General features: G+C 48.2%; 99 protein-coding genes, 1 tRNA gene and 2 pseudogenes (1 of these 102 cut by a window edge). 40 read left to right on the forward strand and 62 right to left on the reverse strand.

Annotated elements, in window-relative coordinates; genetic code table 11:
- The 6 genes from pafA to AC5FXQ_RS02275 form a co-directional block, all read right to left on the reverse strand.
- Positions 1–1,321, reverse strand: partial view of an alkaline phosphatase PafA gene (gene pafA / locus AC5FXQ_RS02250; RefSeq protein ID WP_493600874.1) — the 5' portion only. The gene continues 308 nt to the left of window position 1, outside the view; the window shows 1,321 of its 1,629 coding nt (coding positions 1–1,321); its start codon is at positions 1,319–1,321; its stop codon lies beyond the left edge, outside the window.
- Positions 1,322–1,333: 12 nt separating this feature from the next.
- Positions 1,334–2,152, reverse strand: coding sequence for an endonuclease/exonuclease/phosphatase family protein (locus AC5FXQ_RS02255; protein ID WP_493600875.1), 819 nt, complete (start codon positions 2,150–2,152; stop codon positions 1,334–1,336).
- Between the two features lie 140 nt (positions 2,153–2,292).
- Positions 2,293–4,059: a RagB/SusD family nutrient uptake outer membrane protein gene (locus AC5FXQ_RS02260; RefSeq protein WP_493600876.1), complete on the reverse strand. Its 1,767-nt coding sequence runs from the start codon at positions 4,057–4,059 to the stop codon at positions 2,293–2,295.
- Positions 4,060–4,066: 7 nt separating this feature from the next.
- Positions 4,067–7,309, reverse strand: a complete 3,243-nt coding sequence (locus AC5FXQ_RS02265) for a SusC/RagA family TonB-linked outer membrane protein (protein ID WP_493600877.1) — start codon at positions 7,307–7,309, stop codon at positions 4,067–4,069.
- A gap of 49 nt (positions 7,310–7,358) precedes the next feature.
- Entirely contained in the window at positions 7,359–8,561 is a 1,203-nt protein-coding gene (locus tag AC5FXQ_RS02270; RefSeq protein ID WP_493600878.1) for a DUF5689 domain-containing protein, read from the reverse strand.
- 87 nt (positions 8,562–8,648) lie between these two features.
- A complete protein-coding gene (locus AC5FXQ_RS02275; protein ID WP_493600879.1) occupies positions 8,649–10,835 on the reverse strand; it encodes a hypothetical protein in 2,187 nt (728 codons plus the stop codon).
- A gap of 221 nt (positions 10,836–11,056) precedes the next feature.
- Here AC5FXQ_RS02275 and AC5FXQ_RS02280 point away from each other — a divergent pair, with 221 nt between their 5' ends.
- On the forward strand, positions 11,057–12,301 hold the full coding sequence (locus AC5FXQ_RS02280) for an ROK family transcriptional regulator (protein WP_493600880.1): 1,245 nt from the start codon (positions 11,057–11,059) through the stop codon (positions 12,299–12,301).
- Positions 12,302–12,427: 126 nt separating this feature from the next.
- Here AC5FXQ_RS02280 and AC5FXQ_RS02285 read toward each other — a convergent pair whose 3' ends face one another.
- Positions 12,428–12,571: a hypothetical protein gene (locus tag AC5FXQ_RS02285; RefSeq protein WP_493600881.1), complete on the reverse strand. Its 144-nt coding sequence runs from the start codon at positions 12,569–12,571 to the stop codon at positions 12,428–12,430.
- Positions 12,572–12,802: 231 nt separating this feature from the next.
- On the opposite strand from AC5FXQ_RS02285, the gene AC5FXQ_RS02290 reads away from it, so the two are divergent.
- The gene (locus AC5FXQ_RS02290) at positions 12,803–12,988 is read left to right on the forward strand and encodes an SOS response-associated peptidase family protein (protein ID WP_493600882.1); all 186 of its coding nucleotides are present in this window, start codon (positions 12,803–12,805) and stop codon (positions 12,986–12,988) included.
- A 15-nt stretch (positions 12,989–13,003) separates the two neighbouring features.
- Here the strand turns inward: AC5FXQ_RS02290 and AC5FXQ_RS02295 are convergent, their stop codons facing one another.
- Positions 13,004–13,588: a hypothetical protein gene (locus tag AC5FXQ_RS02295; RefSeq protein WP_493600883.1), complete on the reverse strand. Its 585-nt coding sequence runs from the start codon at positions 13,586–13,588 to the stop codon at positions 13,004–13,006.
- 254 nt (positions 13,589–13,842) lie between these two features.
- Here AC5FXQ_RS02295 and AC5FXQ_RS02300 point away from each other — a divergent pair, with 254 nt between their 5' ends.
- Together AC5FXQ_RS02300 and AC5FXQ_RS02305 are read left to right on the forward strand one after the other, a co-directional pair.
- Positions 13,843–13,995, forward strand: a complete 153-nt coding sequence (locus AC5FXQ_RS02300; protein WP_493600884.1) for a hypothetical protein — start codon at positions 13,843–13,845, stop codon at positions 13,993–13,995.
- A 95-nt stretch (positions 13,996–14,090) separates the two neighbouring features.
- Positions 14,091–15,107, forward strand: a complete 1,017-nt coding sequence (locus tag AC5FXQ_RS02305) for an LLM class flavin-dependent oxidoreductase (protein ID WP_493600885.1) — start codon at positions 14,091–14,093, stop codon at positions 15,105–15,107.
- 107 nt (positions 15,108–15,214) lie between these two features.
- Here AC5FXQ_RS02305 and AC5FXQ_RS02310 read toward each other — a convergent pair whose 3' ends face one another.
- The 4 genes and pseudogenes from AC5FXQ_RS02310 to AC5FXQ_RS02325 all read right to left on the reverse strand — a co-directional run bounded on the left by AC5FXQ_RS02310 (position 15,215) and on the right by AC5FXQ_RS02325 (position 16,500).
- Positions 15,215–15,418, reverse strand: coding sequence for a hypothetical protein (locus AC5FXQ_RS02310; protein ID WP_493600886.1), 204 nt, complete (start codon positions 15,416–15,418; stop codon positions 15,215–15,217).
- Between the two features lie 132 nt (positions 15,419–15,550).
- Complete coding sequence (locus AC5FXQ_RS02315; protein ID WP_493600887.1) at positions 15,551–15,730, reverse strand: PDDEXK nuclease domain-containing protein; 180 nt, start codon at positions 15,728–15,730, stop codon at positions 15,551–15,553.
- Positions 15,731–15,870: 140 nt separating this feature from the next.
- A pseudogene (locus AC5FXQ_RS02320) lies at positions 15,871–16,011 on the reverse strand (PDDEXK nuclease domain-containing protein); the annotation flags it as partial.
- Positions 16,012–16,230: 219 nt separating this feature from the next.
- Positions 16,231–16,500, reverse strand: a complete 270-nt coding sequence (locus AC5FXQ_RS02325; protein ID WP_493600888.1) for a helix-turn-helix domain-containing protein — start codon at positions 16,498–16,500, stop codon at positions 16,231–16,233.
- A 498-nt stretch (positions 16,501–16,998) separates the two neighbouring features.
- On the opposite strand from AC5FXQ_RS02325, the gene AC5FXQ_RS02330 reads away from it, so the two are divergent.
- Positions 16,999–17,469: a JAB domain-containing protein gene (locus AC5FXQ_RS02330; protein WP_493600889.1), complete on the forward strand. Its 471-nt coding sequence runs from the start codon at positions 16,999–17,001 to the stop codon at positions 17,467–17,469.
- A 76-nt stretch (positions 17,470–17,545) separates the two neighbouring features.
- Positions 17,546–18,511, forward strand: coding sequence for an ArdC family protein (locus tag AC5FXQ_RS02335; protein WP_493600890.1), 966 nt, complete (start codon positions 17,546–17,548; stop codon positions 18,509–18,511).
- 124 nt (positions 18,512–18,635) lie between these two features.
- On the opposite strand, the gene AC5FXQ_RS02340 is transcribed toward AC5FXQ_RS02335, so the two are convergent.
- The 7 genes from AC5FXQ_RS02340 to AC5FXQ_RS02370 all read right to left on the reverse strand — a co-directional run bounded on the left by AC5FXQ_RS02340 (position 18,636) and on the right by AC5FXQ_RS02370 (position 23,053).
- The gene (locus AC5FXQ_RS02340; RefSeq protein WP_493600891.1) at positions 18,636–18,983 is read right to left on the reverse strand and encodes a cupin domain-containing protein; all 348 of its coding nucleotides are present in this window, start codon (positions 18,981–18,983) and stop codon (positions 18,636–18,638) included.
- A gap of 94 nt (positions 18,984–19,077) precedes the next feature.
- Complete coding sequence (locus tag AC5FXQ_RS02345; RefSeq protein ID WP_493600892.1) at positions 19,078–19,578, reverse strand: DinB family protein; 501 nt, start codon at positions 19,576–19,578, stop codon at positions 19,078–19,080.
- A 101-nt stretch (positions 19,579–19,679) separates the two neighbouring features.
- Positions 19,680–20,054: a nuclear transport factor 2 family protein gene (locus tag AC5FXQ_RS02350; RefSeq protein WP_493600893.1), complete on the reverse strand. Its 375-nt coding sequence runs from the start codon at positions 20,052–20,054 to the stop codon at positions 19,680–19,682.
- A 40-nt stretch (positions 20,055–20,094) separates the two neighbouring features.
- Entirely contained in the window at positions 20,095–20,649 is a 555-nt protein-coding gene (locus tag AC5FXQ_RS02355) for a DUF1572 family protein (protein WP_493600894.1), read from the reverse strand.
- Positions 20,650–20,712: 63 nt separating this feature from the next.
- On the reverse strand, positions 20,713–21,273 hold the full coding sequence (locus tag AC5FXQ_RS02360) for a hypothetical protein (RefSeq protein WP_493600895.1): 561 nt from the start codon (positions 21,271–21,273) through the stop codon (positions 20,713–20,715).
- A 50-nt stretch (positions 21,274–21,323) separates the two neighbouring features.
- Entirely contained in the window at positions 21,324–22,067 is a 744-nt protein-coding gene (locus AC5FXQ_RS02365) for an SDR family oxidoreductase (protein WP_493600896.1), read from the reverse strand.
- A gap of 62 nt (positions 22,068–22,129) precedes the next feature.
- Entirely contained in the window at positions 22,130–23,053 is a 924-nt protein-coding gene (locus tag AC5FXQ_RS02370; RefSeq protein ID WP_493600897.1) for a ketopantoate reductase family protein, read from the reverse strand.
- Between the two features lie 187 nt (positions 23,054–23,240).
- Here AC5FXQ_RS02370 and AC5FXQ_RS02375 point away from each other — a divergent pair, with 187 nt between their 5' ends.
- A complete protein-coding gene (locus tag AC5FXQ_RS02375) occupies positions 23,241–24,665 on the forward strand; it encodes an aminotransferase-like domain-containing protein (RefSeq protein ID WP_493600898.1) in 1,425 nt (474 codons plus the stop codon).
- Positions 24,666–25,920: 1,255 nt separating this feature from the next.
- Positions 25,921–27,123 carry a C45 family autoproteolytic acyltransferase/hydrolase gene (locus tag AC5FXQ_RS02380; RefSeq protein ID WP_493600899.1) on the forward strand — a complete coding sequence of 401 codons (1,203 nt, stop codon included), beginning with the start codon at positions 25,921–25,923 and terminating at the stop codon, positions 27,121–27,123.
- 1,173 nt (positions 27,124–28,296) lie between these two features.
- Here the strand turns inward: AC5FXQ_RS02380 and AC5FXQ_RS02385 are convergent.
- The gene (locus tag AC5FXQ_RS02385; protein ID WP_493600900.1) at positions 28,297–28,713 is read right to left on the reverse strand and encodes a response regulator; all 417 of its coding nucleotides are present in this window, start codon (positions 28,711–28,713) and stop codon (positions 28,297–28,299) included.
- A 745-nt stretch (positions 28,714–29,458) separates the two neighbouring features.
- Here AC5FXQ_RS02385 and AC5FXQ_RS02390 point away from each other — a divergent pair.
- Positions 29,459–29,998 carry a SixA phosphatase family protein gene (locus tag AC5FXQ_RS02390; RefSeq protein ID WP_493600901.1) on the forward strand — a complete coding sequence of 180 codons (540 nt, stop codon included), beginning with the start codon at positions 29,459–29,461 and terminating at the stop codon, positions 29,996–29,998.
- A 196-nt stretch (positions 29,999–30,194) separates the two neighbouring features.
- The gene (locus tag AC5FXQ_RS02395; protein WP_493600902.1) at positions 30,195–32,198 is read left to right on the forward strand and encodes an amidohydrolase family protein; all 2,004 of its coding nucleotides are present in this window, start codon (positions 30,195–30,197) and stop codon (positions 32,196–32,198) included.
- A 729-nt stretch (positions 32,199–32,927) separates the two neighbouring features.
- Here AC5FXQ_RS02395 and AC5FXQ_RS02400 read toward each other — a convergent pair.
- The 5 genes from AC5FXQ_RS02400 to AC5FXQ_RS02420 all read right to left on the reverse strand — a co-directional run bounded on the left by AC5FXQ_RS02400 (position 32,928) and on the right by AC5FXQ_RS02420 (position 42,869).
- Positions 32,928–35,357 carry an outer membrane beta-barrel protein gene (locus AC5FXQ_RS02400; RefSeq protein WP_493600903.1) on the reverse strand — a complete coding sequence of 810 codons (2,430 nt, stop codon included), beginning with the start codon at positions 35,355–35,357 and terminating at the stop codon, positions 32,928–32,930.
- 311 nt (positions 35,358–35,668) lie between these two features.
- Positions 35,669–36,547: a hypothetical protein gene (locus AC5FXQ_RS02405; RefSeq protein WP_493600904.1), complete on the reverse strand. Its 879-nt coding sequence runs from the start codon at positions 36,545–36,547 to the stop codon at positions 35,669–35,671.
- 337 nt (positions 36,548–36,884) lie between these two features.
- Positions 36,885–37,697 (reverse strand): helix-turn-helix domain-containing protein, encoded by an 813-nt coding sequence (locus tag AC5FXQ_RS02410; RefSeq protein WP_493600905.1) that lies wholly within the window; start codon positions 37,695–37,697, stop codon positions 36,885–36,887.
- A gap of 628 nt (positions 37,698–38,325) precedes the next feature.
- Positions 38,326–39,741 (reverse strand): RagB/SusD family nutrient uptake outer membrane protein, encoded by a 1,416-nt coding sequence (locus tag AC5FXQ_RS02415; RefSeq protein WP_493600906.1) that lies wholly within the window; start codon positions 39,739–39,741, stop codon positions 38,326–38,328.
- Between the two features lie 14 nt (positions 39,742–39,755).
- Positions 39,756–42,869 carry a SusC/RagA family TonB-linked outer membrane protein gene (locus AC5FXQ_RS02420; RefSeq protein WP_493600907.1) on the reverse strand — a complete coding sequence of 1,038 codons (3,114 nt, stop codon included), beginning with the start codon at positions 42,867–42,869 and terminating at the stop codon, positions 39,756–39,758.
- A 795-nt stretch (positions 42,870–43,664) separates the two neighbouring features.
- Here AC5FXQ_RS02420 and AC5FXQ_RS02425 point away from each other — a divergent pair.
- The 9 genes from AC5FXQ_RS02425 (at position 43,665) to AC5FXQ_RS02465 (ending at position 54,257) form a co-directional block, all read left to right on the forward strand.
- Positions 43,665–44,645, forward strand: coding sequence for a helix-turn-helix domain-containing protein (locus AC5FXQ_RS02425; protein WP_493600908.1), 981 nt, complete (start codon positions 43,665–43,667; stop codon positions 44,643–44,645).
- Between the two features lie 297 nt (positions 44,646–44,942).
- Positions 44,943–45,119, forward strand: coding sequence for a hypothetical protein (locus AC5FXQ_RS02430; protein ID WP_493600909.1), 177 nt, complete (start codon positions 44,943–44,945; stop codon positions 45,117–45,119).
- 61 nt (positions 45,120–45,180) lie between these two features.
- Positions 45,181–46,344 (forward strand): serine hydrolase domain-containing protein, encoded by a 1,164-nt coding sequence (locus tag AC5FXQ_RS02435; RefSeq protein WP_493600910.1) that lies wholly within the window; start codon positions 45,181–45,183, stop codon positions 46,342–46,344.
- 129 nt (positions 46,345–46,473) lie between these two features.
- Entirely contained in the window at positions 46,474–47,802 is a 1,329-nt protein-coding gene (locus AC5FXQ_RS02440) for a hypothetical protein (protein ID WP_493600911.1), read from the forward strand.
- Between the two features lie 93 nt (positions 47,803–47,895).
- The gene (locus AC5FXQ_RS02445; RefSeq protein ID WP_493600912.1) at positions 47,896–49,272 is read left to right on the forward strand and encodes an alpha/beta hydrolase family protein; all 1,377 of its coding nucleotides are present in this window, start codon (positions 47,896–47,898) and stop codon (positions 49,270–49,272) included.
- A gap of 168 nt (positions 49,273–49,440) precedes the next feature.
- Entirely contained in the window at positions 49,441–49,896 is a 456-nt protein-coding gene (locus AC5FXQ_RS02450) for a YybH family protein (protein WP_493600913.1), read from the forward strand.
- A 216-nt stretch (positions 49,897–50,112) separates the two neighbouring features.
- Entirely contained in the window at positions 50,113–51,912 is a 1,800-nt protein-coding gene (locus AC5FXQ_RS02455; protein WP_493600914.1) for a M61 family metallopeptidase, read from the forward strand.
- Between the two features lie 239 nt (positions 51,913–52,151).
- Positions 52,152–52,514: a transposase gene (locus AC5FXQ_RS02460; RefSeq protein ID WP_493600915.1), complete on the forward strand. Its 363-nt coding sequence runs from the start codon at positions 52,152–52,154 to the stop codon at positions 52,512–52,514.
- A gap of 516 nt (positions 52,515–53,030) precedes the next feature.
- The gene (locus AC5FXQ_RS02465) at positions 53,031–54,257 is read left to right on the forward strand and encodes an alpha/beta hydrolase family protein (protein ID WP_493600916.1); all 1,227 of its coding nucleotides are present in this window, start codon (positions 53,031–53,033) and stop codon (positions 54,255–54,257) included.
- Between the two features lie 160 nt (positions 54,258–54,417).
- Here AC5FXQ_RS02465 and AC5FXQ_RS02470 read toward each other — a convergent pair.
- Positions 54,418–54,525, reverse strand: a pseudogene (locus AC5FXQ_RS02470) (IS1 family transposase); the annotation flags it as partial.
- A 487-nt stretch (positions 54,526–55,012) separates the two neighbouring features.
- Between AC5FXQ_RS02470 and AC5FXQ_RS02475 the strand changes: the two are divergent.
- Complete coding sequence (locus tag AC5FXQ_RS02475) at positions 55,013–55,255, forward strand: hypothetical protein (RefSeq protein WP_493601265.1); 243 nt, start codon at positions 55,013–55,015, stop codon at positions 55,253–55,255.
- Between the two features lie 23 nt (positions 55,256–55,278).
- Entirely contained in the window at positions 55,279–55,359 is an 81-nt protein-coding gene (locus AC5FXQ_RS02480; RefSeq protein WP_493601266.1) for a JAB domain-containing protein, read from the forward strand.
- 271 nt (positions 55,360–55,630) lie between these two features.
- Here the strand turns inward: AC5FXQ_RS02480 and AC5FXQ_RS02485 are convergent, their stop codons facing one another.
- Entirely contained in the window at positions 55,631–58,057 is a 2,427-nt protein-coding gene (locus AC5FXQ_RS02485; RefSeq protein WP_493600917.1) for a TonB-dependent receptor, read from the reverse strand.
- A gap of 278 nt (positions 58,058–58,335) precedes the next feature.
- Between AC5FXQ_RS02485 and AC5FXQ_RS02490 the strand changes: the two genes are divergently transcribed.
- Both AC5FXQ_RS02490 and AC5FXQ_RS02495 read left to right on the forward strand, forming a co-directional pair.
- A complete protein-coding gene (locus tag AC5FXQ_RS02490; RefSeq protein ID WP_493600918.1) occupies positions 58,336–59,454 on the forward strand; it encodes a sensor histidine kinase in 1,119 nt (372 codons plus the stop codon).
- Positions 59,435–60,196 (forward strand): LytR/AlgR family response regulator transcription factor, encoded by a 762-nt coding sequence (locus AC5FXQ_RS02495; protein WP_493600919.1) that lies wholly within the window; start codon positions 59,435–59,437, stop codon positions 60,194–60,196. The genes AC5FXQ_RS02490 and AC5FXQ_RS02495 overlap by 20 nt, the downstream gene beginning before the upstream one ends.
- Positions 60,197–61,056: 860 nt before the next feature.
- On the opposite strand, the gene AC5FXQ_RS02500 is transcribed toward AC5FXQ_RS02495, so the two are convergent.
- The 16 genes from AC5FXQ_RS02500 to AC5FXQ_RS02575 all read right to left on the reverse strand — a co-directional run bounded on the left by AC5FXQ_RS02500 (position 61,057) and on the right by AC5FXQ_RS02575 (position 80,668).
- Positions 61,057–61,560, reverse strand: a complete 504-nt coding sequence (locus AC5FXQ_RS02500) for a type II CBASS E2 protein (protein ID WP_493600920.1) — start codon at positions 61,558–61,560, stop codon at positions 61,057–61,059.
- Positions 61,517–62,605, reverse strand: a complete 1,089-nt coding sequence (locus AC5FXQ_RS02505) for an adenylate/guanylate cyclase domain-containing protein (RefSeq protein WP_493600921.1) — start codon at positions 62,603–62,605, stop codon at positions 61,517–61,519. Before AC5FXQ_RS02505 ends, AC5FXQ_RS02500 begins: the two co-directional genes overlap by 44 nt.
- A 13-nt stretch (positions 62,606–62,618) precedes the next feature.
- Positions 62,619–63,119 (reverse strand): Pycsar system effector family protein, encoded by a 501-nt coding sequence (locus AC5FXQ_RS02510; RefSeq protein WP_493600922.1) that lies wholly within the window; start codon positions 63,117–63,119, stop codon positions 62,619–62,621.
- Between the two features lie 22 nt (positions 63,120–63,141).
- Positions 63,142–63,411: a hypothetical protein gene (locus tag AC5FXQ_RS02515; protein ID WP_493600923.1), complete on the reverse strand. Its 270-nt coding sequence runs from the start codon at positions 63,409–63,411 to the stop codon at positions 63,142–63,144.
- Positions 63,395–64,012 (reverse strand): hypothetical protein, encoded by a 618-nt coding sequence (locus AC5FXQ_RS02520; protein WP_493600924.1) that lies wholly within the window; start codon positions 64,010–64,012, stop codon positions 63,395–63,397. The genes AC5FXQ_RS02515 and AC5FXQ_RS02520 overlap by 17 nt, the downstream gene beginning before the upstream one ends.
- A 41-nt stretch (positions 64,013–64,053) precedes the next feature.
- Positions 64,054–65,124: a patatin-like phospholipase family protein gene (locus AC5FXQ_RS02525; RefSeq protein WP_493601267.1), complete on the reverse strand. Its 1,071-nt coding sequence runs from the start codon at positions 65,122–65,124 to the stop codon at positions 64,054–64,056.
- A gap of 150 nt (positions 65,125–65,274) precedes the next feature.
- Positions 65,275–65,448, reverse strand: a complete 174-nt coding sequence (locus AC5FXQ_RS02530; protein WP_493600925.1) for a hypothetical protein — start codon at positions 65,446–65,448, stop codon at positions 65,275–65,277.
- A gap of 777 nt (positions 65,449–66,225) precedes the next feature.
- Complete coding sequence (locus AC5FXQ_RS02535; protein ID WP_493600926.1) at positions 66,226–67,230, reverse strand: type II toxin-antitoxin system antitoxin SocA domain-containing protein; 1,005 nt, start codon at positions 67,228–67,230, stop codon at positions 66,226–66,228.
- A gap of 1 nt (position 67,231) precedes the next feature.
- Entirely contained in the window at positions 67,232–67,585 is a 354-nt protein-coding gene (locus AC5FXQ_RS02540; protein ID WP_493600927.1) for a hypothetical protein, read from the reverse strand.
- 100 nt (positions 67,586–67,685) lie between these two features.
- Positions 67,686–69,710: a BREX system Lon protease-like protein BrxL gene (gene brxL / locus AC5FXQ_RS02545; RefSeq protein WP_493600928.1), complete on the reverse strand. Its 2,025-nt coding sequence runs from the start codon at positions 69,708–69,710 to the stop codon at positions 67,686–67,688.
- Between the two features lie 2 nt (positions 69,711–69,712).
- Positions 69,713–72,208 carry a BREX-1 system phosphatase PglZ type A gene (gene pglZ, locus AC5FXQ_RS02550; protein ID WP_493600929.1) on the reverse strand — a complete coding sequence of 832 codons (2,496 nt, stop codon included), beginning with the start codon at positions 72,206–72,208 and terminating at the stop codon, positions 69,713–69,715.
- Positions 72,205–75,762, reverse strand: a complete 3,558-nt coding sequence (gene pglX / locus AC5FXQ_RS02555; protein ID WP_493600930.1) for a BREX-1 system adenine-specific DNA-methyltransferase PglX — start codon at positions 75,760–75,762, stop codon at positions 72,205–72,207. Before pglX ends, pglZ begins: the two co-directional genes overlap by 4 nt.
- A 3-nt stretch (positions 75,763–75,765) precedes the next feature.
- Positions 75,766–79,299, reverse strand: coding sequence for a BREX system P-loop protein BrxC (gene brxC / locus AC5FXQ_RS02560; protein WP_493600931.1), 3,534 nt, complete (start codon positions 79,297–79,299; stop codon positions 75,766–75,768).
- Positions 79,296–79,880, reverse strand: a complete 585-nt coding sequence (locus AC5FXQ_RS02565) for a DUF1788 domain-containing protein (protein ID WP_493600932.1) — start codon at positions 79,878–79,880, stop codon at positions 79,296–79,298. Before AC5FXQ_RS02565 ends, brxC begins: the two co-directional genes overlap by 4 nt.
- Positions 79,873–80,490 carry a DUF1819 family protein gene (locus AC5FXQ_RS02570; RefSeq protein ID WP_493600933.1) on the reverse strand — a complete coding sequence of 206 codons (618 nt, stop codon included), beginning with the start codon at positions 80,488–80,490 and terminating at the stop codon, positions 79,873–79,875. The genes AC5FXQ_RS02565 and AC5FXQ_RS02570 overlap by 8 nt, the downstream gene beginning before the upstream one ends.
- A complete protein-coding gene (locus AC5FXQ_RS02575; RefSeq protein WP_493600934.1) occupies positions 80,483–80,668 on the reverse strand; it encodes a helix-turn-helix transcriptional regulator in 186 nt (61 codons plus the stop codon). Before AC5FXQ_RS02575 ends, AC5FXQ_RS02570 begins: the two co-directional genes overlap by 8 nt.
- 169 nt (positions 80,669–80,837) lie before the next feature.
- Here AC5FXQ_RS02575 and AC5FXQ_RS02580 point away from each other — a divergent pair, with 169 nt between their 5' ends.
- The 3 genes from AC5FXQ_RS02580 (at position 80,838) to AC5FXQ_RS02590 (ending at position 82,914) form a co-directional block, all read left to right on the forward strand.
- Positions 80,838–81,368, forward strand: coding sequence for a hypothetical protein (locus AC5FXQ_RS02580; protein ID WP_493600935.1), 531 nt, complete (start codon positions 80,838–80,840; stop codon positions 81,366–81,368).
- Positions 81,369–81,431: 63 nt separating this feature from the next.
- Positions 81,432–82,016, forward strand: a complete 585-nt coding sequence (locus AC5FXQ_RS02585; RefSeq protein WP_493600936.1) for a hypothetical protein — start codon at positions 81,432–81,434, stop codon at positions 82,014–82,016.
- Positions 82,017–82,071: 55 nt separating this feature from the next.
- Positions 82,072–82,914, forward strand: a complete 843-nt coding sequence (locus AC5FXQ_RS02590) for a tetratricopeptide repeat protein (protein WP_493600937.1) — start codon at positions 82,072–82,074, stop codon at positions 82,912–82,914.
- Positions 82,915–83,175: 261 nt separating this feature from the next.
- Here the strand turns inward: AC5FXQ_RS02590 and AC5FXQ_RS02595 are convergent, their stop codons facing one another.
- The 3 genes from AC5FXQ_RS02595 to AC5FXQ_RS02605 form a co-directional block, all read right to left on the reverse strand.
- Complete coding sequence (locus AC5FXQ_RS02595) at positions 83,176–83,586, reverse strand: helix-turn-helix domain-containing protein (protein WP_493600938.1); 411 nt, start codon at positions 83,584–83,586, stop codon at positions 83,176–83,178.
- Between the two features lie 273 nt (positions 83,587–83,859).
- Positions 83,860–84,234, reverse strand: coding sequence for a hypothetical protein (locus AC5FXQ_RS02600; protein ID WP_493600939.1), 375 nt, complete (start codon positions 84,232–84,234; stop codon positions 83,860–83,862).
- Positions 84,225–84,503 (reverse strand): helix-turn-helix domain-containing protein, encoded by a 279-nt coding sequence (locus AC5FXQ_RS02605; RefSeq protein WP_493600940.1) that lies wholly within the window; start codon positions 84,501–84,503, stop codon positions 84,225–84,227. Before AC5FXQ_RS02605 ends, AC5FXQ_RS02600 begins: the two co-directional genes overlap by 10 nt.
- Before the next feature lie 525 nt (positions 84,504–85,028).
- On the opposite strand from AC5FXQ_RS02605, the gene AC5FXQ_RS02610 reads away from it, so the two are divergent.
- The 3 genes from AC5FXQ_RS02610 (at position 85,029) to AC5FXQ_RS02620 (ending at position 86,800) form a co-directional block, all read left to right on the forward strand.
- The gene (locus AC5FXQ_RS02610) at positions 85,029–85,325 is read left to right on the forward strand and encodes a hypothetical protein (RefSeq protein WP_493600941.1); all 297 of its coding nucleotides are present in this window, start codon (positions 85,029–85,031) and stop codon (positions 85,323–85,325) included.
- Positions 85,326–85,337: 12 nt separating this feature from the next.
- Positions 85,338–85,808 (forward strand): JAB domain-containing protein, encoded by a 471-nt coding sequence (locus AC5FXQ_RS02615; protein ID WP_493600942.1) that lies wholly within the window; start codon positions 85,338–85,340, stop codon positions 85,806–85,808.
- A 791-nt stretch (positions 85,809–86,599) separates the two neighbouring features.
- On the forward strand, positions 86,600–86,800 hold the full coding sequence (locus AC5FXQ_RS02620; RefSeq protein WP_493600943.1) for a hypothetical protein: 201 nt from the start codon (positions 86,600–86,602) through the stop codon (positions 86,798–86,800).
- Positions 86,801–86,952: 152 nt separating this feature from the next.
- On the opposite strand, the gene AC5FXQ_RS02625 is transcribed toward AC5FXQ_RS02620, so the two are convergent.
- Together AC5FXQ_RS02625 and AC5FXQ_RS02630 are read right to left on the reverse strand one after the other, a co-directional pair.
- Complete coding sequence (locus AC5FXQ_RS02625) at positions 86,953–87,309, reverse strand: hypothetical protein (protein WP_493600944.1); 357 nt, start codon at positions 87,307–87,309, stop codon at positions 86,953–86,955.
- Positions 87,306–87,554: a hypothetical protein gene (locus tag AC5FXQ_RS02630; RefSeq protein WP_493600945.1), complete on the reverse strand. Its 249-nt coding sequence runs from the start codon at positions 87,552–87,554 to the stop codon at positions 87,306–87,308. Before AC5FXQ_RS02630 ends, AC5FXQ_RS02625 begins: the two co-directional genes overlap by 4 nt.
- Before the next feature lie 930 nt (positions 87,555–88,484).
- On the opposite strand from AC5FXQ_RS02630, the gene AC5FXQ_RS02635 reads away from it, so the two are divergent.
- Positions 88,485–88,721, forward strand: coding sequence for a hypothetical protein (locus AC5FXQ_RS02635; protein ID WP_493600946.1), 237 nt, complete (start codon positions 88,485–88,487; stop codon positions 88,719–88,721).
- A 55-nt stretch (positions 88,722–88,776) separates the two neighbouring features.
- On the opposite strand, the gene AC5FXQ_RS02640 is transcribed toward AC5FXQ_RS02635, so the two are convergent.
- Positions 88,777–90,309, reverse strand: coding sequence for a B12-binding domain-containing radical SAM protein (locus AC5FXQ_RS02640; RefSeq protein ID WP_493600947.1), 1,533 nt, complete (start codon positions 90,307–90,309; stop codon positions 88,777–88,779).
- Positions 90,310–90,693: 384 nt separating this feature from the next.
- Here AC5FXQ_RS02640 and AC5FXQ_RS02645 point away from each other — a divergent pair, with 384 nt between their 5' ends.
- A complete protein-coding gene (locus tag AC5FXQ_RS02645) occupies positions 90,694–91,065 on the forward strand; it encodes a hypothetical protein (RefSeq protein WP_493600948.1) in 372 nt (123 codons plus the stop codon).
- A 566-nt stretch (positions 91,066–91,631) separates the two neighbouring features.
- The gene (locus AC5FXQ_RS02650) at positions 91,632–92,723 is read left to right on the forward strand and encodes a sensor histidine kinase (RefSeq protein ID WP_493600949.1); all 1,092 of its coding nucleotides are present in this window, start codon (positions 91,632–91,634) and stop codon (positions 92,721–92,723) included.
- Between the two features lie 491 nt (positions 92,724–93,214).
- On the opposite strand, the gene AC5FXQ_RS02655 is transcribed toward AC5FXQ_RS02650, so the two are convergent.
- Positions 93,215–93,700 carry an SRPBCC family protein gene (locus tag AC5FXQ_RS02655; protein ID WP_493600950.1) on the reverse strand — a complete coding sequence of 162 codons (486 nt, stop codon included), beginning with the start codon at positions 93,698–93,700 and terminating at the stop codon, positions 93,215–93,217.
- A 68-nt stretch (positions 93,701–93,768) separates the two neighbouring features.
- Between AC5FXQ_RS02655 and AC5FXQ_RS02660 the strand changes: the two genes are divergently transcribed.
- Positions 93,769–94,392 (forward strand): ubiquitin-activating E1 family protein, encoded by a 624-nt coding sequence (locus AC5FXQ_RS02660; protein ID WP_493600951.1) that lies wholly within the window; start codon positions 93,769–93,771, stop codon positions 94,390–94,392.
- Positions 94,393–94,461: 69 nt separating this feature from the next.
- On the forward strand, positions 94,462–94,875 hold the full coding sequence (locus AC5FXQ_RS02665) for a hypothetical protein (protein WP_493600952.1): 414 nt from the start codon (positions 94,462–94,464) through the stop codon (positions 94,873–94,875).
- 202 nt (positions 94,876–95,077) lie between these two features.
- Here the strand turns inward: AC5FXQ_RS02665 and AC5FXQ_RS02670 are convergent, their stop codons facing one another.
- The 8 genes from AC5FXQ_RS02670 to mltG all read right to left on the reverse strand — a co-directional run bounded on the left by AC5FXQ_RS02670 (position 95,078) and on the right by mltG (position 103,120).
- On the reverse strand, positions 95,078–95,563 hold the full coding sequence (locus AC5FXQ_RS02670) for a nucleotidyltransferase (RefSeq protein WP_493600953.1): 486 nt from the start codon (positions 95,561–95,563) through the stop codon (positions 95,078–95,080).
- Between the two features lie 683 nt (positions 95,564–96,246).
- Positions 96,247–96,519: a hypothetical protein gene (locus AC5FXQ_RS02675; protein ID WP_493600954.1), complete on the reverse strand. Its 273-nt coding sequence runs from the start codon at positions 96,517–96,519 to the stop codon at positions 96,247–96,249.
- Positions 96,520–96,720: 201 nt separating this feature from the next.
- Complete coding sequence (locus AC5FXQ_RS02680) at positions 96,721–98,376, reverse strand: ATP-binding protein (protein ID WP_493600955.1); 1,656 nt, start codon at positions 98,374–98,376, stop codon at positions 96,721–96,723.
- Positions 98,377–98,796: 420 nt separating this feature from the next.
- On the reverse strand, positions 98,797–100,047 hold the full coding sequence (locus AC5FXQ_RS02685; protein WP_493600956.1) for a site-specific integrase: 1,251 nt from the start codon (positions 100,045–100,047) through the stop codon (positions 98,797–98,799).
- 215 nt (positions 100,048–100,262) lie between these two features.
- A tRNA-Ser gene (locus AC5FXQ_RS02690) sits at positions 100,263–100,347 on the reverse strand.
- Positions 100,348–100,521: 174 nt separating this feature from the next.
- The gene (locus AC5FXQ_RS02695; RefSeq protein ID WP_076422731.1) at positions 100,522–101,496 is read right to left on the reverse strand and encodes a YihY/virulence factor BrkB family protein; all 975 of its coding nucleotides are present in this window, start codon (positions 101,494–101,496) and stop codon (positions 100,522–100,524) included.
- Positions 101,493–101,906 (reverse strand): acyl-CoA thioesterase, encoded by a 414-nt coding sequence (locus tag AC5FXQ_RS02700; protein WP_007653357.1) that lies wholly within the window; start codon positions 101,904–101,906, stop codon positions 101,493–101,495. The genes AC5FXQ_RS02695 and AC5FXQ_RS02700 overlap by 4 nt, the downstream gene beginning before the upstream one ends.
- Positions 101,907–102,049: 143 nt before the next feature.
- Positions 102,050–103,120 carry an endolytic transglycosylase MltG gene (gene mltG, locus AC5FXQ_RS02705; protein ID WP_493600957.1) on the reverse strand — a complete coding sequence of 357 codons (1,071 nt, stop codon included), beginning with the start codon at positions 103,118–103,120 and terminating at the stop codon, positions 102,050–102,052.
- 210 nt (positions 103,121–103,330) lie between these two features.
- Here mltG and AC5FXQ_RS02710 point away from each other — a divergent pair, with 210 nt between their 5' ends.
- Positions 103,331–103,957: an L-threonylcarbamoyladenylate synthase gene (locus AC5FXQ_RS02710; protein WP_493600958.1), complete on the forward strand. Its 627-nt coding sequence runs from the start codon at positions 103,331–103,333 to the stop codon at positions 103,955–103,957.
- Positions 103,958–104,115: 158 nt separating this feature from the next.
- Here the strand turns inward: AC5FXQ_RS02710 and AC5FXQ_RS02715 are convergent, their stop codons facing one another.
- Positions 104,116–105,006, reverse strand: a complete 891-nt coding sequence (locus tag AC5FXQ_RS02715; RefSeq protein ID WP_493600959.1) for a lysophospholipid acyltransferase family protein — start codon at positions 105,004–105,006, stop codon at positions 104,116–104,118.
- A gap of 363 nt (positions 105,007–105,369) precedes the next feature.
- On the opposite strand from AC5FXQ_RS02715, the gene AC5FXQ_RS02720 reads away from it, so the two are divergent.
- From AC5FXQ_RS02720 to AC5FXQ_RS02740, 5 genes are all read left to right on the forward strand, one after another.
- Positions 105,370–105,954: a WbqC family protein gene (locus tag AC5FXQ_RS02720; protein ID WP_493600960.1), complete on the forward strand. Its 585-nt coding sequence runs from the start codon at positions 105,370–105,372 to the stop codon at positions 105,952–105,954.
- Positions 105,955–106,071: 117 nt separating this feature from the next.
- Positions 106,072–108,675, forward strand: a complete 2,604-nt coding sequence (locus tag AC5FXQ_RS02725; protein ID WP_493600961.1) for an ATP-dependent Clp protease ATP-binding subunit — start codon at positions 106,072–106,074, stop codon at positions 108,673–108,675.
- Between the two features lie 191 nt (positions 108,676–108,866).
- Positions 108,867–110,426 (forward strand): acyl-CoA carboxylase subunit beta, encoded by a 1,560-nt coding sequence (locus tag AC5FXQ_RS02730; RefSeq protein WP_493600962.1) that lies wholly within the window; start codon positions 108,867–108,869, stop codon positions 110,424–110,426.
- Positions 110,427–110,525: 99 nt separating this feature from the next.
- On the forward strand, positions 110,526–111,596 hold the full coding sequence (locus AC5FXQ_RS02735) for a M42 family metallopeptidase (protein WP_493600963.1): 1,071 nt from the start codon (positions 110,526–110,528) through the stop codon (positions 111,594–111,596).
- A 94-nt stretch (positions 111,597–111,690) separates the two neighbouring features.
- Positions 111,691–112,500, forward strand: coding sequence for an ABC transporter substrate-binding protein (locus AC5FXQ_RS02740; protein WP_493601268.1), 810 nt, complete (start codon positions 111,691–111,693; stop codon positions 112,498–112,500).
- 19 nt (positions 112,501–112,519) lie between these two features.
- Here the strand turns inward: AC5FXQ_RS02740 and AC5FXQ_RS02745 are convergent, their stop codons facing one another.
- Genes AC5FXQ_RS02745 through aroB form a run of 3 tightly spaced genes read right to left on the reverse strand, consistent with a single transcriptional unit; the run spans position 112,520 to position 115,332 of the window.
- A complete protein-coding gene (locus AC5FXQ_RS02745; protein WP_493600964.1) occupies positions 112,520–113,038 on the reverse strand; it encodes a hypothetical protein in 519 nt (172 codons plus the stop codon).
- 27 nt (positions 113,039–113,065) lie between these two features.
- Positions 113,066–114,298, reverse strand: a complete 1,233-nt coding sequence (locus AC5FXQ_RS02750) for a 3-phosphoshikimate 1-carboxyvinyltransferase (RefSeq protein ID WP_493600965.1) — start codon at positions 114,296–114,298, stop codon at positions 113,066–113,068.
- On the reverse strand, positions 114,295–115,332 hold the full coding sequence (gene aroB, locus AC5FXQ_RS02755) for a 3-dehydroquinate synthase (protein WP_493600966.1): 1,038 nt from the start codon (positions 115,330–115,332) through the stop codon (positions 114,295–114,297). The genes AC5FXQ_RS02750 and aroB overlap by 4 nt, the downstream gene beginning before the upstream one ends.
- Positions 115,333–115,343: the final 11 nt, after the last annotated feature.

Genomic DNA, 115,343 nt, shown 5'->3' on the forward strand with positions numbered 1-115,343 from the left:
GCTGACTGGCGTTGTCCATGTCAGCCACAAACTGTACCCCTGGCTCTCGTCTCAAATACCTTATCGCGTGTGATTTTATCACTTGGAAGTCCAAACCAGCTGCCTCTATCTTCGCCATATCAAAATAAACCTGGTAATTATAGATGGCTTTGACTAAGTCATCCGTTTGGAATCTCTTGGCTAGCAATTCATTCAATGGCTTGACCTTCTCCTTTCCCCTCAGCCACCCTGTCGAAAAACGGAGCGATTCCAGATACCCAATGGACTGGGCGGCTCCATGATCTGCCGTCAGCACCACCAGGTAGTTGTCGACTCCGATCTTCTTGTCGAGGTATTTGAAGAAAGACGCTAAGTCCTGATCGAGTCTTAGGTAGGCATCCTCCACCTCCATGGAATTGGGACCGAACTGGTGGCCAATGTAATCCGTGGAGGCACAGTTGATGGCAATCACATCGGTCACGGTCCCGCTACCCAGCTGATAACTTTCGATGGCGCTTTTGGCGAATTCCAGAATTAAGGTATTCCCCATGGGCGTGTTGCGGATAACCCCTTTGTCAGTTTGATAGCGTTGCTTCACTAAGTGCGGAAAACCTGTTGTTTGTGCCCCCTTAAAAGGTCTTTCCCAGGCTTCCTGGTCGTTCGTGCTTTGCAGGTAAGTAGCAGCAGGGTATAAGGTTTCCCATTCATGCGCCAGTAATTGCTGTCCCAGATGCCGGCTGTTGAATTTTTCTACCCACGTGGGCAAATCCTGGAAATACCAACTGCTGGTCACAAACTTGCCACTTTTGTCGTCATACCAGAAGGCGCCTGTCGGCTTGTGACCAGCGGGCAGAATGGCGGCCCTGTCTTTCAGGGAAACACCGACCACCTTGGATCTGAAATTCGAAGCCAGCATCAGCTCATCTGTCCAGGTCGTGGCGAGCAGCTGTCGGGGAGACATGCTTTGAAGGGCTTCTTCTCCCCCTACAAGGTGGGTCGTACTGTCGTCGGTGCAGTACACCATGCGATTAGATTTCAAATCAAACCACTCATTGCCGGCTATGCCATGTATGGCTGGCACTGAGCCTGTGTAAATGCTGGCATGTCCCACTGCTGTCATGGAAGGCACATAGTTGATGAAGGTATTGTTGAAGGAGTGGCCCTTGCGCAACAACCTGTTAAACCCATCTTCACCGTACCTGTCCTGATACCGATGTAAATAGTCCCATCTCATCTGGTCTATCACGAGTCCAACGACCAGTTTAGGAGGGGAACCTGCGTGTACAGTCATGCCTGCCATCACCAGGCACAGTGTCGCAAGCACTCTAAAAAAGCTTGTCATAGGGAAAGGGGTTTAATCTTCAAATTCAAGCACCGCCACCAGCGGCAAGTGGTCCGAGGCATAGCGTTCCGACACAGTATAATAGTCTTTGAAGGTGAATTTGGAAGAGGCTGCCCTGTTTAGCAAAATGTAGTCAATGGTCGTTATGGGCCTTCCAGCCGGAAAGGTGGGAGGGCAGGTATTGCCGCAGCCCATCTTGAACCCCTCCTCATACAGGCTCCAGTTTTTGTTTTGAGGATCCATGTTGAAATCCCCGCCAATGATGATGGGAGACTGAGCAAATGGAGCTAGCACCCGCATGAGCTCTTTGGATTGCAGTTCCCTGTTTTTATCTGTCAGATGATCTAAGTGCGTTGAGACAAATAGCATTTTCTGTCCCTCTGCAAATTCGACCTCAATAATGCCGGCAGCCCGCAGTTCAGCGCCAGAACCGTCCTCTACAGGCAGTGCGTGAACGGATGAAGAAAGAATCGGAAAGCGGGATAACAGCGCGACGCCATAATCCCCACCGGACCTGTCAATTGCCTTTGCAAAAAAATAGTGCATACCCGTCAGCTTTGCCAACTCCTTGGCCTGGTGCAGGGTGGTTCCGGAGCGGTTGGTGTGCACGTCTACCTCCTGCAGGGCTACTAAGTCAGGCTTTTCACTGTTGATTGCCTTGGCTGTGGCTATCAGATCTACTTCTCCGGCTGGTTTGGAGGGTGGGTTCCCAATATGAATATTGTAGGACATCACTTTAATGGTCTGTTTTTTAGGCTCGGGCGTGCCTTCAGAGGAAGTTTTGCACGAAAGCAGCAGGAGCAGGGCAAAAAAGCCTGTCAGGTATTTCATATTCATAAGCTTATTAGATACACTGTTGAAAAATAGCAAAGACTATCTCCCCCCTACCCCAATTAAAAACGCCACGTTAGTAGGGGTAGAGGAAGAGGATAGTTATTAAGCAGGTATAGAGGCACTGGCTGTGCTGTTTTCTACCACCCCGGGTTTTGGCCGAGTGCCGGGTTGAGTAAGCGCTCTGACTCAGGTATGGGGTACAGGTAAAATTTGTCTTCCCATATCCTCGGAATTGTGTGTAGCCAGATAATTTCCCCTTTGTCACCCTGAGATAGCACTAAGGGGTTCGGCCTCCCGTTCGCATTGTCAGAGACGTTGATATAAGTGACTCCCGCAACCGGTGTGCTTGGCATGGATTTATAGAAGGCGATATCCAGAACGCCATCCTCATTCAGATCCAAAGGAACGTTCAACCCTGGGACATACATACCATTCCACGTCTTTTCTAACAGTTTACCTTTGTTCCATCGCACAAGATCATAGAATCTGAATCCTTCAAGCGCCAGTTCGATCCCCCTTTCTCTGCGCACTTCAAGCAAGGCTGGATTACTGATCTCAGGGAAGAACTCGCGCTGCAAATAAGGGTCTACTGTTGTTGGCATAGTGGAATTCATGATGCCTGCCCTTTGCCTTAACGCTCCGATTGTCTGAGCCCAGTCAAGGTCAGTTAAAGCTCCAAGCTCCGCTTTTGCTTCCGCATAGTTCAACAACACCTCCGCATAGCGGATGACAGGAATGATGTTGTCATTGCGGCTCCCACTATCGTAGAATGTGTCATCCAGTGTCCACTTGATGGGTTGATAGCCTGTGTAGGTGTAGGAAAACTCAGGAGGGGAAGCGACCACGGTGCCTCCGTTAATCCGGGTATACCCTTTTGTCCTAATGGTCTGGCTGAGCCTTGCATCCCTGTTTTTAACTTCCTCGCTAAATACCATGGTTTCGTATTGGGGGTTGCTTGTGAAAGGAGTGCCGTCCAGGTTCAGGTAAGTGTTGATAAAGCTTCTGGTGAAATTTGCTCTGTCTCCGTAGGTGGCACTCGTCCAGTACCAGTTTGCATCATGGTAAAGCGCCAGCTCATCGTCATAAATGTTGGCGAGCAACACTTCATTCGCGATTGGTGATTTACTTGTAAAAAGCTGTCTGTAAGCTTGGGAGCTGCCCCCACCTGTATGAAGGGAATAGGAGAAACCGTCCATCACGGCCTTTGCCGCCTCTGCTGACTGGGTGAACCATTCGTCGGCTGTACTGCCCAGGTTATAGGAAGTATGATATTTCCTGAAAGTACCCTCAAATAAACAGACCCTGGATTTAAAAGCATATGCAACAGGTTGGGTGATCATGGATCTCGTGCCATCGTTAGTCGTCCGGATATGCTTGATCGCAAAGTCGAGATCACGCAGGACTGAGTCCATCACCACTACCCGGGAATCCCTGCCATTGAACAATTCCGGATCGTTCACGTCGAACGGTTTGCCGATCCACGGCACATCTCCAAACCGCTTTACCTTATCAAAATAAAACCATGCCCTAAAGAATCTGGCGATTCCCATATAATGGTTTCTTGTCTCCTCCGGAACGGAGCTGTTGTTGTTGTTTTCAATAAAGTAATTGATGTTCCTCAGTTCCGACCAGTTCCACCCGGTACTTTGCCGAGGTCCATAAGCCCCCGGTCTGATGAAGTCGGGCACTTCTTTTCTGGCGATGTAATCCGACATGGCATCCCCGCGCAGAATGTCAGATGCTGTGGGGAGGATGTTGTAAAAGGAATTAGAGTAGAGCGCCAAGCCATTCTCACTTTCAAAAACCGCCTCTTTCCCAACCGTTGACCTTGGTGCCTGATCCAGCTTCTCGCAGGCAGATAAGCTAAAGGCTATTATGAATAATATGTAAATCCGCTTCATCATATTTACTTTAAAACGTTATGGACAACCCTAAAGAATAGCTTTTCAACATGGGGTAGTTGAAACCGTCACCATGATTGGTGGAGTCCAGGTCCTGGTCCGAGGCGCCCGTATTCTCCACATCTATATCCTTGGTAATCTTGTGCATGGGGGAATAGGCAAACAGGTTTTCACCAGACACATAGACACGGGCGGTATGTGCCCATATTTTGGAAGCAATTGCTTGCGGAAGGTTATACCCGAACTGCAGGTTCTTCAAGCGAACATAGGCGATGTTCTGCAAATACCTGGTCTGTGTTTCCCGCAAAGTACCCCCTCCCGTCCAGGCAAGATAACCCGTGTATCTAGGAAAGTAGGCATCTGGATTATCTTCTGTCCATATGTTGCCTATCTGTGATTTGGGAGGATGTCCGTAAGGTGCATTGTACTGACCCCAGAAGGTGTTCGCCCCTCTGCTAGGATACCAGTCTTGTTTGCCTACCCCTTGAAAGAAGGCACTAAAGAAGAAATTACTCCAGTCAGCGCCCAGATTCAGTCCGAACCGGTAACGCGGTTCCGAGTTACCGATGATTTTTCTGTCACCTGGCGAATCGACCGTATTCTCGCCAAAGTCAATCACTCCATCGTTGTTCAGATCCGCGAATTTAATATCACCCGGACGCCAGACACCTGTGGCTGTCGTATTGAACAGACTTTGATCCGCCGACCGGTTTACGTCTTCATTGGATTCGAAGAAACCAGCGGTTTCAAAGCCCCATATCTCTCCGATGCGCTGCCCCTCATAAAAGTCAGTTAACCGTTTTTCAGGATTGTTGTATTTTAGAATGGTGGACGTATGGTCAGACACAATGGCCCTTACATCATAGCTGAATGGTTTAGCCCCCAGGCTGAATTCGTCTCTCCAGCTAACAGACAGTTCCCAGCCCTTTGTCTCCAGATCAGCATAGTTTCCTCTGGGTGTGGCAGCGCCAAAAACAGCGGGCAGCCTCACCCCAGGCGTGAACATATCCGTCGTTTTGCGGATATAGGCGTCACCGACAATATTCAGTCTGTTCCGCAGTAGTGACAGATCAAGCCCTATATTTTGTGTGGTTGCCGTTTCCCAGGTCAGCCCGAAAGGAATCACGGAAGGGTTATTGGTGTACTGTGGCCTTACCCCATTCAGAATGCGCCCTAACTGGCCAACTGCAAGCTGCTCCTGAAAGACGTAGGATCTGATATTGCCATTTCCCAGGGAACCGTAGGAAGCCCTCAGCTTGAAGTCAGAGACGAGGTCCTCTGACACATTCCAAAAAGGTTCTGAGGAGATTCTCCAACCGGCGGAAACAGACGGAAAGAAGGCAAACCGCTCATTTTCCGGGAACTTAGAGGAACCGTCGTACCGGCCATTGACTTCCAGCAGGTAGCGATCCTTGAAATCATAATTCAGTCGATAAAAGCCACCCATGATGTTCCATTGCTCCCATCCACCTGTTGTAATGATGGACTGGCCTAAAGCCAAATTCAGATCATCGGCATTTTCATAGATCAACCCGTTTCGCTGCGCGCCCACTCTCCGGTACGTATTCAATTCATAATTAAATCCTGCCATGGCCTTTATGCGATGGGCATCCTTGAAAGTATGCTGATACTCCCCATACAGGTTAGAGGCTATGTATTGCGTCTCTCTGTAGATCTCACGCAGGTCGTTCGTGTTCAGGCCCACATATTGAATAACTCCCGGGACCCGGCTGTAGGGTACTGGTACCCGAATTCTTTTTTCATTATCATCCAGGCTTTGAAATGTAAGATCACCTTTCAACTGAAACTTGTCCTCAAAGAATCTGGAAGTGAAGCTTGTCGTATTCCGAAGTAGCCTGCGGTCCGAGTCCATCCCGTTTTTGCCATACCAGAAGTCGCCCACTGTATAGGCTGCTGAGTGCGTCAGCGTACCATCCGGATTGAACATAGGGGCCATAGGAGGTCCTTCTGCCACCATATTCCGCCAGATACCCCCACCCTCTCCAACATTCAGCGGGTTGTGGTATTGCACATTGGAGAAGTCTGTGTTGTTCTCCAGCGTCAGCCATGAGAATACGTCGATGGCCCCTTTGGCCCGGAAATTATACATTTTGTAATCGTCCGAATTATACCTGAAAAGTCCGGGCTGATTCAGGTACCTGCCTGTCACATAAAAGCTCGTCTTCTCGCCACTCCCTGAGAAAGCAATGTTGTGCTCCTGGGAGTAGGTATGCTTCTTGTACAGCTGATCAAACCAGTCCGTATTCTCATAATAGACATATTCTCCTGTAACAGGATCTACCTCCACCCTGGGTAGGGAGGGGTCCTTGGACCTGCGCTCCAGCTCTGCCAGGTAAGCAGGCGAGAACCGAAGTGTCTTATTGACATTCTGGGGTGTGCTGGCGTAGTTGTTCCAACTTGAAAAAGCCTCGTTAAACATCGTTGCCCATTGATAGCCATCTGTCACGAAATCAGGAACGACAGTGGGTTCTTTAATGGCGAAGTTCGTGGTATAGGTAACGCTTGTTCTGTCTTTGGCTGGTCTTTTCGTTGTGATCAACACCACACCAAATGCGCCTCTCGCCCCATATATGCTGGCAGAAGCAGCGTCCTTTAAGACAGAAACTGTTTCAATGTCATGGGGGTTCAGCAGGGCCGGATTGCCCTCTACGCCATCTATCAGCACCAACGCATTGCCACCCTGCCCGATGGAGGTTGCCCCCCTGATATTAAAGGAGGGGGACTGCGTCGGCTTTCCGTCCGCTGGCGTCAGGTTTAAGTTGGGTAGGACGCCCTGTAACCCTTGCGACAGATTCGTGATCGGACGATTGGTGAACACCTCAGCGGTCACCTGGTCAACAGCCCCCGTCAGGTTCTCCTTTTTCTGGGTTCCATAGCCGACCACAATCACTTCATCCAGTGACTGGGCTTTATCTGTCAAGGTCACATTGATCTCTCCAGGCCCCTGAAAAGAAACGGTCTGTGTATTTGTACCGATGAAGGAGAACACAAGCTCCCCGGGAGATGGTGGAACTGCCAGCGAAAACCTGCCTTCGGAATCGGTTGCAGTCGCTGTCTGAGTCCCCTTTACATGCACACTCACACCAGGAAGCGGTTCTCTGTCCTGCGAAACGACCAGGCCTGTGAGGCGCCATGTCTCTTGTGTCTGCACACTTCTGCCCAGGGATTCCTTTGCCAGGCCCAGACAGAGCAGCAGGAGAAGGGAAGTAAAAAGCTTTAAATATTGTTTCATGGTGCAATGCTAAATATCAGTGTGAATAATATGCCTGAGTACTCCATCACTAAAATTGGAAAACAACGTCGTCGATGTTGATGCGGGGCCTGTTGTTATTGGCAAAAGGGGTTGAGGAATTCACAAACCTGATTCTTACCTGCTCATTTGCGGCCGCATTAACAGCTATTTCATCTGTCTCCAAAACTTTAGATTGCACATCAATGGTTAGCTGCTGCAGCAGGGTGAAAGTGTTGCCGCCGTCTTTTGAGATCTCCACATCGATTGTAGTCGGGTTCATGTTGGCAACCTCCGCGCTAGCCGGATAAATACCGTGGGACACTTTCAAGCCCTTAACCCCCTGCAGATCGAAATTCATGCTCACCATGCCATTCCGCTTGTCGTTGCCAACCGTGCCCTGCATGCGCACGCTCTGCGCCCCGTTTTTCATATCTGCCGAGGTAGCCGCCGTAATGGCGCCATCCAGGGTCCAGACACCTGTCTTGAAACTCAACTCCTTCACGTCATAGCTGGTATTGCTGGCATCCTCAAAATCCTCGGTCGTTTCAGTCACTCCGCCCACGATGTCCTCGATATTCCTGGGGTTGATGTAGAATTTGTCTCCGCTTATCCGGACGATACCGGTATAGGAGTTGGCCATGGCCGGCATGGTCACATCCGTGAACGCGGTATTGGGCTGAAGCATGGAATAAACGGCTCCGATGCCGTCCCGCAGCACCACCTCTCCCTCAAATCTCCCCTGCGTTCCACCGCTCAGGTTGACCTCAGAAACCTTTACCAGGATCGGACCCCAGAATTCCGCGTTGACCACAATGTCAGAAAGCGTGGTTGATTTTGGGGTAACCTCCACAGATCTTCCCGTTTTTTCAACAGCACTTGCACCTAAATCGGAAATGACCAGCTCTCCCTCCCTGGATGAGAGCGAGGCTCCTTCCAGATTAAGCGTTACCTCGTCGCCCTTCGCAAAACTGGAATTCCCAGACAACTGCAAGAGGATGGCGGCATCCTTCCCCTCCTCCTGCACGGCCACCATTCCTGCTTCCATATTGCCACCAGCCACATCGGAAATCACAATGCCCTTGATGGCAGTGGCGCCGAACTTCAGGTCGTCGGACTGCTGCACCTTTCTTAAACCTGTAATATTCTGAGGCTTGGACAACGGAACAGGAGTGGCATCCTCGCTTTTACTGCAGGCCCAAACCGATAATAGCAGAATAATCGCCAGGCTCCTTCTTAATGCTCTATTCATCATATTTTTAGAGGTGTAAAGTGTAGACATTTGGATTGATGGTTATGCTTGATTGCTATGGATAGTGAATTTGATGCTGTCTGGAGAATGCTATTGTTTCCCTACCGGTTGTCCTTCTTTGAGCATGGCGTTGATTTTCTCCCTTGCCATTTGCCTGAATTGATCATTGCCTTTGTAGCGAGCGTTGGTATTATCCCAAAAATTTTGTTTTTCCTTCGTAAGGATAAGGCTGTTGATAATCCAACTCTGTGTCCACCCTGTCAGGGTGCCCCAGGGTCCCCAGCCCGAGTCCGCATTGGAGGCCCAGTAATCCCAGCGCTCGTAATCGAATGCCCTGAACCAGGCCCCATCTAAATCTTCATGCACAGGGCTGCTCACCTGGATCCGCACCAGAAAATCGGTGATCCGATTGGAGGCTGCTCTATAGGAAGGGTTGCTTGTGGCGGCGGCAGCTTCATTCAGGGCAAATGAGGCAAAATTCAAGGTATAGAGCAGGTCGGTGACCGGATCGCCATATTCTGATATCAAAGGGGCCTCCTTAGAGCCATATTCTTCATTGGATGCGATACGTCCGTATCTTCCCAGTCCCTCTTTCCCCAGCTTCTCCCGTATGGCGCCACTCTCCTGCAAGTCCTCCAGTAGCTTGTCTGCCACCAGCGCGAGCCATTGTCGATGCGTCGGGGAATCCTCCACGCGCACAAGCCAGGCCAATGGCAGCAGCATTCGTGCGTATTCCTGCTGGATACCGTTTGTCCACTTCCAGTCTGGGTGACGGTTCATGGTGATGGCAATGGCATCCTTGGCTTTCTGCAACAAAGGAGCGTACCCCGTCTTATCATAGAGCCAGAGGTAACAAGCCCATAGCCAGGATTCATAATGAGGATGGACGTTTACGATCTCACGATTGCCCAGGGTCTGCCAGTCCGTCTTCTGCATGGCTGCGTCTCTGAACCAGGGGCCCCTGAAACCATTTTTGCCCGCCGTTCTGAAATTCCCTAAAATCCCCTCTAATATATAAGCGTCCCAATCACTGGTCCCGAGGTTGGCGGAGGCGCCGATGGTGGCTAGGAGCGCACGCGCATTGTCATCTCCGTAATAGGCATCCGGATCCGTAGTGGCCCAGCCAATCAGACCATAAGATGGACTCTGTGGATCATTTCGCTCTCCAGCCCGCAGGTTCGACTCCTTATAAAGGTGATGTAATAAGTTTTTCGCTGTCTCCTTGTATTCGTCCCTCTCCAGCATGTTTGCCGCCGAACTAAGGGAAAACGCCACTTCCGCCTGGCAATCTGCCCGAAGCCACCAACGGTAGGGCTGGGACCCGTCTGCCTGAATGAAGGAGGCGTGCCCTTCTAATATGCCCAGACTCCCATCACCAACAGGTTGAGCAGGTCCTACCGGTGGGTGCACCACCTCGATTCCGTTTTTCGAAGTTCTCTTCTCAAACAGTTCCTTCCATTCTGGATGTATGAACAAGCGAGCCTTGTAAAACCAATCTGAACCTTTCAGGATGGAGCGTTCGTAGGCGTCCGCAGGAAGCGCCTGCTCTTTCGCGTAGGAAGGCCTGACTTCCTGGGGCCAATGCCGCAGGGTAATCGCATCTGCCGGGAGCAAATCCCTTAAAATGAACTCCCACACCTTAGACCAGGAGTCTGCAGGCCCGAACCGGGATGTGATGGCATCACTCAGCTTTGTTGGGCTTACTAACATCCCCTGATGCCTGAATAACAGCGGGAAAGCCTCTACGTCCTGCAGACCATAATCAGCCTTGTCGTACCCCGCTACTTTCCCCAACACGATAAGCGGACTGCCCGCTGCCTGTAATGGTATAAACTGATGGTCGTTTACCCCTAGAAGTTCGAGCGAATCAAGCCCGGAGATCTTAGATGTATTGATGACGCCTCTCTCTAATTTTATGCGTCTGGTTTCTGGAGACAGCACCATGTTGGGAAGGCTGGCAGGGTACTCCAGGAACACCTTTAGTTTTTTCTTCTTAATCCTGTCAAAGGATTTCTCACTCAAAAGGACACGTTTAGCAGGATAGGAATCGGCCAGTAGGAGGACAGCATCATGCTCGCCTGCTTTACTTATCGCCTCTTCTGCACTCTCCAAACGCAGAAAATCAAGCTGATTCTTAAGCAGTAGCTTTACAATATCGTTGTCCGCCGAAGCTGACACGACCAACTGTTGCTCTTTTAGGCTGCCCCTGCTCTCTGAGGCTCGCTTACAACCAGTAATTAACAGCAATAAGAGGATCAGTGTAAATTTCGAATGCATACCTTCGCGTTAATGTTGGATCAATTAAAAAATTAATTCTATATATTCCAAATTGTTTTTAATTTTTTTTAATAATTATTGTCATTTATATAAATTAATTTTTAATCAAAAATAGACTGGCTAAATTTATTTAAATACATTTCCGTATTATCTTTATGTTATGAATCAACAGCAGACCGTCTCTGCTGTACATATTTACCATTGTTTAGAAGTTTAAAGGAATGTCATACAGAAAAGGGTTAAAAGGTACGCTTATTCAGGAGTTGCAGCAGGATGAGATGAGTGGCGTTTCCTATAAAAACACCTTGTTGAAAAAGCAGGTACTGGAAATCCTATCCACTCAGGGAAACGCTACTTTAGCTGATTTGGGCAGACAACTCAATGTCAGCACCCCAAAGATCAATGAGCTTATCACAGAGCTGATGGCCGAAGGCTTGGTTCGTGATTTCGGGAAAAGCAACGCTGGGATTGGCAGAAAGCCTAACATCTATGGCTTGGAGGCCTCTTCGGCTCATTTTATAGGGGTGGAGGTTAAAAGAGAGTCTATTAACATCGGGTTAATGGACTTCTCTGAAAAGTTTCTGAAAATAGAATTGGACATTCCCTTTCATCTGGAGAATTCAAATGAGTCTCTTGATCAACTGTGCTCTAAGATCGAGGAGTTCATCGACTCGACTACTGTCCCCAGGGATAAAATTTTAGCCGCATGTGTCAATATCTCTGGCAGAGTGAACCATAAAACCGGCTATAGCTATAGCTTCTTCCATTTACATCAGGAACCTCTCAGCCAGATAATCAGGAATAGAATAGGTATCCATACCTACCTTGAAAATGATACCCGGGGCATGGCTTTCGGTGAATTCTACAGTGGTGTCGTTACATCAGAAAAAAGTGTTCTCTTCGTCAACATAGATGAAGGCATCGGAATGGGTATCATGATAGACGGGAAACTGTATTATGGGAAATCAGGGTTCGCAGGGGAGTTTGGGCACATCCCGCTGCTAGCGAATGATATCATTTGCCATTGTGGTAAGAAGGGTTGTTTAGAAACAGAGGCTTCCGGCCTTGCCATCACAGAACAGTTTAAGGCAAGGCTGAAACAGGGAGCCACAAGTATCGTCACCAATACGGTCGGTGATATAGCCAAAATCAATCTCCAGCATATCATTCATGCCGCTCTGAACGACGACATGCTGGCTATCGAGATTATCTCCGAAGCAGGTGAAAAAATTGGACGCGGAATCGCAGCGATCATGAACCTGTTTAATCCTGAATTAATCATTCTGGGAGGAGCATTGGCAGAAACAGATGCTTATATCAGGCTTCCAATCAAAGCCGCGATTAATAAGTATTCCTTAAGCCTTGTCAGCACCGACACGGAACTCAAGATGTCCCGTCTCGGAAGAAAAGCAGGCATCATGGGGGCCTGTCTCCTGGCAAGAGATAAAGTATTGTCCATACAATAATAACCGTGCGGCGTTTAGTGACATTTAAAGTAGCATGACACTAAACGCCGCTTTCCAGAGGCATCGTGCTTGTAGAGAGCACAAGGTGTGATCATTCCGGTTTTTAACAAGCACCTGACAGTTCAACTAAATCTCCCGCAAATCCGTCCAGGGCCGTATGACCATTCCGCGGTTGTGATTCAGGAACGGCCTATCAAGCGCCTGTTTAAATCGCAGTGCACCTCCGTTCTCCAGCAGGCGTTGCTCCGTTCGGCCTTCTCTGCGAGCCATTACCGCCTCGCGTCGGCGCTTACGGACCCTCCCCACCGGTCCAGAAATACACTAAAATTTTTTTTCTTTTACTCTTGCCAGATACTGCGGACCTATCCCCAGCCATACGGAATTTTATTATCATCTGGAAAGCATCCGGTTCCTCAGCGTGCGCGAACTACCAGTTGTTGTTAACTGAGCGGTGAAAGCTGCACTACCTTCATTGCCAACACGATGTAAGCGAATGACCTTGTGAGACCCGTCTCCGACCGCATGCCTGTGATACTTTCACCTGAAGTCGAGGAGCTGTGGCTAGATGAGGACGACCTGCAGGGTGAGCTACGATCGATGCTGGCACCTTACAAGGCTGAACAAATGAAGTTTTTTATGTCTCACGGCTGGAGAACCATCTTTAAAAAAACGTACCTGAAGTGCTGAATTCGTTGCATAACGCTAAATGGTAAGCCTTATAATATCGAAGAAGACCCAAAAAAGAAATGTGCCAACTACCACCACAACGGCAGCCTTGACTAGCCGCTTCATTGGAACCAAGTAGTTCTTTGCCAACTCCATGCGCACCACTGGGTCCTGGTTTCTTAAAATGCGCCTTTTAACCAGCCAGTTGTTCAGAAAAAGGAAACTGATCGCCGAGTAAAGGAGCAGAATGAAAATAACGGTGTTAAATAAGCCTAAGTTTACACTTCGCACTGGCCCCAGCGTAGCAGCAGCTGGAGAAGCCGGGGTGGTTACAGCCTTGCTAATCACAAACAAGAAGTAAAGAACAAAGTAAAGCACTGGCAAAACAGCGTTAAGAGTAGGCAAGCCGATCTTATTGAGAGTGGCTTTATCGAAGGAAGCGGTGAGGTAGGCCTGTACAGTCACAATCAAAAGCAGATTGATTACCCACAGCATATTTGCTATCGAGAAGCTTTGGCGGTGATTGCTCGCATTAAAGAGCGAAAATTCCAGTATTACGATTCCCAGGATGCCTGGTATAAAGAGCAGGTAAACTCGCCAGTTAGTTAATACGCGCCGCATTGTCTGTTCTTAAATAATGTTTTAGTCCTTCCAAAACCCGTTTCTGCTTTCATTTCCGACACAATATCATAAATAAGCAGCAAATAATGAGCCTATGACCGAAGCGTATGGGCACAGTTTGCTATATAAACACGCACCTTTCCGGAAGAAATATCCAAAAGATGCACAGACACAAACTACTTCATATGAAAGTCGTAACGGGTAAAAAATAATTCACATGGTGTTACCCCCGTTTTTAAAAGCCGGAGACAAGGTTGGAGTTCTTAGCACGAGGGTGGGATTATATGGACTGGCAGCGTCCTGCTATGCCGGCTGACGCCAGCGAGCGCATTGATTTTTATATCCAACAGGCGAAGCTCGCCGAAGAAGCCAAGTCTGACACGTTCTTTCTGGTTGACACCGTGTAGAACCGGGAACATCGCGCATACCAGACAGAGCTAACCAGCTAATCGGTCATAATCAACTGTACCTGGTTAACAAAAACAAATACAAATTGAATACCATGAATCATAATACTGCTTATTCCATTTTAGAGCTTGCCATTGTATCGCAGGGGGAAACCATACAAAAGACACTGCATAATTCATTGGCATTGGCAAAAGAAGCGGAAGCACACAACTACAAACGCATTTGGTTTGCCGAGCACCACAACTCCGATAACATTGGCAGTAGCGCCACATCACTGCTCATGGGTTACGTGGCCGAAAACACCACCACCATCCGGATAGGTTCAGGCGGTGTGATGCTTCCCAATCATTCCCCTTTGATTATAGCCGAGCAGTTTGGCACATTGGCCCATTTATACCCTGGCAGAATTGACCTGGGCCTTGGAAGGGCGCCTGGCACCGACCAGGCTACAGCTCGTGCTATCCGATCCGACTTCATGGAGGCTGCCCATGCCTTTCCCCGGGAAATAGAAAAGATTCAGCAGTATTTTTCCATAGATAATAAAGGGGCAAAAGTAAGGGCGCCTATCGCAGAAGGTACTAATGTCCCTATTTATGTGTTGGGCTCAACGACCGATAGTTCGCATATAGCGGCTGAAAAGGGACTGCCATACGCGTTTGCCAGCCATTTTGCATCCACGCATTTACACAACGCCTTACGGATCTACGAGCAGGAATTCCAGCCTTCTGCTTCTTTAGAAAAACCCTATACCATGGCCGGGGTGAATGTGATCGTTGCCGATACCGATGAAGAAGCCCAAAAACTGTTCACTTCACTGATCCGCATGTTTGTGGGGGTATTAACAGGATCCAGAGCCCCCTTACACCCACCAACCGAGATGACTGACGAGTTGAAGGAAATACTACAGCATCCAACGCTGCAGCAAATGCTCCGATATTCCTTTGTCGGTAGTAAGCAAAAGGTAAAAACGCAGATCCAGGAATTTCTGGAAGAAACGGGCGTGGATGAATTGATCACTGTGTCGACGATGTACGATATAAATGACCGCCTGAAATCCACCAGACTCTTTGCAGAAATTATGGCGGAGCTAAACGAAAAGGGACAAGAGTAAAGGCGTCGTCTGTCAACCTCATAGAAGAAATGGACTATTGTAATACTGAGTGAAAGCTATATTTAAAGCAATTTTCTCAATATCTTCTTTTAGCCGGTTTTAACGTATTATGTTGAACCTTCATGTGCTCTGGTTGCAGGCTCTTCTTCAGCTTGGTAGCCAGCCTGGTCGCTAACTTGGTCGTTGCCGACTAAGCTATCCTCCAGGAAAGCTGGATGGCAGAAGATTTCTACCTCGAAAAAAGACCGCTCATCGTCTGTTTTAAAAGTAGGCGCATGAGAACCGTTGCTTTCCAGTATCCTCTTTATCATAGAGATCCCGGTGGCTCTGCCTTTTATCAACTCCAGCTCTTTCAATATGAACTGGCTGGAATTGGCCGCTAATTGGCCGAATTGGCCAGTAAAATGATTAAAGCCATAGCTTAAAGCTAACCAGGAATTTTATTAATGGTACAAGGGCAGCGAGAACGAACCCTTGCAGCACTGCCTGCCCACAAAGGCCAAGCCAGCCCCCAGTTCCAGCAGGAACTTGGTAATCTGCTGTGTCAAACCACTCTTCGGGCCCTTGTCCTGGTAGTCCTCGGTCAGGCTCAGAAAGTCAAAGATATACGGGCCTTTTAGCATTTCCCGGGCCAGGTCTGATTCAAGTGCCAGGAGCTTCAGATTAAAGTTGGTCAGGCTTTCCCCTTACCGCTGGTAAAGGCTGGACTTGATTTGCAGGCTCAACACATTTCTGGACCAGCCGTTCTCAATGGTTGGCGAATTTAGGAGAGCCGATCTTGCTCATCCTTCACCTTATCCAGCAACACCACGTGGTGTGCCCAAGGCAATTGCGCAACCGGCTGTTGCGTAAATTCAGAGCCGGGGTAAACAGAGGCAACCTGCGGTATAGACAGCAAGTTCCGATAAGAGAAGCTCTACAGGTCCGGAAATTCCTTGCCTATGTCATCAGAGAGCGTCTGAATCACTTTGGATCCCCACAGCCTTTAGTTTGCTGCTGCGCCAGGGTGATGTTCCAACGCAACAGCACTGGCCAGTAGCCCTTGTAAGCGGAACAGGTGCGGGAGACAAAGGCGTCCGTCACCCCGCTTGCCTGTAAACACCCTTAAGAGGCAGATCCAATGTCATGCCTTCCCCTTTCCATTCAGGAGTTTGGAGATATCCTCTGAGCGATAGCAATGCGTGCCTCCGACTTTGACCGAGGGTAACGTACCTTCCACCTGTAGCTTCTGCAGTGTAGAGGGTGATACCTGCAGCATGCGCCGCACATCGGCGGACTTGAGCACTTTCTTCGGTGCCTCAGCCTGCTGCTTTCCGACCAGTCTTACCAGGTCCTCGAGTAGTTGCCGGTGGGCTTGAAGCAGGTCTTGCTTGGTGATAATTTCTACAGCCATCGATTATCTTGTTTGGTTACAGATGAAAGATGCCCTGTTATCTTCCTTTCTTTTCACAAGGTGAACCCTGCTTGTAAAAAATTGTTTTTAGCCGAAAACCTAGAAAACAGGCTGCACTTGAGTTCAAGATTTTATCCTGAATCAAGCAATATCCGGCTTTTGCAGAAGCTTATAACACATCTTACGCCCCAAGGCAGATACATGTAAAACCTATCCTACATTGCTGAGAGGGCATAGCCATCAACAGAAGTCGAAAGAGCGATAGCTTTCCTTTAGATCCCATCCTCAAAGCCATCAATAAGGCAAGATCCAACGACAATTGGTTTGGCGCAAAGGTAGCCTTGCGGTCCGGACACAGGGACAAGGTCGTCCAAACAAAAGGGGTATCCACCTGCGGCGGACCCTCCGCATTTTCTTTGCCTCCACCTTGCCTTCAGTCCGGCTCCGAAGGCGAGTGGGGCACCATAATCCATTTCCTCACACTAAAACGTCATGATTATGGAAAAGAACACTAAAACATCCGCCTTCGCCAGAGTAGCCGAGATCAAGCTCACTTACCGCAACAGAGTAAAATCCTCCGAAAGGCCCCAGGTCACCTGCTCCACGGACTCCTACCAGGTACTCAAAACCAGCTGGGACACCGGGAAGCTCGAGTTCGTCGAGCAGTTCAAGGTGCTGCTGCTGAGCCGGGCCAACCGGGTACTGGGAATCTACGAGGTCTCCACCGGGGGCGTGGCCGGCACCGTGGCCGACCCCAAGCTCATCTTCGCCGCCGCCCTCAAAGCCTGCGCCTCGGGTATCATCCTCTCCCACAACCACCCTTCGGGCAACCTCAAACCCAGCGCGGCCGATCTGCAGCTGACCAAAAAAATCAAACAGGGCGGGGAGCTTCTCGACATCGCTGTCCTCGACCACATCATCCTCACCAGCGAGGGGTACTACTCCCTGGCAGACGAGGGGCTCCTGTAGCCCCTCTTTCTTTACAGGGGCCGTTCACGGCCCCTGCTTTCCATCCATTCAATTTCCTCAATTAAAATTCAAGCTTATGAACGCCTATCAGAAATTCAACCGCCTGGCCGAGCAGGTGACAAACGAAATCATCGCGCAGCTACAGCAGGGACAGGCCATCTGGCAAAAGCCCTGGAGCTCGTACGGACTCCCAAAAAACTACGGCTCCGGCCGTCCCTACGAGGGCTTCAATGCCATCTACCTCCACTATGTCACTGAGCAAAACAATTACGCAGCGCCTTACTTTATCACCTTTAAACAGGCGCAGGAACTGGGCGGACGCATTAGAAAAGGCCAGAAAGGCACCCCGATCGTCTACTGGAAGATCTATGAGGCAAAAGAACAGGAGCAGCCAGCAGCGCAGCCGGCCGCGGGACATGACCATCCCCGCAGCAGGTTTGTCCCCTTCATCTGGACCGTGTTCAACATCGACCAGGTGGAGGGGGTGGACTTCCGGCTGCCAGCCATGCCTGAGCGGTCCGAGCAGCAAGTCATCGATTCCTGCCGGCAAGTGGTGGATCGCTTCCCCCAGCCGCGCCCACAAATCCTGCATGGGGGATCACAAGCCTATTATGCGCCAGCCCTGGACAAGGTGCAGGTACCGGACCCCAGCCGCTTCCTTTCCCCGGAGGCTTATCACGCCACGCTCTTCCACGAGCTGATCCACGCCACTGGCCACCACGCGCGTCTCAACCGTTTCTCAAGAGAAGAGAAGGGCAACCGCTTCGGGGACGAGGCCTACAGCAAGGAGGAACTGGTGGCCGAGATGGGTGCCAGCTTCCTCTGCGCCTTCACCGGGATAAAGGAGGCCATGTTCCAGAACTCGGTGGCCTACCTGCAGGGCTGGATCAGCCGGCTCCGGGAGGACAAGACCATGCTCATCTACGCCGCTGCCAAGGCCTTCCAGGCGGCCAGCTATATCCTGGACCTGAAGCATATGGCGAATGAAGAAGCACTGCTGCCGGATGTTTCCACAAGGGCCTGCTGTCGCAACAGCAAATGATGCCCTGTTGGACTCAATCCTTACTGCTAAGCGGATGCATTTAATAAAGCGTACGTTGTGACACAAACTAAACCCATTGTACCACTAGATTGCCCGAGGTGGCCGGTCATTTGGTCTGCCCCTGTTAACCCAGGAGGTTGCGCAACGTCCCCCGCTCACCTTCCCGCGGTCCGTAAAACAGCACCCAGGTACTGAAGTCCGGGGTGAATTCCGTAAAACGGTGCGACGCCCCGGCCGGCACGAATAAAAAGTCTCCGGCCTGGAAGCGCACCTCCGCCTCTTCCATTTGGAATGTTCCCGTTCCGCTGGCAACGATATATACTTCGTCTCTTTCATGCGGTGTCTGCCGGTCATCGCCAACAGGTCGGTAGAGCTCCAGGCTCAGGGTACCGTGTTCAAAGAGCGTGACTGCTTCCTCGGGTGAGCGCTCCAGCGCCTGCAGCGCCCGATCATAGGCTACTCTGAATTCCATTTTATTTTGTTTTTGATAGTAAACAGCATGCTGGCCGGACAGGCCTGGATACTGCTTGTACAGCGATGCCTGCCCGTTGCCCAACCGGCTTTCCTCAGCGGAGGGTCATTTCCTTTAATTGTTCTTCCGTCAGCCCGAACATGGGGGGCGTTCGCACCCCCAGCATGTTCAGGTAAAGGTAGAGCTGCGCCCGGTGGTGAATTTCATGCTCGACCATTGCCCGCAGCCATTTCCAGATCCTGATCTCGCCTCCGCCCGGTGTGGCGCACTTCCGCTGCAGGTCCTCATCGGTCAGTTCCAGGAGGATGGCCACGGTCTCCTCATGCATCTGCTGAAAAAAGGCCAGCACGTCATCATAGCCCGCTGCCAGGTGTGCTCCGCAGCCGTCATAGCGGCTGGGTTTGCCTTGCACGATTTCAGCGTAAAGGAGGCGCTCAATGGCGGCGATGTGCCGGATACTGTCGGCGATGCTGAACTTCCCTGCCCTGTAAGCCCACTCCATGTGTTCGGGGGGCACAAGCTCAACGACCCGCCATGTCCGCTCTCGGACCCGCTCGTAATACGCCAGAAAAGAATCAATCGAATGTATTTCCATCTAATTCGCGTGTTCTGTGAAAAGATAATTTTACGTTTTTAACCGGTCCGGCAGCGCCGGATCGGGCCGATGGGCTGTCACTCCGTCCCTTGCCTGCCAGGCTAGTGCTTCTTCATCAGCCGGGACCCGTCAAACCAGACCTCGTTGCGCTCGATCAACTGATCCCGAAGCACCACCAGGTCCAGCCCCGTCTCCCGGATGCCAGGGTACCGCTCGCCAAAATCGGCCAGCCATTTCAGCACAAAGCCCTGCTCGGTGGGCCACACTTCCCGGGCCTCCCACCGCCAGCCCGGGAAACGGACAAACAATTTTTCCAGGTAAGCTGCCAGGGCGTCTTTCCCCCACAGTCCCTGCCGTATGGCGGGATCCGCATAAAAACATCCTGGCCGGTAGTAAAAGAGCAGCTGCCCCACCTCCTGCCTGTTCCAGGCCTCCAGCCAGCCATTGGTAAAATCCGACAGTGCTTCTACATCCATCCGCTATTGGGTAATGGTCGGTCCTGTAAGTAATGCCCGGCTACAAATCCTCGGTGAAGTGACGCCTGCCCCTGGTCTGCGTGAACTTCCGCTCATTGTAGGCCGATGATCGGTTGCGCGGAATGGACAGGGAAGTCCATTGCCCGTCCTGCGCCATCTTGGCAATGTAGACGATCTGCCCGATATGGTAAGGATAGTGCGCCAGCTGACGGTTCAGGGCCTCGGTCACCGTATGCCCGTCGTTGCGGATGTAGACGATACGCTCCAGGTCCTCTTCCCTGAGCTGGCCGACGGTCTCCTGCAGGCACTGCCATCCGCTCTCCCAGTAGGCCATCAATTCTTCCCGGTTGGCAAATTTGTTTTCAAACTCTGCGTCCCGGTTCCGCCAGGGCTTCTCCCCGTCCGTTGTCAGGAAATCAGTGAAGCGCGAGCGCATGTTGCCCGCCAGGTGGTTGACAATGACAGCGATGCTGTTGCTCTCGGCGTTGTACTGCCAGAACAGCATGTCGTCCGGCACCTGCGCCATCGCCTTTTCGCCGAGCATTTTGTAATATTCCAGCTGCTTGATCAGACTGGAGAGGTACGTGGTCTTCATATGCATCCATTTTAGTTTTTTACACTTTTATAAAGCGGGGGAAGCCGTAAGGACACCGCTCGGCTAGGCTTCCAGCACCGGATGGGTTCGGTTGCCGGCAAAGCCCAGGATGAGCTTCAAACCCAGCAACAGCAATAGCAGAAGCCCCAGTCGGGGGAGTCCTGGCACAGCCACCGCCGCCAGACTCAGTAGGGTAAACAGCAGCACGCCCAGCTGCCTGCGAAAACCGGTGCGCTGCAGCCGGATCACCAGGCTCGCAAAGCCCATCGCCAGGACAGCCAGCACCGCCACCTCCCCCCACCACTCCCCGTAAATCCACGCCAGCACCGCGCCCTGCAGGCCATGCACCCAGACAAAGGCATGCGGCGACCGGGCCTCCGCACGGTAGTAGGCCACCGTGCCTCCGGTAAAGTTGCTCACCACACCGCCCCCGATGTCCAGGGAAAGTACCACCAGCAGCAGGCGCTCCCAGGGCGATTGGGAGGCCGAAAGCAGCAGGCTCACAACCGCTACTGCCGCCGCCGCCGCATAGGTCAGGCACAGGTCCAGGCAGCGCGCGCGCCTGCCATGCAGTTTCCAGAGCGCTTTGGGTATGTCCACTAAGCGATAGGCTGATTTTTCCATCTTCGATATGAGTTCATGCTATGTCACGCTCCACAGGGCCTCCGGCCCCTTCATCGCCCACCCGCCACCTCCAGGAAGGTGCCGCTGGTGTACGAGGATTTTTCTGATGCCAGCCAGAGAATCGCCTCCGCCACCTCCCGGGCCGTGCCGCCCCGTCGCATGGGAATACGGTCCCGCAGGCGATCGACCCGCCCGGGTTCTCCGCCCGTCGCGTGGATGTCGGTGTAGATAAAACCGGGCCGGACCGCATTGACCCGAATGCCCTCCCCCGCCACTTCCTGGGCCAGGCCGACCGTCAATGTGTCGATTGCCCCCTTGGAGGCGGCATAGTCCACATATTCACCCGGTGCCCCTGTCCTGGCCGCCACGGAAGAAACATTAACAATCGTCCCGCCCAGGCCGCCATGCCGTACGGACATGCGGCGGACGGCTTCCCGGGCGCAGATCATCTGCCCGATCACGTTGACCGTGAAGAGGCGCTGCAAACGGGCGGCATCCAGCTCCTCCAGGCGCATCTGCCGCTCCAGCACCCCGGCATTGTTTACCAGGGAGGTCAGCTTTCCCAGAAATCGGTCCGTCTCTGAGAACAGCCGCACAATGTCGGCTTCTCTGGAAATGTCGGCCTGGATGGCAACAGCCCTTCCCCCTTTGCCTTGTATTGCCGAGACGACTTTTGCGGCGGCGCCTTCCTGCCGGTGGTAATGAACTGCGACGGCATAACCCGCCTCAGCCGCCAGTAAGGCCGTCGCCGCTCCTATGCCGCGACTGGCCCCTGTGATGAGCATCGTTTTCATCTTTTCACACGATAGATTGCGTGTATGGCTATTGCTTCTCCCTCTGGAGGGCATCCGCTTTGCTACTGGTTTAGTTCGGCCTTTAGCTTGGTCAGCTCCCCCAAAACACCCGTCTTCCGGACGGTCGCCGCCTGGTCCTGGGCACTGGCCATGCGCACAATCTCCAGGTTCAGGGTTTCCAGTTCCGTCGGTCTGTTGTGTCGAATATCCTGCAAGGTGGAAATAAACTGTCCCTCGGAATCCCGGCTGATCCGCAGCAGGCTCTCTTCCACTTCCAGCGGGTCCAGCATAATTCCCGCCCTGCCGGCAACACCAACACACTCGTCAATGACGCTGCGGGCGATGCCTCTGGCCGCCTCATGCCGGTGGAAGATGCCATTGTCTGTTTCTAGCAAGGGGCACACGGTATTGAACACACTGTTGATGATGGCCTTTTTCCAGACAACCGGCTGGAGATTGTTTTCAGGGACAAAGGGAAAATTCGTGGTGTGCAGCGCGCCGACTATGGATTCGAGCCGGTACTGGTCGCCCCGTACGACGCCCACCGGGCAGGCTGCCACCGGTTTAAAGCGCACGCATTGCTCGTCTATCCCCTGACTGCTTACAAAAAGAACACAGCGGAAGACCTGCTCGAAATTACGCTGCAGAAAGGCCCGCTCCACGCCTATGCCGTTTTGCAGCAGCACCAGCGGGGAGTCGGCCGTTCTCCCGCGAAGCCGTTCTGCCAGTTGCACGTTGCCATAGGACTTGTTGGCCAGCACGACAATCCCATCTAGCAGCGGCAATGCAGACAGCCCTGTGATCCCTACATCCGCCTCCATGGTAGTCTCCTCATCGAGCCACACGCGGAGCCTTTCCCTTTTAGCGGGTACCGCCTCCACGCTGCCGCGGATGAGCGTCACGTCGCGGCCTGCGTTTTTGAGAAACACAGCCAGCGCTTTCCCAATCGCCCCGGCTCCGATGATGTAGATGTGCTTTGCTGCCATGTGCCTTCCGCTTTAAAAGGTTAGAAGCTGATCGGGCCCGTCCCTCAGGAATCCTTCTTGAGAAGCAAACCCTACTTACTGCTGCCAGGCTTGCCTTTTTCCCGACAAAACAAAATTCATAAAAAGAAATACATGATAGCAGATGCAGTTTTATTAATTTTGATGGTAGCAATTAAAAAAGAATGCCATGGCCCGTTCGGATTTCAGATACCTGCGCATCGCCGGTATGCTCGAGCAACAGATTCTGAGTAATGTCTTATGCCTCGGGGACAGGCTGCCCTCTCTGCGCACGATCTGCCGGGAATACGGTGTCAGTCAGAATACCGCGCTCAACGCCTATTACCACCTGGAAAGCAAGCTCCTGATTGAGGCCCGGCCCCAGTCCGGCTATTATGTGCGGTATGCCTCCCACCGGGTTCCCGCCATCCCAACACCCAGCAGGCCCCATGCCACGGCTACCTTTGGAGACAGTGAGGCCCTGGTCAGCCGGGTGTATGACAACCTCGGCGAGGCCGGTTGTCTCCCGCTGTCATTGGGGGTCCCGGCAAATGAGCTCCTGCCGATCGCCAAACTCAACAAAGGCTTGCTGATGGCCACCCGCGAACTGCAGGGTAGCGGCGTGAGTTATGACAAGGCGCAGGGCAGTGAAAATCTGCGAAGGCAGATCGCCCGCTGGTCCTTTGCCATGGACTGTCAGCTGAGCCATGCAGACATCATTACCACCAGCGGCTGTCTCAGCGCGATTTCTTATTGCCTGATGGCACTGACAGAGAAAGGAGACACCATCGCCCTGGAAAGCCCCGTGTCTTTTGGCATGCTTCAGGTGGCGCAATCGCTGGGACTTAGAATCTTAGAGCTTCCTATGCACCCTCAGACCGGTGTCGACCTGAACGCCCTGGAAGATGCCCTCCGAAAAGACAAAATCACAATCTGCCTGCTGATCAGCAATTTCAGCAACCCCCTGGGAAGCTGTATGCCAGATGCCCACAAGGAGGCCACTGTGCGACTGATGGAAAAGTATAATGTCCCGCTTATTGAAAATGACCTGAACGGGGATGTATACTTCGGCCCACACCGCCCCAAATCCTGTAAAAGCTACGATGAAAGCGGCCTGGTCCTGTGGTGCGGCTCTGTGTCAAAGACCCTGGCACCGGGCTACCGCGTCGGGTGGGTTGCACCCGGCCAGTTCAAGGAAAAGGTGCTGCGCAAGAAACTCTTTCACAGCATCTCTTCCACCGCCATTACGCAGGAAGTCATTGCACGTTTCCTGGAGACGGGTCGGTATGAGAACCACTTGAAAAAACTCCGGCATACCTTAAAGGCCAACTACCTGCACTTCGCCCGGGCGGTGGCCGAGCACTTTCCCGCAGGCACCCTGGCCAGCAGGCCCCAGGGTGGCTTTGTGCTGTGGGTGGAGCTGCCTCAGGATATAAACACTACTTCGCTCTATGCGAAGGCCATTAAACAGAAAGTCAGCTTTGCCCCCGGCAGCATCTTTACCCTGCAGCAGCAGTTTCACAACTGCATGCGCCTCAACTACGGACTGCTCTGGGATGAACGCGTTGACAGCGGCCTCCGGCTGTTGGGCAATCTGGCCAAAGCCGAGTTGTAATTTCCTTGGCTTCTATATTCCTCCAAATTAGCTGTCTTACATGGTTTTGAAGCCTGCACGCAACTGTCACACAATGTTCATACAGCGGAAAAGGCAGTATGGCACTCCCCCTTTGGACTCCCCGGCTAACAAGCATGGCGCGTTAGTTTGTTACAGACAACCTGTAACGGCAGGGTCCGTCGGGGAAGCTGCCTCCCAAGAGGCAGTAGATGGTATTGGGCACCAAGCGCCCATTCGCTCGTGTTTCCTGAAAATGAGTATCGCTATTGGCTAGCAGGCATTGGTCAACACTCTTCATATGCTCTCATTGCTATATGATATCCTGGGATTTTGAAAGTTGTACGGAAGGCGAGCCTGTACCTGTAGTAGACCTGCCCAATTGAAGCATAAAAAAGCCAGGATATAGCCTTAGTAGCCAACTGGTTCCGCTGCAATTCGGGTACCCGAATTGCAGTCTCAGGAAGAAAAAAATCTAAAATTCAGATAAGGCTTGTCACAAAAACACTTTAAACCCCTGATTTAAAGTGTTTTATGCTAATTGACATTTACTTAGTGGAGAGGCCGAAACGAAAGGATCAGTTACAAATTTAAAAGAGGAAAGGAGTTACTACCGTAGCGAGTTTGTAGCTGTAAAATACAACTACAAATTACTTAATCACTCAAATGGGGATTGGTACTCGCCACGGTAGTTTTCACCTAAAAAAACAGTTAATGAAGAAAGTGCTTATTCATAACGGCACTTCCTGTCTACTACTTGTACAAAGATCAGGGGACACGATGGACCATTGGTTGTACATTCCTGTTCTTTTTATTTGAGCACTTTATTAGTCAATGCCTACCTGGGCAGCTATACCAGCGTCATTCCCTAAGTACCAGTGAAAATCACGAGATGGCTCAACCAATTTTAAAAACTTAGGATTTTGAGCGCAACAGTTGCCTTCTTATAAGCTGGTGCTAAGTGCAACACGAGCAGGGTTTCTATAGCACCGGCATTACGACTTGAGCTGGATAGTTAATGGGCTGTCCGACTTTCTACACACGTTACCACCAAACTAAAAACACCTACTAAATAGATAGCCTTAAAGCGAAACAGGCGCCTTTTGCTTGCCAGACTATGTCAGCGTAAGTAGACAGGATGTTACAACTACATTTTTTAAGGCATGCTCTACTTTTGTCTTTTAAGGAGACAAGCCATGATTTCTCCATCAAATATTTATATAAATCATAACTAAAAATTCAGTAATCACCTTCAAAAATGAAAAAAACAGCTTTATTCCTTCTGTTCGTCTGGATGCTGGCCTGTCAGGCCACCGCCATGCCAAAACCCAAACCTCAGGTGCCAGTTATAATGCTCTCCGGCACCAGTTATGAACGCGGCACTCAACATGGTTTTCAGCTCAAAAAACAAATTGACGAAGTTTACCGCAAATGGAAAGAAAGCATTCGTAAGGACACGGGTAAAAATCCCGATGCCGTTATTAGTGATTTCCTGGCTAGCTCCCAGTATCAAAAAGCCATCCAACAATCAACACCGCAGCTTTGGCAGGAAATACAAGGCATCGCTGTAGGCTCAGGACAGAAAATAGACGATGTACTGGCTTTTCAGCTGATTGACGAATACTGGGGTTACCTGGACCGACTGAAGAATGGCTCCGTAGACAAAAACCATTGCAGTGCCATTGGCGTTGCTGCTTTCGATAATCAGCCGACCTTTGTAGCACAGAACATTGATATAGACACCTATATGCAAGGTTACCAGGTGCTACTTCATATTGTCTCCGCAGAAGAAAACATGGAGCAGTACGTGATGAGCTGCGCCGGATTCATTGGTTTTGCCGGGATGAACAGTAAAGGTGTTGCAGTGGTTATCAACGCCCTCACAGACCTGAACAACTCAGTGGAGGGACTACCGGTAACGTTTGTAACACGCGGCATTCTCCAGCAGCAATCTGGAGAGCAGGCACTTGCATTTGTTAAGTCAATCAAGCACGCAACCGGGCAAAACTACCTAATTGGTACAGAAACCGAGGTGATAAACTATGAGGCATCAGCCAACCAGGTGGTACCATTCTATCCGACAGGAAATAAGGGATTGGTCTACCACACGAACCATTCACTCGCCAACCACGATGTGAAACCATGGATGCAGGACTATCACCAGCGCATCCTGGCTGGTACCGGCACTACATCCAACAGCCAGACACGGTACAAGGCGCTTGAAAAGCGGCTTTCTGCTTCTGTCCAGCCCCTTACGCAAGACCTTATTAAAAGCACCCTGCGCTCCAAAGATGATGAACGGTTTCCCGTATGTGTAGCCTATGATCCCAAAGCTGCCGCTTTTACCTTCAGTTCAGTTCTCTTCACGCTCGGCACAACCCCTTCGGTACAGGTAACTCATGGGGCTCCTGATCAGTCTGAGTACCAGCAACACTTCTTCTTTTCACAAGCTACTCAGTAGCTCTTTTTGCAGTGCTTGGCAAGCTAGGCCGAGCCTAAACTGGGTCCGGTCAAATTTAGCACAAAGAGTTGCCCCGTTCTTTTACTTAGAACGGGGCAACTCTTTATTTTTATAACCTCGGTAAACTTTTCGTATATTGATGTTATCAGGACTTCTTTTATGAAAATACTGAAACGTGGGCTACCGCATATGATGGGGAAAGAGCATGGCAGCAAGGGAGTTAAAATGAGATTATGTGCAAGGAGATTATCCACTTCATTGCCACTACTGCCACAGTGAATAAATTGTTAAAAAGGTCCAGAAGATTTCCTGTGCGGGGCTGTGAACACGGGCTTTGTTACCGAAATTAATGCCTGTAGCAGGCGAGTATTCTAAAGCACACCTAAAGCCTTACAGCGAAAGTAGAGGTAGCAGCCTCCTGGTCAACCACCTGGGTATTCCTTCCCGTTGTATTTGATGAATGGCAGTTCATGCTGTGTCAGAAAGCAGGAGGCTTAGGAGGTCTATTTGAAACTTAGCCCGGCTAGTGAAATTATCAATATATGTCTGCATCAAGCTGCTGGCCTTCCCTGTAGACATTCTTATCCAACCATTACCCACGACTGCACCGAACACCAATTGGTCACCCTATTCCTACTCCTGCCGCCATAAAGGGTATATTCTCAGAAATCATCGTAAAATCAATCCCTATCGGTGCCCCAGACACTTTCTTTACACCACTGGCCAGGTTTTCGTTAATAATTTCTCTGCACAATTTTGAGCTCTTTCTCGAGTAGCTTTATTTTTCTTGATGGGCTCATCTTAATCGGAGTTCTTGGTTCGCTTCGTATTATTCTGCTCAATACTTGCGGTGTTGGCAGGGAGATCTTTCTTCTGTAGTTCATCTATGCGTTACAGGCTGATAGCCTGCCTGCTTACGCATTTCATGATGGTCAATACCTGCCTTGTGATTCAGTCCCTTGATTTTCTTTTGCGCTTTTACATGGAGCGCTGCCTGAGGTCTGTAGAAGAAAAGAGAAATTGAAGATAAAAATAACGTCGTAGCGAGGCTGGAAAAAGCACTATTAATGATAAACCTTTAATTTAATTTCAATTTGGATATTCAAGTCAATAACGTAACCTTTCACTTTAAAGCCCCCTCCACTTAGCTGGCAGCTCAAGTTATAGGCAATATCAAAGCGTCTCCTCCACTAATAAACTTATGTCTTCTTCAGTTAGGAATTTAGTAAAGAATCCCTGTACAGGATATTTCCCGCATACAACGCTATTTTCCAGGCTTAGGGAACAAGTAAGAAAATAAATAGAGGGTATATGAATTACATTTTTAGCTCTAAGCCTCAAAATTGATTTTAAAAACTCAAACCCATTCATTGCTGCCATGCTCATATCTGAAAATACAAGGACCTCATCTCCCGGTTGCTCAGTATTAGATGTTATATGACAATTCGAGTAAATCCAGTTAAGCCCTTCTTGTTCGCTGGTGGCTACATCTATTGCTTTGCTAATGCCAGACTTGTCAATAATGCATTTGTTTAGATAGGTGCTCACCGGGTCATCATCAAGCAATAAAACTTTGTTTACCTTTTTCATAGTCAGGCTTATGGCAGCAGAATACAAGTTTCACAAAAATACATTTACAAATGGCTTGAATTAGCTCGGCTCTTCTAGAATAGAATCCGACACTTTAACAACTCTTGGAATTAATATGTCCTCTGTCTCCTTTTCACTTGCGCGGCCGACAGTAGCTCCCTCCACAAAAAAATAAAAACAGATCTAACCCATTTCATCATACCCTATAACCATGTAAATCCAAGCATTGTACAAGTAGTAAGCGGAAGTTCAAACAGCCGTTTACTAACAATGCAAAGGAGACACAGTCTGGCCTAATATTCATTGTAATTTCCTGACATTTAACCAAATATCAGGAAATCAACACCTTATAATTCAACTATACAGCAGGTCCGGATAAATAAAAGGAGCCTTCCGGCTAAAAAAGCGGCACAGATACTCCTTAAATGATTTACTACAACCGATTTGCCATCCTGTAATCCTACTTGCTCCGGTTGTTGCCTGTATTTGTTGGAGTAGGTAAACAGGCTAAAGCGCCTGTTAACAATGACTTATAGTTAACCAAACCAGAAGCAAAGCTTTTGATGAAGACAAATAAAATAGGCAGGATTTTACAACTCAGGCACTTTATACTAAGTTGAAAATACGATATCTTTAGCTATCCTGCTAGCAGCAACTGGGGCCGAAAACTGCTTTCATGGTATCTCCTTAAACGTTTAAACACGATCCATGTGCCGAAGTAATTAATTTCACTATTATAATAACCATGAAAAAGCTGTTACAAATTCCTCTGCTATTTCTTGCATTCTGCCTTGTTGACTTCAGAACCCTCGCCCAGAATACCACTATCTATGTAGTTCGTCATGCAGAAAAGGAGGCAACAAATCCTGCAGATCGAGATCCGGGACTAAGTTTAGTGGGCAAACAGCGGGCTGAGGCTCTAAGCAAGGTGTTGAAAAAAGAGAAGGTTGCTGCTGCGTTCAGCACAGCATTTCAGCGCACACAGCAGACTGCGGCACCTGTATCACAGAAATTAAATTTAACGACTAACAGTTACGACCCGAGAAACCCTGCTCAACTGGCAGAAACTATAAAGAAGGAATACAGCGGTAAAACTGTGCTTGTTGTTGGTCATTCTAACACAGTAATAGGTGTAGTGGAAGCATTAGGAGGTGTAAGCCCTGTAGAGCAGATTTCTGAAAGCGAGTATGACTACCTCTTCAAAGTAATGATCCATGAGAATGGAGAAGTCGAGACAAACTTAACGAGGTATGGCAAAAGTGCCGGCCTCAGTAGTGAACGCTAGAAACGCTCCGTCCTCTTTTTCATGGAGCCGCTTAGAGCTAAATCAGCAATGATCACCTCCATTTTGCTAGTGGTTGCCACCTGATCCTTGCCACATCGTTTAGCGCCTGCAGCTTCAGCATATAAACCATAGTACCTCCCCTCCTTAGCTTGACTTCATCACATGCAAAGGAGGCGTAATTAATTCTTTTATTTTAATGATAGAAAGACAATCAATTGCTCATAGACCAAAGCTGCTTTTGCTTTTCGTGATGTGGATATTCTCTGGTCAGGTAATGTCAACACCGATGCAGCAGGATACGGTTTCAGAGGGAGCGTTTATCTTACACAAGTTTCAACAACCCATCGGTAAAGAAACGTATACCCTGATTCAGAAGCATGACGCTTTACACCTGCATAGTAACTTTCGTTTTAACGACAGAGGCTCAGATGTTCCACTCCGGGCACGACTTGTACTTGATAAAACCGGCGCTCCAATTATGTTCCGGGTACAGGGTAAAACCTCCAGATCATCCAGTATAGACACGGAGGTACAGGTACTAAAAAACCTTGCGACCATTCGGGTTAACGACACAAAGAAAGAAGTAAAAGTTAACAGCCCCTACTTTACAATCAGTGGCTATGCTCCTGTCTCTATGCAGATGGCATTACTCCAGTATTGGAAACAGCAAAATAAACCTGCCTCTCTGCAAGTACTGCCCACCGGCACCGTTGAAATCAAGTTGGATGGCCTTGATACTGTCATGGTTAACAGCAGAAGGCAAACCTTAGAGCGCTACATCCTTAAAGGGTTGGTGTGGGGGAGTGAAGTGCTGTGGACTGATCAGTATGGAAATCTGGTAGCAGTCATTACAAACGATGCTGAAGGAGACAAATTTGAAGCAGTTCAGGAAACATACCTCAACCATCTTCCATTCTTTCTGGAAAAAGCGGCTCACCATAGCATGCAGGAAATGAAACAAAGCAGTCCTGCACCTCATCCGCTAATGGCATTGAAAGGTGCCAATATCGTGGATGTGGTAAAAGGTAAAAAGCACTTAAACCAGACCATTCTCATCAAAGATGGTACTATCTGGAAAATTGGCGCTACCGGCAAGGTTTCTATTCCTGAGGAAGCATACGTGATTGATATAACGGGCAAAACGGTTCTACCCGGGCTTTGGGATATGCATGCTCACTTTCAGCAGGTAGAATGGGGGCCGGCTTATCTTGCTGCCGGAGTAACAACTATCCGCGATTGCGGAAACGAACTTGGCTTTATCACCTCAGTTCAGCACGCCATAGATCAAAACCAGGGTATTGGTCCCAAAATACTTAGGGCTGGGGTAATTGATGGTCAGGGACCGCAGGCTTTAGGAATTATTCAGGCCAGCACGGCAGAGGAAGCTCAGCATGCCGTAAGAATGTACAAAGAGAGCGGCTTTGAACAGATTAAGGTCTATAGCTCCCTAAAACCAGCAATATTAAAAGCTGTTTCTGAAGAGGCACATAAGCATGGTTTGTCTGTTACAGGGCATGTCCCGGACGGGTTAACTGTACATGAGGCTATCGCGCTGGGCCTTGACCAGATCAATCACTACCATTTTCTGCTCCAGTCTATGCTCTCAGAACCGAAACAGGAGAGAGTAGATTTGGATGATCCGGCAGCTCGTAAAACCCTGCAGCTCTTAAAGGACAATAACGTTGTAGTGGATCCTACTCTGGCAATCTATGAATGGATAACCCGCCCTTTAAGCCAGCCTCTGGATGCATTTGAGCCCGGAATTAATCATGTTACCGAAGACTTTAAGGCTATTTTCAGGAACACAGGACTGCCGGATGAGCAAGCTCAACAAAGTAGGTCTCTCCTGGAAAATGGCAAAAGGATCGTTCTGGCTATGCATCAGATGGGTATTCCCATAGTAGCTGGCACCGACATGCTGGTTCCCGGCTATTCCCTCTTCCGTGAACTGGAGTTATACAACGAAGCAGGTCTGAGCCCACTCGACGCCATTAGAACTGCCACCATCGTACCAGCCAGCGTCATGAAAATGGAGAAGATTTCCGGATCCATTACAGAAGGCAAAATAGCGGACATTATTATACTTGATGCAGACCCGCTTGAATCAATCCATAACATCAGAAAAGTTAATACGGTCATCAAAAGGGGCACAGTTTATAAGCCGGCAGCGTTGAGGAAAATCGTTGATTTCAAAGAATAAAAAACTTGAGGCGTACCTTTTAAAAGGTACACTTCAAGTTACAACATGCTTCTTGCCAGCATCGATAGAATGTACAATGTCGGGAGGGAGATCTTTCTTCTGTAGTTCATCTATGCGTTACAGGCTGATAGCCTGCCTGCTTACGCATTTCATGATGGTCAATACCTGCTTTGTGATTCAGTCCCTTGTTTTTCTTTTGCGCTTTTACATGGAGCGCTGCCTGAGGTCTGTAGAAGAAAAGAGAAATTGAAGATAAAAATAACGTCGTAGCGAGGCTGAAAAAAGCACTATTAATGATAAACCTTTCAATCTATTTTAATTTACTATTCTCTACTATTCACTATTCACTATTCATTTTCAACTCTAATTCCCGATTCCCTACTTTCACTTAGGGAATCGGTATTTCAGCTGATTCACTACGACGTTACTTTCACTAAATATATGGTTAAACCCAGGTTTTCTGCCTGTACCTGAGCGATTTGATAATACAAAGAAAGCCGGTTTAGCTAACAATGGTGTTGTATTTTCCTGTCTCTTTCTACTCTTCAAGAAGTTTCATTTTAAGGGTTCCTATAACCAAAAAAAGACAGAGCCCGGCTTAATGCCTTTCCTCATACTAAACCGTGATCTTCAAGCTACCTGGCATTACAAAAACTGCTGTCATTGATTAGTCAGATAGATTAATCTGATGGATCAATGACAGCAGTGAATCACTTGGCGGCCATGCTGCTACTGCCCGCCAGCCCTGTTAAGCTCGTCCAGCCTGACATTGCGACTCTTAGATTTAAAGTTCTCACCGCGCTGGAAGTTGTAGCGCAGGTTTAGCTTTATACTTCTAACCATAAAGTAGTTTACAAAAGAGAACACATTGCCGTTATAGCTCGCATCACCATGAATTTCCCTGGTTCGGAAAATGTCTGTAGCACCTAATGTTACGTCCAGTTTGTCTTCCATAAATGATTTCTTCAGGCCGGCATCTAACCACCACTGCCACTTAAAGCGATAAATGCCAAAGGTTGAAGGAGAGCTGTACGCAGCGGTAGCCTGCAACTGCATGCCCCATGGAAGCAATACATTGTGATTAGACTGCGCCGTAAAGACAAACTGGTTGTTCTCCAGCTCTCTGTCTTGCAGGAAGATTTTATTCTTTTGATAACCTGCCACCCAGTTGTTACTGATATCCCAGCCCGGCATCACTCTGATTGGTAGCACAAGCGTTGCACTGATATTTTCAGCCTTGTCGATGTTCCGCTCACGGTATACAGTGGTGTTGGTCTCTGAATTTTGCTCCGGTACCTCTGCAAAGGAATCTTTTGTAAGGGCGTAGCCTAACATCAGACTATACGTGTTCTGTAACGTTTGCGTAACCTGGAATGAATTGGTATACTGTGGCCTCAGATCCGGATTTCCCTCTGCCCAGCTATAGGGATCCTGGTACAGAATGAATGGATTCAGAGAGCGGTAATTAGGCCGGTCTACTCTTCGGCTGTAATTATAGGTCAGTTGGTATTGGTCTGACACCTTATGCGTTAGGAAGAAGCTAGGGAACAAATCAAAGTACTTCTTCGAAACCTGTCCTTCACTCTCATTTTCTCCTAAAGGCTTGCCATTACCCAAGGTTTGCTCGCCACGGAGCCCCGCCTGCAAACTCAACTTTTCACCTATACGGGTGCTCATGTTAATGTAGCCCGCAAAGATTTTTTCAGTATAGCGGTAATGATTGCTCCGCTCTTTGTCCAGTTCCTCTTTTTCAGAAGTTACCATGTAAAAGTCTAGTGCGTTTCCAGAAATAACATAACTGGCCTTTGCTCCCAACTCTAATTTAGCTCCTCCAAATACCTTCCTCGTAAAATCTGCATTGGCAGAATAAATATCATAATAACCGGGATTATCTGATCTTAAAACTTCCGCCGACTCGATGTTGCTCCCTACTATAGTATAGTTGTTCTCATAGCGGGCATCATTTTGATTGTTTAACTGAATGTAATCTACATTGAGAGCCAGACTGGTGCCTACTGTATCAAGAAGGCCATGGTAATGCAGGTTAAAAGCAGTGCTGTTGTTTTCAATATCATTAAAGTTTCCGGCCTTGATGCGTACATGCTCCCCTTTTTGTTCGTCATTCAGATGGGTATCAGAATAAAAAGCCCGATCCATGTTGTTTTGGCTCAAATTTACCATAGCACCCAGGCTGTGCCGGGCGTTCAGTTCATAGTCTGTGCCCAGGCGCAGCGATGGCGTCTTCATGATTACACTTTCATCGCGCAACTGGTGAAAACGCGCATTTGCCCCTTCTCCATGAAATTCTCTGATCATGACCCCTTCACGAAGACGTGGCCGTTCAGCCATATCAGCGTTCACATAAGAGTTCCAGTTACCTTTTTTATAGTTAAGGTTAGCCCCCGCCGAATACCCGGTTGCATTGTTGTATTGGTAACCTCCGTATAGACTGCCATTCATACCCAAGGCGCTATTTTGCTTCAGCTGTATATTAATGATTCCAGCGCTTCCGGCGGCCTCATACCTCGCAGAGGGGTTCGTGATTACTTCTATGTTTTTCACATGCTCAGCTGACACACCCTCCAGCATACTCTGCAGCTCTTTACCTGTCAAGTAAGCAGGTCTGCCATTTATCATTATCCGTACGCCAGCTTTACCGTTGAGCTGGATATTCCCTTCCTGATCTACCCAAACCCCCGGAGACTTCTCCAGTACTTCATAGGCGGTGCTACCGGAAGCGAGCGCTGTTCCTTCCACACTCACTACCATTTTATCTGCCTCTATGGTGATTTTAGGCCGAAGCGCCTTTACCGTCACCTCTCCCAGTAAATTCACATTCTCCTGCAATACCAACGTACCGAAGTCCCTTCGAAAACTTTTTGAATTGACCTGGAATGGAGCTACATACTGAGTGACAAAACCAATCGCGCTTATCCTGAGCAGGTACAAGCCTTCAGCAGGTGAAGGAATAGAAAAGCGTCCTTCGACATCGGTAATCGCACCCGTTACGCCCGAGGAGTCCCTTGCCTGTAATACGGCTACGTTAGCAAAGCCAAGGGCATTTCCTGTATCATCTTTTAGCTGGCCGCTTAATTGAGCCAAAACATTGCTGACAAAGAGAAGCAGCATACCAGCTGCCAGTATCACCGTTTTCATCATATGGGTAATTGTAATTATGGAAGATTTGCCCTGATCAGTTATCTGAGACAATACTGGCGCCTAGCGTAAGCCTGTTAATACAGCGCACCTGTTCCTTCTCCGATTTTACAGATGATAAAATAACTGCATTATGGACTAGGATTGCTTGTACAATCCTGCCTTTTCATCTGAAAGGAAAATTCTGATAAGACGGAAAAGCAGCGTGCCGCATCCTCCTTTGTGCCTCCTGTTCATAGGACTGTCAAGCGGAAAAAAACAAAAGCTTGTAAGGCGGACTGCACCGGAAGGTTCGCGCCTGCTGTTCACCTAATTCATCTAAACTCACAGTGCATAACCTGAAACCCATTCGCCTTTAACAGCTTCTTTAAACTGGCTTCATCCATCGCTGTCTGGGGTCTATAGTGCCAATGAGCACCGCTTTGCGAAAGGCCTGTCAGTACCTGTACCTGTTTTATCCCTGTAAAAACTACGCTGCGGCGCAGCACTTCAAGAAAGGAAGGGCACTGTGCTGTGATCTTTAGCGTCTTGTGCTCGTCAAGTGTCAGGCGTAGGTGCTTTGTCGTAGCCTGGAGCGATACCTTGACAAAACCATTTTCAAGTATATCGGATGTATACTTTTTTATAAACTCTAAAATGGACCCTTTATCTTTCAAGGCAGCACTTACCCAATGCTCAGCTTTACCGGCTGCATGCTGATAGTCCCTGATGGCGAGCTGTATTTCATCGATTGCTTCCATCTGCTCAACCAGAAGAAAAAACACCTTCTTCAGATGCCGCTCTCCAAGCACCAGACTTAAAGTATAAAGCCCGTCTGCATCTGGGCCACAGGCAGTAAAATGCTCCTCTTCAGTATCCAATGCCAGCACGCCATCAGCGGCACACTTAATAATCCCGGTTGGATAAATAAAACCCGGTTCCCTGATCGCTGTAAAGTAGGTATTCAAGCCCCTCCCAATAAAGACATCGCAGGCCAGTTGCTCTGTTGCTTCAGGTACATGAAGGATGCCGGAACGGCTTATAGGGAAAGCTTCTACTACATGACATGCACTTATACCAACAACACCGGCATATTTACTTGCTTTAAACAGGGCATTGCCCAAGTGATCGCCAAACACATAGAAGTCGCCCAATGCCCCTACTTTCTCTCCTAGTTTCCCTTCCAGTAACAAATACCAAAGCTCTCGTTCCATGATGTGATCGGTTCTAGTATGGAGCTAAGGTAAGGAGAGCAGGAAGTAAGGCAATTGTAGAATACTGCTAATTTGTCGGAAGCAGGTACAGCACAAGGAAACAGCCGGGCAGGTAATTTCACATAGCGTCAGGCAATGGAGCGTACTGGTCTTTCGGGGTGTACACCTTGTCTAAATGTAGCAGGTGTATTGGAGTGGTCTTCCACTGCACAGCAGCCTCATCTGCACGAAAGCAGAGAGGGAGAAGATATTTCAAGCTGCTCAATTCTTTTAAATCCAGATCAGAGTCCGCTAGCTTCAAAGCATCAGTACAACAATAAATTTATTTCCTGAGGGCTTAAAGTATGGCTTTCGACGGAGACACGCCCATGACTTTTTTGAAACTCTTGCTGAATGCACTAAGATCCGTAAAATTCAAAAGCGTAGCGATTTCAACCCAACTCTGCCCTTGTTTTTTGAGCTCAATACTTTTATCAATCCTCTTTTTAAACAGATAGTTATAGGGACTGTCGCCGAAGCATTGTCGAAAGAGCCTGTAGAACCGGAACTCTGACATGCAGCACGCTTCGGCAACCTCTTTCATGCTCAGCTCTGTAAAGAGGCTGTCATCTAAAACTTCTTTGCCAACAAGCAGGCGGCGAAACACTTCCTTACGAGTTGACGACTTCGCAGTCTGCAACCTGTAGTAAGAATCAACAACCCCTTTGTTTTCCTCAATGACCAAGGAAGTCAACTCATAAATCAGCTCTATGGCTGACACCTGTAGGGTTTGTGAAGCAGATGAAGAAATAAGGTTTGTCAAAAGGCGCTGCAGGTGGTTAGAAGCTTCAGCCTCCCGTATAAACAGATCCGGTGTCAGTAAATAGCGACTGATGTGATGATGGCTGTCCAAGTCATTGGGATGAAGCCACTGCTGCAGCACATCATTAACCAGTTGGGCATCAATATCCACACAGATACTCCAGGTTGCCTTGTTTTTAATCGTTACGTCCAACGATGGCACCGAGTCATTTACAAGAAAATACCTGCCCTGCGATACACTGTAACGCTTCCCCTGAAGCCAATAGTCTTCCTGTCCCTCAGCGGCAAATTTGATTCCCAGTCCCTGGGGCCGTATCTGGTCTTCGAAGGAAGTGAAAAAAGAACTCATGATTCTGTTCTCACTCGTTCTCGGTTTTAGGACATGGTAATTTTTATGATTGACATGCACAATGTCACAGCTACTACTGTACGTTTTGCTTTCGGGTATTAATACGCTTCTATCCAACATTTCCACTAAATAATTTTAATTAGCTCTTAAATATAAGGAAGAGAAAAATTAAAAGCAGCCAATAAATAACTGCCAGTAAAATAAGCAGGAAATCACAAGCAAACTGCTCTGATTATACTTTTTCTTTGCAATGGAGATACTATGACCGGACATGAAATCAGTGGACGATGCACATGTATCCGCTACCCCCTATCCCAGAGTTTAAAGCTATCCCCATCAGTACCCAGTAGCAATTTTAGTCGTAGCGGATCCTTAAGTGGCTGTTTGTTTAAGGTGAGATGTAAACTAACCCGTCCACCGCTACGGCTAAAATTGTTATCATTGGAGCCTGGGCAAATACCCCCCCTATTGACACGGCTTACGTTGGCTCAGATAAGAAGCCAAGACTTTCAATAGCTGATAAAAAAAGCGATGCAGGTTTGTTCCTGCATCGCTTTTTTTAATCTGAAGAGTTGGTTCAAGCTATCTCATTATTCAATCTTTTGACCTTCGCCTGAAGCACAGCCCTCTAGTAACCAGGGTTCTGCTGCAGCTTAGGATTAGCTTGAATATCTATCTGAGGGATAGGAAGAATCGTTTTATCTGACCCGTACGGCTGCAACTTGTTATTTCCATTGGCCGGAATATCCTTTTTGTTTCTTAGCAAATCAAACATTCCGTGACCCTCAAATGCTAACTCTCTTCTTCTCTCTAACAGAATCGTTTCCAACAGGTCTTGGCTGGAGGCAAAATCTGCAATTTGATAGGTAGTGCCTTTAGCGCGTCCGCTTACCGTATTTAACAAAGCCACAGCCTCCGGCTCTACGCTGTTAGACACTTTAACCAACGCCTCTGCTTTACTCAGCAGTACCTCCGGATACCGGATAACCGGGACCCAACTAAAGTTTCCGACATACTTGGTTGTGTACACCTTTCCCACAGCTAGCTTCGTGAGTGTTGTAATACGGAGGTCTGTACTGTTCTCAGAGAATAAGCTTAAATATGGATTGACTGATACGTCCTTCCGATGATCAGCACCATAATGCTGCCCCAACGAACTGTTCGTATTAGGATTGTCGTTGACATTATGCGCCACAGAGAAAATGGATTCCCATGTAGTGTAATCCGTAAATGCGGTGGCTGGAGCAGCATTTAATCTGTACCCCATGCCAGCAACCTTGTCTGCCTGCGCAATGGCTTTAGCATAATCCCCCTTATACAAATACAAGCGCATTAACAAAGCCTCCGCAGCCCCTTTAGTGGCACGTGCGACTTCCCCGAAAGCTACCCCCTTTCTGGAGGGCAAATGTTGAACGCCAAACGTTAAATCTTCTTCTATCTGGGCATATACCTGCGCGACAGTGCTCCTGGCTAATTGCGCCTCAGGTGAAAAAGCGTTTGTCGCATCATATGCTTTTAAAGAAATTGGAATACCAGGATGTGAACCGTCGGCAGTGAAGCTGAAAGGTTGCGCAAATAAATTAACCAGGTACCAGTGGTTTAAAGCTCGTATAAACCTGGCCTCTGCTTCATACTGCATGGCCAGTGCTGCTGTAGGAACTTTAGAACGGTTTTCCTCAAGCCCCTGTAAGAATAGGTTTGCGGTGTAGATAGCTCTGTAGCCACCAGTCCATGCCGCTGTTACGGTAGCATCGTTGGACAAAGGGCTGAATAATCCGATACCGCCAAAATAAGTGGCGGGGTCTGTATCTGCACCTCGTATATCCGCATACACTAAAACCCGGCCACCCAGGAAGTTCACATTCTGGTTATCGTCATATATGCCAATTACAGCTTTCTCTATTCTCTGTGGCGATGAGAAAACAGACTCCGGTGATAGGTTTTCAATTGGTTCTTTTTCCAGCACATCACAGGCAACAGACGTAAAAAGCAGTGCTCCCAGTAAAAAAGAAGATGCTATATTCCTTCTAATAATTTTTTTCATGATTTAAATAAAGCTTAAAAACCAACATTTACCCCTACTGTAAAGCTGCGAGCCTGCGGCACAGATCTGTTATCAAAGCCGTAGGCAATACTCACGTCTCTGTTTGTATTCACCTCCGGATCGGCTCCTTTGTATTTAGTCAGAACAAACAGGTTTTGGGCCTGTGCATAGAGACGGATGCTGCCCAGTCCGACTTTCTGAATAGCAGCGGAAGGCACATTGTAGCCCAGACTTAGCTGACGCAGCCGCAGGAAATCTCCGTCCTCAAGCCAACGGGTAGAGATGCGGTTAGACTGCGGGTCCTGCAGGTATAGCCTCGGCACATCCGTCACATCGCCAGGTTTCTGCCACCTGTCCTTTATCTCTACAAGGTTGTTGTTCAGGTAGCCTGTCATCAGGCCTGCACGTGTTTGGTTAAGGATTTTATTTCCCCCGCTGTACTGGAAGAACACACCCAGGTCAAACTGCTTATAGGTAAAGGTATTATCGAAGCCTCCAAACCACTTAGGATAGGGGTTTCCAGCATATACAGCGTCACTACCTGTGATAGGAGAGGTTTCAGTGCCATCAAGGAGATAGTACTTGTCTGTTGCAGGGTTATATTGCTTCACCACGTCATCTTTTGTTAAGAACATGGCAAAACCATTATCTGGATTCACACCAGCCCAACGAACAAGCTTGAACTCGCCTATACCGTGTCCGACTGCGGCTTCACTGTGGCCCGAACTATGGACAACCGGCACATCATTGAACAGGCTGGTCACCTCGTTTTTGATAGCGGTGAAGTTGACACTGGAAGACCATGTAAATCCATTCTTCTCCAGGTTCACAGTGTTTAGGGCCAGCTCTATCCCTTTGTTGTACATAGAGCCGATGTTTGTACTGACAGACGCATTGGGAATACCTGTTGTCCGGAATACAGGGGCATTTAAAACGAGGTCGTTGATATCGGTGTAAAAGTAATCGAAGGTCAATCCGATCCGGTTATTTAGCACGGACAGGTCAAAGCCTATATCCAGCTTGTTGGATGTTTCCCATTTCAAATTCCTATTACCGACCTGCACCGGGCTGAAACCGTTCTGCTCCACGTACAAGCCACCACCGTACAGTGTTCTTGAGGCAAAGTCGGCAATGTTGGAATTACCAACGATGCCATAGCTGGCCCGAAGCTTCAGGTCATCTAAGAATGTGAACTGCTTCATGAAGCTTTCCTGAGAGATCCTCCAACCTATTGAGCCCGCAGGGAAATAACCCCGCTTGTTATTGATGCCAAAGCCGGAGAAAGCATCGGCGCGCAGTGCTAGCTCTGCGTAGTATTTGTTTCCATAGTCATAGGAGAGGCGCCCGAAGTAGGAATCAAATCCATTATGTGTTTTCCCACCTTCCGAACCAGGCTGATAGGCAAATGACCCTGTGATGATGTCTCTAAAGAAAGGATCCGCAAAATCGCCTGCATACGCCCCTATATCGAACTGTTCTACTTCCTGGTACTCGATACCCGCAGTTGCCGACACATTGTGCTGGTTTCCGATCAATACATTGTAAGTAGCATAGTTAGACCAGTTCCACTGGTTCCTGCGCAGGTTGTTGGTTTGCACCAGGCCATTATAACTCCAGCCTAAGCCATAAATGCTGGGGTCACTGTATTGATTTTCGAAATTATCAATGTAATCAATGCCATACTTAGAGGTAATCTTCAGGTCTTTGATAGGCTGAATCTCTACATAGGCGTTTCCGAAGATCCGTTGAGACGTGTTATCATTTTGCTGGAGTTTTAAAGTACCGAGCGGGTGATAGAACCTGTTAAGGAAATACTGGGCATTCTTGTTGACACCATCGCCCAGATACCCTCCATCGTTCAGGTAATAGGACCCATCCCTATTATATACAGGCAGATTTGGCGCGGCATTGTAACCAGCCACTGTTACACCTGCCAGGTAGCTGTTGGAAAGTACGCCGTTGTTCAGTGTTTTGCTGTAGCTTGTACTAATACCGGCCCTTAACCATTCTTTTGGCGTTATATCCAGATTCAGTCTTGCAGAACCTCTTCTTAAACGGTTGGATACTACCACGCCATGCTGATCTGTATAGGATACGGACCCATAGTAAGAGGTTTTCTCACTGCCCCCGGACATGGAGAGCTGATGATTCTGTATATTTCCCCGTTGAAATACCTGGTCTAACCAATCAGTTCTGTCAGGTCGGCCATCTTCATCAAGATCCACATTGCCGGCAATAACACTTCTTGGGTCTTCCGGCCCAAAGCGGTTGGCTGCTTTTTCATTCTGAATGGTGATGAAGTCATCCCCGTTGAGGAGATCAGGTCTGTTTGCCACCTCACTGAAGCCAGAATAGAAGTCGTAACTGACTTTAGCCGTACCCGCTTTGCCTCTTTTTGTAGTGACCATCACGACCCCGTTTGCGGCTCTTGAGCCATAGAGTGCTGCAGCCGCAGCATCCTTCAATACCTCAATAGATTCAATATCATTGGGGTTTAGGTCCGCAAGCGGGTTGTACCGCGTGCCATTTCCTCCATTGAAAGTGTTCAGGTTGCTCACCTGTGCCATCGGAATGCCATCAATCACATACAGCGGCTGGGCGCTGTTGGAAATAGAGCCAACCCCACGAATACGTACGGTTACCCCGTCAGCAACAACCCCGGACGTATTTGTGATCTGCACACCTGCAGCACGACCCGACAGGGCCTGGTCGAAACTTTGAACCGGCTGATTCTCAATCTTCGCAGCTGAAATACTGGTGATGGAACCTGTCACGTCTTTCACATCCTGAACACCGTAGCCTACCACTACCACCTCCGCGAGCTGCTGCTGGTCGGCAGACAGGGCTACGTCGACAGTGTTACCGCTTCCTATGCTGCGTTCGATAGTCGTGTAGCCCAGATAGCGGAATATCAGGGTAGTCCCATCAGTTGGAACACTTAGCGTGTAAGAGCCATCCTGCCCTGTGAAGGTACCCGCTGTTGTTCCCTTCACTGCAACGCCAACGCCCGGCAGCGGCTGTCCAGTGCCTGCATCGGTCACTTTTCCTGAAATAGGTCGCCCCTGTGCCCATGCTTCACTACAAAGCATAAGCAAGAGCGCCAAGCCCATAAATAGAGTTTTTCTCATAAAGGTTAGATTAAATAAAAATAATTAAGAAGTATAAAAAGTGCGTGTAAAGCTTGTTAAGCAGCGCCACAGCTAGTTTCTGCTCCTGCTGCAACAGCGCATAAGTGCAATAAGAAGCAGCAGGAAATAAATTCATGATGTAGCGGATTTCTCCCCTGGTGAGGCTAAAAGGGTTACGCAGTCAACGTCAATCAATCATTTGCTTTTCTCCCTGTCTGTACTCAGGCTTCACCACAACACAACAACCTATTAGAAAAAGCACAATAACCCACTCCCTCTATAGCTGACACATCTGTTCGCTCATCTGCTGTTTTACGCTTGCAAAGAAAGCTATCCTGTAAGCAGACGAGTTGTATTATCCTGTCTATTAGAAAATGAGCCTCAAAATTTCAGAGGCTTTCCTACTGCCGGCATTGCTTGTGATTCTGCCTGCCTCCCGGGTGTCGAAGCCCGGCAGCAAAGGACTTTCTGTCCTGGACCCTGGCAGTTATAGAGACAAATCAATTTATCGTCTATAAATAATGCGGGTACATATAATAAATTTTGAAATAACTGGAGATAAGACAAATTTCACCTGAAAATAGCTTTGGCTAGCGCTGCCCTAACAAGGAAACCCACACCACTTTTGGGAGTGAGAAATGTCCGCCTCAATTGATTCAGTCGTGTGTTTGTTCCGGGGCAGGTCTTGGGGATACTTCCTGTACATCACAGAGCTCAGGACGTTGCAGGCAAGAGCGGGGGACGAAAGAGCAGGTCCCTTGAATTAAAGCTTCCTTTGCCGGATAGCCAAATCTGGTGGGCGAGCCTTCTGATGCATACTTATACTATAAAGTAATGGTCAATAAAATGGAATTGGGATCATCAGGAAAGCGTGCTATACCCTATAGTGGCCAGTGTGAGATCTTGCATGTGAATGACAACAACTGCGATATTCTTGAGCACATCAGGAGCGAGAACTGCATCATGAGCACGCTCTCTTCCTCATTGGAAGCAGAGTTACGCCCCAAAGGCCTTGCCTTAAAGTTTACCACGGATGGCCTGGAAACCTATTGGTTTCAGAACAGGCCGTTTAAAATCTCTACCGGGAAATACCTGCTGGTAAATGAGTCTGTGCCAGCCATGGATGTTGTCATTAAAAAGGTTTCTACGCTGGGAGTTTGCGTAGATATTGACGTGCAGCTCGTAAACGATCTGTTATACCAGCTATTTTCCCCCAATGATTTAGAGAATTATAACAACATAAGCAGGTACCTGCTATCACCGGAGCTCTTTGTAAGAGAAGCTGTAGCGGGAAAACCTCTCAAAACTCTTTTAAATCAGTTTGCTGCTATCTCCGTTTCAGAGAACTATGCAAGACCTGCCTTAGAATTAATTTACGAACTCATAACAGTACTCGTACAGGAAAACCTGGACTTTATTACCTCCTATTATAAGCTGCAGGCAACAAAGCTGTCTACACGAAAAGAACTTTACAGACGCGTACTGCTTGGCAAAGAAGCTTTGGACAACAGTATCTTCTCAGAAATGACCATCACAGAGGCTGCAGACATCAGCTGCCTTTCGGAATTCAGGTTTTACAGGCTTTTTAAACAGTGCTATGGTGTCAGCCCTTACCAGTACCTGATCAAAAGGAGAATCCAAAGCAGTATCGAGTTGAAGAAACAGGGGCTCACATGGAACGAGATTGCGCATAGCCTTAACTTTACAGATTTGGCAGCATTCAGCAATTGCTTCAAAAAGATCCACGGAGTGCCCCCATCTAAATTTTCACTTTAGCCAATATATAAAAATTACGGAGTGATCAGGCGCTTGAGTACGGGCTTCCTGTCGCTGCTTCCCCTAGCCTTTTGGTAAAAGCCAATATGGAGCAGCTAAAATTTCACTTTGATCACCCATGTATGCAAAAGGGCAGGATAATACAAGTTACCTTATTCGCAGAGTGGTAATTTTGATAAACCTGGAAAAAGGACTGCGTGACTAGCTAAGCCTCAGCCAGTTTATGACAGGTAAAGTAGCGCAGGTTATATTTATATAACAGCAGGCTGCATGCAGTAGACACCTAAACTAAAAATTATGAGAAGCGCGTTTCTTCTTATTATACTGGCCTCCTTGACAGAGCAGCAGGCAGTTGCCGCCCGCAATTTCGCCCGCATAACGGATCAAACGATAGTCATTACCTTCAGCTCCGCCCTCTTTACACTGGGAGACAAACCACTGGTGCAGGTTACTGACGGGTCTCCGGACCAATAGGACTGCCAGACGCACTACTTTAAAAACAAAAAACATTCTAAAACCAGATTCATCCTGTGTCATGAAAAGAATAATTTCCAGTACGCTTATTTTACTTCTGTGCTGCTTTACAGCCGCTGCACAAAACCCGGCACAGCTAAAGGCGATCAAGGCTCAGATGCAGGCAAAGCTGGATTCGCTTCAAAAGGCAAACGGCTTCCCAGGTGCTACCTTCGCAGCGGTGCTCCCGAACGGAAAAAAAATCACCATTGCCACCGGCATGGCAGACTCTGCCAGCGGCATTCCGATGCGCCCCGATAACCGGATGCTTTCGGGCAGCAATGGGAAAACGCTATTTGCTGCCTCGGCTATGGTGCTTGCAGAGCAGGGACTCTACAGCCTGGATGATAAGATCGAAAAATACATCGGCCAGGAACCCTGGTTCAGCAGAATTCCAAACGCGAAAAGCATTACCATGCGCATGCTGCTGAACCACACATCCGGCCTAGAGGAGTATTATCAGCTGGGGGACTTTATGCAGAAGCTGAAAGAGAACCCGGCCCGTAGCTGGGCTCCATCCGAGACCTTTGCCTATATCTTTGATCGGAAGCCATTATTTGAAGCCGGCAAAGGCTGGGGCTATGCCGATACAAACTATATTCTCTTCGGCTATATACTGGAAAAGATCAGCGGAAAGAAGATGTATGAGCTGGCTAAAAAGCTCGTCATAGAACCTTACCACCTGAACGACACGGAGCCCTCGGTTAAGCGTAAGTATGCCCGCTTTGCTGTGGGCTACTCAAAGGCAAACGGCCCTTTCCCTTTTGAAGGAGCCATGATTAGAAACGGAGAGCTGGTATTTAACCCACAGTTCGAGTGGATGGGAGGCGGCTTTGTATCCAGCGCCACCGACCTGGCCACCTGGGCAAAAGCCATGTATCACTTTAAAGCAATTCCTGTAGCTAAACGGGAAGAAATGCGCCAGGGTGTACCGGCCTATACTGGCAAGAACCACCTCTATGGCTTGGGTATACAGATCAGGCCGGGAGGCTTCGCAGGAAACGGCTACGGACACAGCGGCTGGTTCCCTGGCTATATCTCGGACGGCCAGTACTTCCCCGACCTGGACGTGGCCATGGGCATCCAGTTCAACACGGATAATGGCCAGCTCCTGAAAAGATCCACACACGATTACATGCTGGACATGGCCAGGATTATTTCCGCTGTGACTAACGTGCCTAATTGATAGCGGGCGCTTCTACCGGTTTTAGCCATGTACAGGTAGCCGCTTCTGCAATGAACAGCGGCTACCAGCTTTTAACGCAGGCGGGCAATACACTGCCATAACCCCCATATCACTATTAGATATAAGAGTATGAAAAAAAATTATCTCCAGCACCTGCTCACTATAGCATCTTTTGCTGCTGCTATTGCCTGTACGTCTGCTGTACAGGAAGAGGAAGAGGCACAGGTGCAGCAAATGGACGAACTGGCCGAGCGATATGTCAGCACAGTGTTGAAGATTGGGCAATACGACAGTGATGTTGTAGATGCCTACTATGGCCCGGAAGAGTGGAAACCGACTGGTGTGGCAACAGATACCTTTCCAGGTGATGCCTTTATCGGGGACTTAGGCCAGGTGCTTCAGGGGCTTGCTGCGCAGGACACAGTAGGTTTGTCTGCACTGGAAAAAAGAAGAATTGCCATGCTCCAGAAGCAGGTACAGGCAACCATGACCAAGGTAAGGATGATGCAGGGTGAAAAACTTCCCTTTGATGAAGAGGCACAACTCCTCTACGATGTAAAGCCTCCGCATTATAGCCTTGCTCACTTCGACTCGCTCCTAAGTACCCTGGATGGTATTCTTCCCGGGGAAGGCAGCCTGGCGGACAGGTGGTTTGCCTATCGCAACCGCTTCGTAATACCAAAAGAAAAACTCGACACAGTTTTTCAGGCTGCCATTGCAGAAGCACGAAAAAGAACGAAAACGCATTATTCCCTTCCTGATAAGGAGAGCTTCCAGGTAGCGTATGTAACTGACAAACCCTGGTCAGGCTACAATTACTTTAAAGGCAACAGCTACAGCCTAATCCAAATTAACACAGACTTTCCTATCCATATTGAGCGTGCCATCGATCTGGCCTGCCATGAAGGCTATCCGGGGCACCATGTGTTCAATGTGCTGCTGGAGCAAGAATTAGTAAATAAGCGCGGCTGGAAAGAATATGCCATCTATCCCTTGTTCAGCCCGCAATCGCTAATTGCTGAGGGCAGTGCCAATTATGGGATAGAGGTTGCTTTCCCAACACAGGAACGCATCCAGTTCGAGAAAGAGGTATTGTTCCCGTTAGCTGGCCTTAACCCTGCCGAGGCAGAGCGCTATTATGCCATACTTGCCCAGATAAGCCGCTTAAACTTCGCAGGCAATGAAGCGGCACGCTTATACCTAAATGGCGAAATAAGCCGTGAAGAGGCCGCAGATCTACTGGTAAAGTACAACTTCACTGAAAAGGATAAAGCTTTGCAGCGCACCCGGTTCTTTGACAGGTATAGAAGCTACGTCATTAACTACAACCTGGGGCAGGAACTGGTCCGACAGCATGTGGAGGTAAAAAGCAAAGATGAAAAAACTTCTGCAAAACCCTGGGAAGTGTTTTACGAATTACTGTCGAATCCCTACAGCGCTTCCATGCTCCAGCAATAACACATGTGTGGGAACAAGGCAAACCCGAAAAAACAGAAGCAGTGCTGAAATTGACTGGCTGACTATCAAACTCCAATACCCTATAATCAGAAAATGAAATTACTTTATTCATCTATCCTCCTGTTTTGTATATGGTTCACCCCTGCGGCCAAGGCGCAGGAGCTGAAGCGCAGGGCTTTTCTGGGGCTCCATACCTCTCCCCTTCCTGATTCCCTGGCCAGGGCCCACAATTTAGAAAATGGCTTGCTCGTAGCAGCTGTTGCGCCTGGGTCTACTGCCAGTGCGTTAGGTATCGGCAAAAATGACATTCTGCTCTCGGTAAACAAAAAGCACTTAAGTAAACCAAACGACATAGCAGAACTCAATAAAACGCTTTACCCGAATCAGGTAGTAACAGCGCAGCTTCTCCGTGGTGGCAAGAAAAAAAACCTCAAGGGCAAAGCAGTAGGAAGAACAGCGGAGGCGCCTGCCAATGCAAGCATCGTCTACAGCCAGGTGCCTTTTAAAGGTGGGCAGCTACGCACCATTACCTACAAACCTAAAAATGCGACTAAAAGTCCCGCTATTCTCTTCATCCCGGGCTTTCCCTGCCGTTCTATAGAAGACTACAACAACACTGCCTATGGTCAGCTTATAAAAGGCTGGAGTGAACTTGGCTACCTGGTTATGCTGGTAGAGAAACCGGGCCTGGGCGATAACGAGCTTACCCAAGACTGCATGCAGATTGACCTTTATACCGAAATAGAAGCTTTTGAGCAAGGGCTACTGGAACTGAAGCGCCTTCCGGAAGTTGACCATGAGAACATCTTCCTCTTTGGTCACTCCATGGGCGGCATTGTTGCACCTGTGATTAGTCAGAAACATCGCCTGAAAGGTGTTATGGTATACGGCAGCCCATACCGCCCTTGGTTTGAGTTTGCAGCCGATATGTTCCGATTTCAAAAACCACTAACAGGTACAGACTATGTGGAAAGCGAAGAAACAATGCGACAGCTGCACCATGTGCTTTATCGCTATTTTGTTCTGGGGCAACACCCAAGCACTATTGCCGCTGCCGACCCTGCCTATGAAAAGATTTTACAAGAGGAGTTTCAGTACAATGGCGGCGATGAGTTCTGGTCGCGCGACTACCGCTATTGGCAGCAGATTGATGAAATCAACCTCACCAAGGCATGGGCCGAAACGGAGGAATACGTGCTTTCCATCTGGGGCGAATACGACTTCCAGGTAGTGAATGCAGAAGACCATAAGCGTATTGCCGAAATAGTAAATCACTACCACCCCGGAAATGCTACTTTCCTGACCATGCCCAAAACTAATCATTCCTTTGTTATAGTGCCTGGTATGGCGGAGGGCGTGGCGCAAATGAACAAACGCGATCCGGAGTACAACAGAACCCACTTCAACACCAAACTTATTCAAGATACAGACACCTGGATGAAGAAAGTGATGCATGGCACTCCAGAATAAGAGCTCCTGCCGCAACCTAGTTTTTCAGACAGAGACTGCACCGAAAAACCTTAGCTTATGCCCCCTACTCAACAGAAACAGCTCTGAAGTTGCAAGAAAAAGAACCACTGCACCTTCAGACAGCAAGAATCGAATCTTGTTATAAACCCAAGTCCCCAAAATAAAACTATGAATAAAAATACTGCCTGTTTATCGCTTTGCCTGTACTTCTGTTTTGTGGCCGCAGCCTTTGGCACGGGAGCAAATCCTAAGATAGAGCAGGAACTTAACGTCTTCCTTAAAAACTACGTGGATGCAACCAATACCCACGATTTTGCTAATGTGCAACCACTGTTAATGCCTGATGCTGTATACTGGTTTAATAAAGACGAAAGTGTGGGCACGGCTGCCGTTAAGGTTAATTTTGAGCGAACATGGCGTTACCTGCCTGACGAGGTTTACGGGATTGAAAATATTAAATGGCTTTCGGTCGAGAAGCGTAGCGCCACGTGTATTTACGAATACACTTACCAGGGCACACATGATGGGAAACCTGTGAAAGGCAGAGGACGCGGAACAAGTGTGCTGGTAAAGCAGGATGGCAAATGGCGCATTGCACATGAACACCTTTCTATACCGCAGTAACCAAAGGCAGCATACAACTTTACTACTAACTTAACCCGGTTGCGGATGCGTGATCACTTCAAGAGGGGAAAGTATGTATCATGCCCTCTTCTGGGAAATAAACGGCAATTGGCATGAAGGGGACAGCCCCTATTGTAGAGGAGTTCCCGGCATTTATCTAACATTTTAACAACAACAGCTATGACTATAATTTGCTGTAACCTAATAAAAATCAATATGAAAAAAATTGCGCTCTCGTTGGGGCTATTCGCGTTTTTAGCCTTTCAACAGCCTGTAACGGCTGGTAGCTCTCCATCGCTTACTTACCAGGTAAACCTGAACGATCGGGCCGATGATCGCTTTAAAGTAACACTGGATGTAAAAGGGCTCAAGGCCGAGCATAATGTTTACCAGTTTGCAGCAACCGCCCCCGGTACCTACCAGACGATGGACATGGGCCGCTTTGTTCATAATTTCAAAGCTTTCGATAAAAAAGGGCGCGAGCTGGAAGTAAAACAGATTAGCACCAATCAGTGGCAGCTGAGCAATCCGGCCAAAGTACGCCAGATTACCTATCAGATATCCGAGACCTGGGATACACCAGTTGAAGAAAACAGAGTATACGCTATGTGCGGCACATCCCTGGAGAATGACCACGCGCTGATCAACGGACAGGGCGTGTTTGGCTACCTGAAAGGTATGCAATCGGCACCTATGCGCATCAGGCTGGAGTACCCACAGGAGTGGCAGGTAGGAACAGCACTAACGATAGATAAAGACGGCTATTATACAGCAGATAATTATGATCATATAGTTGACTCACCCATACTGGCAGGTACACTCACGAAAGCTGAAACAAAGTTCCGGAATACAACGATTGACATTTATACCTACTCCAAAACAGGCTTAATTCAATCGCAGGATCTCCTCAACAACATGACGGAAATGCTGGAGGCAGCCAATGCTTTTGTGGTTGACTTCCCCGTAGACCGCTACACTTTCCTCTATCACTTTGAAGATGAAACCTGGGGCGCCTGGGAGCACTCCTATTCTTCAGAGTACGTTTACAAAGAAGCACCGCTCACACCTGCCTATGCCAACCAGTTGACGGATGTGGCAGCCCATGAATTCTTCCACATCATTACCCCACTAAACATACACAGTGAGTTGATCGAACAGTTCAACTTTGTTACTCCTACTCCTTCTCAGCATTTGTGGCTCTATGAGGGGACCACGGAATGGGCCTCTGACATGATGCGGTTAAGAGGAAAAATGATTGACCTGCCAGCCTACCTGGAGGACATGACAGAGAAACTCATTTTCGATGACCGCATGGACAAGAACTACAGTTTGCATAAACTGAGTCTTACGTCCTATACACCGGAAGGCCAGAAGCAGTACGGTAATATTTACCACCGCGGGGCTGTAGTGGCAGCCCTTTTGGATATCCGCCTCCTGGAACTGTCGGAGGGGAAGCGTGGACTTCGGGAAGTGGTGAACGAACTCTCTAAAGAATACGGTCCTAAAAAGGCATTTCCAGAGGCCGAATTCTTTAACCTTTTTGCATCCAGAACATACCCTGAAATCGAAGACTTCTTTAACCGTTATGTAAAAGGCGCAGAAACCCTCCCCCTAAGTGATTACTTCGGTAAACTGGGTATCATCTATCAGGAATCAGTTAAAACAGGAGTTATGAAGCCACACGTAGGGTATGCTTTCGCATTCGCAGACGGAAGCATCGTTTTTACCAAGGTAGATGAAAAGCTTCAGAAAATGGGGCTGCAAAATGGCGATGTCCTGGTTGCATTCAACGGAGTAAACATAACGCTCGAAAATGCCCAGCAAGAGATTAAGAAACTATCCGCAGCCAGGCCGGGTGATGCCAATACTTACACCGTGCTACGCAACGGTAATAAACAGGAAGTAAAGACTACCGTTCTGGAGAAAGAAGAGGAGTTAAGACACCGGTTTAAGCTAGATGACAAGGCAACTCCAAAACAATTGACACTCAGAAACAGTTGGCTCAGCAATCTTTAGGGTTTTACAGGTCATCCCGCTCCGCCCTCCAAAACCATGTTTTGGGGGGCTTTTTTTGTTTACTGCTGCCGATGCAGCTGCCATTCGGTGCGGAAATGTGGACAATCCTGAGTGCCCGTTAGCGGTATAAGCATCAGGGTTCATGCTGCCATCTACATTGCCCGCACTACGGATAGCTCCTGCTTCGCCAAGGACGCTGAACTCAAGCGCAAGTACGATCTGCTCACCTCTGGAAGGGTGTGAACAAGGTGCTGGCTATCTCGCTGCTAGTCTATACCCATGGCTTTGCCAAAATGGAGGATGGGCGCAAACTGGCCTGCTACTGCGGCGTGGCTCCTTTCGAGTACTGCAGCGAAACGAGCGTGATGGGGAGAACGGGTGTGTCTAAGTTCGCCAACAAGGAGCTAAAACACATCCTCCACATGGCCGCCCTTAACAGCATCCACTTTAACGAGGAGTTCAGGCTCTACTTCGAGCGCCAGGTCGGGGAAGGAAAAAGCAAGATGAGCGTCATCAACGCCGTCAGAAATAAGCTTCTCCACCAGGTCGTGGCGGTGGTGAAACGGGGAACGCCTTATGAAGTGAGATTGAACAATATTTAGAGAGAAACCCTTGTTTTAATCATAGATTTCATCTCGATCCGCACGCCGTCCTCATGTTCTTTAATAGCTTTGATCTGTGTTTAGGTAAATCTTGTTTTCTCCATCACATTCTAAAGAATTAAGGATTTTGTAGCTCTTAATGGCTGAAATTTAGGGAAGTCAATAACCCTCAAAGGGCAATTTTTCTGACCACAGGGTGGATTAGCGGTATACGTAGCCAAAACAGTAACTTACAACAGATTTTCCTGCACATCCTATGCTGGAATTTTTATTAAAAGGTTAAAACGTGTTAACAGTTTGATATCAAGGTAAAAAGCTTATTAGGTTTATTTTTTCAAGATAAAATGACAGGATAGTACAAGAATATTCATCCCATAAAAAGCTACTTTGATTGAGAATTTTCCCTAAAAAAGAGATTGCCTGCAGTTCAACGGGGACTAATATCAGTCCCTGCCCTTTTAGGTTTCGAAAAGGGGGCACAGACAAGATCCATTATCATACCATTGACAAAAAATAATGCAACTACACAGTATCTCCTATTTCAAAAGAGCTACCTTAGGTTATAGCCTTCTTTTACTTTCTGTTATGTTTTCACCGCTGCCCTGTTTAGCACAAGTGGTTGAGTATGCTTTGCCAAAACCAACAGGGAGTTATGCGATTGGGACAAAAATACTGGAGCTGACCGATGATCAGCGGGGTATCCTGTTCAAAACAGACAGCAACAGAAAGCTGCCTGTACAGGTATGGTACCCGACAGATGCCTCATCAGGCAAATTGGCCCCTTACCTACCAGATAACCGACTGTTAGGGGTTATGCTTGAGCACCGCTATAATCACTTGGACAGCGCGTCTCTAGCTCGAATGGCCGGTTGCACCACGCATGCCAGATTGGATGCACCCATTATGAAGAATCAACAGTTCCCGTTGATCCTATTTTCCCATGGCCAAGGAGTTTCAAGAGTAAATTATACAGCGATAGCAGAAGAGCTTGTCAGCCAGGGTTATGTTGTCCTGATGATAGACCATCCGTATGGAGGCTTTACCCTTCTTTCAAACGGTAGCCTCCTAAGCGCTCGCTTAGATACACTTCTTTACTCGGAGCAGGCAGATGAAACATTAAAAGTGCGAATGGCAGAATGGTCACAGGACGCTATTTTTATACTGAATAAAACGTTCAGCAGGAATAATCCTTTAGGTTTCTTCCTTGCATCGCATATTGATCGCAACCGTATAGCTGCGATGGGACACTCACTTGGTGGTAATGTAGCCCTCAAGCTCTCTATATTTGATAAGCGCATAAAAGCAGGTATCAATTTAGATGGGGGGAGTTTCCAAGACATGAAAAATGTGAAGCTTGAAGCTCCTACTCTTACGCTTCGAAGTCAGCCGGTTTACTCTGAAGAAGATCTTAAAAAGCGAGGCCGCAGCGTGGAGGAATGGGAAGAAATGGGCAAAAAAATTGATCATAGCTTTCAGCGGGCACTGGAAGGGGCACAAGATGCCTATGAGTTAAAAATTGCAGGAACTGGCCATATGAGTTTCAGCGATGCTCCTTTCATACTTCCTGAAATGATAAACCGCTTTGGTGGCAAAATCATTTCTCCCCAGAAAGGGCATGACATTATTATGAAATCGATTCTTCACTTTTTGAATACCACATTTTATGCAGAGCAGCAGAGATTGGAAAATCTCATGGAAGCATACCCCGAAGTCAGCCTGAAGTCTTATAAAAAAACCAAGTGATACTTCCCCAGCCTCTTAAAGGAACATCGGCCTGTATAACCTAAATAGTACGCAGTCCGAATCCTTCTCATCACAATGATAGTAGGCCCGAGGAGTATACTTTTTCTGTAGTCGATAAAGTATAATGATTTAGGTAATAAAATATTAGCTTCATAGTGTTTTATTCTTTCTTGGAGATACAGGCAGTTTTCCTACCGATTCTCCTTTTCCCTGTTCCCAAGCACAGGGTCACACCTTCAATGCCTCTGGTGTAGGCTTTGCCCACCAGTTTATTCATCTGATCATTGTGCATCTGGAACATCTCCAGCAACAATATCGGCTCCTCCTCCACTCCTATCCACTTCTTCTTGAAGGCCTCTGTGGTGACGTGCCTGCCTCCAGCAATTCCCAGCATGGGGGTATGCCTTGGCTCTTAGCATGTCTAAGTGGGTGTTAACGCTTCGGGCCTCAGCCGAACTTCCCTTTACTTTGCACGCCTCAGCTGACCAGCGGGTGAGCGAGACGTAATGGTGTGCTCAGCTCCAGCCGCTAGCCCTGCAGCGTAACGCACAGGTAGTATGGCAGACAACCCATAAAAAATTCAATTAGACATTTTTACTGTAAATCGATTACATTATAATCTGTCATGGAGCGTGTAATGGGTATGCTTATGCACCTCCCCGATAGAATGCAGAAGGAAAAAGGCATCTTGTCATTATAGCTATAGAAGAAGCAGCCAAGGATCAGTTAAAGCATATTTAGTAAATAAAAAGTATATCACGTCGTACCATAACTATACCCATGAGATGGAAGGAATGGAAGGCCTGTGCTTTGCCCCTTTCCATATACTGCCAACAGAAGGCAAGGTGCATGTAGATCAAGCGCACACTTGGCATATGGAGCAGACAGGCGAGATCTGCAGGCAGGACGGGCAGTACTTGTTTATGACAGCGCTGCGTTTTGTGGATCTGGAAGATGCCGATAGTATAAACGCTCCGTCAGCTGGTGGACAGAAATAACGGCTGCAGGCGGGGACGGCACCGTGGCAGACCCCAAGCTCATCTTCGCCGCCGCCCTTAAAGCCTGCGCCTCGGGCATCATCCTCTCCCACAACCACCCCTAGGGCAACCTTAAGCCTAGCGCAGCGGACCTGCAAGTGACAAAGAAGATGAAGCAGGGCGGGGAGCTTTGGACATCGCAGTCCTCGACCACATTATTCTCACCAGCGAGGGCTATTACTCCCTGGCAGATGATGGGCTACTGAAAGTAAAAAAACCACTCCATTTGATATGGAGCGGTTTTTTTGTTCTGACGCTTTTCAGTCACTTACACTCTACTTTAAGTTAATCCAGTTTACACCTATACCTTCATTATTCTCTTCTTAAGCCTACCGATTAATTATTCCCTGCCCTGTTCACCTCTTCCAGGTTTACATTGCGCTTTTTCATGTCAACCCTTTCGCCTTTGTTAAAGCGATAGCGTAGGTTAATGCGGAAGCTCTGTGTGCCATGGTACTGCTCCGCGCTGATGGCATAGCCTTCTACCTGTGTCACTCCTGTTATCTTTTTGCTTCGGAAAATGTCAGTCACGTTCAGACTCAGGTCCAGTTTGTCGTTTAAGAAGGAGCGCTTCAGGCCGGCATCAACCCACCAGTTACCGTACAGTTCGTACAGACCATAGGCTATAGGTCCACGGTAACCGGCGTTCACCTCCAGGCGCACACTAGCCGGCAGCTGCACGTTGTGGTTCGATTGGGCCATAAAAGTTACCTGCTCATTCTCCAGCACCTGATCGCCTCTTTTCTGCGCAAAGCTCTGGTAAAGACCCGTTACTGTGTTGTTCATTTCCCACTTATCCGATACCCGCACCGGGGCCACCAATGTAGCGCTTATACTCTTCATGTCGTCCACGTTCTGCTGCTGAAACAAGGTTACCTCGTCTGATGATGTTTTTGCCGGAACTTCTATGATGAAATCCTTGGTGACTGCATAGTCCAGCACCAGGTTGTAACGCTGCTGCAGCGTTTGGGTAACGGAGAACGAATGGGTGTACTGTGGCTTCAGATCAGGATTGCCCAGCACCACAGAGTATGGATCCAGGTAAAATACAAAGGGGTTCAGTGCACTATACTTTGGTCTGCTGATGCGGCGGCTGTAGTTGTAGCTAATCTGGTAGTTCTCATTAACGTTTTGCTGCAGGAACAGACTTGGAAACAGGTCCAGGTAAGATTTTTTGGTGTGCTCGTTCAGCGTTTCTGATTTTCCGTTTGTAACGGTCTGCTCGGCGCGAAGGCCTCCCTGCAGCTTCCATTTGGCACCAAGGCTTGTAGAGAAATTAGTGTAAGCAGCGTAAATGTTCTCTTTGTAGATAAAGTGGTTGCTTCTGCTCTCATCCAGGATTTTCTTGCCGTCAGCCGTTTGATAAAACCTTAGCTCATTGTCGGACACGATGTGGCTGGCTTTGGCTCCCAGCTCCAGTTTGCGGCCTTTCGCAAGTGGCTTGGCAAAGTCTGCTCTGGCTGCGTAGATATCGTAATTGCTCGGGTTCTCGGAAGTCAGCAGATCGGTTATAACAGGAGAGCTGTTGCCAAGGCTGTCGTAGTTGTTCAGAAAGCGTGACTCGTTTTCGCTTGCAAGCCTCACGTAGTCCAGGTCGGCTGAAAGTGTCGTGCCGAGCGAATCCAGCTTGCCCAGGTAGTGCAGGTTAAAGGCAGTGTTGCCGTACTGTGTCTCAGCGTGGTTGTTTGCCTTTATATATAGGTCGTTCCCCGGCTGGCTGTCGCGCAGGTAGGCGTTCGTGTTGATCCTGTCCTCTGTGTTGTAGAAAGAAGCATTTGCCAGAAAACCAACGCTGTGCTTGCTGTTCAGGGTAAAGTCAGAGCCTAAGCGCAAAGCAGGTATAAAGCGGGTGCCCTTCTCCACTACATATTGATTGAGTTTTAACCCCTGCTTCTCCAGGTATATGCGCTGCATGTTGTTGGTGCGGTAGTGGGTGCGCTCAGCCACATCCAGGTTCACAAAGGAGTTCCACTTGCCCTGCTTGTAGTTCAGGTCCGTGCCGGCTGTGTAGCCATGAAGCTCGCTGTACTGGTACCCGGAATACACGCTGCCATTCATGCCGCCAATGGAGTTCTTTTTCAGGTTGATGTTAATGATGCCGGAGGCGCCCTCTGCCTCATACCTGGCTGAGGGATTGGTGACAATCTCCAGGTCCTTGATGTTGTCGGCTGACATGCTCTGCAGCAGGTTCTGCAGCTCCTTCCCTGAGAGGTAGGCTTGTCTGCCATCGATCATGATCTGCACACCGTCTTTACCATTTAGCTTGATATTGCCGTCCTGGTCCACCCATACGCCGGGTGATTTGGTGAGTACCTCAAAGGCTGTAGCACCCGCAGCCATGGCCGTCCCCTCTACGTTCACCACCATTTTGTCGGCATGTGCTACTATTGTAGGGCGCATGGCCTGCACGGTTACTTCGCGCAGCAGCTGGGCATCCTCTTTAAGGGTTAGTACCCCGAAATCTTTGCTGAAGTCGCTGCCCGTTACATCAAACAAGGCTGTCTCCGTGGAAGTATAGCCCACCATGCTCAGCTTTAGCTTATACTTGCCCGCGGCTGGCGTCACGATCTGAAAAGCACCCTCCATATCGGCAATCGTACCGGTTACCACGGCTTCGTCTGATGCCTTTATTACCGCTACATTCACAAAGCCAAGGGGCTGGCCCTGGCCATCTTGCAGAGCGCCCGAAAGTACACCTTGTGCTAAGGCTTCCTGACTAAGTACGGAGAGGGCCAGGAGAATCATGGATAGAAAACGTTTCATAGTTTTATCATTTAAGTTTTACATTCATTCCGCTTCAGCTCTTTCGCTGAGGTATGACAAAGATGTAAAGCCTTAAGGGCCTATGAAATCTGATTCTGATGAACCGGGATCTGAGGGGAATGAATCCGGATATGGGTTAGATGAAACGGAAGGCTTTGGTAATGAAACCGACGTTTAAGGTAATAAAGCAGTCCACGGAGAAGGCATGCATGCAGCCGTGATCCGCTGCAGGTTTGTTTCTTCCGATTAATATAAGTTTATTTCGAAAAAATGATGTGTTGAAACCATCGACACGATGGCAGATTGCAGGCAAATGCACGATGATGAAAATGCGCTTTAAGTATAAATCATTCCTAAGAAAGATCGCCACCGCAGCGCTGACGACTTTGCTTTTGTACTATGCCGTATTTTTTATACATCAGGGCACCATCTGGGCATTTAACCTGGGGATCCTGATAGAGCTCGCATTTGTGTTTTTCTTTTTGTTGGCCATTTTATGGTCGCACAGTCTCATTTCCAGAGCCTTCTCATCGGCACCAGCCCAAAAGCTTCCGAACTTCTGGAAATCCGTTCTGGAAGGAATGACAGTAGTTGTAAGCAGCATACTGATCTGCTATCTGCTGTACTTTTTGCCGTATATCTTCATTTTCTCTCTGGCAGGAATGGAGTTGAACCTGTTGCCGGAACGGATACGATTGGCTTATGTGATCAGCAGTTTTGCTTCGCTTTTCTTTTACTATTTTGTGGAGCGCCAGCGAAACATTAAACAGCTCCAGGCCGAGCACCTGCGTGCCGAGCAACTACAGAAAGAGAACTTCCGGGCGCAACTGGAGTCACTGAGAAACCAGGTAAACCCGCACTTCCTTTTTAACAGCCTAAACGTGCTCAACTCGCTTATCCATGTAGACCAGGACAAAGCCGCCACCTTCCTGAACCAACTGGCTGAAGTATACCGGGCGCTACTCGATAGCGGCGACAAGCAATTGGTGCCGCTTGAGCAGGAGCTGAGCCTGGCCAACGCCTATATTTACCTCCTGAAAACCCGTTTTGGTGACAATGTACAGTTCCAGGTGGACGTTCCTGCCAGGTACCTGCACCTGCAACTACCCCCTACTTCCCTGCAAATGCTGCTGGAGAACGCCATCAAACACAATGGCTCCACAGCAAAGAAGCCACTGCTTATCCAGATTTATACTGCTGAAAATAAGCTGGTGGTTGATAACAACCTGCAGCCCCGTCTGGATGAGGTAAAATCCACCAAGGTTGGCTTACAGAACATCAGCAGCAGGTATAAGTACCTGACTGATAAAAAGGTAGAAATCATGCAAAGCGAGGAGTCTTTTACTGTAACCTTACCCTTACTTGATGTAACAGCATATGAAAGTAGTTATAGTTGAGGATGAACAACTGGCTGCCGATGCTCTGGTTGCTATCATCAAAAGGCTCCGGCCGCAGACAGAGATCCTGGCCACACCAGGCTCTGTGGAGGAGACGGTGGAATGGTTTAGCCTGCACCAGACACCGGACCTGATCTTCTGCGACATCCACCTCTCCGACGGCAACAGCTTTGAGATATTCGGGCAGGTGGAAGTTAAGTGCCCGGTTATCTTCACGACGGCCTATAACCAATATGCGATAGAGGCCTTCAAAGTGAACAGCATCGATTATCTGCTGAAGCCCATTAATGCCGGAGATGTGGCCCAGGCGCTGATGAAGTATGAAAGCCTGCAGCAACAGCCGCCGCACCATATAGAGCATCTGCAGCAGTTCCTTCAGACGCAGCAGAAGCAACAGCAACACGCTAAAGCCAGGTTTCTCGTCAAGCACGGCCAGGCCATAAAGGCCGTTCCGGTACAGGAAGTGGCTTACTTTTGGGCAGAGGAGGGCGTTGTGTTCCTGGTAACGCAGCAAGGCAAACGCTTTATCATCAACTATACCTTAGACCAGTTGGAAGAGCAACTGGATAAAGCCACCTTCTTCCGGGCCAACAGACACCTGATTGTGCACATCAACGCCGTGCAGGAAGTACGACCCTATTTTAAAGGGAGGCTTTCATTGCTTCTAAATCCTGCCTCCGATAAAGAAGTTGTCATCAGCAGCAGCAAAGCCTCCGACTTTAAGGAGTGGCTGGACATGTAGAATCCATCGTATAATTCACTTCGCTGGCTCTTCAAGCAGGTAGCAGGGCGTAGACCTGGTGAGGTAATAATTAGTGGGCTTGTCCTAATAGGCTATAAGCTAAAAAGGCTCTACCTGCCTGAAAATATAAAAGCCCCCATTGCCTCTCAATTTGTTTTGCAAACTTGGCAAATACGTGGGGAAATGGTTCGATAAATCAATCCCTTGGTCTACTTGAAAGCATCTGAGAGGCTTTTTTTCATGCACTTCGGACACTATTCGGATGTTAAAGCTGCCTCTCATATACTACTGAACTGCAAGAAGTCCCTGCCGGTATAGACGCTTTGGGGCAGAATACACAGCTGTCATAGCTTATGTGTCTATCATAATCTTTATGGATAAGTTGGAATGCTATAAACTTTCTTAGTCCGACTGGTGAGCTTAGGAGGCTATGGAGAAACCTATCATGCCGCCAAAAAGAGAAAAAAGGTGCCCGCACTTCAAGGAGCAGCTGGTGATATGGTAGCGGTATAAGTTGTAAAGGGCTGGCAGGACTAAGGAATAGCTGTCATGCAGGGAGTCAAACCACCCACACAACTTGTTTATTATTAGCAATATACCACTCATATATACAGCGGACACCCGAATTTTCCACCTCTCAGAGGTTCCTAATGTCTGTTGTAATCAAATTTACTTCTTTTATATACTAACTAACCTCAAGTATAAAACGAGAAAAGTTAACCCGTTCTACTCTTTAGAAATTCCTACAATTAGGGATTGAATAATGACTCCCAAAATAAGAATGATAAAACAAGCTTCATCTAGCATTCATTGATGCCTTATAAATTTACCTTGTGTTAAATAAGAATCAAACTATGTAGCTAGCCATTGCCTGTATCTACATTAATATTTTTGTCGGACTCTTTCATGTGTGCAGGAGATTGTGGCCCTAACCAAACTCCCTTAACTAAGTACAACTCATAATAAATTATCCATTCACTGATCCATGGAATGGTGTACTCAAAGGTATTCACTCTCTCAGTCCAAGGCATATCAGGTGGATAATGAAGGCAAAGACTATGGTCTTTGTACATGTGTATTTCCACACATGGTTCTATCACTGGAGAGAGAACTGTAACCTTAGGCTCTTTGCCTGCCACCTGCTCCACCCTCACCTTGTACCGATCCTTGCAGAATTCAGGCTGAAGGAAGCCTATGCAGTCAAGCACGTTATCCTTGACCCTGAACTTGCAGGTCAGAAAGGTAAAGTGCTTTTCTAATAACCTTTTTTGGTTTGCTAAAAGAGCATATCTGTTTGTACCCTTCCCGTACCACTTGCTCCTACTCATCACAATGAAAACGATGGGGCTTATTTTGAATGCCAACCGGGTTTGCTGAAATATTTCCAAAGCTATCGGTAAAAGCGCTGCCAGTGCTCAACAGAGCAGCTTTCTGCATAAGTCCATTTATCCTTTCCTGCTCAGCTCTTTGTTCAGGAGATCGCTTGCGGAGCTTACCGCTTCCTTCCTCTTCTAGAAAATGTAGGCTCTTTAGGTATTTGTACCAGTCAAACGAGTACTGTGTGTAAAGGAAACCTTTATCCCGGTCTTCATATATATACCTCTTTGTAACTTCTCCTTTGCTGTCTCTTACGTAATCGAATAGCTCTTTGTCAAGAAGCTTAAGCCGTTGCTTTACGTTATCACCAACTACTACGCCATTCTCGCTTGCATAGGCCTGCATCTTACTTGCTAGACTTGTATGAAGACTGTTTGTTGTCAATTCACAGCAGTCCCCTAATCCGAAATTCGCCCACATTACCTGCTCATGATCTCCAAAGTCAATCCCAATCCTCGTGCTAATATCTTCTACCCCTTCCTCTTCAAATAGCTGCTTCAGATCATTTTTCACAAAGTAAGTGAAGAAGCTGGCCGCGCTCACAGCCATTTGCACAGATTCATCTTTGCCTATACTTTTCCCTCCGAAATAAACGAAAAGGCCATCACCCTGCAGGCGTTGTATGTGGCCCCGGAAAATTGCGCAGGTGTGGATAGCAGCTCGCTGGATAGTATTGGTAATGACGTAGATAGTCTGCAGATCATACTTTTTGTGCAGATTGGTTGAGCCTTTGATGTCAATGAAGACGGAGGTAATATAATGTTGCTCTGTGTTATCAGTTCCCTTCAGGTGCTTAAAGTCAGGGTGCTCACCAAAGGTTGCGGCACCTGCTTTGCTCAGTCCCATTGTTTTTCCAAGCTCAAGAAGGCCGGCCTCAGGGGTTAGCATGCTGGAATGGCTAAGCTTTATGAGAGGTGATGTTCTGTATTGAACTCCCTCTGCGAACATACGTGTTCTGCCCAGGCCCTTTTCTAAGCTAGACTGGGATAGGGCCGCTCTTATTGTGTTTGTGTAATCTTTATAAAAGTCCATTGTAAGATTCTGTTTAAATAATGTAAAAGAACAGCACGGCATATGGGCACAGGAAAATGAACTGTAGCGCCAGCAAAAAGCCCGCCTTCTTCAACAAGCCAAACTTGTAGTATAGCCCTTTCGCCAACTGGTGTGCTTGCTTGGAGAGATCCTCCTCGATCGCCTTGCCGTCTGCATCAGCTATCTGCTGCAGAAAGGCCTTACACTTTAAAGTAGCCACGCTACCGTAAAATGTAAGGGAAGGCTGCTTTGCCTTCTTTCCTTTCCCAAAATAAGGCAATATAGCTTTGAGTGTTAGGAATATGGATAGCCAATTGATACCTGCCAAGATGAAGGCTGAAGCAGTAAATAGGTTGCTGCTCAGGCTCTTGCTCTGTAGCAACATGTATGCAGCTCCATACGCACCTAACAGAAAGGTATTCGCCGCCAGGTAGAACTGACCTTTGCTGTTGACAGTGTCATAGTAATGATCGTACCTGTCGATGATAAAGCGCAAGTGTTCAAGCTGTGTCATGTTTTGCTGAATGATACAGGTATCAAACAAGTAATTTCAGTAGCTTCAAGGCAATAACTCCAAACTTCTCGGTGTTCTCCTTCAGCTTAAGGATCTTTTGGTTGTCGCTTGTTCCGGAGTTGACAAGTGCCAGCAGCTCCAATAGCTTTTCCTTGTCAGCTTTCTCAGGGAAAAGCTCCTCGATTTCCTCCTCCTTAAGTCGGGTGATACCAGAGATTATTGCCTGGTACTCCTCATCTGTTTGCTGCTGCGCCCTACGCGCAGCGGCGGCGTACTTATTCAGCTTTGCCATTTGTTACTTTGTTTACTTTTTCCTTAAAATCGTTTATCAACTCGGGGATGTCCTCAGCTTTTGCCCCTGCCTTCAGCATTTTATCCATTACCTGGTTAACCTTGTCAATGGGTATCAAGCTCTCCGTGTCCACATTCAGCTGCCGCTGTAGCTGCTTCCGCGTTTCCACTACCTCCGCAGCAGATCCCAGATGAGCTGTCAAAGCCTGATTCACATGCAGCATTTCCTGATAATGCGCCTCAATCTGGCTGCGGATAAGTCTGTCCATCTCATCAACGGCTTTCATCATAGAGCTTCTCCGTTCATCGATGATCGGAATCGCTGCCTGGGCAAATTCTATGATTTCTGCCCCCTTTTCCTCATCTGTACTGGCAGACTGTATATTCCCTAAGACACCGGATTCCCGTACAAAATTGGCCGTGAAGGAGGGGACGTAATCCTCCTCCATGAACTTGTCCACCTTGTCCTTCTGTAGGCGGGTGTACTGGTCCAGCAGTCTCAGGTGGGACACGCGGGCATGCAGGATCATTTGTGTCAGCTCACCGCTGAGCTCAACAGAGGCCTTAGGGATAGTGACACAGCTCGTTATGAGCAGCAACATTGCGGCTGCGCATAACGATAGTGTTCCTCGCAATGATTTTCTCATCTTGATTCATTGAGAGTGTAAAGAGGAAGGGAGTATTCCACAGGGTCAGAGCTTTGCAGCAGCACCTCCACGATACGGTCCAGCTCCTGAGAGCAGTTCTGAGCCGTCTCGATTCCCACTTCGACTAATGCCTGTATGTTAGGTTGCCTGGCATCGTCCATTTCCAGACTGGCGTTCCCCATTCTGGATGGTTGGATCCGCACATAGTTGCCATCGTGTCCACCCGCTGAGAATATCTTTTTCAGGTGGTAGTCAGTAGTTTCAGAGGCACCTGCCATCATGATGTCGATCACCGGCCGAATCCATCCGATGGCGCCCCAGTCCTTGGCATTAGAATACTTGTAAGGCGTATGCTCACTGCCTGTGCCCAGGGAGACGATAAACATGTCCTTGGCACTCGGATTACCCACCGCGTTGCGCACCTCCGAGTAAGCGCAAAGAGCAGGGTTGTTGGCAAAGACCCCGCCGTCAACCAATGGGTAACTTACACCACTGCACGACCTAATGATGGCTGCCTCAAAATAAGTAGGCGCAGCGGAGGTGGCGCGGCACACGTCCCGAACCAGGAAGTCCCCTCCGTCCCCCTTCTGCGCAAAGTCATGCTGAGCGAAAAAGTGGGAGGCCCTCCGTTCGATGTCATAGGCGGGGATCAGACAGGGCTTCAGCAGCTGGCTCAGTCTCAGGTCGCCAAAGTAACCCTCCAGCAGCGCCTGAAGAGCCGAAGCGTCATATTTCTCGTCCATCGTGCCGAAACCTGTGCGAATGTTTTGCCACATACTCACATCGAAGATGGCCTTTCCGTTCTCCACATAGAGGTCAACTGCCTCTTTGGCAGAGAATCTGGCTTTAGTAGGGTCCTCATTCGAAGGACAAAGGCTGATACAGGTTAGTATGCCGCCCGTGCTGGTCCCAGCGAAGAAGTCAAAGTAGTCAGCAATGCGTGCCTGGGGATTGCCTGTCCTTACCTGTAGTTTCTCCTCTAGAGCAACCAGCACTTGACCAGGTATGATGCCACGAATTCCGCCGCCATCAATTGATAGAATTTTTTCATTGGCTAAAAGTATAATTTAAGTAGAATACAATAAGTGCCCCTTCACTGGCCTTTACCAGAAGGTGCATAAATGGAAGAGACTGCTGTTGTGACTTGAGTGCCAAATGCAGGAGAATTGATGCTCTCATGCCAGTTACTCCTAGGCGCAACAGTAGCTCTCGCAGGACTATTTTTCTTTGCGCACACCTTTAAAAGGCCTACCATCGGACTTCTGGTCCATGAAGCGACCAGTATTTGAATCACGTTTCACCCAGCGGTCGTTTTGCGGGTTGTAAGTCTGGGAGCGCTCTCTTACAGCCCCTTTTCTGTGACCATCTCCGGCCGGTTTGTTAGTTGCCATAAACGATTCGTTTAAAAAGCTATTTATCACCATAGATCACACAGCCCGACTTAGCGCATGGGTATCCCTTGGCCATTTAAATGGCTAAGAATTGCTGTGACAGCACGCGTTGCTTTACAGATCCTAAATGGCAGGATGCAGCATACCTCTTGTGTTACGGAGCTATCCTCAGCACAGCTGTGGATACAGGTATCCGTGATGGAAGGATGTTACCCATGCCAATTCACGATACATGTATGCCTCTGGCTCATGTACCGTTTTGATTCCAATATGCAGGTTTTACTATTTCGTCATATAAGAGCTCTAAAACCTTTGCCTGGCTTTATTGAGGTGCAGGCAAATGACCTGTGGTGCTCAAAAACGCACCGCAACTGTTATAAGTGAAGATAGCCGGGAGGGCAGGCTGGCTAAGCCAAGTGAAGAATTCAGAGGTATTGCAAATTGCAACCTTATTGTTACCTTTGCGTTCCCATTATTGAAGTCCCTAACTTCACTCCAGAATCCTGCAAGATTCTGACCCCAAAGAAACCAGCAACCTATGCTAGCATAGATGAGCTGGTTTTATTTTTTGTACTAAAGCAAGAAATATGCCATACATTTGCATATTTCTATATATTATTAATATTCCCTTAAATTCTCTACTCTAAAAGATATATGCTATCACTTAGGTGTAAATGGCATGAGCAGATACAGCCATATTGTCATAAACCGTAAGGTACTTGTCACCTTTCCACAAGCCAAAGCATTGCTACTGCTTTACTGAGAGGCGAAGCAGGATTAGCTAAAATGCTTGAGCTTAAAGGCGTGCTTCTGGTAACTGATTAGTTTCCGTTCCTCATGGTTTTTAATCCAAGCGTCTTCCTCATGGCTCATCTCAACTAAATCAGAGGTCGACATTTTCCCAAAATTGGACCTTACTTTCTCCATAACAGACAGCTCTGCAGCACTAAACAAGGAAGCATCAAATGGGTGTAAACCTGAGAAGCTTTCCGCTACGTAATCTGCTACCGACCTCTGCTCAATGGAAACTAAGCCATCTTCCTGTAGCTTCACGTACAGCTTGTCATATTCGGCAGGCACTGGTCCGAACTTAATCGCTCTGTACTCAAGACCTGTTATGGAGTAACCGGTTTGCTTATAGCAGCCGAAGTCCGCGTAGAAAAGTAACTTGTTCAGCTTTGTCTTGGTGACTCCCAACGTTTGGCTAAAGTATGAGATAATCTGCGCCACCTTGTAGAAGTCCGGCTTATGAAATCCTGAATACTCACTGGGCAAATCATCATGCGTTATCTGTCTTACCAGCAGGTGTTCCCAAAGATTTTTTTCCCTATGCTCAATAAGCTTTATCGCTCTCTGCTCAAACTTCTCCGTTTCCGAATGGCTCAGCAAATGCTCGCTTGCCTTCACCTGCTTTATGAAATCCTCCGGCTCTCTAATGGCCAGAATAAGTCGGCCGTTAGCTACAGATGGAATCTCTCCGGTCTCATATAGTCTATACTGATTGGCGCCAAATCCCAAGATTAATGACATCTTACTAGCCGACACACCATACTGCTCCCGGATCTCCTTGATCTCGTCTGGAAACGGGATGCCATATCTTTCACGGTACTGGTTGTATACCTGGTTCAGGTTGATGGAATCAAGTGTGTCATCAGTGAACTGCTCTCCGCTGTCTTCGCACAAATAATAATGGTACATTACCTCAAACTCCTCTTTGCGGAACGGCAATTCTGCCGACTCCATCATCAACTTCATCTCTTTACCTGTTATTGGGCTTTGCATATTATTTGTTTTTAAAAGGGTACACCATTGGCTTTTCAGCCACATGAAACGAAATACAAATCACATTGGAGCCCGGCCGGCCCATGGAAACCTTAATATAGACCTCTTTTTTGCGTACGACTTTGCCAAACACCCACATTGGAGCAACACCATATAGGGTATCCTCCAGCGGTCCTTCACAGTAGTCATTTAGCTCGAGTTCTTCAATAATCTCTCTTCTGCTTGCTGGAGTAATCTCGAGCTCAAGCAAGGCTCTGCTATTTTTTCCTCTCTCATCTCGGAAGAGAATACTGAATACGCTCAGCTTTGTGTGGAAATCGCTAAGGAATCTCTTTACATCCTCTCTACTTACCATTCCTTAACGCAAATGTATAAAACATAGTTTCAAGATACAACTTTAAAGTTTACAATAGATGCAATATAAAACAAAACATCAATCTTATAATTGAATAGACCTATACTTTAGAATTAAATAGATAAGTAATCTCACACCCCTTACACAACCGCTTCTCCTGGTAATACTCCGCTACATCACACCTCCCATTCGTCTTCTGAAAAATATCCAGGCCACGGCCTAGCACTATCTTCCATCCATTGTCCAGCTCAATGGACCGGTCATGAATGTTTTCATCAAACTCGAAAGTGAAGAAGATACCAAGTGGCTCCAGGGAGTCGGTGATTTCGTGGAAAGCTTCCCTAGCATTCTCCAGGTAGTCTTCGTTGTTGTTGGTGACCAGGTGCAGCTTTACCTCCTGCCCTTCTTCTTTCACTTTGGCAACTAGGGCCGTGAACTCCATGAAGTTGCGCAGCTGATAAGGAAGCCGGATGTAAGGGTCTGTCAGCCGGATGTCGGTAGCGCCCTGCAGGTATAGCCCGAAGAGTTTCTCGTAGGATACGCCTGTCTGGTTGTCGCGGATAATCTTTTGGCCGGCTTCGGGTTGTAGCACGGCAGCAACTGCTGGTTGCGCTCCCGGTATAGGTCCAGAAACGTCTTCAAAGTCTGGCTCCTGCCCATCTGCTTTCGTGCCGTACTCAATTACCTCCAGCGTCTGGATTTCCTTCTTCTGGCGGCTGGCCTTGCAGGTATAGCTGAAGTCTACTTCCTCGAACGTCTCGTCCATGATGCGCAGCTGCTCTTTCACGCGGCGGCGGCACTCGATAGCAAATTCCAGTAGTTCGTGCGCGTCTTCTTTCGTGAAGTCGCCATCCGGATAAATCACCTTCACCAGACCCGAGAACGTCTTGGAGATGGCTGTTTTGTCGCGGGTGGTGATGGTGTCGGAGAGCTCGAAGAACTCGGTGTAGGCGTAGGTATGGTCCTCTTTGCGGAGCTCTTTCAGCACCTCGGCCAGGTAGTCTACAATGAAGCCGTAGTCGGAGGTGAACATCTCGTTGCGGAGCTTCTGCACCTCCCAGCCGGGCAGGTAGGCGTGTATCCTGTCCAGAAAGGCGGTATCGTAGTAGTCTCTTGGCAGGGCCTCGAACAGATTGGAGTGCTTGAGCATGTAAGGCACCGAGTGATCAGTGTTGCCCACAAATACCATGGAAGCCGAAGCGCCGTATACCTGCGTACCCCTCGAAAAGGACTTGTTGGCCATGTAGTTCTTCAGGATGTCCACCAGACCGCGGTCGGCCCGCTTGTCCTTACCCGCAAACTCGTCATAGGCCACTACGTCCCAATAGCCCACTAGACCAATATCGCCGGTGGTGTTGTTCACGAAGAGCTTGGCTTTGGACACCTCCCCACCCGAAATCAGCATGCCGTGTGGCGACATTTCGGAATAGATATGCGACTTACCCGTTCCCTTCGGACCCAGCTCTATCAGGTTGTAGTTGTTCTCGGCAAAAGGTATAAGCCTAGACAGTTGCAGGAGCTTGGAGCGGAACGAGAACTCCGCCGGGTTCAAACCGATGGACTGCATCAGGGCGTCGATCCATTCGTCTTTGCTGAAGTGCTTGCGGGTTTCCTTGTACTCTTCTACATCAATGTTGGCAATCTGTATCGGCTTCAGGCTGTCGATTATCCAGGGCGATACGTCGCGCTCGTCGGAGGGCATGTAGCCCATCGTCACAATGCACCACACCCCGCTCGAAAGAAGCTTCTTGTGCTCCTTCACGATGATGTCCGAAATCACCACCTTGTTCAGACCCAGGTTCGCGAAGTCGGCTTCGTACACGTCCTTGCGGTCGTTCAGCTTGACCGATACCTTATCGATAATGCGGTGGGAGCCTTTCTCGCGTACCATGGACTTAATCATCTGGGCCTCGTCGCGGTGCACGAAGTGTTTGGCGATGATGTTCTTCACGTTTTCCACGCCCTCGGCTATGGTGTCTTCCACGTCGGTGGCGCAGTACTGGCCCAGCAAATACTCCAGCACATAGGTCGGCACAATGGCGTTGCCCTTCACAAGTTTGGTGAGGTCTTTCCGGACTACTTTACCCGAGAAATGGGTGTTGAGCAAGTGGTTAATGTTACGCATCGCTAAAAGTCGTCAAAGTCGTTGGAAAAGGAGATGTTGAGCGTGTAAAGGTACTCGCGGTACAGCTTCCATTTCGAGGAGCCTTCCACGGGCTCTTCCAGCACCAGTTTCACGGTCTGGTTCTTATACTTGCCGCTTGCACTGCTGCTTAGCTGGAAGCGGTGCTTCACTTCCCGCTGGCGCTCGCTGCCTTCTTCTATGTCGAATATAAAGTTGAACTGGTCGCTCAAAAGCTCGCCGTCGTTGGAGTACAGCGCAGCTTTTATCGTTCTTGGCAGTATGCCATCGCTTACCAGTTCGGTCTGCAGGAAAGATACCGACAGCAAATTAGTGGTAATCTTGTTTGTCTGCTGAATCACGTCCACGCTTACCTGGCGGGTAGTGTCCTGGCGCTTCTTGGTTACTTTCACCAGCGGTATCACCACCTCCTGCAGCGAAGCGCCGCCATGCACAAATCGCGAGCCGGCGCCCTTCACGCGGTGGCGGTTCACGGACTTCGGTATCAGTACATCAAAGTCGCCTTGCAGGTGCAGCTCTTCTGCCTTGAAGTGGCGCGAGCTTTTGTTGCCTTTCAGGTCTTTGCCGATAATGAAGCGGCGGTTCTCTTTCCATACCTCCCCTTCTACTTCCACATGCGCAAAGTCGGACTCGTCGAGCACGGTGTGCTGGTAAATAAAGCCGTGGTCGGCGGTAATCAGCATGTTGGTGCCGTTCATGTTGGCAATGCGCTTTATCACCTCCATCAAAAAGCTTAGCTCCCGGTGCACGGCCTCAAACACCTTGTTTTCGGTGGTCTTGTCGTCGCCGGTTTTGTCTATCTGGTTATGGAAGATGTAAATCAGGTCGTACTGCTTCACAAAGGCGCGGCCCTCTGTCGAGGAGTTCATCTTCATAAACTCTTCGGCCTGTATACCTACGGCCTTGTAACCGGACAGCGCGTCCAAGACTTTGTTGCGGCCCTGCAAGCCGAGACAAGCCACATCGTCTACGCATACCTTGTCGGAGCCGGGAGTAATGCTAAGCGACTGGTGCGGCAGGAGCGCGGCCATACCCAGCTGGGTATACGAGGGCATCACCGTGAGCATGTGCTGCAGCTCGCCTTCGTAGCGGTTCTCGGCATTCACGCGCTGCAGGTACTCGTAGCCGCACTCGTAGCGCAGGGCATCCGACACTAGCACGAACATGCGCTGCCCTTTGCTAAGCACCGGCTCCACGTGGTCTTTAAAGAAGCGCGACTGCGACACGCGCGGCAGGCGTGGCCACTCGGGCGCGGCGTCTATCGCCGACTGCCAGTTGTTGTTGAGCGGCAGGAGCCAGTCGTTGGCGTATACCTTCTCTACCTTCTCGAAGAGCTGCTCCAGGGCTTTGTTCTGGTTGGTGCTGCGGTAGTGCCAGATAAATTTCCGGTAGTGGTAATCTACCAGGTATAGCTGCTGGCTGTAGCGCTTGGCTCCTTCCTCTATGTCGAAAAAAGTGGTGCCGGCATACTTGCGGGTAAGCGAAATCACTTCAATGGCATGCGACACGGCCGCATAAAAATCGCGGAAGCCGGCGTACCAGTATTTGTTTTCGCGGCGCTTGATGATTTGGTTGGCTTTGTCGTTGCCTATGCTCTCGCTCACGACCAAGTGTATCAGGTCGTGTATGATTTTGAAGTCGATTACCCGGAAGAGGTCATCTTCGAGGATGTCTTCGAGGTTGGCGTCTTCGAGCAAGGCCTGCACGTTCAGGGCCTCGGCTATTTTGGCGGAAAGGTCCTTAAAGGCCTCCTGGTACGAGATGGTGTCTTTCCAGACGGAGAGCAACAGGCTGGCGTCTTTGCTGAGGCCGCTGCTCTTGGTGAGCGAAAACACGTGCGCGAACACCTCCAGCAAAAAGTCGTAAATGCCCGGCGACCCGGCTTCGTAGCGGAAGCTGCTGCCGATAAGTCCCCAATAGAAATTGCCCAGGTTATAGCGCTCCAGCTCGCGGTCGGGGCGCTCGTTGCCGTCGTTGTAGGCACTGGCGTGTGCCTGTATAAATGCTGGCAGACTGATGGTGTTGGTGCCGAACAGCACAGCCAGCATTTTGTAGCGAATGTCCCGGAAGCTGTCTTCTTTGCCTAGGAGCGCCTTCAGTCGCTGGCGGCGGTCTTTACTCTTAAAGAACTCGATGTGCTCGGTTACAAGGTCTTTGAAACCATAGTCCAGGTCGAGCTCCTGCAGGAACGTGGCCTCCTGGTTGGTGTGGAACTGGTAGTGGGCTAGCTCCAGGTCTTGCAGCCAGTTGTCGGCGGTTTCGGGTTGCTTGCCGGTGCGGTATATCAGGTATAGGCCGTCGGGCTGCTGGCGGGCAATGCGGTGCTTAATCCAGAACTCGTTGTTCTGCACCTCTAGGCGCTCCACGCCCGGCAGCACCAGTTCTTCATACCTGTCCCGGAGCTCTTCCTTTTCGTCGTGCCAGAAAATGACGCGGTGTTTTTCGAAAAGCTTCTGTAGGGTTTCTTCTATCTGGCTCATACCTCCTGCGCTGTTTTCACCCAGTCAAACTCGGCTACTTTCTTCTGGGTTTTAGGGTCGTTGAGGCCGGGCACCAGTTTCAGGGCCTTGCCGAAAAGGTTGTAGTTCACCAGCACGCCATTGTCGAGGTCGATGGTGAGGCGGTCGGTGGCGAGCGGGAACAGGATTTCGCGCTCGTACTCCTGCAGCTCCAACAGCAAGCGCTCTATGCGGTCGCGCTCTTTTATGGCTTTGGTCTGCTCGCTGGCAGAGCCGCTCACCATCACGCGCTCCAGGTGCTCGCGGCGGGTGCGCAGCTTCTCCTGGTACTCGCGCAGGTACTTGTTGAGGATGTTGTTGACCGTATCCGGGGTATAGCGGTGCATGTAGATAAGCGCATTAAAGGAGCCCTGCGGCGAAGAGAAAAGCCAGTAGACAGGGCGCTTCTTATACCGGCGCACATGGTCGTTGTAAAAGTCTTTGACGAAGTACTTACGGATGTCTTTGCCGAGGCACTCCTCCACAAAGGCCAGGTTTTTGGCTAGGTTGGCCTCGCCGAAGGTAACCTTCAGGAACGCGTGGAAGCGGCCCACGATGTCGTCTTCGAACCACTCGTCGTCGAGTATCGGAATGATGTTGTCGGCGTCGGGCAGGAAAGACACCTCCTGCTCTTGCTTCTCCAGCTTTCGGAAGTAATCCTGCAACGTCTCGCCCTGATTGGCCAGTATAAGCCCCGGCTTGTCCAGCGAATAACGACCGAACATGCAACCCACGGCGTAGCTCACGAATTGGGCCATCACCTCATCGGCGTGGAAGACTAATTCGCCGTTTTTAATGCTGGTTTCTTCTTTGAGAATGGTGATATCCTCTAATGGAACTGCCGGAGACAATTCATTTTGTAATCCATAAATTTCTATGAAATTATTATTAAGATTTGTCTCACTCTGCAGAATTTGATTAAACTTATTTTTCCAAAACTGACTAAATAAGTCATATGTTTCTTCAAATTCCAGTGATTCGCTATTTTTTAACCGTATCAAATCATTAAATACAAAGTCCCAAGAGGTTTCATTAGAATCCCACTCCGCTTTGCTAATTTCTATAGATTTTAAAACGTCTTGATTAATCGATTCTAAGTACGGTTTCTTAGGTTTAATTACTGGTATTGACGCAATATCACCAACTTGAAAAGCTAATGTTGGATTAAGTATTTCCAGAATTTGGCTTGCAATCTTTGAGTTTAATAGACCTAAATAAAAATAATGTTCCCCTTCCTTGTGCTGAAAAAAAGACATCCCGTTTATATCAAAGACAAACCCTTTAGGTCTATATCTACATCCAAATGCACTTGATGAAGTTAAGCTCCAAGTTATCGCAGGCTTAAAATATGTATTAGCTCCACGGAACCTTGACCTTTCCTTACCATTTTCATCTTTGAACTCTTTGATTAATTTACCTCCGTCTTTCCATAAGACAACATAATCATTGTTCCCATACCACTTCCTATATGCACCACCCTTACTATATGGAACCCAAATAGTCTCCTCTGTCACTGAAGAAGCAATTGATTCAAAACTAGTTCGTAAAGCCGAAGAATTAACTTCGAACCAAAATCTTAAGAATCTATTATTATCTCCTGTCGCTAATCCTTGCTTTACTACACCATGTCTTTCTAAGCTATCAAATTTGGTAAAGGCTTCTGATAGTGCTCCATTAACCCAATAACCTAAAGGACTTCCTGGTATTTTTTTAAAATCTTTTTGTGAAACTATTTTATACCTCCCATTATCAGTAACGGGGAAAGCTTTAGGTCTCTCAGATTCTCTAACTATATTATCTGATTCTATAAAAGAGTAAGTTCCCTTAGTCCTATCATCTGGCTTTGTATTCTGCAATATGAAGCTTGCAGTACCAAAAGCAATTCGCATAATGTACCACCCAAAATGGGTAAGGCTGTGAATTGTTGAATTATCTATTAAATAGTTCCTTAATTCTTCAAAGCTGGATAGGAACATCCAACTCTCCATAGTTACTAAACCACTAAAACCCGAATCTGGCACAAATCCTAAAGAGCGTTCAATAAAACAAGAAAATAAATCTGCCTTTGCTCTTGGATAGGCTAACCGTAGCCATACCGTTAATTCATCATTCATCTTGCCAGAGCCTAAGTATGGGGGGTTAGCAACTACACAGCTATATTCCTGCCTTAGCAAACTTAAATGTTCCAGAATACTTTTCAACTGCTGCAACTCAAATTGCACAAACATATCAGACTGGCTCAGTTTCTCCTCTACTTTTCGCAGCACATTATCAATCTCCGGAAGCCCTGCATGCGGCACAATTAGCGAGCCCAGGTTGGTGGCCTGTCGCATGTTTTTGAGGTCGTGCAGTAGCTCGTCCGATGGCTTGGTGCCTATACCTGCCAGCACAGCGCTTACCTGCTGCTCGTTCAGCTTCAGGTCCTGGAAGCACAGGATGTGCGGCTGCGGCACCTCGCCTTTCCGGAAGAAGCGGCGCTGGTAGCTGCGGGCTTTCATCATCAGGGCCATGGCGGCCAGCTGCGCCGCCCGCTCGTCTATCTCAAAGCCGAAGAGGTTACGCTCGATAATCAGCTTCGGAATTTCGCTGGCGCTATACCCTTCTTCTTCGTAAATTTTAGAGAGCAACTCAAAGCCATACACCAGAATGTGCCCCGAGCCGCAAGCCGGGTCCAGCAAAGTGATTTCCTCCGGCGAGCTAATCTTCAGGTAGTCCTCGCTCTGCAGCGAAGCCGACTCTATAAAGTAAGGCATGTGCTCGCGCAGGCGTGAGTTGGGCTTGTTCTGCAGCCACAGCTTGCCCACGGTGTTCTGCACCATGTACTCCACAATCCAGCGCGGTGTAAAGAGCTGCGTGGCGGCCGGTATGTCTTCTTTCTTTACCTTGGCCTTGGAGGCAGACACCTCGTCCTTTTTCTCGGAAATGTAGAACTGGTACAGCCAACCGATAATCTCCACCTGCTGGCAGTCGGCGGCGGCCATGCCCTCACGCACATCGTGCACAATGGAGAACTCACTGGTGAGGTCGTCGGGCAGCAAGAGCTCGGTATAGTCGTTTATGCGTTCAAACAGGAAAGGCAGCACCGTGTGCAGGTGGTTGCAGGCCGCAATCAGGAGAATGCGGTAGGCCTCGTTCTGCGGGTTGGCGCCCGGCACGCGGCCATCCAAGAGGTCGTATACCTGCTGGGCGTTCACTTTCAGGTCTTCGTGTATGTGTCCCTGCTTGGCCGCGTCCAGCAACTCCGGAAAGGTATAGCCCTCTTTCGGCGAAATCACCCGGATGTCGAGCGGCTGGTATTCGTTCACGTCCATGAAGCGGAGCGCCACCAGGCGGTTAAACCAGGTATAGGCCACCTTCTCGGTGAGCTGCTCTTTGCTGCTGCGGCCCAGCTCGTCTTTCAGGGCCTTTACCTGCGCGGCTTTCTCGCGCAGCTCGGCACTATCGGTATGCAGCACGTACTCCAGCTTGGCCCCCACCTGCGCTATCAGTTTCTTGCGGGCCTCCTGTGCAAAACGCTTCAGTTTATTTGTATTCATGGGTTACAGGGTAATTCGCTTGTTGTTTTTAATCTCGTTGAGGTATGCTTCGCGCATGGAGTTCAGGTATTCTTCCACGTCCTGCTCTGTTTCGAGGGTGGTTTTGCGGAAGCGCACCGACACCCTTGTTTTCGGGATGTACTCAATCGGCTTCTCGTTCACGACCGTCTTGCTATGCCCATTGCCGCTGACAGGTATAGCCGCCGGCTGCACCGGCTTTGGCAGGAGCTGCTGTATCTGGTTCAGCAAGCTTACCTTCAGGTCGTTGGTGCTGTTGGCGTAGTGCCTGATGTTCGAGATGTAGTGGTTGTCGCGTATCTTTTTGCTCACGGCGTCCAGCTGCTGCAGCAAGCTCTGCTGCTGCGATGGGCTTAGTGTCGCAAAGTCGGTATCGTTGCTGATGTCCTGCTTGTGCTGCTCCACACGGGCAATGGCCTTATCTTTCTCTTCTTCCAGCTTGTCAAGCACCTTGTCGCGCAGGCTGTCCATGGCGGCTTTGGCATCGCGTATACCTGTGCCAGCGTATGGCTTTCTGTGCTGGTATACCTCTTTGAGCGTCTGCAACTCGTTGCCGTCAATGTGCTCGAAGTTAGACTGGTCGCCGTTCAGGAAAACCTTAATCTCGTCGTAAATCTTGCGCTGCTCGCTGTTCCAGAAGCGACGGATAGGATCCAGAAGCTCCTCCTTGCCATCCAGCAAATCGTCTTCGTAGTCCTTGATGTTCGCCAGGAAGTAGTTCGGCTCTTTTTTGGTGAGCTTCTCCATGGTATCGCGCAGCGGCTCCAGCGAAGCCAGAAACGGATAGCTGTTTTTCTGCGTCACCAGGTTGCGCAGGTCGCGCCACTCCTCCACCAGTTTCTCCCGGAAAGCATTGGCCACATCACGCGCCTCCGAAGCCGGGCATACCTGGTCAAACAGATCGCGGTACAGCTCCTTCAGCGCTTTCAGCTTGGCAGGCTCCACCATTTCGTAAGGCTCCAGCAAAGTATTACCCTGCACCCGGTTGTTGGTGAGCGCATGCAGCACCTCTTCGTCGGTGAGGAGGTTGGAATCCTGTCGCATGTCAATCTTGCCGCGCTTGTAGAGCTTGGCCACCATCGCCCAGACCGCATTTGGGTACCAGCCATAGGGCTTCTTCACAAAGTGGTCTTTCAGGTCGGTGAGCGAAGTGCGGTCGTGCTGCTTTTTGCGGCGGTTGATGTAGTTAAGCACTTCCCCCTCCGGCTCCGACAGCGTGTTGTCATCGTTGTTGAACAGGTCGTCCTGCTTGCTGCGGATGGTCTGCTTGATGGTGTCTTCGGAGTAGGCTGCCGTGCCCAGCATGCGCAGGCTCGGGTAGGCAATCTTGATCAGATCCTGGAAAGCGTTAATCACCTTAGTGCGCCCATCCACGGTGTTGCCCATTTCGTGCTTGCTGCCGTTGAGCATAATGGTCGCCTCGCCTAGTAGCTTCTTTACCAGCGCAATCAGCGTCTGGCGGCGCTTGCCGTTCTGGTCACCTTTCTCGTAGAGCAAACGCTTCACCACCTCCTTGTTGTTTGTGGACTGGCTCTGCTTAATGTATTTGCTCGTTTTCAGGTATAGCCGTACGTCTTTGAGCAAGCGCTCGTCAGCTGGCAGTACCACCAGCATCATGGTATTGTAGCCCAGCGTCTGGGCACGCAGCATGTCGGGGTTATCGTAGTTGTCGTTGTTCGGCGTGATGACGTTTATCACCAGCTCCTTCTCGCGGCCCATCAGCACCCCATCTATCTTCTGGGTATACTCATAGTCCTGCTTATTGTCGGCGTAGCGTATGCGGGTATCACGAATCACCTCATCGAACACCAGTTCGTTCAGCATGGTATTCACGGCGCTCTCATCCACCATAATCTCCTTTATCTCCTGCTCTATGTCTTTCTCGTCGTCGGTCAGGAACTCGTAGAGTTCGCCGTTGCGCTGCACATAGGTCTGCGCCTCGAGTAAGTTCAGGGCATCGAGTACGCGCTGGTTATGCGCCTTCAGGTCGATGTGGATGTTGTCAATCATCAGCACCGACACGTTGCGGCTGGTGGTCTTGAAGTTGATGTAGTACTTCACTAGGAAGAGCGCCTTGAGCACGCGCACGGCAAAGGCATCGTCGAGGTTGCGCTCAGCCAGCGTGATGGAGTTCTGCACCTCCCCGCGTATGGTAGAGCGTATACCTTCATAGAGCATATCGAAGGTCACCAGCGCATTGGTGCTTTGCGAGGTCATGTTGCGCACCACCTCCTGGAACACGCCCAGCATGGAGCGCTCCCCTACCGAGGCATGCTTGCCCTGGAAAGCGTTGTGGTGCGACAGCGCCCGGATACACTGCTGGAACAAATCGAACTGATACGGCACGAAGGGGTACTTATTGACGAAGTTTGCCTCTTCACGGAAGCCCTTGAACTGCACGCCCACTTCCGAAAAAGAAAGAAGCGTCTCGAGGTTCGAGTGCTCTTTGTGCCAGATACCGGCCAGCTCCTTCTGGGCCTCCGGTTTTTTGAGTAAGAGGCGCTTTTCAATCACCTCGTCCACGTTAGCAGAGGTAAGTGGCACCTTTATTTTAAAGCGGGCCTGAATGCGCGAAAAGTCATTCTGCTGCGACTTGTTCATGTCGCCCACCACTTTCTCAATATCCTCCTGAGAGGTTACCAGCACCCAGGCCTGTCCTTTGGTTTTAACGGCCAGTGTTTCGGCGATGGTCTGCAGGTTGAGCATCAGCTTGGTATTGTCGCTGATGTACTGCCCCACCTCGTCCACATAAAAGTTGAGTCGGAAACCGGCAGGCTTGGTTTTGATATAATCGTACACCTTGCTGCAGAAGTCTTCTATCGAGATGGCGCTGTCCTTGCGCAACGTGTCGATGATGTTTTTATATCCTTCGGTCGTCTGCCCGAGCAAATCAGTCAGTACCTCGTCTACAGTCTCTTTTATTTGTGGAGAGAAATACTTTAGCCTGCCTTTGGTCCAGGGCTCACCTGTCTTGCTCTCAAACTGCTGCAGGAAGTCGGCATATACGCCCTCTCCTGCCAGCCAGTGCTCAAAGTCCGCCACATGCGGCTGCCCGCCGAAGTAGCCCAGGTGATCGTTGAATACCTTGTAGAACACACGCAGAATAGCATCTTCCTGCTGCTTGCTCGTGATTTGAGCCTGCTGGTCTATGTTAAACAGGATCGACTCCGAAGGTATACGCATGGCCCGCAGCACATCGGCTTTTAGCATTTCATCGTCCTTTATCTTGCCGGCGAACATTTCGCCGAGTTTCTGCCCCTCGGCTTTCTTGTTCTCCATCACATAAGAGAGAATCTTGAGCAAGTGCGATTTACCTGACCCGAAGAAGCCCGAGATCCAGACCCCATTGGCACCGTGATAGTCGTTGTAGGCCGCAAAGAACTCGCGCACCTTTTTGGCCACCTCGTGGGTTACCACATACTCATCCACCTCCTGAAACACATGATCACGGTCATCCGCTTTAATGACGGTTTCGATGGGGCGGTTAATCTCTCTTTCGAATATGTCGCGTACTATCATACCTTAAGTTTGTATTTGTCGATGTTGAAGGCCCTGTAATAATTGTCGTCTTTGAGCAGGCCGAAAAGCTCTAAAGAGTAGCCGTTGTATTTGCCTGGGAAGAACGCCACAGTCGGGGCATCTTTGGCCACGTTCTGCAGGTTGTTGAGCACATTGTGCGAGCGGATGAAAGGGAAAACCAGTCCTATACCTGTGAGGAAGTATACCCTGGCGCGGCTGCCGTCCACGAGCTCCTTTATGCGCGGAATAAGCATCAGGTTAATGTCCAGCACCGACTGCAGCGCCTCCTTAAACTCGTCCTTATCCATCTGCCGCTCCAGCTCAAAGATTTCCCCAGGCCCCAGTTCCTGCTCCAGTATCTCCATGGCAATGTCGTAGAGGTTTATCTCCAACACCGGTATACCCCGGTTCTCGAGTTTATTGCAAAGTCCTTTGATGGCTTTGTCTACTTCCGGCTGGTCTTTGGCCTCGTGCTGAGCTATAAAGAAAGGAATCTCCCCTCCCAGCGAGCGCATCTCCAGGAAGTCGTCTGTGCTGATCACCTGGTACAGGTGATCAAATCCTTCGGCAATATTATGCATAGTTGTTTTTGCTGTTGTCCACTTCGCTGTCCGGCAAGAGGTAAATCTTGAGCCACTGCGGATCCTCTTCCACCACGGCCCTTACCACTTTGCCATCCACCAGCTGTGGGTTGATCTTCTTCGTCCGGATGTCGTCGATCAGTCCGGCCTGTTCCAGCATTTTAAAGGTTACCTGTTTTATTTTATATTTGGTACTATCGGCCAGCGCCTCCAGTTCAGGATGATTCTCACTCTTCCGTCTGAAGAAGGTAGTAAACTCCCCCTCTGTTATTTGGTAGTCAAACACCAGCGCCTTCTCGCGCAGCACCTCCACCACAAAGTCGCGGATAAAAGGGTATAGCTTGCATACTGTCAGCAAGGCCATCTGCTTCTGTACCAGCACATCACCCTGCGCCAATAGCTGCCTTTGCTGCTCCGTCAGTGTAGCTATCCTAAGCTTCAGCTCGATCAACTCCCTGACAGCCGTTTTAGAGCTGCGCCCCTTCAACATCGACTCCTTTGTAAGACTCTCCGGCCCCTCTTCGCTATACCTTCTCGCCATCTCTGCCATCTCGGGTGCCCTGAGAGAAGCTGCCGTAAACGACAGTCTGTACCTGTTCTTCTTATCCATTGCTATTCCTCAGCACATTTGCTTCCACATCCAGGATAGCACTTAATTTCTCCAGGTGGTCATCGTTAGGTATTGTCTTACCACTGCACCAGTTGCTCACCGTCACCTCCGACACACCCAGTTTGGCAGCCAACCACTTCTGTTTCACCCCTCTGGATTTTATTAGCTCTTTCAGCATACCTTCTTTAAGAAAAATTAAAGTGTTCCTGAAGTCAAAGATAGAGAAAGAGTATGTTAAAACTTTATTAGCGGCGCCTTTAATTACAATATATATTTATTTTATTACATTACATGAGATTTAGATGCCTAAGCGCGTCCTGACACACCTTAATGAATTAAAAACTCCTGTGAAAACACATTACGATTACTCCCTCCATGCCCACCGTTTTGCTGTGTGGACAGCCGCCAGAGCCGTTAACAGGGACTTTGCCAGCACAAAACTTGTCCAGGAAGCCATTGAGGAAACAGCATTGTCTGCGAAGCTGGAGCAATTGCGCAGCACTGTCCAGCTGGACGAAGCCACCTTCGACACGTTTCACAAGGAAGCCGTTACAGCTATAGTAGAAAGTCTTAAAGATAAATTAGGAGCTGATGCAGGCAAGGCTACCTATGGCAGAGCAGCCAAGATTGTAGCTATTTATATTAAGACAAGGTTTGTTATCCCTGAACCAGCATGCAGCCTAAGCAAAATAGCTCACCCTCCTATTGACTCTATCCTTCTAAAAAACCTTACAAAAGAGTACAAGGACTTGAAAGTAGCTCAGGTAAGGTGGACTAAGCTTGGTGAAGCGGAATACTTCTCGTTGATTGACTCGCTAAGGAATAGCCTAAACCTGGAGAACTTCTGGGAACTGGAACAGCACTGGCTGCCAAGTTAAAAATATAAGCCCATGATGCCTTCTCTACCTTTCATCATCAGGTGCCATAACTGCGGAAATCAGATGAAAAAGCAGGCGCTTTATTCTGGCAACACCTTCGAAGCTACTTTCTATACTGATGGAAAGTTGGAAGCACCAATGCTGCCTGAGCTCCCGAAAATAACTAAGTGCCCAGCCTGCAAAGAATTGTTCTGGATAGATGAAGCAGAAGAAGTCGGCGAGTACTTCCCTTTGCCTTTTCTTCCCGGTGAAAAAGAAATCTCCTCAGTCCGGTTCCTGTCCATTACAGATTACAATAAAGCACTAAGGGGCAATCGTAGCCGCAATACGGAAGATGAGCTATACCTGAGGACACAGCTTTGGTGGAGATTCAATGATCGTGTACGCCGAGGTAAACCCCTGGTGAACTCATCTCGGGAGGAAACGATATGGAAAACAAACTTGGCCCTGCTGGAGGGTATCTTGGATGATAATAACCCTGAGCAGCGGATCATGAAAGCAGAGGTGCTTCGCCACCTGGGCTTTTTTCTGTTGGCATCGACTAAACTTGAGTTTGTTCGGGATGAACACTATAAGCAGGTTGTGGATATAATAAAGAAAGCTTGTAAACAGCAAAAAACGGAGGTCTTAAAAGTTGGGGATAATTAAGCACAAATACTGCTTTTGTCTGAGTATCAACTTTAAGGAAATAGTAGAAGGAAACATGGGAATAAATGATTTTGCACCCATAAAAAAGGGTGATAGCAACCGCTATACAATGGAAGCAGCGCACTACTTTCAGGAAGGGAATGATCTGCAGTATAATCAGAGGAATTATGCAGCAGCGAGCGAGTCTTACCTGAAGGCGATTCAGTTGAGACCAGATTACATAGAGGCATTGAACAATCACGCCCAGAATCTCAGGCTCAATATTAAGAACTATCAGGAAGCAATTATTTACTATACAAAAGTGATCGTACTTAATCCAAAGCTCGAAGACGCCTTTTTTAGAAGAGGGCTGTGCAAAGGACACTTGGATGATCTTATAGGCCAGATTGATGACTATTCAAAAGTGATAGAACTTGCTCCCACATCTGATAATTTTGTCTCAAGAGCACTTATCAAGAAGAAAGCCAAAGACTACACCGGTGTAGTAGAAGATTGCAGTCAGGCAATTTCCTTAAATAAGAATAACTCATATGCCTATCAATTTAGAGGAGAGTCCAAAGCCAATTTGTCTGACTTTATGGAAGCCATTGCGGATTTAGAAAAAGCCATCGAAATAGAAGAAAGTAAAGCCAAGCGAGATCCAGCATACAAGCCAATGCTATTTGGTGCATTGAAAAGCTGTGCAGAAGCAAAATTCTCAGCAAATGACTTTCAGGGCTCATTGGATGATGCCGCGAAATTAATTTCTCTTTTCCCGAACCACCCTTTGTCCTATGTATTGAGCGCTAGAGCCAAAGAAAAGCTAGGGGATGCAGATGGCTGTAGCAAAGATATGTCAGATTTCAAGCACATAAATGAACAACACGTGAAGAAGTATGGGGTGTCATTTGAAGAATAAAAATGTATCCCAGCTCTCCTTCTCCCCTCCTGGGCTTCACATGTGTTGAGCAAAATTCCTCATGCCTTTGTAAATTGTTGCTATAGTACTTGACAAAAAACAATAATTATAGAATGTTATAGCAATATGAGCAAGAAGATATGTGCAAATAAAAAAGCACTTATATGTTTTACCTTAAAAGTGCTTGACTTTAGAGGGGAGTCGACAATTGTGATGTGTAACCAACTTGTTAAAAAGCCTGAGGCTACATAATCTAAAATCTTAATCTTCAGATTTATGACCCTTTAGCATTCTCTCCAACAGTTCATTTTTTTCCCGCTCAGCTTTCAGCAGCGCATCGTATAGTTCTACGATCTTTTCGATGGGATTGAAAGTACATTGATGTAGCCCGCTATAATTGCTAGATGACCCTTCATAGTTATTTTGAACATTAAACATCGCGCCCTCTTCCGAAAAGTTCTCAATGGCCTCAGATGTCACGCCAAGTGCTTTAGCAATCTTCTCTAGCGTAGGTTTGTCAATCTCCTCGTCTTGCTCGATGCGGGAGATGTTCTGCTGTGTGGTACCCAGTTCACTGGCAAGAGCGGATTGCTTCACGCCCAAAGCCGTGCGCATCCTGCGGACGTGGTCGCCCAGGTGGATCATCGGTCGTTTTCTGGCTGCTGTTTCCATATGATTAATTTACGAAATTCTTACTAAAATACCAATTAATAAGTTCTTGTTTTTCACAAGCAGAAGATTATCTTTTACAAGTGCGCCACCTAGCCATTTAGCGTAATTTAGCTTGTGTCTTTGCTGGTTATATCTTTAGGCTGCTAAACAACCGCTATAAAGATAGGAGGTATTAGGAGCAAATCAAAAACGGGTAAGTCCTGCCTGCTCTCCAGATTCTTTTCAGCTTTCCATGGCTGATAACGGGGAAGCCGGGAGGATGCGGCAGCGCAGTTAACTTCCCGGCTGCTCCACGCACAGCTCAGTTCCAGGGAAACCCAGCTTCATTAGCGTATCATCCGTCACTGTTTCGGTTGCCGCTCCCGCCTTTGTCAGGGGCCTGATGTACACCAGGCTTTTACAGGCGGGGTCGTAGGAGGGCAGGTAGTAGAGGTAGCCCCACTTGTCCAGCTCTCGGATGCAGCGGTGGTAGGTGACGCGGGAACCGATACGCGCCCACGCCATCACCTTCTTCCTATTTACCTGGAAAGCTTCACCGCCTTGGCTTTGGACCAGCAGGGCCATGTAGAGGTTCAGGTGTGGGCGACGCAGGCGCCTGTCCCCTCCCGCTTTCCTGTAAAAGCCCATCATTTGAGCGCTTACTTCCATGACCGCACCTCCTTCCCGTTCAGCAGCCTGGTAATATCTTCCTGGCGGTAGTAGTGGGTGCCCCCGACCTTGACGGAGGGCAGCGTGCCCTCCACCCGCAGCTTCTGCAGCGTGGAGGGGGAGACCTGCAGCATGCGCCGCACATCGGCGGACTTGAGCACTTTTTTCGGTGTTTCAGCCTGCTGCTTTCCGATCATTTTTGCCAGGTCCTCGAGCAGTTGCCGGTGAGCCTGAAGCAGGTCTTGCTTGGTGATGATTTCTACAGCCATCGTCTTATCTTGTATGGTTACAGGTTGAAGATGTCCCCTTTTTTTCCTCCTTTTTCACAAGCTGAACCCAACTTGTGAAAAACAATTTTACCGAGTAGAATACAAGCAAGATGCCATTTCTTCAGTGTTAAAAACCTCTAGATTCACCTGAACCGGGTATTCCTACAGATAAGCAGCCACATCATCAGCTTTCACCTCGCCCCGGCCGAACTTGAGTTATTCTCTGCACCGTGTTCCCAGATTTATCATAAAACAGGAGTAGATGACACGCTACAATCACTAACGCCTCAGAAGCTTGCCCCTCCTGCGGCAGGGAAAACACGTTGCGGTCTGGTGCAGCGAGCGAGCAAGATGTATTTTTGCATGCAAAAAGCCTTCCGCGGGTATCGGGTCCTGAAGAGCTTGCCTCGGAACTCGGCGCTTCTCTTTTTTCAGGTTGGCAAAGGAGCAGCAGGAAATGCAGCCTGCCCAAACTCTGCCCATGAGGCAAACCGTTTCAGGAGACAATTAAAAGGCTGTTGGCATGTGGGAAACGCCTACGGGGTTTTCCCACATGCCAACAGCCTGGCAGTAGTGGTAAAAGCAACTGACCACAAGCAGGGAGAAGAGGCAGGAGTCCGGAAGGAGCGCAGGCCGAAAGCCACCTCAAAGCAAAAGTCCATTGTCATTGTTGATGGCGCAAAGGTAAGCCCCGGGCTACCGGGCGCCCAAAAGACTACGGCATACCCCCCCGAGGCCCGCCCACAAGCCATTTATTCCGTTTCCTTCTGGGCTTGGTTGCCCGGGGCCTGGAGGGGCACCATAATCAATTCCCTCACTTAAAATCAAATGATTATGGAAAAGACCGTTAACACCTCCGCCTTCCACAGAGTAGCCGAAGTGAAGCTCTCCTACCGCAACCGCGTAAAGCCCTCCGAGCGCCCGCAGGTCACCTGCTCTGCTGACTCCTACAGGGTGCTCCAAGAGAGTTGGGACTCAGGAAAGCTTGAGTTTGTCGAACAGTTCAAGGTCCTGCTCTTTAACCGCGCCAACCGGGTGCTGGGGATTTACGAACTCTCCACCGGGGGTGTGGCGGGCACGGTGGCAGACCCCAAACTTGTCTTCGTAGCGGCCCTGAAAGCCTGCGCCTCAGGTATCATCCTCTCCCACAACCACCCCTCGGGCAACCGCAAACCCAGCCAGGCGGACCTCCAGCTCATTAAGAAGATCAAGCAGGGCGGGGAGCTATTGGACATCGCCGTACTGGACCACATCATTCTCACCAGCGAGGGCTACTACTCTTTAGCAGACGAGGGGCTTTTATAGCCCCTCTCCTTTTTTTACTCATCCAAATACGTAGGATTAACTGCCATGGCAGAGCACACTTGCGTGCATTTCGATTGACCTATGGTCTTCCTCTATCGGTAGTATTGATCAGGCTTACGCTTTCCTCTTTTCCCGCAACAGTGAAACTCCCTATCTTTACCTAATAACTTTTATCCCATGATGCAAAGAAAATTATTTAATTTTCACTATAAACGTATACTTAATAAGGGGTGTTTAGTTTCTGCCTATCAGCGAGTAACACTTTAAAAACCCTTCATTGTAATCGTTTGCCTTGAACCAATTTTCTCTTAGTAGTAACAGTAATTATAGAAATAATATTTAAGCGAACTATCCTTTTAAATAAGCTAGTTAGACTTGAAACGCTCATCATAAATGATTTATCGAAGAAAGAGAACTTAGGGCTAACACCCAACAGAAACCATTTACAATTGCTACTAGATGAATTGATAGAGAGTGGTCATGTTCATCTACTTGCTGGGATATCTCCTTGTATTTTTACCATCACATACAGTGGTACACAGAAAGGTAAAAGATTAGCTATAGAATGAAATTTAATGCTCAACATAAAACTTCTCTTTTATCCTTTTTATAGTTGGCTATCCTCTTCCAATTACTTTTCAAGCTATAATGCTTTAAAAAAAGTAGCATCATGATTTCTTAGAAAGAGCATTTATTGTAGCCAATAAGCCTGTACTTAAAAATAATTTGCTCACCACCAGATCCGGTCTCAATAATTTTTGGTCTAAACCAAATAACTAAAACTTTAAGCAATGAATAAAGACAAGCTAAAAACCCTTCAGCATAAAGTAGTCTTGGCTGCTAATGCATACTGGAACGAATATTCTAAATTGAACATGAAACAAGAAAATGTTATTACTTGGGTAAGAAATGATATTACCGGAGAGATGCTGTGTCTCACGAAAGGAGACTATACCAACCGGCTTTCAGGATTTATCGAAAGGCTCCGGTGATGCTCCGGTTTAATGCTTGCTTGGTTAATTAAATAATGATCTTTTTTATAGCTTATGCTTTTACTTGGTCTTGGGGTAGCTACAATAGAGGTGAATAAGATGTTCCAAATTCATAGCTGGGAGTAATCATTTATCCTTAAGAGGTGGTTACTTCATATTGTCGCTTTCTCAATTGCTATACTTTGGACTTCAACTACTACATAAATAGCTGGCTGCTCCAGGTAGGTAGCCATAATCCTGGTGCCGTAGGCTGAAACAGGCACAAAAGCTCTGATCTTAGCTTCCTGTGCTGCTAACTCCTTTAGAAGTGCCTGCGCCTTTAAAGTATTTTTATCAGCGCTCTCTTTATTTATTTCAAATTGCCTTAATGCATCAAAATCCAACTGCTGCTCCTCAGCCTGAGCAGATTCTATAGCCTGTGCTCTCCTACGGACAAGGTAGGTTTCCTGAATCTTATTTCTAAGCTCTAAGATCCGGCTAAGGCAATTGTAAAACTGATCCTGATTCATTGTAAATCTAAATTATATGAGGTAGGGCAATAATTAAACAATAATTCTTGCATTGTTAAAAGCTGAACCCCTTGTATCAATTTTATGCTGGAATTTTCAACACTGATGATTTTCACTTCTGCATCTAACATCAGGTATTGTTCTTCTTCCGAGCCATAATCTTCAAAAAGCACAACATGAAACCTATGCCCTTCCTGTTGGCTGTGGAGTTGGATCGCTCCACCTTGCACTATGCCATCTGTCACTAATTAAACTCATGTTGCATTCATATATGTGTTGAGATAGGTATCATTTTCTGCTATCCGTTGTGTTATAATCAAAAAGTCCTGGTTGCGCTCAAAAGCAAGAAGTTCCTGTGGACTTGGCACTCTTCCTAGAAGCTCTAATAGGTAAGCTTGACAGCCGCTACTGGTGATTGCATCTATAGGCATAGTTGAAATAGTAAGAGCGGGATGGATAGAGAGCAGAGCACCTCTGTGGCTAATAAGGTCAGTCCATCGTGCCAAGTAAAGATATATTAGTACAACAGGTACCTGGGTAGTAATAGTTTATAAATCTGTTCAATTATTTAAATCTACGCCATCTACATATTAAACTTTAACAGCATATTCTGCTAAATGATGCCCCCACAGACCCCAGTGGTATATTGAAGTTATCAGAGTATTTATATTAAAAGTATATTCGGTTTATCTCCTCCGGTGCACGTATACATATAAGTAAGATAGCAGAAGTGCCCTGGACTTTAATAGTAGCCGGTTAAGACCATCCTACTTGAACAGTGTAAGTGTAGCAGAAAACAATGATAGTAATTTCAATCACAGCTATAGTTGCTGCGCTACAACTTGACTTTAAAAACAATCGCCAATCTCCTTACATAAAGTTGTGATGTAAATGCAGGGCAAGTTCAAAAAAGCAACGATCAGGTTATTTCTGTTCCTATCTGTAATTACTATTTCCCAATAGTAAAGCTGTGAAAAAAGGAAGCTCGGACAATCGTTCGAGCTTTTATTGTAACTAATCATGAGAAGTCTGCAAAATGTAAAAAGTGTGCGGGGTGAAGATATGAATATTTATGATTACTTTAGAACTTAATCATGTATAGCACTGTCATATAAGTATGAAGTTAAGCTACTGTGAATCAACAGCATAATAACTTTAAAATTTGAATGACCGCTATGAAGGCAATAGTTTACAAAACCCTGAACATTAGAATAGAAGAAGTAGCGGCCTTGTCTTTTTATCATCAACTCAGATCTTACATTCGGGTTGAGGACAAGAAGAGCTTTGGTTACTTAATGGAATTAAATTCGACTAAAGTAAAAGATAGTGAGTTGATGGATGCTGTTATTTCTATTATGAAAGGCAAGCACCCGCTGGCGCTGGCTCACTTTATCCTAAATCTGGAACAGTAAGCTATCCCTATCCACTATGCTTAACCTATACTTCAGCAACTGGTTCAACTATAGGTTATTGTAAGACTTGCTTCTGCAGGTAAGCGTTAGGATCATGTTCCATGGCTCCTTCCGGTAGCCATTGCCACCAATAGCCTAGATCTTTTTGGATGATGTTTCTGTAGAACGGAGGCAACTGCTGTGTTTCTCCTTCAAAATACTTCCTGAAGCCCGCATCCTCTACCAGGTTTTTGCGCACCTGTCTAAAGAAACGCAGGCGGCCGTAACCTTCTGATGAGACAGCCCGCATAAAGTTCATCCACTTTGCTGACCGGCTGGGCGAGGCCACAAAACGACGGTAAATCGCTTTTTTAGAGAAAGTATAGGCAGTCAGATCAATCACCTTGTCATAAAAATCCACCCACTCATAGTTCAGTGGTTTTACATTCATGGCCAGGTGGTTGTTCAGGAAGTGAAATGGGAATGGAAGCACCCTGCCTGCGCGCTGGTATTCCAGGTTCAGAGGTGCCGCTTGTCCAAAAGCGCTTAATAAAGAATAACCAGGGAATGCGGCCGGCGAGAGATCCACAAAACGTTTCGTGAGTTCAAAGGGTTCTTCTCCCTCATCACTATCCAGCCCCAGCACAAAGTTTGTCTGCACATACGGAACATATCCAAACATCATGTTGATATGCGCTGAGATGCGCGCTACCTTTTCCTCCCCTACCGAGCGGGATGTTCTTGATTTGTTACCTAGCTCATACCATGATTCTATGCCGGGCAACAAGGCATCAAAGCCATGATGCTGCAACACCTTTAGGTGCTCTTCTGTCAGAATGGAAAGGCTGCTTTCTGCAAAAAAACGGAAGCTCTTTAAAGGAGCAGCAGAAGAGATCGCTTCCATGTTGGCTTCGAAGCGTACACCAAAGTTAGGATCATGCCAGCCTATGGTAGGTTTCTCAAACTTTGTCAACAGGAACTGCAGGTCTTCCTTTATAACATCGAAATTCATGGGCTGGTAGGCTACTGTCGCATCTATACAAAAGGAACAGGTATACGGACAGCCAACACTCCCGATCATGGGCACCATTTTAAGAAAAGGAGCTTTCTTCAGAGTAGGTTCGATAAACTTCCAACGCTCTTTTACCCCCGGCAGGTGTGCCGGCTGCCTCTCAGCGGAAAGGTGTTTGCCTACCGGCTTTTGCGGTACGCAATTCTGCAGCACTTCTTCTATAGTTGCTTTGTGTGTAAAGCCCAGCACATAATCAAAGTACTTCACCGCATCATCCGGGTAGCAGCGGGCGTGCGGCCCACCTAAAACCGTAACTGCACCTGTACTCCGAAAATAATTGCTTAAAGCATAGGCAAGTAACGCTGCCTGGGTAAAGGAACAGATAAAAACTACATCAACACCTTTTGGTAGCTCCTTTTGAAGATTCTCCAGCCCGGTATAGCAGATCAGCTTCACCTCATGGCCTTCCTGCTCGCACCAGGTAGCTACCACCTGCGGCATTATGCTGGCCAGGTTGGCATGCATTACCCTGGCCCACAAGGTACTGGCAGGGCCTTTACTTACCAGATCAATGACGCCAACCTTTAATCTATTCATATGAGAGCGCTAATAGATTTGTTATATAAAACATGTGCATGATTATATATTACGAAAGAAAACAACATACGGACAAATACTAATTTCATAGAAGAATGCAGGAATCAGTATTGAGTTATAAACAGTACAAGACTTATTTAAAATAATAGCTACTTGTACTGACTTTAGATAGTAAGCAGTCAGTTCAATTTGCCAACTATTCCAGGACATGAACAGCCTTCATCTTCTTTACTCAGGGCGAGCAGGAAGTAATATTATATACTTTAAAGGCTTTACGTGACACTCTTAAAACTTATATGGCTTATATTAAAGCATTTACATTTTATTAACTAGTTTACACGTATACTTAAGCAGGATAATAGAATATACCTTTTCCTGCAAAACATGACCTGTAAAACCATTATCATCTCGTTATTAACCAGTTTCTTTTTATTGACAGGAACAGCTATCTACGCCCAGAATGCCCCTACAAAAGAGGAACAGAAACAACCACAGGAATTTGATAAAGAAAAAGCGAAACGAGACGAGCTACGCTTACAAGCAACCAAAGACTTAAAGGCTGAAACAAAAGCAGATGCAAAGCGTGCAAAAGCGAATGCGAATGAAGCCAAACGCATAGATAAGGAAGCTTCTTATGCGGCCAAACAAGCCAAACGTTCAGCTAAAATGGAAACCAAAGCCCAGCGTAACCGCACAGAAGCAGATAACCAGGCAAAGAAAGCAGCCAAGGCAACAAGAAGATCAAATGACAACTAATTCTGCTGAGACGGAAAACAAGCTTAGGGGTAAATGAATAAAGGGACTTTGACAAGTTACATTTCTAACCTTCTGTATTTCTTCCGCATAAAGAATATATTTTTCAACTATAGTAGCAGGTGGCTTAAAATTTTCCATTGAGCTAATGTACTTATATAGGGCAGATTGAAATGGCATCTGAGCATGGTAAGTTTAATCGCCTATGGATTCACGTAATCTTCTGAAAGAGCCAGATTCTTGTAGCTAAAGCTCAACAATTCCACTCTTTGGTCTACCTATTAAAGCCCAAAACCCATTTATTTTAGCAGATAAGTGGGTTTTGGTTTCAAAAAAGAACTTTAAACAGTTGAGCTCTGATGTCAATGGTTATCAAATTCACTTGTGACTGTTTTGCCTACTGCAAGCTCTAAGAAATAATCAGTATTCCTCTTCACTTCACATTGCACCCAGGCTGTAAGGCTGGAAATCACCACTTGTCAAAGGCTAGTATACACATATGCCATAGAATAAATACTTACATAAAATGACTACCTTTAAATAGTATGATTATCCGTACAACTTTTCTAATGGCAGAAGCATCTAAAAAGAACGGTAAAATTGAAAAACTCATCGAGTTAAACGATGAACTCGAGAACTACTTCAACAACACCATCATACCGCAGCTATTTGTAGATGCCAATATGATCCTACGCAAGTTCACACCTGCTGCCATGACACACTTCAAACTTTCAGCCAGCGATGTGGGCAGGCACATAGACGAGGTATCCAACAACATCCGCTTCCCTACCATCATTGACAACATCCACGAGGTGATCGAGAGCAGCCTGAGTTTGGAGAAGGAAATCCAGACTACCGATAAAAAGTGGTTTCAGATGAATATCCTGCCCTACATTATAAAAAAGGAGAATAGGACAAATGGTGTCATCATCACCTTCATCGACATCAACGACCGCATCCAGATCCTGAAAGGGTACGAGAAACTACACAGGGAATATGAGAACATCATCCACTCTATCTCACACGACATTAAAGGACCGCTTTCCAACATGGAAGGCTTGATCAGAATATTGAAAGGAACTCTGAAAAGTGAAAAAGGAAACAAGAAAGCCATAGACATGCTCAGCCAGTCTGTGGACAACCTGCGCAAAACCGTTGATGAGCTTGCTGACATTGATAATGACACAGCCTTTGCAAAGGGGCCGGAGCGTGTGAACTTCGAGAACGTCATCGAGGATGCAAAGCTTGCCCTAAGGGATAAGATAGCGGAGACCAATGCAAAAATCAACGTCCAAATCGGGGAATCCGAAATCAGCTTCTCCCGCAGAAACATCAGAAGCATTATCTACAACCTGCTCTCTAATGCCATCAAGTATAGCAAGCCTGACAGCAAGCCAATAATCACCATATCTACTGAGAAATCTGGGGAATATATACTGCTTAGAGTGAGTGACAATGGTTTGGGTATAGCAGAAGCCAAGCAGCAGTATATCTTTGACCGCTACACCAGACTGCACTATAACGTGGAGGGTACAGGCGTGGGGCTGTTCATTGTTAAAGGAATGGTGGAAGCCATGGGCGGCAGGATTGAAGTAGAAAGTAAGGAAGGCGAAGGAACAACCTTTGCGGTGTTTTTTAAATATCTGCAGCAAGCTACGTGAAAGTCAGCACATTAATTTGTATGCCTATCACCCGCATGCAACTTTGCTTGTCTTAATTCTTGCACCCTTTTGTTCAGCTTCTCCCTTGTTTCAGTGATTTCTGTTTCCCTGTCAGGGTATCTTCTGGTAAAGTACTTTAGGTAGAGCAGGCATTGACAGACCTCACTTGCTCGTAAACTGTTCACGTCCACCTGCCTGATATAGTCATACAAGTTGTTCATATACAATCTTACGACAGAAGAAGACACTAAGAAAACAAATAAACACTGAATCTCTGTCAGGTAACTACTTATTTGCTTGTTACATACATTGATAAAGTAAAGTACTCTCTGCTGCGTAGCAGACTTACGAAAGACCCTGGCACAAGATAATAGGGGTTGCCATTTATAACCAGTAACATCGCTTTGTCCTTTTAAATGCTCTTTTGAAGAAAATTTAAATTGTTGTCTGTTTTACTGACATTGATTATTGAATACTTGCAGCATAACTGATTACTTGTCCATACTCAGTAAGCTTTCCCACTGTCCAGGTTCAGTATAGTATTTTATCACATTGTTTCGCTCCACCAGCAATTGGGTTATATACCTTTTCAGAAAAAGCTTGTCAGCGACCATTCCAAACATACCGAAAGGGGAGGTGTAGTCAAACACATCTCGCATTAGAGTAATGCCATTTCCAGCTTCATGGAAGTGGTCTTCGTGTTTGAAGCGTTTGAACACACCCTCCACCATTTCATCAGCAAAATAGTAGGGTCGTTCATATTCGGTGATTCTGGTCGAAAGGCGCTGCCAGATACCAAAGTGCTTTGCTCTCCATGTTACGGATTCACCGAGACCTATCAATCCTGAGGCAACTCCTGCAATCGCACGCTCACCCGTATGCATGGTTGAGATTATGTGAAGGTCTATGCTTCTGGATAGGTCGAAGCATGCCTCTATTGGTGCGTTGATGGGTGTTTCAAGGTGAATGATGGGCATAGGCTTGGCTCTCTGGGTAAGCGCTGACTTAATTCACGAAAACCTCTTTTACCCTCTCTGAGCGCAGCATGTATGGAATCACGATGATGCCCGCAGCCAACCTGTTCAGGTATACCTTTCGGGAGATACTGGGCGAAGTTGCTTATGATGATGAACCTACCCTTTCTCTAATAAGCCTTAACCCAAATGATCCAACTTATGTGCCCATTCCTGGTTCTGTAGACTTAGGTCAGCTTTGCTTAGTTGGTTTTGGGGCCATTGGAAACGGTTTTCTTTGGGCTCTGTCTCAATTTAAAGGGTGTAAGGGTGAAATCGATTTAGTGGAACCACAAAAGCTGGACTTGTCTAACCTTCAGCGTTATGTACTTACACAGGAGAAGGACGAAGATCGCCCTAAAACAGAGATTGCTAAAGAGGTGTGGGGCCATAAAACCCTTTCGTTAGAAACTTTTCTTTGTGACTGGGTAGGTTATGTTTCCCGCAAAGGAGATTGGCTGTTTGAGAAGGTGGTTGTAGCAGTTGACTCTGCAAAGGATAGGATTGCTATACAGAGTTCTCTGCCAAAACAGATATTCAATGGTTATACCGCTAGTAAGGTTGTTGGAATCTCACGCCATTATGACTTTCTACAGAAACTTTGCTTAGCCTGCGGTTATATCCCCAGTAGTAAAAAGAAAGATAAGTCACAGTAGGTTGCAGATAACCTTGGACTTTCTAACTACGAGAGAGATGTAAGAGGTTACCTGCAGTACAACAGGCCTGTGGATTTAGGTCTTCTTGAACTCATTAGCAAGGAGAACAATGTGTCTATGGAGAAGCTTCAGGAATTTGTGGGGCAACCGATCGCGAATTTTTATTCTAATGTTGTCTGTGGCGGCATCTTGATGAAACTGCGTCAGTCTGAATCTACAATCAGTACTGCTGAAGTACTTTTGGCTTTTCAGTCTGCCCTGCCTGGTATACTGCTTGCCTCTGAGGTTGTGCTGGATGCCTTGGGCCATAGAACTGCGGAGTTTTCTTGTGTTACGCAAATTTATCCTTTGGCACCTATTAAAGCCGCGAGCAATCCTTACAATCATAACCTGGCTAAGGACACATCTGGAAGATGCCTTTGCCGTGATGAGGATTTTAGAGAACAATTTCAACAAAAATGGAATGTGGTAGAATGCGCGTAGCTTTTCTCATCCCCTGCATTTGGCTCAAGCTGCGAAGGTATACACCTTGTAAGTGTAACAACTCTAAGCTTAGTTTAGTATGAGGTTCAATCCTGCAAAATGAATAAGGTAAAGCGACCATGCTTTACCTTATTCATTTCTTGTTGCCAGTAACGTATGTGAGATGAAAGAACAACTAAGGGTGATGTGCATCTCAGCTTTTTCATATTTTCCTGCCTCTACTTCGTTTTAGCTTTGGATTTTCCTTTGCTTGAATCTCCTTAATGTCGCTCAAGTCGCGAGCCCTACCTACTGCCTCTTTATTCTTAATGAAATCGCGCAAGCCGATATAAGCCACCTGCAGCCCGTCTAAGTCCACCTGCTCCTTGTTGCCGTAGGCTTCCCGGAAGCTAACACCGTCAATGGTGTTTAGAATGTCGATGCGCAGGGGAGGATAGCCGATCTGGGTAACATAGCCTTCCTTTAGAAAGTCTTCCCTCTCAAAACCAAGGGATGCCAGTCCAAAATCCTTGAGCACCTTAAGCATGCGCTCTGCATTCTTTTCTGAAACACCAATCCAGATGTCTAGATCACCAGTATGTCGTGGTCGGCCGTGGAAGGCAAGCGCATAGCCGCCTACCACTAAGTAATCCACCTCATGCTTGTTCAACAAACTGATAAACTCCTCGAAATCCTTAGCTAGCACCATGGGAGAGCTTTCTTATGGAAACGGCGGTTTTGTCAAGCCGCTGCCCTGGCTTTATGTATTGGGAGATGATAAAAGTTACTGCCTCCATTCGTTCCCTAGGGGAGCGGCGGAGCCAGTAGAACAGGTCCTCTTGCTCGTCAATCTCTTTCATATAACCCTTTCTTACGACAGCTTGTATCCGCATAGTGTTTAGTTAAAGGTACACAGGGCAAATTGAAACATGCCCTTTACAAATATACTAAATTTACCAGACACTTGTTGTGGCTTAAGAAGTGGTGGGAGACTGTTGTAGGGTTTATGAGGCGCTGATTACAGTATAGATTCAATGTATGACACAACTACCACTTTGGTACATGAATCATAGTATATGTACCACAATGGTACACGTTCTTCACTTCATGTCCCAACTTAGTACACGAGCAGTATACAGCCTGATGGCAAGTGCCGCGAGGCCTGCATTACAAGGAGCATATCCTTTACTGTTTCTTTATCATCACCAACATCTGATTAAAATAACACCCTTTTCCACTTGATCAGACACACCGCATCAACGGTGAAGGAAAGTGCCACTAAGTTTTACCTTTACAGTAAATTTATTGCCTGCTCTCCGTCTGGACAAGCCCCCACCCGTGCCCAGAGGCTGAGGCGGTGCATCTCCAATGAACTAACAAAGTGACCTTATTTCACGCTTTCCTCTTGAGCCTGTCCCGGAGCTGCTGCATGTCATTGATAACCTTCTGGTCCAAGATTTTAGCGTAGTGCTGGGTGGTCTTCAGGTTGCGGTGCCCCAGCATCCGGCTGACCGTCTCGATCGATATCCTGTTGGAGAGGGTGACGATGGTAACGAAGGCGTGGAAGGTGAGCGTCTTGCAGATGCCGCACTCGTCGGTTCCTTGAGGTAGGCGTTCATCTTCTGGTTGCTTAACACCCGCAGTACCCGGTTCTGGTTCAGACACTGCGGGTTTTCGTTATATCTTTCTAGAATGGTCAAACACAATTTGTTTAGGGGATTATAAGCAATTTCATGCGAAACAAACTCAAAGTGCATCTATTCAGTCGCATACTTCCTCTTTGGGGTTAACAGTATTTTATCCAAGATCATTTCTGGATCACTTATAGATCATTTATGGATCATTTATGGATCATTTATGGATCATTTATTCATTATTTCTTTGATTATGATCTATAAAGTATCTAGTACCTTTCAACACACCTTCTGTGTATAGAATTTTGGAATCAACAAGTTCAGCCAACTTCCTTTTTACTTTATTTCTATTTATTTCCGGCCCTATACGCTCATTTATATCTCCGATGGAACTCCCAGGATAAGTTTCCAAATCCATCAAGATAAGTTCCTGAAGCCTGTGCGGCTCAATCTTTTTAAGGTCTGTTTTGCCTTTGAAATCTATTTGTCTAAGCAACTCAGGGTTGACATGATATTCAGTTCCTTTTGTTTTGCCCTTACTATGGATTATCTCGTGCTTCAAGAGCTTCCCCAACCAATAAGCTAACCCATCACTATTTCTCACATTAAGCTTCTTGCTCAGCTCTATAGCTGTCATAGTACCGTGTTGTGCAATCAAACCCAGTGTAATTATCTCCTTTTGATTAAGGCCATAGTCATCATTGGCTCGCGACATAAGCTTAGCCACCTCAGTACTGATGATATTCTTCATAACCGTTACTACTACTCGATCATCCCATTCCTCTACTATTGGCTCGGGCTTACCATGAAGTAGTAACACTTCGTATACCTTGTCATAACCGCTACCTTCCTTCTCCATTAGCATCAAGTCATAGAACACTTTGGCCAGGTGCGTATTGCGGTGAATAGATTTGCTAATGATGTTGGAGGGGGTAACACCTAAAGGAAGCAGCCCAGGTGAATGAATTTCTAGGCGGTCGTGGTAAAGATTAATGAAAATATCACCACGCATAGTATAAACCCGGTGTACTAAAGCATTTGCTATCAGCTCTCTGATCACTACCTGATTATAGTTGGGAATAGTCCTCCGGAATATTCCATCGGCAATCTCTATTGATTCTCCCCAATCAGGTATACCTGTAATTATTTCATTAAGAAGTTCCTTCGGGTTAAGCGTGTAATCGTCCCAAACTCGCTTGTTCACTTTAACACCGTTTTCATCATATTTAATGAACTGCACAGCAGGCGAATAGTGCATTAAGGCTCTGTCTTTGCGCTGGCCTATCCAAAGCACACCTAAATTTGTCAGGTAATCACCGCTAGTGAAGAAGTAGTACTCTAACATCTCATCCTGAGACATTTCCTTAACGAAGCCGCTTACACGCTCCGAATTCCGCACATCACTTAAAAAATTACCTAGCTTAGCACCATCAGCTTGGCTTATGTATACTTTTCTTGCCACCTTTTCCTCCCATACAAACGCTTGCTTTTCAGCAGCCACACGAATCATTTCATCAGGCATCAAAGGTTTACACTCATCGGCTATACGCATATAGTATTTACCATCGGACGTGGAGGCAATAGTCTGAGTACTTCTGTATATTTTAACCTCGATAAACTCTCCACCATTAGGTGCATTCTGTATGGTCGCACTAATACCTACATTTATGGTTCGCTGGGGAATTACCTGGTTGATTTTCTCTACAATAGATTTTTTGATCCTTTGATCAGCAGGAGGCATATCGGAGTCGTCTTCGACTCCGATATATATCGTCCCACCTTTGCCATTGGCAAAACAAACACAATCCTTCGCCAGCTCAGCCCAATCTGTAGTATTACCCTGCACCAACCTCAGCGATTTTTTATCGAATTCACTATCTTCTAACATAACGATTTAGTCTCTTTTACTTTTACCCATACTGGTGGGCTGATGACGGTAGACACTCCCCTTACCATGGCATCGGGTTACTGCGGAAATACGTAGCGCACCCCAAAGACAAGGAATTCGAGTAATGCTTGGCGCATCACTTTCTGCTTTGGCTTGCCAAAGCCCTGCCACGTAGAACTTGTGGATGGATTCTAACACCTCCGACGCACTGATGCCAAACTCATGGGTCAAATCCTTCATCATCCAGGGCGCATCACCTCTCACCGTGATGGCAAGCAGTATGACTATGTCTTACGGCCGCATGCCACCGTGTTTTCTCATGATATTTAATTCTCAATTCGCGAATTGCAAATCAAGAGCCACAGCTGAAAGTAAGAATTTTATAGTCGGGCTGGTTGCTAAAACGGTACCTTCTGTCAACTAAAGCTTCAGTTTCTCCCGGAGCCGTTGCATATCGTCGCTCACCTTCTGGTCCAGGATCTTGGCGTAGTGCTGGGTGGTCTTCAGGTTGCGGTGCCCCAGCATCCGGCTCACCGTCTCGATGGGCACGCCGTTGCTCAGGGTGACGGTGGTAGCGAAGGTGTGGCGGGCAATGTGGAAGGTGAGTGTCTTGCGGATGCCGCACACATCGGCGATCTCTTTGAGGTAGGCGTTCATCTTCTGGTTGCTCAGCACCGGCAGAACCTTGTCCTGGTAGAGACACTGGGGATGGTCTGAGTATTTCTCAAGAATCGCCAGGGCCGCTGGCAGGAGCGGAATCCGGGAGGGCGTCTCGGTCTTCTGCCGCTTGGTGAAGATCCACCGCTCCCCGTCCATGCCCTCCCCGATCTCCGAGCGTTTGAGCTGCTGCACGTCCACGTAGGCAAGGCCGGTGTAGCAGCTGAAGAGGAACACGTCCCGCACCTGGCCCAGCCTGTCTGTGACGAACTCCTTTTCCGCCATGCGCTGCAGCTCGTCCTCGGTAAGACACTCACGCACCACCTCCCGCTTGCTCATCTTGAAGCCCAAAAAAGGGTCGCGCTCCAGCCAGCCGTTTTTGAGGCACAGGTGGATGACCTTCTTGAAGTTGGCCAGGTATTTCATGGTGGTGTTATGGGCGCAGTTGCGCACCGTCTTGAACCAGAATTCGTAGTCGGTGATGAAGCCGTAGGAGAGCTTCTTCACGTCGATATCCTCCACACTGTACTTCCACCGGATAAAGTCCCGCGTGTGCTGCAGGGAGGTCGTGTAGCGTTCCAGGGTGCCCGGGGCGTAGTCCTTGCCCACCAGCTGCGCCATCCGCTCGTTGTGCATCTGGAATACTTCCAGCAGCATGACCGGCTTCTCCTCCACTCCCATCCACTTCTCCTTGAACGCCTCCACTGTCACGGGCCTACCTTCCTCGAGCAGTTCCCGGTGGTGGCCATAGGCCTTAGCCCGCAGCGTGTCCAGGTAGGCGTTCACGCTCCGGGCCTCGGCCGAGCTGCCCTTCACTTTGCCCGCCTCCGCGGACCAGCGTTCGGCCGAGACGTAGCGGTGGGTGCTCAGCTCCAGGCGTCTTCCCTGCAGCGTGACGCGCAGGTAAATCGGCACAAGGTTGTCCTTGGTGGTCTTGGCTTTCCTGCCGTAGAACAGGATACTGATTTTGGTGTTCATACAACTCCTCCTTTTATGGTTAAAATTAACATTCAAACCAAGGCTTCACAAGATGTAAAACAACTGTACATCTTCCTTACAGCCAACTAGTTGCACATCAATTCGGGTACCCGGAGTCGGAATAGTTTCGGGTACCCGAATTGGCTGCCTCAAAAAGGAGAGAATATGTAAAATTCAGGAGGGGCTAAAAACAAAAAAGCCCTTAAATCGCTGATTTAAGGGCTTTTTAAGCTATTTGATAAGCTATTCTGCAGAGAGTGAGGGATTCGAACCCCCGGACCTGTTACAGTCAACGGTTTTCAAGACCGCCGCGTTCGACCACTCCGCCAACTCTCTGTAATTGAATCGAGCACAAAAGTATAGCGCTGCGGTGAATTTTCAAAGCTATACGCAATTATTTTTCGCTGGTTTGGGCATTTCAGGTATAAGCAACTGATTTTGAAGCTGTAAATTTTCACTGATTTTGGCTTGTACCTTGCTTTGAGTAATGCCCTACTCCGCCTGTACCAGTTAAGCTGCTGCCGAAGTGGCTTTCTCAGCAGTTTGGGCTGTCTTCCGGGTAAGCCGTTTGGTCACCGTATCAATGCTCACGTTGATCTCAAAACCGAGGATCAGGATCATAGACACAAAATCAAGCCAGATCATTAAACCAATGAGGGCCCCGATGGAGCCGTAAAATTTGTTGTAGGTATCAAAAGCGCTGATGTAGAGCGAGAAGATCATCGACACCACAAAAATCAGGATAGTGGCAACCACTGCACCAGCCGAGAAGAAAGGCCACTTGTCCTGTATGGCAGGTACGTAGTAGTAGATAAGTGAGGTTGCCAGCAGGAAGAGCAGTATGATCGCCACGTACTTCAGCATCACGATCAGGGTATAAGTATAGCTCTCTGTCACAACCTCGTAAAAGACCAACACATCTAAGATCCACTGCCCAAAGAAGATCGCCGCCACTGCCAGAAACAGAATAGATGAAAGCGCTACAGTAAGCACCGTAGCAATCACCCGCTTTTTCAGGTATGGCCGCTTATAGAAGGTATGATATTTCTTGTCGAAGGCATCCATCAGCGACATGATACCATTGGTGGACAGAATCAGGGCAAAGAGAAAACCGAAAGAGAGTAGTCCCCCCCGTGGCTTATTTACAATGTCGTCGATGGTGCCATAGGCGACGGTATACATCTCTTCAGGCAGGAAATCGGCCAGGAAGTTAAGGATGCTCTCGCCCAAGTCCAGCGACAAAATGCTGGGCATGTAAGGTATGAGCGTGAACAAAAAAATGATGGTCGGAAAGATGGCCAGCGTAAAGTTAAAGGCCATGTATGAGGCACGCTTGGTAATGGAATCCAGTCTAAGTTCGCCCAGCAACACATCGGCCACATCGTATACCGAAGATTGGCCATTGTTAAAGCGCCATCTCTTCAGGAACACGATGAATTTGCGATACGCTCTGCGGCGCTTCAGATATTGCTGGTTCAGCCTCATTCGCTATAGTATCCGTCCAACTTCTGGTGTATCAGCGCAGGTATAGCTGTCGGGCGCCCTGACTTCATGTCAACAAACACCATGGTGGTCTCGCCCACATTCAGTAGTGTCTGTTCCTCGTTATACACCTCGTACTCAAACTTTATACGCGAGCCATGCGGCTTGTGCTTAAGAAAGAGCTTGATCGTGAGCAGATCGTCGTACTTGGCTGGGCGGATATACTTGCACTTGAGCTCCAGCACGGGCATCATGGTACCAGTCGCTTCCATCTCCTTGTAGTGTATACCTAACCTTCTGAATACCTCCGTACGGGCCACTTCGTAGTAGGCAGCGTAGTTGCCATAATAAACATAGCCCATCTGGTCGGTTTCGGCGTAACGTACGCGTATCTGTACCTCTGATTCGAACATGTTGATTGTTAATTGTTGGTTGTTGATTGTTAATTGCCCGTGAATTATTGTGAAGTGTATAGCGTGCCCCGCTAGCTTGAGTTTCAGCAATGCTATACCTGCTCAAGTTTAGCAAACAACAATCAGCAATTAACAATCAGCAATTATTTCAAAATATTCCGCTGCGTCAGTGCTCTTTGATAGCGGCGGGCGTTGGCGATGTGCTCGGCATGCGTCACAGCAAAGCTATGATAGCCTGAGAAATCTTCTTTGGCGCAGAAGTAGATGTATTTATGCTGTTCCGGGTTTAGCACCGCGTCGATGCTGGAGATATCCGGCACATTGATAGGCCCTGGAGGCAAGCCGGCATAACGGTACGTATTGTAAGGCGAGTCGTGCTGCAGGTGCACGTTGAGCACGCGGCGAATCGTGAAGTCACGCACGGCATATACCACGGTTGGGTCAGCCTCGAGCTTCATGCCCTTCTGCAGGCGGTTCAGGTATACGCCGGCCACACGCGGCTTCTCATCGTTCTTGATGGTCTCTGCCTGCACGATCGAAGCCAATGTAGAAACTTCTTTTGGAGAGAGCCCCATCTGCTCGGCCTTGGCCCTGCGCTCAGCGGTCCAGAAGCGGTCGTACTCGGTCTTCATGCGCTGCATGAGTTCCGGTGCCGTGATGGTCCAGTATACCTCGTAAGTGTTGGGGATGAACATGCTCACCACTGTGGTTGTGTCGAAACCCAGCGTTTGCAAGTACTCCTGGTCATTGAGCAGGCTGTCTATTTCTGTGGCGGATGGCTCTACTGCAGCGGCCAGTTTCTCGGCCAGCTGACTACGCAGGCGGATGTTGTTGAAAGTGAGTTTTAGCGGGGACTGCTCTCCCAGCCGCAATACACCGATGAGCTGCCGGTTACCCCAGCCGTCCTCAATCTTATACCTGCCCGGCTTCACCAGTTCGTCATAGTCCATGAGCTTAGCCATGAAGCGCAGCGACAGGCGGTCGATGATCACACCGGTAGCCTCTACCGAGTCGAGGGCTTGTTTGTAATCAGCGCCGGTCGGGATGTATACATAGGTGTCTTGCCCTTTGGTGTCTACGTTGGCGGTATACACAATCTGGTAGGCATAGTAGGAAAAGCTCACAAACAGGAACAGCACCAGCACAATGATGCCGGGTATCCACATGCTTTTCTCTTTCTTGACGCGTCTGCGTGGAGTGACTTCGTTAGCCATAATGTAATTAAAAGTCCCGGATAAGGATGTTAGGTTCCGGGCCCGTTTAGTTTAGGCTACAAAAATAACACTAATCTTGCTTATCTGACTAATTTTGAGCCGGCATCTGTCCTAAAGTCTCTATTTACCAACCTCAAGGGCTATACCTGCAACGCAGACGGCTTTTATGCAGTATGCCTTACTTAATGCACTAACAAGCAAAATAAAACTATGGCCAACGCTGTTTTCCTCCAGATACACCCGGATAATCCACAGCCAAAAAAGATACTGGAAGCCGTCGAGATACTGCGCAACGGCGGCATCATCATCTACCCCACCGACACCATCTACGGACTCGGCTGCGACATCCACAACACAAGAGCGGTGGAGCGTGTCTGCCAACTGAAAGGAATAAAGCCAGACAAGGCAAACCTCTCCTTCATCTGCTCTGATCTGACGCACATCTCCGACTACGCCAAAATCGACACGCCTACTTACAAGGTAATGAAAAAGGCACTGCCCGGTCCCTTCACCTTCGTGCTCGACGCCAGCAGCCGTGTGCCGCGCTACGCCGGCAGCAAAAAGAAAACAGTCGGTATACGTGTGCCAGACAACAAAATAGCCCTGGCGCTGGTGCAGGAGCTCGGCAACCCGATTCTCTCCACCTCCATCCGCGACGAAGACGAAGTGATCGAGTACAGCACAGACCCGGAACTGATCTATGAAAAATACCGCAACCTGGTAGACGCCGTAATTGACGGTGGCCCCGGCAACAACGTAGCCTCTACCGTGGTAGATGCTGCCAACAATTTTGAAGTGCTTCGGGAAGGCGCAGGGGATATTGAGGAATTTCTTTAAGTTGGGGAGTTTGAGAATTTAGGAGTTTAAGAGTTTGGAACGCAAGATTTAAGAGGTATTAGGAATTGGCCCTAAAGGTCTGAATCCATGATAGACAGGTGAATAGGAAAATCGGTTCTCTCAAAATTCACACTTCCTAAACTCCCAAACTCCTAAACTTAAACTCTCTTATGTTTCCACCGCTTATGCGTCCAGAGGTAATCGGCTGGATTGCGGCGGATGGACGATTCTAATGTTCGGGCGAAGGCTTCGGTGACAGGAAATGTACCTTCTTCTGGCTTGGTGGTACCGTCGGACAGCACCTCAAATGTAAGGCGATAATAGCCACGTTTTTCTCGTGCCACATCCAGAAACAGCACCGGGCAGCCAAAGGTATGCGCCAGCTTTTCGGCGCCGACAAAAAAAGGAGTATCCTGGTTAAGGAAAGTTGTCCAGAACTGGATCTCTCCGTAAGGGGGCGTTTGGTCTGAGAGCATAGCTACCACACGCGGGGTCTTTCTATTGCGCACAAAGTCCCGCATAGTGTCTTTCATTTCAATTAAGCGGGCACCGAGCCTGCTGCGCAGGTATAGCATAAACTCTTCGAAGAATGGATTTTTGATCCGCTTGTACACCCCTTCAGCCGGGAAGCCGAACTGTACCGCTCCAGCTGAAAGTACCCATTCCCAATTGCCGGAGTGTGATCCCATCGTGATAACCGTTTTGCCTTGCTGTACAAAATCATCGAGCACCTCCTGGTTAGAGAACACAATGCGGCGGCGCATTTCGGCTGCATCCATCGAGGCAAGTTTCAGTATCTCCATGATCAGGTCCGGGAACTGACGGTAAAAGGCTTTGGCTATACCTTGGATTTCCTGCTCTGACTTTTCCGGAAAGGAGTTGCGCAGGTTTTGGAGCACCACTTTTTTGCGGTAGCCAACCACATAATACACGAGCACAAACAAAAAGTCAGCTAACAGGTATAGCACGGACAGCGGCAGTAAAGACAGGCCTTTGAGCAGCCACCACAGCGGGTAATAAAGTGTGGGTATGTTAGGAGATTTTTTCACAGGTATAGATCGCCTGCAAAGGTACGACCTATACTTACATTATGAAATTAAAGAAATCGTGCTTATTTCGTGACGCGAATCATGTTACGCGTATCACGTAGCACGACTTCGGGGTGGACAACAGACTGTTTACAGGTATACCTACCGCTCAAGCGCTTTTCGGATTTGTAATCCGCGTAGCAAAGGCTTTGCTATCGGCAGGCAAGCAGATTACAAATCCACAAAACAGCAACAATGTGGAAAGTCTTTTGTCAAAATGTCTTTAGTCTCTTTCGTCCAGAAGAAGTCGTGCTACGTGATACGTGTGTCGTGATACATCTCCTAACTTTTAAATAAACTCCCTTGCTCCTCCTAACCGAAATAATGTACCACCCGCCCATTCAGTTTTTTGCTGCATTGCTTAAGTCTGATGGTTTGCTGCTGGAGAAACACGAGAACTACATAAAGCAGAGTTACCGCAATCGCTGCCATGTGCTGACGTCGCAGGGCATGGCACCGTTAAGTGTGCCGGTGCTGCGGGGCAACAGCAAGGACAAGACGCTGATCACCGAAATTGAAATTGACTATACCCAGAAGTGGTACAACGTACATTGGCGTACGATACAGGCAGCCTATGGCCGGGCACCTTATTTTGAATTTTACAGTGACTACATCCGGGAGGTATATGAACGGCAGCCGAAATATTTATTTGACCTGAACGTTGATTTATTGCGGCTTTATCTTAAATTTCTGAAACTGGATCGGCCAATCGGGTTCACGGACAGCTTTAAAACAGAACATCCAGCGGGGGTGCTCGACCTCAGAAATAGGATACATCCTAAAATCATTCCTGACAACTTGTACGTACAACCCTATACACAAGTATTTGGCAAACAATTTGTACAAGACCTTAGTATAATTGACTTGTTGTTTACACAGGGTCCGAAGTCGCTTTCCTACTTACAATAATGCCCCGGCAAAACTAAACCTTTGTGGAGTTGGGCTTGTTTAAAATCAGGGGCTTTTCCTGTTAGCCTCAACGAGTTACAACATTTTTAGACCTTTACATTTTTTTATAGAGTATACATGGAAGCTAAATTCTCGAATAGAGTGAAAGAGGTGATCTCACTCAGCCGTGAGGAAGCTATCCGTCTTGGGCATGACTACATTGGCACTGAACACTTGGTGCTGGGCATGATCCGGGAAGGAGAAGGAACTGCCATTGCCTTGCTCAAGAAGCTGGGCGTTTCGATAGATGAACTGAAGTACGCTTTAGAGCAAGCTACCCGAAACACCGCTTCTCAGAACAGCAATATCACTGGCAGCATCCCGCTTACCAAGCAAACTGAGAAGGTGCTTAAGATTACTTATCTGGAGGCCAAAATCTTCAAGAGTGATATAATAGGTACTGAACACCTTTTATTATCCATCCTTCGGGATGAAGACAATATTTCTTCTCAAATCTTAGCGAAATTCAACGTGAACTACGAAGCAATAAGAGACTCTCTGGATTATCATAGCAATAATCCGCTGGCATCGTCTGACACAGACGATTCTGATGATTCTGACAAATTATTTGGTTCTTCTTCACGCGCTGGCAGCAGCTCGAGCAAGAAACCCGGCGAAAAATCACGCACTCCGGTGCTTGACAATTTTGGCCGTGACCTAACCAAACTGGCAGAAGACGACAAACTCGACCCGATTGTGGGCCGTGAAAAAGAAATCGAACGCGTGGCCCAGGTACTGAGCCGCCGCAAGAAAAACAACCCGATCCTGATTGGTGAGCCTGGTGTAGGTAAAACAGCTATTGCTGAAGGACTTGCGCTGCGCATCGTGCAGAAAAAGGTAAGCCGCGTGCTTTTCAACAAGCGTGTGGTAACCCTTGACCTAGCCTCTCTGGTGGCTGGTACGAAGTACCGCGGCCAGTTCGAGGAGCGCATGAAGGCCGTGATGAACGAGCTCGAGAAGTCTCCGGACGTTATCCTGTTCATTGACGAGTTGCACACGATTGTAGGTGCTGGTGGCGCTTCCGGTTCGCTGGATGCCTCCAACATGTTCAAGCCGGCCCTGGCCCGTGGTGAGATCCAATGCATTGGCGCGACTACGCTCGACGAGTACCGCCAGTACATCGAGAAAGATGGTGCATTGGCCCGTCGTTTCCAGATCGTGATGGTAGACCCTACCACACCGGAGGAGACCATGGAGATCCTGCACAACATCAAAGACAAGTACCAGGATCACCACCACGTAAACTATACTGACAAGGCAATCGAGGCCTGCGTGAAGCTTTCGGACCGCTATATGAGCGACCGTTTCCTTCCGGACAAGGCCATCGATATTCTGGATGAAGCTGGTGCGCGTGTGCACATCAACAACATCATTGTGCCGGATGATATCCTGAAGCTCGAAGAGCAGATTGAGAACATCAAGGTGGAGAAAAACCGCGTGGTGAAGAGCCAGAAATACGAAGAGGCTGCCCAACTACGCGACAAGGAGAAAAAACTGATTGACCAACTCGAATCAGCTAAGAAAAGCTGGGAAGAGGAGACCAAGAAGAAGCGCTACACAGTAAAAGAGGAAAATGTGGCAGAAGTTATTGCCATGATGACAGGTATACCGGTGAAGCGTATCGCGCAGAATGAAGGCGTGAAACTTTTGAACATGGGCGAAGAGCTCAAGGGCAAAGTGATCGGTCAGGACAAAGCGATCTCGCAGCTGGTGAAAGCCATCCAGCGTACGCGTGTTGGTCTGAAAGATCCGAAAAAGCCGATCGGTTCATTTGTATTCCTGGGTCCTACTGGTGTAGGTAAAACGGAGCTTGCCAAAGTGCTGGCGACATACCTGTTCGACAAAGACGACGCGCTGGTGCGTATCGACATGAGTGAGTATATGGAGAAATTCAGTGTATCTCGCTTGGTGGGAGCGCCTCCGGGCTATGTAGGTTACGAAGAAGGTGGTCAGCTGACGGAGAAGATCCGCCGCAAGCCATACTCAGTAGTGCTGCTCGACGAGATCGAGAAAGCGCACCCGGACGTGTACAACCTGTTGCTACAGGTGCTTGACGATGGAATTCTGACGGATGGTCTTGGCCGTAAGGTGGACTTCCGTAACACGATCATCATCATGACATCGAACATTGGTGCGCGTGACCTGCAGGACTTCGGAGCCGGTATCGGTTTCATGTCGAAGAGCAAGCAGGAGAACGTAGATGACATCATGAAAGGCACGATTGCCAGTGCGCTGAAGAAAACCTTCTCGCCTGAGTTCCTGAACCGGCTGGATGATGTGATCGTGTTCAACTCACTTGGTCGTGAAGACATGCATAAGATCATCGAGCTGTCGCTTGGCAAGCTGTTCAAGCGCATTGAGGCCCTGGGTTACAAGATCGAGCTGACTGACAAAGCCAAGGATTTTGTGGCCGAGAAAGGTTACGATCCGAAGTATGGTGCCCGTCCGCTGAACCGCGCTATTCAGAAGTATATCGAAGACCCGATTGCGGAAGAGATACTGAAAGCCGAGATCGCACAAGGTGATACCATGATGGTGGACTACAAGGAAGGTGAAGAAAAACTGACTTTCGCTTCGAAGAAGAGCAATGGCAAGAAACCGAAAGGCATTGCCAATGACGGAGAAGAGGAAGAGACAGAGCCAACCAAGTCGTCCGGCGACGGTGAGAAATCTGACAAATAAGGTTTAAGACCTTCTATATAAGGGCTGCTCCTAACATGGCAGCCCTTATTTTTTGACTTTATCTGGAAGATATACACTGGTAAGGATCCAAATTCTGCTTTGAGTATAGCTGATTTCGGCTGATAGTTTTTAAATTTGACAATTAATCAATTAATCAATCGATTTTAAATAAAATAGATATACCCTATTTCATGGCAGGAGACATCAGACGGAGCCAGATAGAAACACTGGAGCGCAAAAACGCCGAAGCCTTGCTAGGCGGCGGACAAGACAGAATAGAAGCACAGCACAAGAAAGGCAAGCTGACAGCCCGCGAGCGCATCCACCTTTTGATGGATGAGAACTCTTTCGAGGAGATCGGCAAGTTTGTGATGCACCGCTCCAAGGACTTTGGTCTGGACAAGCAGTACTTCCTTGGCGACGGCGTAGTGACCGGTTACGGCACTATCAACGGCCGATTGGTGTATGTTTTCTCCCAAGACTTTACGGTACTGGGTGGTTCCCTTTCTGAAACCCACGCCGAGAAGATCGTGAAGATCATGGAGTTGGCCATGAAAAACGGTGCCCCGGTGATTGGTCTGAACGACTCCGGTGGCGCCCGTATCCAAGAGGGTGTGGTGTCATTGGGTGGTTATGCGGACATCTTCTACCGAAACACACTCGCCTCTGGGGTTATACCTCAGATCTCGGCTATCATGGGACCATGCGCTGGTGGCGCGGTTTACTCTCCTGCTATCACCGACTTTATCATGATGGTGGAAGACACGTCTTATATGTTCGTGACCGGCCCTAACGTGGTAAAAACTGTAACGCACGAGAATGTAACGTCTGAAGAGCTTGGCGGTGCCAGTACGCACAGCACCAAGAGCGGTGTGACGCACTTCTCCTGCGCTAACGAAGTGGAGTGCATCAACTACATTAAAACGCTGTTGAGCTACATCCCGCAGAACTGCGAGGAGTTGCCGCCGTCTGTACCTTACGAGGAAGCGGCTGACGAGACACGTTCGGTGCTCGACACAATTATACCTGAAAACCCTAACCAACCTTACGATATGCGTGAGGTGATCGAAGGCATCATCGACGCAGACTCTTTCTTTGAAGTGCACAAGAACTTCGGCGAGAACATCGTGGTAGGTTTTGCCCGTCTGGGTGGCCGCAGCATAGGTATAGTAGGCAACCAGCCTGCCGTACTAGCCGGCGTCCTCGACATCAATGCCAGCACCAAGGCCGCCCGTTTTGTGCGCTTCTGCGATAGCTTCAACGTGCCTTTGCTGGTGCTGGAAGATGTGCCAGGCTTCCTGCCGGGTACCGACCAGGAGTGGCGCGGTATCATCACCAACGGAGCTAAGTTGCTCTACGCCTTCTGCGAAGCCACTGTACCACGTATCACAGTGATTACCCGCAAAGCCTACGGCGGTGCCTACGACGTAATGAACTCCAAGCACATTGGTGCGGACATGAACTACGCCTGGCCAACTGCCGAGATTGCGGTAATGGGTGCGCAGGGTGCTGCCGAGATCATCTTCAAGCGCGAGATCGCTGAGGCCGAAGATCCGGCTGCGAAACTGGCCGAGAAGGTGCAGGAGTACAAAGACAAGTTTGCAACGCCATACCGTGCCGCACACCGTGGCTTCATCGATGAGGTGATCATGCCAAGCGAAACACGCACCAAGCTGATCAAGGCCTTTAAAATGCTGGAGAACAAGGCTGTGAGCCTGCCTCGCAAGAAGCACGGCAACATCCCGCTTTAACTGGATTGAATAACGAGCATGTACAGTCACAGAACATCTGGCTGTACATGCTCGTTATGTTTAACAACCATTGTCTATACATTACTGAAAAAGACCCTGATGAGAAAAGAATCATTCGAGTTCCTTGAGAAATACCTGAACAACTCCTCTCCTACTGGCTTTGAATCCGAAGGACAGAAGCTGTGGCTGGAGTATGTGAAGCCATACATTGAAGATTACTTCGTAGATACCTATGGCACCGTGGTGGGTGTGATCAATCCGGAGGCGGAGTACAAAGTAGTGATCGAGGCGCATGCCGATGAGATATCCTGGTTTGTGAACTATATTACGCCGGAGGGATACCTTTACCTGAAGCGCAACGGTGGTTCCGACGCCCTGATCGCTCCTTCCAAGCGAGTGAACATCTATACCTCTAAAGGTATAGTAAAGGCTGTTTTCGGGTGGCCAGCCATACACGTTCGCAAGGTCGAAAATGACAAAGCTCCTACCATCGAAACCGTGTTCCTGGACTGTGGTGCCAGCAACCGCGAAGAAGTAGAAGCCATGGGTATACACGTGGGCTGCGTAGCTACTTTCGAGGACGAGTTCACGGTGATGAATGACAAGTTCTATGTAGGCCGTGCGCTCGATAACCGCGTAGGCGGCTTTATGATCGCCGAGGTAGCCCGCATGATTCACGAGCGCAAGCATAAGCTGCCTTTCGGTCTGTACATCGTGAATGCGGTACAGGAAGAGATTGGTCTGCGTGGTGCCGAGATGATTGCCCACCGCATTAAGCCGGATGTGGCCATCATTACGGACGTGACGCACGATACGCAGTCGCCAATGTACGACAAGAAGAACAGCGGCGACATCCACTGCGGCAAGGGCCCTGTGATCGCTTACGGGCCTGCGGTACAGAACAACCTGCGCGACCTGATCATCAATACGGCGCAGGAGAAAGAGATACCGTTCCAGCGCTCCGCCGTTTCACGTGCAACCGGAACCGACACCGATGCGTTTGCATACTCTAACGCGGGTGTGGCTTCTGCCCTGATCTCACTACCGCTGAAGTACATGCACACGACAGTAGAAACAGTGCATAAAGACGACGTTGAGAACGTAACGAAACTGATTTACGAAACATTGCTAAAAATTGAGGACAACCAGGACTTCCGATACCTGAAATAGAAATCACTTTTAGCCCGAGAGAAACCACACAGCCGCCTGCATGGCTTGTGTGGTTTTTTATTTTACCGCCACTCCAAATTGATTACTTTTGAATATGCGCTTCCCCTATACCTTCACCGACCAGATGGGCCACAGCGTCACGCTGCCGCAACTACCGCAGCGAATTGTATCTTTGGTGCCTTCCCAGACTGAGCTTCTATTTGATCTGGGATTGGAAGACCGAATTGCGGGTCTCACTAAGTTCTGCATTCACCCTGGTGAGAAGGTAAAGCAAAAGACTATCATCGGTGGCACCAAGAACTTCAAGCTAGAGGTGATCAATGAACTGCAGCCCGATTTGATTATTGGCAACAAAGAAGAGAACTACGAAGAAGGTATAGCGGCATTACAAGAGAGGTACCCCGTCTGGATGAGCGATATCTATACCTTGGAAGACTCGTTAGATATGATCAGTCAAATCGGTCTGCTGACTGGAACAGAGGTAAAAGCTGAAGAACTGGCGCAAGGTATAGCCGCTGGATTCGACAAACTGCAGCCCGCGCAACCCGCTATACCCACAGCTTACTTCATCTGGCGTAGGCCTTACATGACGGTAGGCAGCGATAATTTCATCGACCACATACTGCAGCGCTGTGGCTTCTCCAACATCTTCGCTGACCAGCCCCGCTACCCAGAGGTATCGCCGGAGCAGCTGCAGGCCGCCGCTCCTAAGCTGATTTTGCTGTCCTCTGAGCCCTACCCTTTCAAGGAAAAGCACTTTACAGAATTTAGGGAGATGTGTCCGGAGGCAGTAATCAGGATAGTGGATGGGGAAATGTTCAGCTGGTATGGGAGTAGGCTTTTGAAGGCGCCAGAGTACTTACAAGGTATAATCGATGAATCAGAACAAGGTATAGCGAAGTAGCACAAAGTATAGCCCCTCACTAAGCATACCTTTCCAACAGCCTTTCAGCCCGCCCGGCTATACCTTTGAAGTAATCTGAATCGGCCTGTACCTGCGTTGCAGTTTTACCGACTACTTCACGTTTGTTCGTAGGATCAACCAGGTTGGCGAACTTGATGAGCTTCATCACCCGCTCAGCTGTGATACTAGCTTCTTCAACTGCCTTCTCCAGCTTAGCAATCAGCTGAACCCGAAAATCTTTTTGCTCGATCGCCTCTTCATCCAGCAAACGCAGAACGGCAGCCACGGCCTCGTCTTCAAAGATTGTGCTGATAGCAATATCGATGAGTTTCTCAGTAGAGGGTGCGGGAAGTCGCATCAGGGTGAGGTAGCCTCCGCCCTGTGTAGCTGCCGTGGCGTAGTACTTCAGCCAAAAGGAATTGGTGAGCGGATCTTTGTAAACGGCAGCGTACCCACCTTCGGCAGTCTCCATCAGTTCGAACTGCGGCAGCAAAACCTCAATCAGGCTAGCATCACCATACAAATAGCGCTTCCCCATCAATTACCACGCATTAATCCCTATTCATTAACCATTATTCAGTCTCACTTCAAAGCCCATTTTCTCCAGATCTTCCCAAAAACGTGGATAGGACTTGCGAACCACCGCCGGCTCCTGAATCTGGATGGGCTGCAGCAGAGCAATCGGAGCAAAAGCCATGGCCATGCGATGGTCTTCATAAGTCCTGAAATTCAATTCCCGGTTGATCATCAGCGTTGGGTTCATCTGGAAAACACCGGGAGTTCTCTCTTCCAGGGAAGCGCCCATAGCCAGCACCTCAATTTGCAAAGCCTGAATGCGGTCGGTTTCTTTGATACGCAGGCTCTCCAGTCCGGTCATCTCGACAGCTACGCCAGAGGCGGCACAAAGTGCCACAACAGTTTGCGCCAAGTCCGGACAGTCACTGAAGTCGAATACAACTCTTTTTTCGGCATGTTTCTTTGTGAGACGCACCCCTTCTGCCTTGAATTCGGTGTGCACGCCCAACCGGCGCATGATTTCTACAATAGCACTGTCGCCCTGGTGAGATTCTTCACGCAGTCCCAGCAAGGTGACATCTGCCTCTTTGGCCAATGCCACCATGCTATACCAGTAGCTGGCCGCCGACCAATCCGATTCCACCGCAAAAGTGGCTGGCTGATAGCTTTGATGCGGCACCGTGATCGTATTTTCCTCAAAGCTGGCCTCCACCCCAAAATGCCTCATCAAAGCTAGTGTCATTTCGATGTAGGGCCGTGAGCTGATCTTGCCTTCCAACTCCAACTCCAGGCCTTCCGGCAGCAAAGGAGCCACCATGATCAAAGCGGAGATGTACTGGCTGCTGATGTCGCTGCGCACTTTCAGGTGGTTTTTGCCACTGCCTTTAAAGCCGCTTATCTGGAGTGGCGGGTAACCTTCTTCACCCAGGTAGGCTATACCTGCGCCCAGTTCCTGCAGGGCCTCTACCAGCACTTTGATGGGTCGTTTGCACATGCGCTCGGTTCCGGTAAGCGTCTTTTGCTGACCGGTTACGGCGTAGTAAGCCGTTAAAAAGCGCATGACCGTACCAGCGTCTTCTGCGTTTATGGTGTCCGAGTCACTTTTCAGGAGCTTTTGCAGGAGTTGGGTATCGTTGGCTTCGGAGAGGTTCTCCAGTTCAGATTCTCCTCCAGCCAATGCTGCGATAATTAAAGCACGGTTCGCCTCGCTTTTGGAGGCAGGTAGTTGTACACGGCCTTTCAGTATACCTGTAGGGTGTGAGATAGTAACGGTTTTAGTCATAGTAGCTGGTAATAGCGCAAAGATTCCTGTATTTCGGATGGCGTGACAGGCTGGTCCCAAACAGCCTTGCCTATACCTTGCAACAGGGTACAGTTGATAGTGGAACGGGTATTTTTTTTGTCCTGAAGCGCCAGTTGGCTCATCCCTCGAATGTCCTCTTCTGTCAGCTTCACTTTTTCGTAAATCGACACCAAAAACGTTTCGATCTGGTCCAGCTCCCGCTTGGTGAGCAAGTCGTGTTTCACGGACAGATAAGTCTCGCACAACATACCTACCGCAATGGCCTCGCCATGCAACAGCTCACGGCCGGGTTGCTCCATCAGGTAGCTTTCTACAGCGTGGCCTACGGTATGGCCGAAGTTAAGCACTTTGCGATAACCGCCTTCCAACGGATCGGCCTCCACCACGGCTGACTTTATACCTACTGAGTGCCGGATCAGCGCGTCCCAGTCTTCGGCAAAAAGCCCGATATGGCGCTGTTCTTCGAAGGCAGCCGCATCAGCGATCAACCAATGTTTGATGATCTCAGCATAGCCCGACTTAAGTTGTCGCTGCGGAAGCGTGTTCAGAAAAGTCGGATCAATAATGACAGCTTTAGGCTCCTTGTATACCCCGATATGGTTTTTAAGTCCGTGGAAGTCTATACCTGTTTTGCCGCCCACGCTCGCGTCTACCTGTGCAAGCAGCGTAGTAGGCACCTGCACAAAGTACATCCCGCGCTTGAATGTGGCCGCACAGAAACCGCCCATGTCACCGATCACACCGCCACCCAGATTCACCAGCACCGACCAGCGGTCCAGGTTGAGCTCTGTCATGCGCAGCCAAATGTGCTCGCAGGTCTGGAGCGTTTTATTTTCTTCGCCGCTTTCTATCTGGATGATGTCGTGCTCGGGCAGATAAGGTTTTACCTGCGGATAGCAATGGCGCAGGGTGTTTTCGTCCACCAGCACGGCTACTTTCGAGAAGGCAAGATTTTGCAGCACCTCTTTCAGTTGCGGCAGCACGTCTCGCCCGATGTGTATGCTTTCTGTCACGTGATTTTCTG

The organism is Pontibacter sp. LHS1 (genome assembly GCF_058932855.1).

What these genes read in the sequence shown, in the direction of transcription:
- AC5FXQ_RS02255 (WP_493600875.1), bottom strand. Translation starts at nt 2,152, where the DNA reads ATGAAATACCTGACAGGCTTTTTTGCCCTGCTCCTGCTGCTTTCGTGC.
- AC5FXQ_RS02260 (WP_493600876.1), bottom strand. Translation starts at nt 4,059, where the DNA reads ATGATGAAGCGGATTTACATATTATTCATAATAGCCTTTAGCTTATCT.
- AC5FXQ_RS02265 (WP_493600877.1), bottom strand. Translation starts at nt 7,309, where the DNA reads ATGAAACAATATTTAAAGCTTTTTACTTCCCTTCTCCTGCTGCTCTGT.
- AC5FXQ_RS02270 (WP_493600878.1), bottom strand. Translation starts at nt 8,561, where the DNA reads ATGATGAATAGAGCATTAAGAAGGAGCCTGGCGATTATTCTGCTATTA.
- AC5FXQ_RS02275 (WP_493600879.1), bottom strand. Translation starts at nt 10,835, where the DNA reads ATGCATTCGAAATTTACACTGATCCTCTTATTGCTGTTAATTACTGGT.
- AC5FXQ_RS02280 (WP_493600880.1), top strand. Translation starts at nt 11,057, where the DNA reads ATGTCATACAGAAAAGGGTTAAAAGGTACGCTTATTCAGGAGTTGCAG.
- AC5FXQ_RS02285 (WP_493600881.1), bottom strand. Translation starts at nt 12,571, where the DNA reads ATGGCTCGCAGAGAAGGCCGAACGGAGCAACGCCTGCTGGAGAACGGA.
- AC5FXQ_RS02295 (WP_493600883.1), bottom strand. Translation starts at nt 13,588, where the DNA reads ATGCGGCGCGTATTAACTAACTGGCGAGTTTACCTGCTCTTTATACCA.
- AC5FXQ_RS02305 (WP_493600885.1), top strand. Translation starts at nt 14,091, where the DNA reads ATGAATCATAATACTGCTTATTCCATTTTAGAGCTTGCCATTGTATCG.
- AC5FXQ_RS02310 (WP_493600886.1), bottom strand. Translation starts at nt 15,418, where the DNA reads ATGATAAAGAGGATACTGGAAAGCAACGGTTCTCATGCGCCTACTTTT.
- AC5FXQ_RS02315 (WP_493600887.1), bottom strand. Translation starts at nt 15,730, where the DNA reads ATGCTAAAAGGCCCGTATATCTTTGACTTTCTGAGCCTGACCGAGGAC.
- AC5FXQ_RS02325 (WP_493600888.1), bottom strand. Translation starts at nt 16,500, where the DNA reads ATGGCTGTAGAAATTATCACCAAGCAAGACCTGCTTCAAGCCCACCGG.
- AC5FXQ_RS02330 (WP_493600889.1), top strand. Translation starts at nt 16,999, where the DNA reads ATGGAAAAGAACACTAAAACATCCGCCTTCGCCAGAGTAGCCGAGATC.
- AC5FXQ_RS02335 (WP_493600890.1), top strand. Translation starts at nt 17,546, where the DNA reads ATGAACGCCTATCAGAAATTCAACCGCCTGGCCGAGCAGGTGACAAAC.
- AC5FXQ_RS02340 (WP_493600891.1), bottom strand. Translation starts at nt 18,983, where the DNA reads ATGGAATTCAGAGTAGCCTATGATCGGGCGCTGCAGGCGCTGGAGCGC.
- AC5FXQ_RS02345 (WP_493600892.1), bottom strand. Translation starts at nt 19,578, where the DNA reads ATGGAAATACATTCGATTGATTCTTTTCTGGCGTATTACGAGCGGGTC.
- AC5FXQ_RS02350 (WP_493600893.1), bottom strand. Translation starts at nt 20,054, where the DNA reads ATGGATGTAGAAGCACTGTCGGATTTTACCAATGGCTGGCTGGAGGCC.
- AC5FXQ_RS02355 (WP_493600894.1), bottom strand. Translation starts at nt 20,649, where the DNA reads ATGAAGACCACGTACCTCTCCAGTCTGATCAAGCAGCTGGAATATTAC.
- AC5FXQ_RS02360 (WP_493600895.1), bottom strand. Translation starts at nt 21,273, where the DNA reads ATGGAAAAATCAGCCTATCGCTTAGTGGACATACCCAAAGCGCTCTGG.
- AC5FXQ_RS02365 (WP_493600896.1), bottom strand. Translation starts at nt 22,067, where the DNA reads ATGAAAACGATGCTCATCACAGGGGCCAGTCGCGGCATAGGAGCGGCG.
- AC5FXQ_RS02370 (WP_493600897.1), bottom strand. Translation starts at nt 23,053, where the DNA reads ATGGCAGCAAAGCACATCTACATCATCGGAGCCGGGGCGATTGGGAAA.
- AC5FXQ_RS02375 (WP_493600898.1), top strand. Translation starts at nt 23,241, where the DNA reads ATGGCCCGTTCGGATTTCAGATACCTGCGCATCGCCGGTATGCTCGAG.
- AC5FXQ_RS02380 (WP_493600899.1), top strand. Translation starts at nt 25,921, where the DNA reads ATGAAAAAAACAGCTTTATTCCTTCTGTTCGTCTGGATGCTGGCCTGT.
- AC5FXQ_RS02385 (WP_493600900.1), bottom strand. Translation starts at nt 28,713, where the DNA reads ATGAAAAAGGTAAACAAAGTTTTATTGCTTGATGATGACCCGGTGAGC.
- AC5FXQ_RS02390 (WP_493600901.1), top strand. Translation starts at nt 29,459, where the DNA reads ATGAAAAAGCTGTTACAAATTCCTCTGCTATTTCTTGCATTCTGCCTT.
- AC5FXQ_RS02395 (WP_493600902.1), top strand. Translation starts at nt 30,195, where the DNA reads ATGATAGAAAGACAATCAATTGCTCATAGACCAAAGCTGCTTTTGCTT.
- AC5FXQ_RS02400 (WP_493600903.1), bottom strand. Translation starts at nt 35,357, where the DNA reads ATGATGAAAACGGTGATACTGGCAGCTGGTATGCTGCTTCTCTTTGTC.
- AC5FXQ_RS02405 (WP_493600904.1), bottom strand. Translation starts at nt 36,547, where the DNA reads ATGGAACGAGAGCTTTGGTATTTGTTACTGGAAGGGAAACTAGGAGAG.
- AC5FXQ_RS02410 (WP_493600905.1), bottom strand. Translation starts at nt 37,697, where the DNA reads ATGAGTTCTTTTTTCACTTCCTTCGAAGACCAGATACGGCCCCAGGGA.
- AC5FXQ_RS02415 (WP_493600906.1), bottom strand. Translation starts at nt 39,741, where the DNA reads ATGAAAAAAATTATTAGAAGGAATATAGCATCTTCTTTTTTACTGGGA.
- AC5FXQ_RS02420 (WP_493600907.1), bottom strand. Translation starts at nt 42,869, where the DNA reads ATGAGAAAAACTCTATTTATGGGCTTGGCGCTCTTGCTTATGCTTTGT.
- AC5FXQ_RS02430 (WP_493600909.1), top strand. Translation starts at nt 44,943, where the DNA reads ATGAGAAGCGCGTTTCTTCTTATTATACTGGCCTCCTTGACAGAGCAG.
- AC5FXQ_RS02435 (WP_493600910.1), top strand. Translation starts at nt 45,181, where the DNA reads ATGAAAAGAATAATTTCCAGTACGCTTATTTTACTTCTGTGCTGCTTT.
- AC5FXQ_RS02440 (WP_493600911.1), top strand. Translation starts at nt 46,474, where the DNA reads ATGAAAAAAAATTATCTCCAGCACCTGCTCACTATAGCATCTTTTGCT.
- AC5FXQ_RS02445 (WP_493600912.1), top strand. Translation starts at nt 47,896, where the DNA reads ATGAAATTACTTTATTCATCTATCCTCCTGTTTTGTATATGGTTCACC.
- AC5FXQ_RS02450 (WP_493600913.1), top strand. Translation starts at nt 49,441, where the DNA reads ATGAATAAAAATACTGCCTGTTTATCGCTTTGCCTGTACTTCTGTTTT.
- AC5FXQ_RS02455 (WP_493600914.1), top strand. Translation starts at nt 50,113, where the DNA reads ATGAAAAAAATTGCGCTCTCGTTGGGGCTATTCGCGTTTTTAGCCTTT.
- AC5FXQ_RS02465 (WP_493600916.1), top strand. Translation starts at nt 53,031, where the DNA reads ATGCAACTACACAGTATCTCCTATTTCAAAAGAGCTACCTTAGGTTAT.
- AC5FXQ_RS02485 (WP_493600917.1), bottom strand. Translation starts at nt 58,057, where the DNA reads ATGAAACGTTTTCTATCCATGATTCTCCTGGCCCTCTCCGTACTTAGT.
- AC5FXQ_RS02495 (WP_493600919.1), top strand. Translation starts at nt 59,435, where the DNA reads ATGAAAGTAGTTATAGTTGAGGATGAACAACTGGCTGCCGATGCTCTG.
- AC5FXQ_RS02505 (WP_493600921.1), bottom strand. Translation starts at nt 62,605, where the DNA reads ATGGACTTTTATAAAGATTACACAAACACAATAAGAGCGGCCCTATCC.
- AC5FXQ_RS02510 (WP_493600922.1), bottom strand. Translation starts at nt 63,119, where the DNA reads ATGACACAGCTTGAACACTTGCGCTTTATCATCGACAGGTACGATCAT.
- AC5FXQ_RS02515 (WP_493600923.1), bottom strand. Translation starts at nt 63,411, where the DNA reads ATGGCAAAGCTGAATAAGTACGCCGCCGCTGCGCGTAGGGCGCAGCAG.
- AC5FXQ_RS02520 (WP_493600924.1), bottom strand. Translation starts at nt 64,012, where the DNA reads ATGTTGCTGCTCATAACGAGCTGTGTCACTATCCCTAAGGCCTCTGTT.
- AC5FXQ_RS02530 (WP_493600925.1), bottom strand. Translation starts at nt 65,448, where the DNA reads ATGGCAACTAACAAACCGGCCGGAGATGGTCACAGAAAAGGGGCTGTA.
- AC5FXQ_RS02535 (WP_493600926.1), bottom strand. Translation starts at nt 67,230, where the DNA reads ATGCAAAGCCCAATAACAGGTAAAGAGATGAAGTTGATGATGGAGTCG.
- AC5FXQ_RS02540 (WP_493600927.1), bottom strand. Translation starts at nt 67,585, where the DNA reads ATGGTAAGTAGAGAGGATGTAAAGAGATTCCTTAGCGATTTCCACACA.
- brxL (WP_493600928.1), bottom strand. Translation starts at nt 69,710, where the DNA reads ATGCGTAACATTAACCACTTGCTCAACACCCATTTCTCGGGTAAAGTA.
- pglZ (WP_493600929.1), bottom strand. Translation starts at nt 72,208, where the DNA reads ATGAGCCAGATAGAAGAAACCCTACAGAAGCTTTTCGAAAAACACCGC.
- pglX (WP_493600930.1), bottom strand. Translation starts at nt 75,762, where the DNA reads ATGAATACAAATAAACTGAAGCGTTTTGCACAGGAGGCCCGCAAGAAA.
- brxC (WP_493600931.1), bottom strand. Translation starts at nt 79,299, where the DNA reads ATGATAGTACGCGACATATTCGAAAGAGAGATTAACCGCCCCATCGAA.
- AC5FXQ_RS02565 (WP_493600932.1), bottom strand. Translation starts at nt 79,880, where the DNA reads ATGCATAATATTGCCGAAGGATTTGATCACCTGTACCAGGTGATCAGC.
- AC5FXQ_RS02570 (WP_493600933.1), bottom strand. Translation starts at nt 80,490, where the DNA reads ATGGATAAGAAGAACAGGTACAGACTGTCGTTTACGGCAGCTTCTCTC.
- AC5FXQ_RS02575 (WP_493600934.1), bottom strand. Translation starts at nt 80,668, where the DNA reads ATGCTGAAAGAGCTAATAAAATCCAGAGGGGTGAAACAGAAGTGGTTG.
- AC5FXQ_RS02585 (WP_493600936.1), top strand. Translation starts at nt 81,432, where the DNA reads ATGAAAAAGCAGGCGCTTTATTCTGGCAACACCTTCGAAGCTACTTTC.
- AC5FXQ_RS02590 (WP_493600937.1), top strand. Translation starts at nt 82,072, where the DNA reads ATGGGAATAAATGATTTTGCACCCATAAAAAAGGGTGATAGCAACCGC.
- AC5FXQ_RS02595 (WP_493600938.1), bottom strand. Translation starts at nt 83,586, where the DNA reads ATGGAAACAGCAGCCAGAAAACGACCGATGATCCACCTGGGCGACCAC.
- AC5FXQ_RS02600 (WP_493600939.1), bottom strand. Translation starts at nt 84,234, where the DNA reads ATGGAAGTAAGCGCTCAAATGATGGGCTTTTACAGGAAAGCGGGAGGG.
- AC5FXQ_RS02605 (WP_493600940.1), bottom strand. Translation starts at nt 84,503, where the DNA reads ATGGCTGTAGAAATCATCACCAAGCAAGACCTGCTTCAGGCTCACCGG.
- AC5FXQ_RS02615 (WP_493600942.1), top strand. Translation starts at nt 85,338, where the DNA reads ATGGAAAAGACCGTTAACACCTCCGCCTTCCACAGAGTAGCCGAAGTG.
- AC5FXQ_RS02620 (WP_493600943.1), top strand. Translation starts at nt 86,600, where the DNA reads ATGAATAAAGACAAGCTAAAAACCCTTCAGCATAAAGTAGTCTTGGCT.
- AC5FXQ_RS02625 (WP_493600944.1), bottom strand. Translation starts at nt 87,309, where the DNA reads ATGAATCAGGATCAGTTTTACAATTGCCTTAGCCGGATCTTAGAGCTT.
- AC5FXQ_RS02635 (WP_493600946.1), top strand. Translation starts at nt 88,485, where the DNA reads ATGAAGGCAATAGTTTACAAAACCCTGAACATTAGAATAGAAGAAGTA.
- AC5FXQ_RS02640 (WP_493600947.1), bottom strand. Translation starts at nt 90,309, where the DNA reads ATGAATAGATTAAAGGTTGGCGTCATTGATCTGGTAAGTAAAGGCCCT.
- AC5FXQ_RS02645 (WP_493600948.1), top strand. Translation starts at nt 90,694, where the DNA reads ATGACCTGTAAAACCATTATCATCTCGTTATTAACCAGTTTCTTTTTA.
- AC5FXQ_RS02650 (WP_493600949.1), top strand. Translation starts at nt 91,632, where the DNA reads ATGGCAGAAGCATCTAAAAAGAACGGTAAAATTGAAAAACTCATCGAG.
- AC5FXQ_RS02655 (WP_493600950.1), bottom strand. Translation starts at nt 93,700, where the DNA reads ATGCCCATCATTCACCTTGAAACACCCATCAACGCACCAATAGAGGCA.
- AC5FXQ_RS02660 (WP_493600951.1), top strand. Translation starts at nt 93,769, where the DNA reads ATGTATGGAATCACGATGATGCCCGCAGCCAACCTGTTCAGGTATACC.
- AC5FXQ_RS02670 (WP_493600953.1), bottom strand. Translation starts at nt 95,563, where the DNA reads ATGGTGCTAGCTAAGGATTTCGAGGAGTTTATCAGTTTGTTGAACAAG.
- AC5FXQ_RS02680 (WP_493600955.1), bottom strand. Translation starts at nt 98,376, where the DNA reads ATGTTAGAAGATAGTGAATTCGATAAAAAATCGCTGAGGTTGGTGCAG.
- AC5FXQ_RS02695 (WP_076422731.1), bottom strand. Translation starts at nt 101,496, where the DNA reads ATGAGGCTGAACCAGCAATATCTGAAGCGCCGCAGAGCGTATCGCAAA.
- AC5FXQ_RS02700 (WP_007653357.1), bottom strand. Translation starts at nt 101,906, where the DNA reads ATGTTCGAATCAGAGGTACAGATACGCGTACGTTACGCCGAAACCGAC.
- mltG (WP_493600957.1), bottom strand. Translation starts at nt 103,120, where the DNA reads ATGGCTAACGAAGTCACTCCACGCAGACGCGTCAAGAAAGAGAAAAGC.
- AC5FXQ_RS02710 (WP_493600958.1), top strand. Translation starts at nt 103,331, where the DNA reads ATGGCCAACGCTGTTTTCCTCCAGATACACCCGGATAATCCACAGCCA.
- AC5FXQ_RS02720 (WP_493600960.1), top strand. Translation starts at nt 105,370, where the DNA reads ATGTACCACCCGCCCATTCAGTTTTTTGCTGCATTGCTTAAGTCTGAT.
- AC5FXQ_RS02725 (WP_493600961.1), top strand. Translation starts at nt 106,072, where the DNA reads ATGGAAGCTAAATTCTCGAATAGAGTGAAAGAGGTGATCTCACTCAGC.
- AC5FXQ_RS02730 (WP_493600962.1), top strand. Translation starts at nt 108,867, where the DNA reads ATGGCAGGAGACATCAGACGGAGCCAGATAGAAACACTGGAGCGCAAA.
- AC5FXQ_RS02735 (WP_493600963.1), top strand. Translation starts at nt 110,526, where the DNA reads ATGAGAAAAGAATCATTCGAGTTCCTTGAGAAATACCTGAACAACTCC.
- AC5FXQ_RS02740 (WP_493601268.1), top strand. Translation starts at nt 111,691, where the DNA reads ATGCGCTTCCCCTATACCTTCACCGACCAGATGGGCCACAGCGTCACG.
- AC5FXQ_RS02745 (WP_493600964.1), bottom strand. Translation starts at nt 113,038, where the DNA reads ATGGGGAAGCGCTATTTGTATGGTGATGCTAGCCTGATTGAGGTTTTG.
- AC5FXQ_RS02750 (WP_493600965.1), bottom strand. Translation starts at nt 114,298, where the DNA reads ATGACTAAAACCGTTACTATCTCACACCCTACAGGTATACTGAAAGGC.